We start from the raw sequence: 113,243 nt of genomic DNA, 5'->3' as shown, positions 1-113,243 counted from the left end.
GTCGGCGGCATTGGACCGAAGCGTGCCGAGCGCATCGTGAAAGGCTGGGCCGAGCAGAAGGCGGTGCGGGAGATCATGATCTTCCTGCACGCGCACGGCGTCGGCACCGCGCGAGCCGTGCGCATCTTCAAGACCTATGGACAGGAGTCCATCAAGGTCATGACAGAGGACCCATACCGGCTCGCACGGGACATTCGCGGCATCGGCTTCCGAACGGCCGATGCCATCGCCATGAAGCTCGGGCTGGAGAAGGAAGCGCCGCAGCGATTGAGAGCAGGCGTGTCGTTCGCGCTCCAGACTGCCATGGATGAGGGGCACTGTGGGCTGCCCACCGAGCGCCTTGCCGTGCTCGCCCAGAAGCTGCTGGAGGTGGAGGCTGACCTCATCCGCATCGCCATCGCCCTCGAGCTCCGCGGTGAGGACGTAGTCGCCGACACGGTGGATGGCGAGACCTGCATCTTCCTCAAGGGTCTTCACTCCTCCGAGCGGATCATCGCCGAGCGCCTGATCGATCGCGCCTCCGGTTCACCGCCTTGGCCTGAGATCGACCTCGGCAAGGCCCGCCCCTGGGTGGAGGGAAAGACCGGGAAGACACTCTCGCCCTCGCAGATCGAGGCCGTGCGGCTGATGCTTGCTTCCAAGCTCAGTGTGATCACCGGCGGCCCTGGCGTGGGTAAGACCAGCACGCTCGACTCCGTGCTGCGCATCCTCAGGGCCAAGGGCACTCAGGTGCTGCTCGCTGCACCCACGGGGCGTGCGGCCAAGCGCATGACCGAGCAGACCGGCCTGGAGGCAAAAACCATCCACCGCCTGCTGGAGATCGATCCCAAGCACGGCGGCTTCTCGCGCAACGAAGAGAACCCACTCGACTGCGATCTCCTCGTCATTGACGAGACCTCGATGGTGGACGTGCCGCTGATGAATGCCCTGCTGAAGGCAGTGCCGGACCGCGCTGGGCTGCTGCTCGTTGGGGATGTGGATCAGCTACCCTCAGTCGGACCAGGGCAGGTCCTAGCAGACGTGATCGCTTCTGGCCGCATACCGGTGGCGCGGCTCACAGAGGTCTTCCGGCAGGCGGCCGAGAGTCGGATCATCGTCAACGCCCACCGGATCAACTCAGGCCAGATGCCAGAAAGGCCCCGCCCCGGTGAGAAGGCGGACTTCTATCTCATCGAGATCGATGACCCAGAGGTCGGGGTCGCCAAGCTGATCGAGATCATAACAAATCGCATCCCACGCACGTTCGGCCTCGATCCCGTGCGAGATGTGCAGGTGCTGCCCCCCCAGCTGCGGGGCTCGCTCGGCTCGCGCAACCTGAACCACGAACTCCAGCGCGTGCTGAATCCAAACCCGCCTGCGCAGATTGAGCGCTTCGGCTGGCGCTTCGCGCCCGGTGACCGGGTGATGGAGACGCAGAACGACTACGACCGGGATGTCTTCAACGGTGACCTCGGCATGGTCACCGGCATCGACGAGGAGGAAGGGGCGGTGCTGGTCACCTTTGATGGGCGTGAGGTGATCTACCCGTTCGGCGAACTCGATACGCTGGTGCCCGCCTTTGCGACGACGATCCATAAAAGCCAAGGTTCGGAGTACCCGGCCGTGGTGATCCCGATTGTGACGCAGCACTTCAACATGCTCGCCCGGAACCTGCTCTACACGGGAGTTACAAGAGGTAAGCAGCTTGTCGTGCTGATCGGGCAGCGGAAGGCGATCGGTATGGCGATTCGAAGTGGACAGACGAAGCGCCGCTGGACGAAGCTGCATGAGTGGCTGGTCAACGACGCTACGCGTGCATCATTGCCGATTCTCGAAAAAAGCGGCTAATCCCTTCATTTGATTCAAGGCTCAAGCCTTTGTTGAAGCATATAGATTTTTCTACTGTCCATATACCGAACCGTATTATACTATTCTAGCCTGCATGAATTCCACTAGGCCTCATCGCTCTTCTGGCGGCAGCAGCGCGCGTGCTGCTAGATGCAGGAACGTCCCTGTCATGACGGCCCCAGCCCATATAGCGATCACGCGTACCGCCGTTGCGGCTGAGTTTGCTCCAAGACTGAAAGCGAGGAATGATCCGCACGTACCAGCGGTGATCACACCAGATGCTATTGTGTTCAGCCAGTTCGCTGACAAGCGACGGCGTTCTTCACTTTTCCTCATTGCCGTCACCTCACCCTTTAAACCTCCATGATAAGCATATTTTCCTATATTAGTGAAGCGTTTTGTGGGTTTTGACGCAGTGACGGGCCAACCCGTTATGCATGAGCTGTCGGCAGTTCTCCGACTCGCGTGGTGTAGCGCGGGCTGCGCATCTCGAACTTCGTCGACCAGGTCCGCTTCTCCGTCAGGCCGGCCCGAGCTGGCACGACAGCACCCCGGCCGAACCGCGCGTTGCAGGCGTCCATGGCCGCCATCAGCGGCGCGCTGCGCTCGCGGTCGAGTTGACCGATGAGCGCCCGCGGCGCGTCATCGAGCAGCTTCAGGTCGGTCGTGACCACGCCGGCCTTGCTGTAGCGCCACGGCCGATCGCCCGGCGCCTCGCGCCAGGTGCGCGCCACGCCGGCCTGTGCGGCCTTGATCAGCGCCATCGTATCGTTTGTCGCTTCAGGCAGCGTCACGGTGGTGGAGACGGACCGCATCGGGTCCCCTCGGTCGTGCTCGCTCGTGTGGTAGAAGACCGAGACATGCGTGGCCGCGAGGCCGCCGCGCCGCAGCTTCTCGCCGAGCCGCGTCGCATGCGTGGCCACCGCCTGCTCCAGGGTCTCGCGCTCGGTGATGCGCCGGGAGAACGATCGAGTCACCGCGCAACCCTTGCGCTGGGCCGGCATCAGTTCGAGCGGCAGGCATGCCAGCCCGCGCAGCTCGTAGATGATGCGCTCGCCCACCACTGTCATAGCCTTGCGCACTGGCCGCGGGTCGAGGTCGCGAAGGTCTGCCACCGTATCAACGCCGAGACCGATCAGCTTGCAGAGCGAGGCCCGGCCGATGCCCCAGACCTCGGCCACCGAGATCCGGCAAAGCCAGTGATCGTAGGCGACAGGGTCAGTCAGGTCGCAGACGCCGTCGAGATCCGGGATCGTCTTGGCAATGTGGTTGGCGAGCTTCGCCAGCGTTTTCGTCGGGCCGATGCCGACGCAGGTCGGGATGCCGGTCCAGGCCCGCACCGTGGAACGGAGGTCTCGCGCGAGTGCCACTCGATCTCGGTCCCGCACGTCCGAGAGGTCGAGGAAGCTCTCATCGATCGAGTAGATCTCCACCGCCGGCGAGAAGTCCCGGTAGACCGCGTTCGTGCGGGCGCTCATGTCGCCGTAGAGGGTGTAGTTCGAGGAGAAGACGCGCACCCCCTCGCGCTGGCACTGCTGGCGGATCTTGAACCAGGGATCGCCCATCTTGATGCCGAGGGCTTTGGCCTCTGCGGTTCGGGCAATGGCGCAGCCGTCGTTGTTGGAGAGCACGATCACTGGCACGCGGGCGAGCTTGGGGTCGAACACCCGCTCGCACGAGCAGTAGAAGCTGTTGCCGTCGATCAAGGCGATGGCCCGGCTCATCGCACCAGACCGGCGCGGGCCACGTGCCAGCGGATGGAGAAGCGGACCACGCCCCAGATCTCACCCTCGATCAGATCCTCGACGGCGAAGGCCGGCAGGTCGGGATTGTCGAAGGCAAGGCGCGCGACGTTGCCCTCGATGACGAGGCGCTTCAGGCTCATGGTGCCATCGACGATCGCCACCACGATGCTGCCGTTGCTGGGCTTGAGGCTGCGGTCGGCCACTGCCAGATCCCGGTCGAAGATGCCGGCCCCGCGCATGCTGTCGCCGGAGATGTTCCAGGCGAAAGTGGCGGGTGGGTTCGGCGCAAGCCAGCGCGGCAACTCAAGCTCACCTTCCAGGAAGTCGTCGGCTGGCGACGGGAAGCCGGCGCAGAGTGCGGCCCCCTGGATCGGGATGCGGACCGTCCCCGCGCTGCCCGCCGGCAACTCCGCGATCTGGAGCAGCTTCATCGGCTAGCGCCCGGGCTGATCGCGCCGTCGCGGATGTAGCCTCGTGAGATGAAGCGGCACTGCTGCGCGGTCTGACGCTCAGCTTCGTCTAGATCGGCGAGAGCATCGGCGATGACCTGGACGAGGGCAGCCCACGGATCGTTACAGGCAGCCGCAGCGTAGGCCTTTGCAATCTGCTCGGCCTCGGTGAGGGGTCGGTCGGCAATTCGTCCGTGCATCTTCGCCTCTCGCCTGATAGAACGAAAGAAGAACAAACACGGCGAATGGCCTCGGCTCAAGGCTCCGCCGAGGACAATCTGCCGGCGCTGTGCACGCTTGTGGATGACGGGATGAAAGGCGAATGCGAGCGGAGACTTACCGTTTCCACTGCACCGACGGTCACCATGCCGTGCTCGATTTGGCCGGTCGCTACCTACGGGCTCGGTCGGATCTGCGCGTGGAAGCGATGCGGGTTGCGCGCGGGATCATGGGCCGCTGCGCCGGCCGGCTCGACTGGTCGGCCTGGATCGTTGACGTGCACGACGCGGCCGGTCGGCGTGTGCTCATTCTGATGTTTGAGGAAGCAGGGCCGGCTTTGCGGGCGGCTTGAGGAGAGAACCTACAATGGCAATGAAGTCGACGTTCATGGTGCAGACGTTTGTGATCAAGCGGAAGCGGCTTGTGCCGGGCGACCGCGAGGTGTCGCCGACCGAAAGCGGCGCGCTGAAGAAGGCTGAAGCCATGGCTGGCCGGATGCCGGGCACGGCCGCTATCAAGGTCGTTGCTGATGACGAGACGGGTGAGCTCGAAGCCGCGACGATCCTTGGCCAGTTCGGCGAGGTCCCGGACGACTTCGCAGAGAGCCTTCAAGCAGCGTAAGCGCCTCGTGACCTGTGATCCGCGTGGTACCGATCGCTACGGCCGGGTTGTCGCCATCTGCCGAGCCGAAGCTGAGGATCTGAACGCTTGGATGGTCCGCCAAGGCCACGCCATCGCCTACCGGCGCTACGCCGAGGACTACGCCAACGCCGAGCACACTGCGTTGGCGCTGCGTCAGGACATCTGGGCTGGTACGTTCCCGGAGCCGTCTGAGTGGCGCCGGGAGAAGCGCGCTGGCGGCAAGCGTGCGCGGCCTGAGACCGTCACGCCGCCGAGCGGCTGCAACATCAAGGGCATCATCTCGGCCGGCGGCGAGCGGATCTACCACCTGCCTAACTCACGCGACTACGAGCGGACACACATCAACGACCGCGCCGGCGAGCGCAGGGTCTGCTTGGAGGACGAGGCGAGGGCAGCAGGCTGGAGGGCGGCACGAGGCTGACCCGAGCGCTAGGCAGTACCTTTCGAATTAACCCACACTGACCATCCGCCAGCTAACCTGCGTCAAACCTTGAAGCCGTCCGTGCGGTATCTTCTTTGCTGATCCGGCAAGGCAACCCCATCTCTTGTCCTGCCGGGGGACGAGCGAAGCCTCACCGGCCAGGATCGGCACAATGTCCATTCTGACAGCACCAGAGACAGTGGAGCTGACCGGCGAAGCCCGTCGGCGAGCGATCGCGATCGCCAATGCAAATTGGTTTCGCGCCGTGGCGTGTAAAGCCCTTCGGGAGGGTGGTCCCAAAGCCGAACTGCGAGCGGCGAACGCACGATTGGCCGCGCGGATCGTCATAAGGCACGCGAGACGCCACGCCCTTGTAAACCGCATCACGACCGCTGCCCTGGCCGGAAGCTCCGCGGCTTCCGCCAGATAGGGCTCGCAATCCTTAGGCCGAGTGTAGCCGCTGGGACGGCTGCAGTACCCGCTTAATAGTGGAAAACGCCGCGCTGCTTCCTCCCTGTAAAAATCAGGATTGATCTTTCCGAGGTTTCAGGCCTTAGACAGATAACATATCTGTACAAGGAGAACCAAAGATGGATGACTTTACCTCCAATGTGCCTACTGACCACATCGAGCTAACCGCCGACATCGTGTCGGCCTACGTCTCGAACAACTCGATCCCAGCGAGCGAACTGGCCAACTTGCTCGCCTCCGTACACGCAGCCGTCAGCGGTCTTGCTGCAGGTGGCACAAACACGGCTGCCGAAGACGCTGTTGAGAAGCCGACGCCGGCTCAGATCAAGAAGTCGATCACACCGGACGCGCTCATCAGCTTCGAGGACGGCAAGCCCTACAAGACGCTGCGTCGACACCTGACGCTTCGTGGGCTCACCCCAGAGGCATATCGAGCGAAGCACGGCCTCTCGGCCGACTACCCAATGACCTCAGCCAGCTACTCTGCGCAGCGGTCAGAGCTTGCTCGTAGCCTGGGACTTGGGCAGCAGCGGAAGGGTCAGACCAAAGCTGCAGCAAAAGCTGCGGTGTCGGAGGAGACGGTTTCGGAGGCTCCTGCTGAAGTGAAGCCGAAGCGCGCTGGACAGCCTCGCAAGGCTGCTGCAGGTAAGTAGAGCAACGTGAGGCGGCGGCTTTGGTGCTGCCGCCTCACGCCACGCTCATCTCTCAGCTGGCGATCGACGCAGTTGATCAACGACTGAATCGGGTGGATTTCTGCCAATCCGATTTCGAGTTTAAAACTTGGAGTAGCGGACGCTAGCTCCGCGAGCGGCGCTTGGCAGCGTCTCGCCTTCAACGAACCTTCACGTTTGATCTCCCAAAAGTATCCCCATCGGAGAAGATCAGACCAGAGATGAGAAAGTACTGGCGTTCACAACATTTGGGCGATGAGGCCCATTTAGTTGCAGTGGCATCCAACTGGTTCGGCTGGCAACACGATCCAGCAAGGCAATCCGCATTCTTTTTTGGCCCTAGACCCGGCCAGCGTGGATGGCCCATCTGATAGCCGAGCGATTAATCAGGCGGCAGCCTTATCCTCGTCCGCGGCCTCGGAGGCTTTCAAGCAGGTTTCGACGGCATCTCGAAGCGACGAGACGTAGAAGTCGGCGCCGACCGCACGGCCGACAGCAGCATCGGTCAGCACTTTCTCGCCCACCGGCCACAATCCCACCAATACCTGAACGCTTGGTGCCTGACGCTTCAACCGTTCCAGTAGGTAACGCAGGTGCGCCGGGTTGCCGGTGATGTCGAGGTAGGACACACACACCATCGCCACGCCCGCCACGTCGAGGCTGCGGATGCGCTCGCGGGACACCTCGCCGTGCGTCACGACACGTGAGCCGAGACCATGCTTGCGCAGAAGCTGCGCTAGCATCGCCGAGGACGCCTCATCAAGGGGACCACGGCCCGCAACGCATAGGATCGGGTTCTCGCCGCGCCACGCCTCAGGCCGCACCTCACGTGCGCGTGCCTGACCAGGCACGGCCTCGTTTTTCGGATGCGTGCGCTCGGCAAGTGTCGGCGTCGCATTGGGATTGACCGCCTTGTCATCGCCTACCGGTGCGACGTCCTCATGATCCTCGAAGTCCTCGACCAGGGACCGTGCCGAGGCCCTGATGTTCTCCAACTGCGCCGGCGTGACGACACCGCGCCCGTAGTCGTTGGCGGCGAGTTGCAGGCCCTTGAGGGCGACCTCGTCGTAGTAGGAAGAAAGCGAACGCTCCTTCAGCATGGCTTCGCCGAGGTCGCGCGCCTCGTCGGGGTCGCCGGCAAGCATGCGCTGGTAGAAGTTTTCGACCGGTGTCAGCGGAGGCCGGTCGCCGAGCAGGATATCGAGGAACTCCAGACTATCGACGTGGCGGCCGAGCACCACCAAGCAGACCGTAAATGGGGTTGCCAAGATCAGGCCGATGGGTCCCCAAAGGAAGCCCCAGAACAGGGTCGAGACGATGACGGCAAAGGGCGAAAGGCCGGTCGAGTGCCCGTAGAGCAGCGGCTCGATGACCTGCCCGAACAGCGGCTCCGCAACGAGGAACAGGGCTGCGGTGGCGATGACCATCGACCAGCCCGGATCGACGGCTGCGGCCAGGGCGAGCGGCAGGATCCCGGAAATGAAGGCGCCGATGTAGGGCACAAAGCGCATCAGCGCGGAGAACACGCCCCACAGGAGTGGATTAGGCACGCCAATGAACCAGAGACCCACGCCGATGATGATGCCGAACACGGCGTTCATGCCGAGCTGGGCCAGGAAGTAGGTGCCGAGACGTCCCGCCGCGTCATCCATGGCAACGGTGGTTCGATGCAGGTCGCTCGATCCGAACAGGCGGATCATGCGGTTGCGCAGGTCCTCGCGCTGCAGGAGCAGGAAGACGACCACCACCAGGACGATGCCGACAGTGGTCAGGGGCTCGAAGATGGGGCCGAGCACCTTCTCCGCCAGCGCGAGGGGAGAGATCTCAGGCTCCTGCACACGGACGAGCTGTGCCTTCGGCGTGTCGCCTGCCGGACCGGTCGCGGCCGTGGTTCCAGCGGCATCGGCCTTCTGAGTAGCGTCGTGGACCTGGTGGCTGAACTTCTGCAGGACGCGGTTCGCGTTGCCGAGCCAGCCCTGTTCCAGACTGGTGAACTTCTTCTGCACCGTGGCCTGGTACTGCGGCAGGTTGCCGGCGAGCCCGGCGACCTGCGTGCCGATGAGGGCACCGATGCCGCCAATGACCGCCAGGGCCAGGAGGACAGCGACAATGACGGACGGGACCCGTCCCAGCTTGATCCGCCGCAACAGGTTGACCACGGGGGCCAGCACGAAGCTGAGCAGCACGGCCAGCACGAGCGGAATGAACACCTCGCGCCCGAAGTAGAGCGCGGTGATGAGTACCACCCCGACGGCGAGGGTCAGCAGCCCGCGCAATCCCGGTACGAGCGGTGGCGGCACCTGTGCCGGAGGGCGCAGGGTGACGGCTTCATCGGTTGGCATTCGGCGTAAACTCCTCGACGCTGCGCCACCCCCTCGCGGCACACGGTTCGATAACGCCGTCGCGAGCGATTGGCCCCGCACAGATGTTCGTCGAGCATGATCCTGATCGGAAAGGACCTGATCGGGGGGCTCGGCCGCAGAACCGAGCACTTGGTCGGCATCTTGCCTGGACCAGCGGATCAGGCAGAGGCCAGACTATGCTCATCCGTTGCGGCTACACCGTTACTCTGGACACCTTCGGTCCAACGCCGATGACGCTGTTGCTCAACGTGCGACCCGAGCGGCAGCACGACCTACAAACGCGCGAGGTCATCGTCTTCGACCCGCCGGTTCAGGCGAGGCAGTTCCGCGATCCCTTCGGTAACGTCGCCACCCGCATCCTCTCCCCGGGCGGGCGGATTACGATGTCGGCGGACTTCGAGATCGAGGATCATGGCCAGCCGGACGCGTACGCGCCCGACGCCCGGCAGATCCCGGTCCAGGACCTACCGGACGAGGCGCTCCAATTCCTGCTCGGGTCGCGCTACTGCGACACCGATAAGCTCTCGCAGACGGCCTGGAACCTGTTCGGCGGGACGCCCGAGGGTTGGGCCCGGGTGCAAGCCATCGTCGACTACGCACACGGCCGCCTGCGCTTCGACTACATGCAAGCGGATGCCACCCGTTCCGCTTTCGACGGCCACGGCCAGCAGGTCGGGGTGTGCCGTGACTTCGCCCACCTTGCCATCACCCTGTGCCGATGCATGAACATCCCGGCGCGCTACGCCACCGGCTACCTTGGCGACATCGGCGTACCGAAGGATCCCGCACCCATGGATTTCTCGGCATGGTTCGAGGTCTACCTCGATGGACCGGCAGGGCCGCGCTGGTACACGTTTGACGCCCGACACAATCGCCCTCGGATCGGCCGGATCGTCATGGCGTACGGGCGCGATGCGACGGACTGCGCGATCACCACCAGCTTCGGTCCGGCCCCATTGGCAGGCTTCACGGTACGCACCGATGAGATCACCCGGTTCACGTGACCGGGGCTAGCAGAACCTGTCATTCAGCCATCGGCTCAACCTGTTTGCTTGTCGTCCAGGGGACGTGGTTTGCCGTCATCATCCAGGGCTACGTAGGTGAAAACGCCTTCGGTGACCTTCTCCGGGTTGCTGCCAGTGCGGTCCCGGACCCAGACCTCGATCTTCACGGCTAGGGAAGTCTCGCCCTCCTCCCGGAAGGCGCAGTAGCAGCTCACCTCATCACCGACCGCAATCGGCCGTAGGAAGCGCATCGCATCGATGCTCACCGTGACCACGCGGCCCTGGGCACGCTGGGCGACGAAGGTGCCACCGGCCAGATCCATCTGCGAGACGGTCCAGCCCCCAAAGATGGCGCCTCCGGCATTCGTGTCTCGTGGCATGGCGATGGTGCGCAGATGCGGGCCATCGGAGAGCCTTGGGATCGTGTCGCCCATGGTGGATGCTCCGCGCTTTGAAGTTCTTCAGGTCTGCGATCCGACCAGCGTCGAGATCGCGTACTGAGCTAAGAGGTCTGCCGGGTCCCGGTAGGTGGCGATGCAGCCCGCCTGCTTCAGTTCCTCCGCCGTCCAACCGCCGCTGAGCAGCCCAATCGTGCGTATGCCGGCCTTGCTGGCGGCCTCCGCATCGTAGGGCGTATCGCCAACCACGACGGCGTCGTCGGCGGCAATCCCGTCGAGACGCTTCAAGGCGGCCTGGAAGATGTCCGGGTTCGGCTTGCTCTCCTCGGCATCGTCCGAGGACGTCTCAACGCTGATGAGATCCTCGATGTCGGCGATCTTCTTATAGGTCTGAAGTTCGTCGCCCTTGGCGGAGGAAGCGAGCGCAAGCTGCTTGCCGTCGGCCAGCAGGCGTTCGATGAGCGCCCGGACCTGCGGTAAGCCCCTGATCGTCGGCAGGTAGCGTTCCTTGAGGATCTTGGAGCGATGCTTCTCCAATGCGTCGCCCTTCTCCGCGATCTCGTCCTCGGACAGGAACACCGGTAGCAGGAGGTCGCCACCCTTGCCGATCTGCCTTCGCAGATCCTCGAAAGGGATGTCGTGACCGAAGTCCTTGAAGGCATCCTGCCAAGCCTGGGCGTGCTGGGGAACGGAGTCGATGAGCGTGCCATCGACGTCGAAAATCACTGCTGCGGGCATAGAAGGCCTTTTCTCTCTTCCCTACGGAAGCGGCGGCTTGGGCTGCATGTTCTGGTTCGATGGAGCGACATGACCGACCTCGCCCTGTCGCTGACGCGCTATCGTCGGCGGCCGGGTTCAGCCTCCTCTTGTCGTCACCAGTGTGTGGATACTGCGCACGGAGGCGCTTTTCGCCTTGCCAAAAGACTCGATCTCAGAATGCCCCAAATGGCGCGATGCGAGAATCACCTCTGTGCTCAGTTAGCGAGTAGGGCCGGTTGGCCTCGGAGGACGCGCCCGATGAGTGGGCCACCCGCAACGTGCCCCCGACGACCTCTGGCGTCATCGCATCATAGCGGATCGGCCGCCTCAGGCCGAGGCTGCCACGGTATCTGCGACCTTCGCCTTGCGCGTGCCGAGGGGCTCCGGCTTACCGGTGGTGGTGTCCTTGGCAGTCTGGTGCTCCATTTCAGCGTTCAGTTCGGCGCCAAGGAGTACAATGGTCGTCGAGATCCAGATCCAGGTCATAAAGCCGATGACTGCACCGAGCGAACCGTAGGTCTCGTTGTACTTGCCGAAGCTCGACACGTACCAAGAGAACAGAGCCGAGACGACGATCCAGAGGAAGGCGGCCACGGCGCTACCTGACGTTACCCACCGCCATTGTGCGGTGTCTCTGCTCGGGCCGTAGCGGTAGAGCAGCGCGAGGCTTCCCAGGACTACCAGCAACAGGATCGGCCAGCGTGCGAGCGCGATGACCCATTCCATCGAGCCCAGGTTCAGGAAGGCCAAAGCCGCCGGAACCACCACGATGCCGACGAGGGCCAGGACGACGAAGAGAAGTGCGCCGGCCGTGAAGCTGAGCGAGCGAAGGTTCAGCCAGATGAAGTTACGCTTCTCCTTTTCGTCGTAGACGATGTTGAGGGCGTCGAAGATCGCCTTCATGCCGCCGTTGGCGCTCCAGATCGAGAGGAGGATGCCGAATGCGGCGGTGAAGCCCAGGGTACCGCCGCCCTTGGCCGCGATGCGCTTGACCTGCTCGCCCACGATGTCGAGGGCGCCGCTGGGCAGGATGCCCTGTAGGCTGGCGAGTTGGTCGTTGATGGTCCCGGGATCGGCGATGAGGCCGTAGATCGAGACCAGGGCGCCGATGGCCGGGAACAGGGCGAGGATCGCGTAGAAGGTGACGCCGGCCGAGACTAGCAACACCCGGTCGTTGCCGAACTCTTGCAGCACGCGTTTACCGATGTCCCACCATCCCTTGGCCGGGATCTCGGTCGGGCCCTCGGCCTTGCGGCCGCGGTCAGCCTCGGTGTCGGCGACACGCTCGGCCGCCTGGCCCTCGTGCGCGGTTGGCCCGTCCTCGGCGCCCAGTTGGCTGGCGCCGTTCTTCCTCGGTTGCGGGGCGCCGCGGCGTGGAAGCGCGACGACGCCGAGAAGTGCGGTCCCGAGAAAGATCGTCCACGCCATGGAGGTCGCCGCGGAGGACGAGTTTTCGCGTGGTAACCTGCTAGTATCCGACATGGGCCATCCTGCTGATAATGCCTAAGCGGAAGGCTCGGCCGACGGGCCAACGTGCGCATCGCTCGTTCGTTGCTGCAAGGTCACGCCCATACTCACGAAATCGTGGGGCCACCCCAAAACATCGTGAGTTAAGGCTTCGGGGTCATGCAGCGGCACCGGTCCGGCCGCGTGACAGGGCATCGACCCTGTCCGTCAGAGAAGCGAGCGCCACAACAGCCCAAAACCCAGGATAATCAATGCGAGCAGGACGGCGCTCGCGAGATCACTGCGCCGTGATGGCACACGCCACGCGAGGAAGGTGCCAGCCAAGAGGTTCAGGGCGACGATGAGACAGACCTGCTCGATGCTCATCCACCGGCCGGGCGGTCGGCCGCCGCGCATATGGCTTCGCTTCCCATGTCGCGCTGGTCCGTCAAATCGTCTTCCGGATGACCTGCATGAGGTCGGCGGGACGATAGGGCCTGCTGAGAAAACGTCCCGAATCTGGGACTTCCCCGTCGGGTATCCTTTGCCTACCCGACGTCATGATCAAGTTAATGTGGGGCCAGGCACTCGCGACGCGTCCCGCGAGGACGAAGCCGTCCATCGAGCCGGCCATGTCGATGTCGGTGAACAGAACCCCGATGTCCTCCTGGCGCTGCTCCAGGATTGCCCAGGCCGCATCGGCGTGGGGTGCATCGCTTACCGCGAAACCCGCGTCCTTCAGCATGTCGACCACCATCATGCGGATCAAGCACTCGTCCTCGACGACGAGGACGTGGGTAGGGCGAGAGGAGACTTCCGTCACGTAGCATGGCTCGGCTCGGAGCAGGGTGCCTGGACGATGTTAACCCAGGATAAGATATAAGCTCTCGCGCCTTGGTTTGTTTCAGCGTGACGATTCCACTTTGTTGAAGGCCGGGAGCCGAGCCGCCTTATGGGGTCAAAGCTCAGGCTTCGTTCGCCCGCGGCACTGCGCTGGCATCCTTCTAGCAGGCCCCATCCTCGGCTTTGTCATTCCTGCCGCCGGCGACGGCAAGATCCTATGCCGCGACCGCGAGCTTCATGAGTTCGGTTACTTCTCCGTCAGCTACGAGCAGGCGCAGATCGCTCGGCAACACGGCTGGCGCTGTCGATCCGGCGTGTTCCTTGAAGCCGGGCACTCGGACGAGAAGAGCTGGGCCTACGTCGAGGACGAACGCCTCTACGCGCTCGAGTATGGTGAAGAGCCGCCCTTAGTGAGGATCTACCGCAAGGCGCCGCCGTCCTGCGCGATTGATACGCCGGCATCCTGTCGAATTCCCTCCAAGTAGCTATTTTTCACGCCATACCCAACTGGCCACGATGGCTGGCTTGATCCAATCACCCTGCCGTCGCCGGTCATGCCTGCGGCGAGAACCAGCAGCGCGCCATGACCCAGCAGATGATCAACACTCATCCGTACACCCTGGAAGTCGGACCGAACCCAAGGCGTGAGGGCATATGGCAGTGGGCCATCCGAAAGCATGGCAAGCTAATCCAACGCTCAGATCGTGATCACCCGTCCGAAGCGAAGGCTCGGTCACAGGGCATGGAGACGATCGAGAAGTTGCTTCAAGGCAGTGACGAAGGGCGCTTCTGAGGCGCTGCTACGGCGCTGAGGCTGTCTTGATCGTCCCAGTTGTCGTCGGTTCGGTTAAGGCAGCGGCGAAGGAGTTCAGGCCCCTTTGGTCGACCACGTTCGCCGAGTACAGGGACAGCCCTGCCAGAAGGCCGATCGCTACCGTGGCTTTCAGAACCCTCCGAATTTGGCTGAATGCGGCTTGCATAGTGCGTTCCTGAGGGTGTCGAGCAGACTACATCGGCTTGGTTAGAGCCACCTTAATGTTGCCGGCTTATCGCTTGCACGAAGCGTCACACAGTCTTGTATGCGGACCGACCTGAAAACGATGATCAAATCTGCCCGCGCCCTCGCTTGGCTGCTGCTCGTCGCCTTGGTCATTGTAACGGTCTGCCCCATCGAGTATCGACCGCACCCGCCAGGCTTCTCCGTTACGCTAGAGCGGCTGGGTGCCTTCGCCCTCATTGGGTTCCTCTTCGCGGTCGGCTACCCTCAACACCGCTGGCAGGCCTGCGTGCTGATCGTCATCGCGGCCGGCGGCCTTGAGGCATCCCAGATGCTCGATCCCTCTCGGCATGGCCGCGTAGCTGATTTTGCCGTGAAAGCGGTCGGGGGCATCCTGGGAGTTGCTGGGGCATTCGTGATCAGCCGCCTTGCGTCTCGCCCGGCCCGAGCGTGCGCCTAGCGGACCGATTCACGTTCGCATCGTAGGTGCAGCCGTGGGTAGGCAACAGGCCCAACTCACTATGCGGCTGAAATATCGCTCTTAAATCGGTCAGGATGGCGGATGCAATATTCGCCAGCGTTCAATTTGCTGCGCACTCACGACGAAAAAACCGCTCCCGAAGGAGCGGCTGTAAGTTTGGGAGCGCACTCTGCTCGCCATAAACAGATGCATTAAGTGAACCTCATCTGGGCGGCGCTGTTCCTGCAGGGATTTTTGAGGTGCTGCGGCCGGGGCGTGTGGTAGGCCCCACGGGCCCCTCGCCGCACTACGAACGCGCCTGAGCCGACCGCCCAAGACTTGCTGATCCAAGCTGTGACGGTAACGGTGCGGCGCGCGGGCGAGTTGGCTGCGAAGGGTGGTCGATTATAGCTGTGCTTCGTGAACTGCGCAGATCTGGCAACATTTCTCGCTTCGGCAGGTTGATCAGTATCATACGGCCGAACTGGCTAGAATAATCATGGCCGGGCGGTCGAGGAGAACGCCTATGGCTAAGCTCTATCGAAGAGCCGAACTCGCTCAGATCGCCCTCGACGCATACCTTCATGCTGAAGGGGCAGCTCGCAGGTGGGGAGACGCTGCTCCGCCCTGTGACGTCGTCGACCTCATGACCGACCTGCTGCTGCTCGCAAAGGACCGCGGTCACGACCCCTGCTCGGTGATCACCAAGGTCGAGCAGCACCTGAAATCGAAGAGCGGAGAACGGTGCTGAGCGACCGGTTGATCCGGTAGGCACCTACTAGCCACAGGGCGGAGTGGATCGAGGATGCGCCGAAAGGCTCAGCTATCGACATCAGCCATATCGTTTATCGAGTACTCACCGAATTTTTCCACGGCTCGATGAGTACGAGAAGCGGCGTATTCTCATGCTTGTCCCGATCGGGACAAGGGAGAAAAAAAATGTCCGCCAGCTGGAAATCAGTTAAAGAGGACTTGGACTGGAGCCTGAACCAAGGCGAAGACGTGAAAGGTCGAACCGAGCTCAAAGAAGCCTTCAGTAAGGGCAACGCGAAAGAGATGGCGCATGTCATCGAAGCGTTCAAAATGGGCCAACGCGACAACCACAAGATCGCGAACCTTACGCGGTGCGCACATGAAGATGAGAAACGCCTGTACAATATTGGTCGGAAGCTGATCGAGCTGAAGGCTTCATAGCGCTGATCGGGGCGCTTCACGGCGCCCCACCTGCCTATATCGCTGGTGCTTGTACTCTCCCTCTTGGCATCGTGGTTGTCCCATGGAACCACTCAGGCGCGCCTGCCGCTTCTCACTCGAACGAGGAGGCCGAGATGTGGATTTTGGACTGGGGCGACAGCGTCAATCGGGCGAACGGACAGTGGAACCACGAGGACCACGAAAGCTCTGAGAAGGCACTCGATGCTGCTAAGACGAAGATCGGGATGGGACTTATCGCGCACGCCATCCACTCGGAGGCAGACGTTCTCTGGATGAGCGGCGAGGAACTGCTGGATGCGGCTGAGGCCGACAAGTCTCCAAACGATTCCTAGTTAACATGGTAATCGAACTGCAGTATCAATCCGCCATCTGTTTCTGCTCTCTGGGCGCGCGGCTGCTAGACCAAACTTTTTGCCTTGGGTTGTTGGCGTCCTACTTCAAACTCACGGCTTGCCGATCCCGCCGAGCCGTTAGCCTCTAGGCTCAGTGATGACAACACGCCGTTCTCTCTGGCAGTTACTCGCCGGCCTTCCCCTGCTTGGGGCGGTCATCCCCCAAGCTCAGGCTCAAGAGGGGCCGGCTGCTATCGGGATGGACTCTCCGATCGGGCCGCCCGGCACCACGATGCTCACCATCTTCCTTCGGCATGATCAAACGAAGACCGTCAGTCAGATCAATGACCACTTGAAGGAGACCGGCTGGTTCCGGGACTTCCCACCTGCCGGCATTGAGGTAGCGAGCTGGTACGTGATGATGGGCATCGGCCAGGTGGTGACCCTGCGGTTCCCACCCGAGAGGCTGCGCGAGGTCAACTACCTTGTCGAACGGGCGGCCTGGGGAGGGTACCGAACCGAGTTCTATCCCACCTACGACTACCGAGGCCTCTACCAGGACCTGAAGCGCAAGCTGGGCTTAGAGCGACCGAGCAGGCTACGAGGATCGGCAGACTCCGGCAGCTGAAACGACGAGGTTTCTCACTGTCCGCTCGCAGGGCATGTTAAAGCCCCCGAACGCCGGGTTTCCGCCGGTTTCGAAACGGCATGCAGCGAGTCCCAGCGGGTAAGATGTCGACAGCCCCGGGTCCCGGATTGAGTTCTGAGGAGTTGCGGGCCGAGATACGCGTGCTTGAGGTGCGCCTGGAGGAAGCAAATGCTCGCCTCGCGCAGAGCGCTCAACAACGTGAAACCTTTGAACTGAACGAAGACCGCCTCGCTGTCGCTCAGAGGGCGGGACGTGTCGGCACCTTTGAGTGGGACCCTGTCGCTGGCACAGTGGCTATGTCGGAGGAGTTCCGGCGCATCTGGGGCCTCACCGACGAGGTGCTGCCGCTCTCTGCCCTCGTGGCACTGGTTCACGCTGAAGATCGGCCAAGCCTCGGCTCCCTTGACCCAACGGAGCATGAGAACCCACTGAGCTATACCGAGTATCGAATCACCCGCCCCGACAGCGGCGAGGTCCGGTGGATCGCACGAAGGGGCGAAGTGCGGCGCGGTGCGAATGGTATCGTGCTGCGTGGCGTTGGCGTGGTCTACGATGTCACCGAAGCGAAGTGCACTGAGGAAGCATTAAGGGCTAGCGAAAGGCGCCTCAGGCTTGCCATCGAGGCGGGCCGCATGGCGGTCTGGCTCTACGACATAGCAACCGACTCCGTCCAAGCATCTCCGGAACTCAACCGACTGCTTGGCTTCCCACCTGCCGCCGCGCCGAGCATGACTGAGGTCCGCGCACGGTACTTCACAGGGGAACTGGAGCGCCTGAGAGCAGCGGGCACCAGCGCCATGCAAAACGGCGAGCGTTACTTCGAGATAGAGTTTCGAACAGTCTGGCCCGACACATCTATCCATTGGCTGCTGCTTCGCGCCGAGTTTGTGATGGCAGCTACCGGCGAGCCCTACCAAGTCGTTGGCGTCCTCATCGACATCACCAGCCGCAAGGTTGCGGAGGAACACCAACAGCTTCTGCTCAACGAGCTGAACCACCGGGTGAAGAACACCCTGGCTACCGTCCAGTCCATTGTCAGTCAGACGCTGCGCAATTCGTCTTCGACCGCCCAGGCTCACGAGGCAGTCGAAAGCAGACTCTTTGCCCTGTCGCGGGTCCACGATGTGCTGACGCGCGAGAACTGGGACAGCGCACAGCTTTCGGAGGTGATTGGCGAGGCCGTGGTTCCCTACCGCGCGTACGGAGCCTCTCGCCTGATTACACGTGGGCCAGACCGCCGCGTCTCTCCGCGGATCGCTCTTGCACTCGCGATGGGCATCCAGGAGCTTGCTACCAACGCTGTGAAGTACGGCGCTCTGTCCAACGAGGTAGGCACCGTCACGATTGAGTGGCGCATCAACACAGCATCACAGCCGGAGCATCTATACCTGGAATGGTCCGAGGGGGGTGGCCCTCCCGTGACGCCTCCGGCTCATCGGGGTTTTGGAACACGGATGCTGGAGCGTGGTCTCGCTCGTGACCTCGATGGAACGGTCGAAATTAGCTTCGAAGGAGCAGGTCTCTCCTGCGTCTTCGACGTGCCGTTAAGCTAACTAAGCACCTTGCTTAGCCGCAAGCCCTCTTAGAACAGACAGACGAGCGTTACCGCGAGGGCGAGGACAACTGCCGCTCCCGTCAGCAGTGCTGCATCCGCCTCTGCCACAAGAGGTCTGCGAACCCAGACCAGCATGTTCATGGCCGCACCGTCAGTTGAACGCTCCCGGCCAGCAATGCATGGAGATCAAATCTTCGCAAGGCGATAAGCCGATCAATCGCATTCGTCTACCGAGATTGTTGATGGATTTCTCAGAGTTCACAACACAAGTTATTGACGCTGCTAACGCTCCAGAAACATTCGCCAGGACGGTCTCACGCCAATAGCGGGGGTGGCCATGCTTGACGGATATTCTTTAGACCCATCCTCGGTTCTGACAGCTTTCTTTGAGCTGCCGCGGTGGGCACAGGTTGCGCTCCCGGTGATGGCGGCGCTTTTGGTGGTGATGAACAGCATCGTGGGTACGGCGCTGTGGTCTCGCCGCAAGGCGCTCCTCAAAGTCGAGGAACTCACGGTCGATTTAGCAGACGTGAAGGCGCGACTACGTTCGGAGACTCGTTGGCGCCTCGCGGACGAAAGGCACAATGTGATGCCTCAGGCCGCGGCAGGGGCGGCTAACGACCACCCATCAACAATCCCCGCATTCTAAGGGGAGCGTAGACGCGGAGCGGCTCACAAGCGCGAGCACCGTAACGGGCGTAGCTCAGCATCAAGCCCACTCCTTGCTCCGCATTGGCCGGAACGCTCTGGTCCGGCCCATGGTTGGTATTCCACAGCATTTGGAGGACCTGCCATGAAGACCACCCTCGCACTTACCGCCTGTCTTGCCTTCGGCCTCCTTGCCAACGTCAGCCCCGTGGAAGCAAAGGGCTGCATTAAGGGCGCCATCGTCGGTGGCGTGGCTGGGAAGATGGCTGGGCATGGGAAAGTGGGCGCCGCTGCCGGGTGCGCCGTTGGGCACAGCCGAGCCAACAAGAAGGGCTAGCAGCGGGCCTACCGTTAAGCGCATTCGCAACTGAAAGGGGAGGTCACATTGGCCGATACTGAGCACCGCGATGACAACGGCAGGGTGGCTGGGCAGCCGGGCTACAAGAAGCCGATGCCCGGGATTGATGGCCCTGTGGCGGCAGACCAAGCCAAGGAGAAGCTGAGCACCGTCGCAGGTCAGGCCACGGAGGCTGTGAGCGCTGCCACAGGTCAGGCGCGGGAGACCCTCCGCACTGTGAGTGACCGCACCCCCGAGATGATGGACCATCTCTCCAGGCGTGGTGCCGACTACTATCGCCAGGGCAGACGCGCCGTGAGCAATGCCGACAGCACCACGGTAGCCAGCATGTTCATCGCTGGGACTATCGGGTTCGGCATCGGGTGGCTGGTGTTCGGGCAGAAGTCCTACTCGGGCGACTATGTGGCGCGGCGCATGAGCGACGGCAGCGACCGCCGGTACTGACGGAGAGTCTGCACGAGGGGAGGGCGATGCCTGTGCTCCTCGTGCACTTAAAAAACCCTTAGGCCACCCGCGGCTCATCGGCTTTCTTGTATTGCCGTCCGTCTCCCTGGGAGACCCGCTTGGCCTGGGCTGTCAGATCGCTGAGAGCCGCCACCAGGGCATCTGTTTGCTCATCGAGCACTGCTCGGATTTACTCCTCAGAGCCACGCAGACGAGCGATGTGGAACGCCGCGAGTACCGCGCACAGGCTGCCTCCGAAGGGCGATGCTATGACAGCTGCAGCGACACCAAACGGCGCGACAACCGAGACCGTCGCCAGACCGCCGCCGATTCCCACAAACATTAATGGGAGCATCAGGAGTTCTCCGGCAGTCTGGAGTATGCCTGAGGGTGCGGAGAAGTTTCTGGCTGATTGCGAACAGAGATAGCGGCCGGTGAATTCAGTCCGGCTCCAGGCCATACTCTGCCAGAAGCGCGGCCCGCCTACCTAGCAGCGCCAACGCTCCGATGGCGTGATTGCGGCTGGTTTTGAGCAGCGCAGTCGCCATGGTGCTCCGAAGTTCGCGTATAAGGTCCGCCCGCTCGGCCAGCTCTGCCGCCGCTGCTTCCTCCGACTCGATGCCCTCCTGAAGGGTGCCGGAGCACGGCCTGCACCCACGGAATGAACTGCGGGTATCGAACGTCTTTCCTCATCCAATACACCTTTCCAAGCTGCGCCTACGAGAGCACCCAGGGTCCAGCGTGGCCTCACGCCGCAGAATTGAGAGAGAGCGACATACGGCCAAATTTTCTCCTTTTCTCAAGCGTCAAGCGGTCTTGCGAGGCTCAGCGCGGAAGGAAGGCGCCCAGCCATACACAACGTGAGCGCTGCATATCGTGCCTTTAGCGGTATACAGAGCCAACGTAACAGCCTATTAACCCATTGAAGTTATTTTGATTTCAGTCGCTTGACGCATTTGCTGTAGTATTGCGGCCATTTCGGTCCCTGCGCGGCCTTGTCGGCGACCGAGAGGGCGCGCCACTCGGCGCCGCATTTCTTCTGACGCTCGCGCGCGGCACTCTGGCCGACGCTGAGCTCCTTGGCGGGCTTCGCCGCCGCGGCTTGTGCCAGCGCACCGCTGGCGACGAACGGGCTTGTCAGAAGGAGGGGACTTGCCAGAAGCAGCAAGCCCGCGAACAAAGCACGGGTGTGACGCGAACGGAACGACAGCATGACGACCCCCGGGGACGCTTGGGCGCCGCCGTGTGGCGGGCCGGCCGCATCACAGCCACAACCCCGGGCGAGGGCAAGTGCCATTTGTGCGGGTATCCACGCGATCCACCGCTTGTGCCACGTGTTGGAGCGATGGCACGGAGTCTGCAACCATCCGCTCGCGTTCCCGATTGTTTCGGCGGGTCGAGCGAGCCTGAATAGGGTCGGAAACATCAGCATGGCACACGCGCCGGGAAAACCCATCGACGTGCACACCTGGAGCACGCCGAATGGCTGGAAGATCCCGATCATGCTGGAGGAGTGCGGGCTGCCCTACCGGGTGGTGCCGGTGAATATCGGTCGGGGCGACCAGATGGCGCCCGACTTCCTGAAGATCTCGCCGAACAACAAGATCCCCGCCATCGTCGACCCGGACGGACCGGGGGGCGAGCCCATCACGGTGTTCGAGTCCGGTGCGATCCTGCAGTATCTCGGGCGCAAGACCGGCTGCCTCTACCCGGCCGACGCGCGCGCCCGGGTAGCGGTGGACGAGTGGCTGTTCTGGCAGGTTGGCGGCTTCGGGCCGATGCTCGGCCAGGTCCATCATTTCCGCATCTACGCGCAGGAGAAGATCCCCTACGCCATCGACCGGTTCACCGCGGAGGCGCAGCGCCTCTACGGCGTGCTCGACCGGCACCTCGCGGACCACGAATTCGTGGCGGGCGACTTCTCCATCGCCGACATCGCGATCCTGCCCTGGGCCAAGTACCACGAGAAGCAGAGCATCGAGCTCGCCAGCGTGCCCCACGTGCGGGCCTGGCTCGACCGCGTCATGGCGCGGCCGGCCGTGCAGCGGGGATTCGCGGCGGTCTGAGCGGCTGCCTCACCCAGCCAGCGTCACCTCAAGGGTGTCACTGGCCGGCGTCCCTTGGCGGGCGTCCTCTGGCCGCCGTCACTCGGCCGGCGGCGCGACCGCCTTCGCGGGGGCGGCCTTGGCGGCCTTCGGTGCGGGCCGGGGGGCGGGCGCCGAGTCGGGCGTGGCGGCGGAGGCCTGCTGGTCCACGTCCGGCACCCGGGTCCAGGTCTGCGAGCCGCACAGGACCCGGAGGAGGCAGCCGGAGACCGAGAGCTCGGAGCTGCTCTCGCGCTCCAGGCTGACCTGGTACATCTTGCCCTCGTCGGCGTTGTAGATCTCGCCGGAGAACTTCGCCTCCTCGGGCTTCAGGTTATCGAGGAGCGTCAGGCCAAGCACCGGGCGGCTGCGCTTCTTCGGATCGGGATTCTTGATATCCGTGCGCGGGGTTCCGTCCTCGTTAGTCGCGGTCTTGGCCCACACCACCTTCCCGCAGATGTTGGCGGCACCCGGACCGCAGCGGTCGATGCGGACCTTGGCGCGGCCGTCTCCGGTGAGCCAGGTGCCCGAGGGGTCCTGCGCCGGGGCGGCGGATGCGGGGGCGAGGCCGGTGAGGATGAGGGCGGCGGTAAGAGCGACGCGCATGTCCTGGTCTCCATTGTGGCGTGGCTGCGGCAAGAGGCCGGCGGCCAGAGAGTCGGCAAGGGGATCGGCAAGGGACCCGGCGCGGGGGCAGGGCCGTGTTCGTCTGGCCACAGGAGGCGTCCGCATTCGGGCGATTTTCCGGCGCTGTTGCGCCAAAGCCATGGCGGCGGCAAAACCGGCACCGATCGTCGGGTTATCCCCCACGTTCGCGCCTCGGGTTGAGGGGCGGGAGCCTGCCGGCTATAAGCCCGGCGCCGAAGCCATTTTCGGCTGAGCGATCACAACCGGACGGACCATGGCCACCGAGCGCACCTTCTCCATTCTCAAGCCCGACGCGACGAAGCGGAACCTGACCGGAGCGGTCAACGCCGTGATCGAGAAGGCGGGCCTGCGCATTGTCGGCCAGCGCCGCATCCAGATGAGCCGCGCCCAGGCCGAGAAGTTCTACGAGATCCACAAGGAGCGCCCCTTCTTCGGCGAGCTCGTGGAGTTCATGACCTCCGGGCCGGTCGTCGTTCAGGTGCTCGAGGGCGAGAACGCCGTTGCCAAGTACCGCGAAGTGATGGGCGCCACCAACCCGGCCAACGCCGATGAGGGCACCATCCGCAAGACCTTCTCCGAGTCGGTCGGCGAGAACACCGTTCACGGTTCCGACAGCCTCGACAACGCCAAGGCCGAGATCGCCCAGTTCTTCCAGGATTCCGACATCGCTGGCTGAATCCTTCGGGGTTCGGACATGGTCGACCAAACCGGCGCGCCGGAGCTTCCCGGAAGCTTCGGCGTTTGCCGTCCCAGTGTGGCCCCGGCGCCCTTGCGCGGCGGGGGCACGGACGTGAAACCGGTTCGTTCCCGAATCGCTTTCACGGACCCATCATTCCATGCGCTCCATCGCCCCGCGCACCGGCCGACTCCTGCTCGCCGCCGGCCTGCTCTCGCTCGTCGCCGCCTGCAATACCAACAAGTCCGGCCCGACCGCGTCGCTCGAAGGCTACACCCCCGATCCGGCGCTGAAGACGGCCTCCGCCGGCAACCTGACCGGGCGTGTGCGTCACGCCTGCACGGTCACCCAGGCCCGCCTGCAGAACGTCTCCGAGGTCTCCCTCGCTCGCCCCTGTGGCTGCTACGCGAACCAGACGCTGGCAAGCCTCGACAGGAGCGAACTCGATGCCTACCGCAGCACCGGCTACTTCAATGATTCCGCCCGCGCCAAGGCGCTGAACGCCCTCGACAGCTGCAAGCTGCCGCGTCCGGCGTAAGGCTTGGCTCGTCCCGGACAGCCGCGGCTGGCAACGCGTCGGAGCCGCTTCAGTGCGACGACGCGTTGTCCGGAGCCGGCGCGTCTCCCCGCTCGCCCGCCGCGATGCGCGCGGCCTGGAGGAGCTCGTCGGCGAGGCCCGGATCGTCCACCGCCCGGGCCAGGACGACGGCGCCCACGAGGGTGGACAACTTGGCGAGCGCCCGCTGCCGGCGGCGCTCCTTCGCACCCTGGGGCGAGAGCTCGGACAGCAGACCGACGAGGTGCCGAACCCCGTGGGTAAAGCGTGCCCGCAGGGGACTCCCCGTCGGCTCGCGGGCCACGTCGTTGGCCAGGGCGGCGAGGGGGCAGCCCATGCCGGGCGACTGGACGTGGCCGACGGACAGATAGTTGGCGATCAGCATGTCCAGGGCGCCGCGTCGGTCTTCCCCGAGGGCCGAGTCGAACGCCTCGACGGCCAGCGCATCCTTGCTGGCGAACTGGCCGTAGAAGCCGCCATGCGTCAGGCCGGCCGAGGCCATGATGTCGGCCACCCCGACTCCGTGGAGGCCACGCTCCCGGAACAGGGCGGCGGCGACCTCGACGACCCGTTGGCGGTTGAGCTTGGCCTGCTCCTGCGAAACTCTCGGCATCTCCGGCTCTCCCGTTGCCGTCCCGGTCTTATATAGATGCGGGCCGTCATCAATACACGTCCGCGTCGGCCGACCCGCCGAGGGGGCAGGGTGCGGGTCGGCCGACGGACCGCGCGAGGCTGAGGAAGCCCAGCGCGATGCGCTTATATCATCGACGCCGGGATCTCACCCCGTGCCCACGTCAGGTCCCGGCCGCCTGCGGTGCCGCCTCGGTTGCGTCCCCTGCTGCGCGTGGCTGACGGGCCACCCGGAACCAGAGCGCATAAAGGGCGGGTAGGAACAGGAGGGTCAGCAGGGTGCCGACGCCGACGCCGCCGATCAGCACGTAGGCCAGCGCCCCCCAGAACACCGAGTGGGTGAGGGGAATGAAGGCCAGCATGGCGGCGGCCGCCGTCAGGATCACCGGGCGCGCCCGGCGCACGGTGGATTCCACGATGGCGTCGTAATCCCCCAGGCCCGCCGCCTGATCGTGGTGGATCTGGTCCACCAGGATCAGGGTGTTGCGCATCAGGATGCCCGAGAGGGCGATCAGCCCCAGGATCGCGTTGAAGCCGAAGGGCTGGTGGAAGAGCAACAGCGTCGGGGCTGCGCCCACCAGACCGAGGGGCGCGGTGGCGAAGACCATGAACATGGTGGCGAATGAGCGGACCTGGATCATGATGACGGTGAGCGTCACGATCAGCATGATCGGGAACACCGCCACCAGGGACAGCATCGCCTTCTCGCTCTCCTCCACGGCACCCGCGGTATCGATGCGGTAGCCCGGCGGGAGCTTGGCCTTGATCGGCGCCAGGAGGGGAAAGACCTGGGCGTGGATGTCCGGCGGCTGCTTGCCGTCGAGCACGTCGCCCTGGACGCGGATGTAGGTCTCGCGGTTGTAGCGCTTGAGCACCGCATCCTCGGTCCGGCTCTCCAGGCGGGCCACCTGCGAGACCGGCACCTGGCGCCCGTCCCTGGTCGTCAACGTCAGGTCGCCGATCTCGCCCAGGGAGCGCCGCTCGGGCCCGGGGCTGCGCAGGACGACGTCGACGGAGCGCAGGTTCTCGCGCACCTGGGTGGCGGGCGTGCCGTTGAGGTAGCTCTGCAGCTGCTGGCCGGCCTCCTTCGGGGTCAGGCCGATGAGGCGCAGGCGTTCCTGGTCGAAGGCGAGGCGCAGGCTCGGGGTCTTGTCGCCCCAGTCGAGGTGCACGAGGCGCATGTTGGCATTGGCCGCCATGACCTCCCGAACCTCGGCGGCGATGCCGCGGATGACGTCGAGGTCGGGCCCCACCACCCGGAAGGCGACGGGAAAGCGGATGGGTGGGCCGAACACGATCTGGAGCACCCGCACGCGGGCTTCCGGAAAGCGGCCGTCCTCCACGAGCTGGCGCACCTTGCCCCGCAGGACGTCGCGCGCCTGGGCGTCGGCCGTCTGCACCACGATCTGCGCGAAGGCCGGATCGGGCAGCTCGGGATCGAAGGAGAGGACGAAGCGCGGCATACCCTGCCCGATATAGCTCGTGATCTCCTTGGCCTCGGCCAGGTCGCGCACGGCCGCCTCGACCCGCTTGACGCTGGCCTCGGTGGTGGCGAAGGCCGAGCCCGCCGGCAGCGTGACCTCGACGATGAGCTCGGGGCGTTCGGAATTCGGGAAGAATTGCTGCTCGACCTTGCCCATCGCCACCACGGCGAGGGCGAAGAGCCCCACGGTGATGCCGGCGGCGAGCCACTTGTGGTCGACGGACAGGCGCACGACGCGGCGCAGGCGCTCGTAGGTCTTCGTGGCGTAGATCGCGTCGTGGCCGCCCGCCACCATCTTGATGTTCGGCAGGAGCTTGACGCCGAGATAGGGCGTGAAGGTCACGGCCACGATCCAGGAGATGATCAGCGAGAAGGCCACCACCCAGAAGATGTTGCCGGCGTACTCACCGGCCGTGGAGGCGGCAAAGCCCACGGGCAGGAAGCCCGCGATGGTCACCAACGTGCCGGTGAGCATCGGCGCGGCCGTGGCGCTCCACGCATAGGTCGCCGCCTCGATGCGGTCGGCGCCTTCCTCCATGCGCACCACCATCATCTCGATGGCAATGATGGCGTCGTCGACGAGGAGGCCGAGCGAGATGATGAGGGCGCCCAGCGTGATGCGGTCGAAGTCGCGGCCGGTGACCATCATCACCACGAACACCGCCGAGAGGGTGAGCGGCACGGCCAGGGCCACCACGATGCCGACCCGGAAGCCGAGCGCCACCAGGGAGACGAAGATCACCACGCCGAGGGCGGTGAAGAACTTGACCATGAATTCGTGGATGGCGTCGTCGATGACCTTGGCCTGATCGGTGATCTTGGTGAAGCTGATGCCCACCGGCGTCTCATGGTGGATCGCCACTTCCTCGGCATTGAGCGCCTCGCCGAGCTTGAGGCCGTTGAAGCCCGGCTTCATCACGAGGCCGAGCATCAGGGACGGCTCGCCGTCGTTGCGGATCTCGAAGGTTCTGGGGTCCTCGTAGCCGCGCCGGACCTCGGCGATGTCGCCGAGCTTGAGGCTGCGGTCACCGGCGGCCACGGGCAGGTCGCGGATCGCGTCGAGCCCGTCGATGGCCCCGTCGAGGCGCAGGTACACGCGTGGACCCGCCGCCTCGACGAAGCCGGCCGGGGTGACGTCGTTCTGGTTGGCCAGCGCAGCCAGCAGCTGCTGGCCGGTGACGCCGAGGGTCGCGAGGCGCTGGTAGGAGATCTCGACGAAGATCTTCTGAGCCTGCTCGCCCAGGATGTTGATCTTTTCCACGCCCGGCACCCGCAGCAGGCGCTGGCGCAGGTCCTCGGCGCGCAGCACGAGCTCGCGATGCGGCAGGCCCTTGGCCTGCACGGCGTAGAGGGCGAAGTAGATGTCCGAGAACTCGTCGTTGAAGAGCGGTCCCAGTACCCCGCGTGGCAGGCTGGAGGCCTGGTCGGAGAGCTTCTTGCGGGTCTGGTAGAACTCCGACGGGAGCTTGGCCGGGGGCATCGCATCCTTGAAGATGACCTTCGTCACCATCAGGCCTGGGCGCACCGTGGTCTCGGCCCGGTCGTAATAGACGAGCTCCTGCAGACGCTTCTCCAGGGGGTCGGCGACCTGGCGCTGCATCTCCTCCGCCGTGGCGCCGGGCCAGGCGGCCGAGACCGTCATGACCTTGACGGTGAAGGCCGGGTCCTCGGCCCGCCCGAGCTTCTCGAAGGCGAAGAAGCCCGCCCCCGTAAGGGCGATCAGCAGGAACAGGGTGACGGCCCGCTCGCGGACGGCGAGCGCCGAGAGATTGAAGCCGCTCATCGCACCACTCCGGTCATGCTGGCGGGCGCCGGGCGCACCCGCTGGTCCGCCTTGAGGAGATGCGCGCCGAGCGCCACGATCCGGTCGCCGGGGTTGAGGCCGCCGACGATCTCCGCGCGCTCCTCGCCCAGGCGGGCGACCTGTACGATCTGCGGACGCACGGTCTCGGTGGCGGCATCGTAGCGCCAGACCGCGGTGCCGCGCCCCTGGTCGAACAGGGCCGCGAGGGGCACCTCGACGCGCGGCAGGCGGGCCGTTGCGGGGGCCCTGAGCTGAAGGGTGACGGTGGCGCCCAGGGGCGCGGCCTCGCCGCCGCCCGACAGGATGTAGCGCGCCCGGTAGGTGCGGGTGGCCGGGTCGGCGGTAGCCGACAATTCGCGCAGGCGCGCCGGGTAGGTCGCCGCGCCTTCGGCATAGAGAGTGGCGGAAGCCTCCCCCTCGGCGGCGCGGCGGCTGCCCTCGGGCAGGAACACCTCCGCCTCGCGCGCCCCGTCGCGGGCGAGCTTGACCACCGTCTGCCCGGCCGCGACCACCTGGCCGGGCTCGGAAGGCACCTCCATCACGACGCCGTCCGCATCGGTCTGGAGTTCGGCATAGCCCGCCTGGTTCTGAATCTGGCTGGCCTGGGCCTCGGCATTGGCGAACTGAGCGATGGCGGCATCGGCCGCGCCCTTGTTCTGGTCGTAGGTCTGCCGCGAGGTCCAGCCGTCGGCCACCAGCTTGCGGCTGCGCTCCTCGTCGGCCTTGGCCTTGATCATCTGGGCCCGGGCCGCCTCGACGGAGGCGCGGGCGGCATTCAGGGCAAGCGAGAAGTCGGTGCGGTCGAGGCGCATCAGGGGCTGGCCGCGGCGCACCCGATCACCCGGATCCACGAGACGGTCGAAGATCTTGCCTCCGACCCGGAAGCCGAGATTGCTCTCGGTGCGGGCCCGGATCACCCCGGTGTAGCGCGAGACCGCGTCGGGGCCGGGGGCCACCTCGGCGATCTGAACCAGGGGCGGCTCGGGGTTCACCGCCGTCTCCGCTGGCGAGCACGCGCCGAGGGCGAGGGTGGCAAGTCCGGGTACGAACCACTTCTGCATGACGCATCCTCCGCAGCCGGACCGTCCGCCGCCCTAAGATTACGATCATAATCTATTTTGGCGAAGAGTTTGGGTCAAGGATGCCGTGGCGGCCCGCGTGCGAATGGACACGGCGAAACGGGGACACCGGGAGAGGTGAAGTCCCGGATCAGGAGTTCTGAACGACCGGATCGGTCGACGCGGCACCCGTGCCCCTCAGCGCCCTGGCGCTGGCGCCGGGCCGGACCGCACGACCAGGGAGGCCAGCAGCACCGCCATGAAGAAGAGGAAGTACTGGTTCACCGACAGTTCCTCGAACATCATCGAGGGCACCAGGAACAGGGCCGTGTAGGCGGCGAAGGGACCGGCAGCGGCGGGTGCGAGGGCGATGCGCACCAGGGCGGCGAGGAGGAGCAGGGCCGTCGCGATGCCGCTCTGGAGCGCGAGGGAGATGAAGCCGTTATGCGGCGTCACGAGCCCGGTGAGGGCACGGAGTTCTTCGCGCCGCGTGGTCTCGCCGACGCCGAACGGGTACTCGGCCACAAGTTGCAGGGCGGTGAAGCCGGAGATGAAGCGCTCGTCGGCGTTGCCCGAGACGTTGCCGTCGCCGGCAAAGCGCGTCTCGATCGACTGCGCCAGCTTCTGGGGCAGGGGGATCTCGCCCGTCATCGAGAAGCCGATGAGCAGGATCCCGAGCACCCCGAGGACGGGTAGCACCACCTGCAGCCGGATGCTCCGGCGCATCAGCACCAGCAGGATCAGCACCGGCATGAACAACCCGGAGCGGTTGTTGGTCAGGGGGAAGCTCGCCAGCAGGGCCGCGAAATAGGCGAGGTAGATCAGGTTCAGGCGGTAGCGCAGGCTGAGCAGCAGGGCCGCGGCCCCGCCGAGGGCGAAGACGTGGCCGGTCTCGTTTCCCGACGCCCAGAGGCCGCCCTGCTTGTCCTCGACGAAGAGCTTGAGTTCCTCGTCCAGGCCGTCGGTCGGAACTCCGAGGCCGAAGCGGTCCAGCGGAAGTCCGGAGGACGAGAGCAGCAGGACGACCAGCGATCCGCCGAGGCCTGCGAGAAGGCCCCAGCAGAAGGCGTTCTCCAGGCTCCGGTCGCGGAACATCACGAGCAGGATCATCGCCAGGACGAAGTAGAGCAGCAGGACGAGGGTCAGGTAGACGTCGCCTGCCTGGATCTCGGCCTTCAGCACCAGCGAGAGGGCGATCAGGCTGCCGACGGCACCGATCGGGACAGCCTGGCGCAGCCCCTCGGCGATCACGGCGCGGCGCAGGCCGAACCAAGGGATCAGCAGGAAGGGCAGGAGGTCCGACAGGCGTTGGACCGGCAATCCGAAGCTCGACGTCAGGACGTTGAGCTGCAACGCGACCCCGAGCAGGAACACGGCGGCACGGTCGGCTACGATCGGCACCGCCCGCGTCCGTTGCATCCCGACCGCAATCGGCTCCGCTGGCCCCGTCATCGCTCCGGACCCTCCGAGAATACGCCGTGCACCCGGCGGGGGCACGCCTCCGACCATGCGCCCACTCTCGCGCGCAAAGGTTTGCGAAGCGTGCAGGCGGCGGAACGCGCCCGGCTCAGCCGCCGCGGCGGACGAAGAACCCGAGCGCCGCGCGGACCGTGGGACGCAGGAAGACCAGGGCGAGGGCGCCATAGGCCACCATGCCCAAGCTCACGCAGGCGAACAGGCCGAGGCGGTCGCCGAGGGCCGCATGGATCGGCTCCTGCATTAGGAGCACCAGGGCCGCCATGGCGCCGGCGCAGGCGGTGGCGGGCAGCAGCACCCCGACGAGACCCCCGTTGCTCACCGGGACGAAGCGCCCCGCCCGCGCGACGATCAGGGGCGAGAACAGGTAGGCCCGGACTACGTGGCCGATGACGAGGGCCGACAGGCCGAACGGTCCGGTGAGGATCGCCGCCACGGCTCCGATCCCGAACTGGACGCCGGCGAGCTTCAGGGCGGTGCCGCTGCGGCCCAGGGCTGTAAAGATCATCCACAGCATGGAGGTCACGACGAATTCCGGCGCCAGGAGCGCGAGGATGCGCAGGACCGGCGCCGCATCGTGCCACTGATCGCCGAACAGGAACGGGATCAGCGTCGGGGCCACGGCCGCCATGCCGAAGAAGGCCGGCAGCGCCAGGAACGCCGAGGTCCGGGTGAAGTCGTGGAAGGCGGCGGCGAGGTCGGCGGGGCGATCCTGCAGGCGAGCATAGGTGGTCAGCCCGACGGCCGAGAACGGGATCACCGCGACCTGGCTCACGAGATCGATACAGCGCCAGGCGAGGCGCAGGTGACCGACATCGGTGGTGGACAGGAAATAGGCGGCGATCACCTCCTGGCTGCGGATTGAGAACACCAGCAGCAGGTTGGTGGAGAAGACCCGCGAGCCGAAGGCGAGCTGGCGCCGGGCCGCTGCGAGATCCAGGCGCCGGGCCGGGATCCAGGGCATCGCCGCCCAGGTCAGGAGCGTGGTCGCTCCGGTGGCGACGAGGCGCTGGACCACCAGGCTCCAGACTCCGTAATCCGCGAGCGCCAGGGCCAGAGCAGCGGCGCCCCCGAGGATGTTCGCGCCCAGCGCCCGCAGGGCGAGCTTGCGGAAACCGAAGCTGCGCTGAAGGCGCGCCTCGTGGATCGCGCCCAGGGCCGAAATCACGAAGCAGGCGGAGAGCGCGCAGAGGGCGGGACGCAGTTCGGGCAGGTCGAGCAACCAGGCGATCGGCCAGGAAAGGCCGACGAGGGCCGCCGCGTAGACGACGCTGGAGGCCAGGGTCACCCAGAAGGCCGTGGCGGCGAAGGCCTCGTCGAGGTCGGCCTGCTGGACCACCGCATCGGGCAGGCCGCCGCGGGCGACGATCTGCAGGATGTCGATGAAGACGGCGGCGACGGCGACGAGCCCGAACTCGGCGGGCTCGATCAGTCGGGCCAGGACCAGGAACACCCCGAAGCTGAGCACGACGTTGCCGACCGAGGCCACCGCCACCCACCGGGCCGCCGCGAAGGAGCGGCCGGAGACGTCCGGCTCGTCGGTGACACCGAGGGAGGCCGGTGCGGTGGCGGCCTGCCCCGGAAGCAGTGCGTTGGCGCTCACGCGCGGTCGGCCCGGCGCTCGTCCACAAGCTCGGCGTAGAGGTCGAGATACTTCTCGGCCACGCGCTCGGAGGTCGATTCGCGGATGACGTGCTGGAAGCTGCGCTCGTCCGGCAGGTCGACGCGACCGCGGGCGATCACGGCCCGGACCCGGTCGGCGAGTTCGGCCGCGTTGCCCGGCGTGAACAGCCACGCGGCGTTGTCCTCGCCGATCAGCTCGGGGATGCCGCCCGAGGCCGCACCGATCACCGGCACGCCCATGACGTAGGCCTCGTAGATCGTCCGCGGCGAGGGCTCGGCCCAGAACGAGGGCACGATGAGCACGTCGATCTCGCTGAGGAAATCGGCGGGCTTGGCCCAACCCACGAACTCGATCGGCAGGCCCTCGGCCTGCGCCCTGAAGCGGTCGATCGAGTCGTCCATCGCCTGGCCGGCCACGAGACAGCGCCAGTCGCCGGGTCCGACCGCACGGAATGCGTCGACGAGGGTGCCGACGCCCTTCTCGACGTTGATGCGGCCGAGATAGCCGAACGTCAGCGGTCGGCCGGTGCGGTCGATCCGCCGCCGCGCCTCGGGATCGCCATCCGGTACAGTGCAGGAATAGTAGATGACCCGGCGGCGCTCCGGCGCAAGATGGCGGAACAGGCCGTGATCCACGTGGGTCTTCAGGATCTCGGTCCCGACGCTGACCACGGCCCCCACCGCCCGGTTGGTGATTTGCTTGGTGGCGTTCACCACCTTGCAGCCGAGGTGCCAGTGCGTGCAGGGCTTGCCGTGCCGGAACATCGCGGCATTGCCGCAGATCAGGTCGTATTCGCAGACCGTGTGAACGATCGGGATGCCGCGCTTGGCCGCCTCGCGCCAGACCAGGGTCGAGACGTCGAGCAACGAGTGCGTGTTGACGATGTCGGGCCGGAAGTCGTCGAGGACGCGGCCGAACTCGGCGGCGATGGCGAAATTCCACTGCTGCTTGAGCTTGGCCCAGGTGCGGCCGACCCGCGTCGCTTTGGGCCAGTCCTCCAGCCAGAAATCGTTGTTGTGGGCCATGCGGTAGACGGTGACGCCGTTGCGCACGGTCTTGGGCTCGGCCTCCCGGGCGATGCAGGCCGCCGCCACAATGTGACCGGCCGTGACCAATTCCTCGGCGAGGTGCTCCACCGAGCGCTCGGCACCGCCGACGATGTAGGGCGGGTAAAGCGCGCTGAGATGCAGGATGCGCAGCGGCCCGGTGGCGGCGATCCGCGCGGCGCCCTCCACGCCGCGCGCTGCATGAGCCGGCGCAGCGGTCGGCGCCAGCGGGGCGCGGGCGAGGCCCGAGGCCGTCATCGGGGCAGCGGCCATCTCGGAAGCGGTCATCACGGAAGCGGTCATGGGCGACACTCGTCGAGACGCGGAGGCTCGGAGAAGGCCACCGGCGGGAGAGGATGGGGGGAGGCCGCGACGCCAGCGCGAACGGCGGCGTAGAGTGCGAGATAGGCGGCGGCGACGGCGTCGGGGTCTGTGCCCGATCGAACGGCTTCGGCACGGGACAGACCGTCGGAAAGGCACTCCGGCGCGGCCACGACCCGCGCCATCGCGGCGGCCAGGGCGGCAGCATCGCCGGGAGGGACGAGCCAGGGACCGGGGCCGACCTGCTCGTTGATTCCACCCACGGCGGTACCGATCACCGGCACGGCGCGACCGTAGGCTTCCGCCACCGTGCGGCCGAACGCTTCCGGCCAGACCGGCGAGACGACGAGACAGTCGATGGCGTCGAGGAAGGCATCCTTGTCGGCATACCCGGCAAACGTTACCGGCAACCCTTCGGCCAGGGCACGGTATCGCTCCAGTCCATCCGCCGCGCGGCCGGCGATGACGAGGCGCCAGCCCTCGGGTGGCAGGTGGCGGCAGGCCGCCAGCAGCACGTCGGTGCCCTTCGAGGCCTCGATGCGTCCGAGGGAGCCGAACACGACCGGATCGCCGGACCGGCGCGGCTGGCGTGCGGAGGGACCGCCGGGGGCGATCGGGTTCCAGATCACCTGGCGGAGCGGGTGGGGAATCGCGGTGAAGAAGCCGGCGGCCAGGTGCCGGTCCAGGATGTCGGTGCCGACTGCCGCAACCGCGGAAACCGCGCGCTGGCACCGGCGGTGGGGCTCGGCGTAGAGCCGGCACTTGAGGTGCTGGCCGACGCAGGCCCGTCCGTGCTTCGCCATCGCCCCGTTGGTGCACAGGCTCGTGAAGTCGTGAAGCGTGTGGACCACCGGAATGCCGAGGCGCCGGAGCATCGGCCAGACGGCCGGGGTGATCTCCGAGATCGAGTGGGTGTTCACAACATCGGGAGCGAAGTCGCGGACCGCCGCCTCCATCCGGCTCAGCGTCTGCCGGTTCCACTGCGTGGCGAGCTTGTAGCGGAGGCGGTCGAGGCGTCCGTGCCGCGGCCAGTCGAGACTGTGGAAGGGCGTACCGTGTCCGGTCCGGTAGACGGTGACTCCGTCCTGCAGGGTCGGGGCCTCCCACCGGCGCGAGGCGCAGGCCACCGCAACGGCATGGCCGAGGCCGGCCTGAACCCGGGCCAGGGTCTCCACCATCAGTTCGGCGCCACCGACCTGCTCGGGGGCGTAGAGAGAGCTAAGGTGCAGGATGCGCATCCGCGGCCTCCCCGGCGGGCATCGGGCGGGCGGCGTCCTGCAGCGCCTCGCTCAGCACGCCCTCGTAGCGCCGGGCGGTCTCGGCCCAGTCGTAGCGGCGGGCGTTGGCGTGGCCGCGCACGATCAGGTCGGCACGCAGGCCGGGCTCGTGCAGGAGGCGGCGCAGGGCCGCGGCGAGCGCGGCGGGATCCGCGGGATCGAAGGTGAGCGCACCGTCCCCGGCGATCTCGGGCGTCGCCGAGCGATCCGAGCACAACACCGGGCAGCCCAGGGTCTGCGCCTCGAGCACCGGCAGGCAGAATCCCTCTGCGAAGGAGGGCACGCACAGGCAGAGGGCGCCCCGGTAAAGGCTGGCAAGGCGATCCTCGCCGATGCGCGACAGGCGCGTCAGCCGCACCGGCGCTCCCGCCAGGGCCGCCGCGAGGGTCTCCTGCGGGTCCTCGCCCACATGGACGATGGCGAGGTCGGGATGGGTGTGGGAGGGCGCCGCGGCCGCCCGCGCCAGGGTGGCAAAGTTCTTGTTGTGGGTGGCATTGCCCACCGCCAGGACGTAGGCGCCCCGCGTGGCTTCGGGCGCGACGCCGCTCGATGCCGACGCATCGAGCATGGCCGCGGAGGGCGCGGTCCGGACCCTTTCGCGCAAGGAGGGGTAGAACTGCCCGAGGCTGTCCCGGGTGGTGTCCGAGACCGCGATCACGCGGGCGCTGTTGCCGAGAACTAGCCGGAAGATCAGGTCCGTCGTGAGCGCCTCGCGCCACCCAGTGCAGTCCGGGAGTGTGCGGAAGTAGAGGTCATGCACGACGCTGACGCGAGCCCGGCCCCCGAAGGCCGCACCGTAGGGATCGGCGTTCAGCACCACGTCGATTCCCTCGGCCCGGCAAAGGGCCGGGACGGTGACGGCCTGGCGCAGGACATCGAGGACCATCAGGCGCGGGCGCGGCACCGTCAGGACCGCGACCCGGTCGCGGATCGCTTCGGGCAGTTGCGTGCGGGTCCAGGGCGAGCGCAGGACGACAGCGACGTTGCCCCGGTCGAGCAGCCCGGCAATTACCCGGAAGGCGACCAGCGCCACGCCGGACGGGCGCCCCCCGTGCTGGCTCGGCATGTTGACGAGAACGCGCATCATCGTGGCTCGGCAGCTTCGGAAGAGGGGATGGCCTGTATGCGTCACGCGCGGGCGGCGACCTGGCGGATCAGGGCGGCGAGGTCGTCCTGCATCCGGGCGGCGCCGTAGCGGGCAAGGGCTCGCTCGCGGGCCAGACGGGTGCGCTCCGCGAAGGCCTCCGGGCGATCCAAGATCTCGCTGAGGGCGGCGGCGATGCGATCGGGTCGACGGGGCGGCACCAGGGTGCCGAGGGCTCCGCCGTCGAGGATCTCGCTGGAGGCACCGGCATCGGTGGCGACCACCGGCACGCCGGCCAGCATCGCCTCGACGAGAGTCCGGCCGAACGGCTCGGGATCGACGGAGGGATGGACCACCGCATCGACGGCCTGCATCAGGCGGGGCACGTCGCTGCGCTGGCCCAGGAACAGCACCCGGTCCGAGACGCCGCGGGCCGCCGCGAAATCGCGCAAGGTCGCCGCGTAGGCCTCCTCGCCGAACAGGGCCGAGCCCACCACCACGCAGCGCAGGCCCGGCACCACTGCGAGCGCCTCGATCACGACGTCCTGCCCTTTCCAGGGCGCGAGACGGCTGAACACGCCAACGAGGGGACCGACCGGCAGGCCGAGTTCCGCGCGCAGTTCGGCCGCGGGGCGCGGGTCGGGGGTCAGGTCGAGGCCGTTCGGCACCACCGTCACCCGATCGCGGCGGCCGCCGGCCTGTACGAACGCCTCGGCCGCGGCCCGCGAGGGGACGACGACGCGCGCCGCGCAGGCATTTGCGAGCCGGGCCTGGATGATCCGCTGCGCCCGGCCGAAATGAGCGCCGTCGAGGATGTCGTGCAGGTGCCAGACCAAGGGGCGACCGACGAGGCGCGCGGGCAGGGCCGCGAGCAGGAAAGCTTTCTGGGAATTGGCATAGACCACGTCGCAGCCACGCGCCGCCCGGGCGAGGTCCCACGCCAGACGGGCGAGGCGCCCGAGCACCGGAAGGGCGTGCAGCGGGGAGGCATCTCGGCGCAAGCCTGACAGATCGGCGCCCGGTGCGGCGAGACGGATCGTCAGGCCGGCCTCCCGTAGGGCATCGGCGAGGGGACCGCCTTCGAACAGGAACGCCTGAGAGTCCGGCCAGGCCTGGACGACGTCCCGCAGGACGAGCTCGGCTCCGGACATGGTGCCGGTGTGGCTGACGAACAGCACCCGGGGGTAGGCCGCCCGCGTCTCGATCGGAGGCGCGGCGGGCGCGAGTTCGGACACGACCGCGGTGGAGAGCACCCCGGCCATCAGGCGGCTCCCGCGCGATGCGGCAAGGACAGGGGCATCGCCTCGTAGGCCGGCTGGCCGCCGGACTTGACCATCGTCATGGCGATGCCGAGGACGGCGCCGCCAGCCTTGCGCAGGCTCGTCACGGTCTCGATCGTGTCGGACAGCTGCGAGCGGCCCGCACGGGTGCAGCAGAGCACGCCGTCCACGTGACGGGCGAGCATGCAGGCATCCATCAGCAGGCTGGTCGGCGGACTGTCGAGGAGCACGAGGTCGTAGCGCCGGCTCCAGCGCAGGAGGTTCGCCATCCGGTGATTCATCAGGAGCTCGGTCGAGTCCGGCGTCGGGACGCCGGCCGGGATGACGTCGAATCCGTCCTTGGCGATGACGGCCGCCGCCGCGTCGATCTCGCCGCGCAGGACGCCGGCGAGGCCCGGGCTACGCCCTAGACCGAGGGACGCCTCGAAGTTAGGCCGGCGCAGGTCGCACTCGATCACCAGGACGCGGCGGCCGCTCGCGGCGCTGAGGCCGGCGATCGCGAAAGTCGTGAAGGACTTGCCCTCGCGCGGCTTGCCCGAGGTCACCAGGACCGTGCGCGAGCCGTCGCCCCCCGCCAGGAACAGGTGGGCGTGGAGGGTCCGCAGCACGTTCCGCATGCCGGGGTCGGCCTTCGCCCGCTGGAGGGCTTCGGCCAGGGGGAGTTCCCGGCGCCGGTCTGAGAGACGGCCCATCAGGCCGCCGCCATCCAGGCAGGGCAGTTGAGCAAAGACCGGAGCGCCGGTGCCGGCCACCAGCTGGGCGGGCGTGCGGACCCGGCGGTCGGCGAGGTCGCGCAGCAGGGCGACGCCGGCGGCCAGCACCGTCGCCAACACGACGGCACCGGCGAGGAAGGGCACGGGCTTGGGCGAGAACGCCTCCTGCGGCACTTCGGCGAGGCTCACCAGGCGGGTGCTGCCGGTGAGGATGCGGCGCTCGGTCTCCAGCTCGCTCGCCCGCTTGACGAGGTCGGCGTAGCGCGCTCGCTTGATCTCCGCGTTGCGGACCATGCCCTCGATCGAGGCTTCGTCGTCCATCGCGGCGGCCGCCTCGGACTTGGCGCTGTCCATCTGGGCGCGCAGGGAGCGCGCCAGGGTGTTCGAGGCCTCGTAGGTCTTGCGCAGGCCGTCGGCGACGTTGGCGAGCTCCCGATCGATCCGGGCGCGCAGGCTAGCCTGCTCGGTCTGCAGAGCGCGAACGGTCGGGTGGTTCGGGCCGAGCAGAGTGCTCTGATTGGCGAGTTGGGCACTGACCCCGCTGATCTGCTGCTTCAGGTCGCCCACGGCGCGGCTGGCGAGGACCGCCGGGGCGCTGTCGGAGCCACGGCGCCGGTCGGCCTCGATCTCCTTCAGGCGTGCGGCGGCATCTGCCTTGGCCGCCTCGGCGGCAGCGAGCTGCTGGCTGATCCCGGTGAGGCGCTCGGCGCTGATCGGACCGGTCGCGCCCTTCACAAGCCCCTTGCGGCGGCGGAAGGCCTGGATGCGTGCCTCGTCGTCGCGGATCGAGGCGTCGAGCTGCTTGATCTCGGTGAACAGCCAGTCGGTGGCCGCCTTGCGGCTCGAGGCCTGCGCGTTGCGCTGGTCTTCCAGGAAGGCGTTGATGAGGGCGTTGGTCATCGTCTGCGCCACCTCGGGCAGCGGCGACTTGTAGCCGATGGCGATGACGCGCGAGCGGCCGGCGCTGCCGACCATGTAGCGCTTCTGCAGATACGCCACGAGCGCGTCGCGATCCGAACCGAGCTTGGCGCAGACGGCATTCTTCTTTTCCGTGATCCGGTCGGGGTGCCCGCGGGTGACGGTCTCACGGCACTCGGCCATCACCGCCTCGGCGAGGCCGCTCTCGGCGGCGAGGCGCATCATGCGGGGCGAGCGGATCACCAGGATCTGGCTCTCGAGATCGGCCGGGTCGCCGAGCTTCTGGATCCAGGCCATCGAGGCGTTGCTGGCGCCCGGCTCGGGCTCGGCCACGATGACGGAGCCGGTCGCGACGTACTGGGCCGGCGTGCGGATCAGAATGGCCACCGCGAGCCCGAGGATGGCGACGAAGATGGTCGCGAACAGGACGCGGCGGCGCCAGATCTTGAGGAGAGGCGCCATGAGGGCGCCGCCGCGCTCGCGGTCCTGCTCGGGGACGCGCCCGGCGACCGGCGCGCGATCGGGCATGTCGAGGGTGAGAAGGGACATGCGCGCCGTTCCTCAGGACACGGCTTCGAAGCGGGGAACAGCCTCGAGCCGAGGGAGGGTGCGCAGGCGTGGCTCGCAGGCGGCGCGATGCATCGTGAGCTGTTCGTCGACGAAGCGCGAGAATCGGATGCGGAACAGCTCGGCGGAGAACGGCTCCGCCTGGTTCCGGCAGGCCTCGCGGGTGAAACTGTCCTCTTGGCGGATGAAGTCGCAGACGCAGGACGCGATGGCATCGGGCTCGGGCGTATCGAAGAACATGCCCGTGCGGTTCGGCCCCCGCACCAGCACGGTCTCGCGGGCTCCTCCGCGACCGAGGGCCAGGACGGGCGTGCCCTCCGACTGGGCCTCCACCACGATGATCCCGAAATCCTCCTCGGCCGCGAAGACGAAGGCGCGGGCAGTGGCCATGAGGCGGCGCAGCTCCTCGTCGGAGACGAACCCCGCGAAGGTGACGTTCGGCGTCGCGATCGCCTTCAGCCGCTCGGCCTCCGGACCGGTGCCGGCGACCACGAGGTTGAGGCCGGGCAACTGTGCGAAGGCGCGCACCACGGCCTCGACGTTCTTGTAGGGCACGAGGCGGCTCGCCACCAGGAAGTGGTTCCCGCGGGGCCCGTCGTAGCGCTGACTGGACAGGGTGACGGGCGGAGGGATCACCTCGGCGCCACGGCCGTAGACCTTGTGGATCCGCCGCGCCACGAAGCCGGAATTGGCGATGATCGCGTTCGGCCCGGCCGCGGTGCGGTAGTCCCACAGACGCATCCGGTGGAGGATGAGGCGAGCAAGCAGGCCCTTGAGGCCGCTCGCGCAGCCGCTCTCCCGCAGGTAGGTGTGCTGCAGATCCCAGGCGTAGCGCATGGGCGAGTGGACGTAGGACACGTGAAGCTGGTCCGGTCCGGTGAGCACGCCCTTGGCCACCGCGTAGCTGCTCGAGATGACGAGGTCGTAGCTCGACAGGTCGAATTGCTCGATGGCGAGCGGCATCAGCGGCAGGTAGTGCCGGTGCCGCGTACGCACGAAGGGAAGGCGCTGGATGAAGCTGGTGCGCGCTTGCGTGTAGCCAAGATAGGCCCGGGCGGACTCGGGCAAAAAGTCGAACAAGGTAAAGACATGCGCCTGAGGATAGATCTTCAGCAGTTGGCGAAGCACCTGCTCGGCGCCTCCGACCACGTATAACCAGTCGTGAACGATCGCTACGCGCATCCGAACCATCCTCGCCGGCATGCCGGACACAGAGAATCTCCGCCGACGGGCGGCAAGACCACCGACCCAGGAGAGAATTCTCTCTTCGAACTTAAATACTATGATCGATCCAGGTGTTAAAGCAGCGTCACAAGCGATTATTACTTACAGATAATGCTCTACGGATGCTATTATCGAAAATCTCGTCACCCGTCTTAGGTTTTTATTAGGGATCCGGGTAGGGGGCGGTCGCGCGAAGCGGCTTTTATCCAGTCATAGAGGAACGGGCCCGGGAAGTGCTGCAGGACGTGGGCTCCCGTCGCACACCCGCCGCAAGGCGGCTCCGATGGGCCTTTCCACGCAGCGGAACAGCCATTCCGCGAGGAGCACGGAGGCGCTGAAGGCCAGGACGAAGATCAGCGCGACGCGCTGGGGACCGGGCGCCACCAGAATGGCCGCCGCCTTGGCGCTGACGTGCAACATAAGGTTGTGGATAAGATAGAACGCATAACTGGCGTTCCCCTGCGAGAAGAGCCAGCGCGCGCGCAGGACGATGCCGCCCTGCTCCAGCAGAAGCAGCGCGCCGACCGCCAGCACCGCCGCACTCCCCCAAATGAGCGGACGCAGGAAACCCGTCATCTCCAGATCGGCGCCGAGGGCCCCCGCGACGACCTGGCCACCGAGGATGAGGGCGCCTGCGACCCCGAGGGCGGCGCCGGCTGTCCGCCGAACGGGAAAGCCGGGCGTGGGCGTCCCCAGGCGGAGATAGGCGTACCCGAGAGCCGCGCCGGCGACGAATTCGAGCACGATCGGCTTCGTGTAATAGGCCCAGTAGAGCCCTGGCACAGGCGCCAGGCCGAGAAGGACCACCGCGCCGAAGGCTGCGGCGAGGCCGATCAGTCGCGCCCGCACGCCTGCCAGCATCAGCAGGCCAGCGAAGCCGGCATAGAAGAACATCTCGTAATTGAGCGTCCAGCCCACCGAATTGAGGGGCTCGACGTAGCCGCCCCGCGAGAACGGCAGGAACAGCAGTGACTGCACCACATAGTCCAGCCGCAGCTCGACGATGCCGATCGGCTTCAGTCCGGCAAGCGCGATCAGCGCCAGCGCAAGGGTGACGAGCCAGTAGAGGGGCACCACCCGGATCGCCCGGCGGAGTAGGAACCCGCCAGGGCTCTCACGCCGACCAGCCGTGCTCACGAACATGATGAAGCCGGACAGGACAAAGAACACGTCCACGCCCGCCGCTCCGAAAGCCAGGGCGTCAGGCCTCGGCAGGATGGGGCCCGCGTACAGTCCGAAATGCGTCAGGAAGACCGCGTAGGCCGCCAGGGCGCGCAGGATCTGCAGGTTGTAGATCATCTCTCGCCGAAGGATCGCGTGCGTCCGCCGAACCGGAGCGGACCCCGAACAACGCCTGATCATCAAACTTGAGCGCTAAACGGTTGGCAAAGTCACGTCATTCCAGGCATTATCCTGAATAATTGCGCATTTCGTCAATCATCGTCAGAGTTTGTTCATCACATTATCAGGTGTTTCACCCGTGCGCTGAGATTGACGGCGAATTGTTTAGGAGGGCGGTCTTACGAAGAGATCCGGGAAGGGCGCCAACTGCAAGGATCTGCGCGAAGATCAAGAGGCTGCGCCAAGGTTCGGCACGTGGGTGAGCATCAGAAGGCCCTTAGCCGGCAAGCTCAATTGCATACAACAGAGGCCGGTATTTACCATTGCGCTCCTTGTTATTTGACAATTCATTCGGCTGACCAGTACATGAATCAGTGCTTAGACAGGAGCCGTACCTTGGTCACATCCCAGGACATCCGCCAGATCCTCGCAACCAATGAGGCGCTGGCCCCGGTCGCCGAACAGATCGGCGACGACGACAGCCTGTTCGATCGCGGCCTCGACTCGTTCGGCTCGGTCCAGCTGATGCTGGCCCTTGAGGAGCGGTTCGGCATCGAATTTCCGGACGAGTTCCTAACCCGCAAGTCCTTCGCGTCGATCGCTGCGATCCGCGAGACCGTGGCCACCGTCCTTCGTCCCAAGGCCGCATGAGCACCGTGGCCCAGCGCGGGCAGCGCGCGGCGGCAGTCGCTGCGCTTCACGCCGACTCGGTCGACCGCGACGGTCGCTTCCCGCTGGAGGCGGTCACGGCCCTCAAGGCGGAGCGCCTGCTGGGACTACAGATCCCGAGCCAATTCGGCGGCGAAGGCGCGGGGCTGAGAGAGATCGCGGACCTGTGCAGCACCCTCGGGCAGGCGTGCAGCAGTGCCGCGATGGTGTTCGCCATGCACCACATCAAGGTCGCGAGCCTCGTGACACATGGGCTAGACAGCGCCTGGCACTGCCACCTGATGGAACAGATCGCCCGGGAGCAGCTCCTCGTCGCCTCCTCGACCACGGAAGCTGGAATCGGCGGCGACCTGCGTACCAGCTTCTGCGCCGTCGAGACCACCGGCAGCGTCTTCGCCCTCGGCAAGGACGCCTCCGTGATCTCCTACGGGACGCAGGCGGACCTGATCCTCGCCACCGCCCGACGTCACCCCGAAGCCGCGGGCTCCGACCAAGTGCTGGTGGCCCTGTTCGCCGACCAGATCTCCCTGGAGCGCAAGACCGTGTGGGACACCCTCGGCATGCGCGGCACCTGCAGCGACGGCTTTCGTCTGGAGGCGCGGGATATTGCCGTCGAGCAGATCCTGCCCAAGCCCTTCGCGGAGATCGCGGCCCAGTCGATGCTGGCCTCTTCGCACCTCCTGTGGAGCAGCGTCTGGTTCGGCATCGCCAACTCCGCCGTCGACCGCGCCCGCACCTTCGTGCAGGCCGAGGCCCGGCGCCAGCCGGGACAGGTGCCGCCCACGGCCCTGCGCCTCGCGGAAGTTTCCAACACCCTCCAGGCGATGCGGGCCGCCATCGTGTCGGGGCTCCGCCGCTACGAGGACGCGCAGGGTGACGCCGACACCATCGGGTCGATCGGCTTCTCCGTCATGCTCAACAACCTGAAGACGACCACCTCCGAGATGGCCGTCGATATCGTGCAGCGCGCCCTCTCGATCGTCGGCCTCGCCGGCTACAAGAACGGCACGCCCTTCAGCCTCGGCCGGCCACTGCGCGACATCCTGTCGGCACCGCTGATGATCGGAAACGACCGCATCCTCGCCAACACCGCCAAGCTTCTGCTCGTGCAGAAGGGCGGCGGCCAGCTCATGAGCGCGTGATGGACTCGACCTTCTCTCTTCCGGCAGATTCCGGAGCCGCCGAGATCTTTGACGATGCCTCGGGCGCCGTCCCGAGCTTCCTCGACCGCCTGTTCGACCAGGGCCTCCTGGTGCGCACCGGCATCGACGGCCTCTACGGCCGCAGCGGCGCCTTCGAGAGCGTCGTCGACGCCCTCGAACGCCTGATCAGCCGACTCGGTGCGACGGATAGCGCGGAGGTGATGCGCTTTCCCCCCGCAATGAGCCGGCCGGCCTTCGAGCGCAGCGGCTACCTGAAGGGTTTCCCGAACCTCGCCGGCACGGTGCACAGTTTCTGCGGCAACGAGGCGGAGCATGCCGAGCTTCTCGCCTGCGTCGAGGCCCGGAACGACTGGACTGGTCACCAGCAGGCGACGGACATCGTGCTCACCCCCGCGGCCTGCTACCCCCTCTACCCGGCCGCCGCAGCGCGCGGCCGTCTGCCGGCAGAGGGTGGCCTGTTCGACCTGCAATCCTATTGCTTCCGGCGCGAGCCCAGCCTGGAGCCGACCCGGATGCAGCTCTTCCGGATGCGCGAATTCGTCCGCATGGGTAGCCCTGAGCAGGTGCTGGCCTTCCGCGAATCCTGGCTCGCCCGCGGCAGCGAGATGATCCGCAGCCTCGCGCTGCCCCTGGCGATCGACGTGGCCAACGATCCTTTCTTCGGCCGGGCCGGTCGGATGCTCGCCAACAACCAGCGCCAGCAGAACCTCAAGTTCGAGCTGAACGTGCCCGTGAACAGCGTCGAGAAGCCGACCGCCTGCCTCAGTTTCAACTACCACCAGGACCATTTCGGAACGACCTGGGACCTGCGCCAAGCCGACGGCAGCGTCGCCCACACCGCCTGCGTCGGCTTCGGCCTGGAGCGGATCACCCTGGCGCTTCTGCGCCATCACGGCCTGGACCTTGCCGCCTGGCCGGATTCCGTGCGCACCACCCTTTGGGGTTGAGCTGGTGACCGCCGCACTTCTCCGGCCGGCGCCGGGGCTCGGCCCCGCGATGCCCTGCGCGCCGCATCCGCTCCATGGAGCTGACCGCAACTGGCCGGAGACGAACTGCTATGTCGACCTCTGGATCGAACTCCTGCACGGGCGCGGCCTCGTGCCGGAGGCGATGTTGGGGTTCACCCTGCGGCAGGATTTCGAGGGCGATCAGTTCACGTTCTTCAAGCCACAGGCAGCCGATCTCGAGCGGCTCTATGGGCTCGAGGTGCTGGAACTCGCGGTCTACGACACCCTCGAAGCACAGGCGCTGCTCCAGGTCCGGCAGGGCCGGCCGGTGCTGGTCGAGGTCGACGCGATCTACCTGCCCGACACCCAGGGCACCACCTACGGCCGGGAGCACGGCAAGACCACGATCGGCATCCTGGCTCTCGACCCGGACACACGGGAGCTCGACTACCTCCACAATGCCGGGCGCTTCCGGCTCTCCGGCGACGATTATCATGGCCTCTTCGGATCCGCCGTGCTGCCGCCCTACGCGGAGTTCGTGAAGGCGGTCGCCCCTCCCATGAGCCCGGCGGAGTTGCCGGACGCCGCGCTCGACCTGCTCCGACGCCACCGCGACCGGGCGCCAGGGCACAACCCGATCCTGGCGTTTCGCGACACTCTCACGCGGACGGCACCAGCCCTGGTTCAGCGCCCCCTCGGGATCTTCCACGCCTACGCCTTCAACACCACGCGCCAGCTCGGCGCGAATTTCGAGATGCTCGCGAGCCATCTCGCCTGGCTTGAGGCGGCGGGTACGGGGCGTTTCGCTCCCGCCTCCGACGCGGCCTCACGCCTCGCCGTCGAGGCCAAGGCCTTCCAGTTCCAGCTTGCCCGGGCCTTTCACCGCCGCGGTGCCGACGGCCTCGCAGCGCGTCTCGACCGGCTCGCGGCCACCTACGCGGACGTGTTCGCGGCCCTCGACCGCGCGCTCGATCGATAGGGACGGATCATGGCCCGGATCCGGTCGATAGACGGTGTCGTGCCGCAGGCCGTGGACGGCCCCTGGCGGCTCACGCTGACGCCTCCCGGTGCCTGGACCGGGCCTGGCGACCTCTCGGACACCGCCGACTGGATCCCCGCCCCGGTGCCCGGTACCGCCGCCGCAGCCCTGCGGGACGCCGGACTCTGGTCCGAGGCGACCCCGACGCCGATTCATGATCAGGACGTCTGGTACCGGAGTCCGCTGGCCCGCAGTGGCCCCATCCGCCTGCGCTTTGAGGGCTTGGCGACGCTCGCCGAGGTGTGGCTCGACGGCGTGCCCGTTCTGGTCTCACGCTCGATGTTCGAGGCTCACGAAGTCGAGGCCGATCTCCGGCCGGGGACCGAGCTGGCCCTCTGCTTCCGGTCGCTCAAGGCGGAGCTCGACCGCCCGTCGAAGCGCGGCCGCTGGCGCCCCCGGATGATTACTCCGGGCTCCCTGCGCCACGTCCGCACGAGCCTCCTCGGGTTCATGCCGGGCTGGTGCCCGGAAATCGACCTCGTGGGTCCCTTCCGCCCGATCACAGTGGAGCCCCAGCACCTCGGTCTGATGGAAGCCGACCTTCGGGCCATCTATGATGGCGACGCAGGCCGGCTCTCGGCGCGCCTTCGGATCAGCGGCCACCCCGCGTCGGTCACGCTTCGTTGCGACGGGCGGGCGATCGTCCTGACGGAATCCGCGCCCGGCCTGTACGCCGGAACCCTGTCGCTGCCTGGCATTGCGCCCTGGTGGCCCCATACCCACGGCACGCCCCACCTCCATGCCGTGAGCGTGGAGGTCGACGGCACGACCATCGATCTCGGCCGGACAGGCTTTCGCACCCTGTCGCTGACACGTCCCTTCGCAGAAGGTCTGGCCCTCGCCGTCAACGGCGTGCCGGTGTTCTGCCGCGGCGCCAATTGGACCCCGTCGGACCTCGTCGGCCTCGGGACCGAGGAGTGCGGCACCCTCGTCGACCTCGCGCGCGAGGCCGGCATGAACATGCTGCGCGTCCCCGGCACCACCCTCTATCCCGCGTCCGAATTCTACGACCTCTGCGACGCCGCCGGCATCCTCGTCTGGCAGGACCTGATGCTGGCGAATTTCGATTATACGCACGACGCCGCCGATTTTACCGACGCCCTCGCGCGCGAGGTGACGGGCGTGCTCGACCGAGTTCAGCTCGCCCCCTCCCTCGCCGTGATCTGCGGCGGCAGCGAGGTCTGGCAGCAGGCGGCCATGCTCGGAGCGCCACGGACCGTCTGGGCCGACGCCTTCGGCAGCGAAACGTTGCCAGGGCTCGTCGCCGACACCCGTCCCGACCTCGTGGTGGTGCCGAACTCGCCGTCAGGCGGCGACCTGCCGTTCTCGCCGAGCGCGGGCTGTACCCATTATTACGGCGTCGGTGCCTATCGTCGGCCTCTTGAGGATGCGCGCCGGGCCGAGGTGGGCTTCGCCAGCGAATGCCTCGCCTTCGCCAACCTGCCGGAACCGGCGACGCTCGGGCAGCGACGGCCCGCCGATCCGCTCTGGACGCGCGGCATCCCCCGCGACCGGGGCGCCGACTGGGACTTCGAGCAGGTGCGCGACCACTATGTCGGCCTGCTCTACGGGGTCGATCCCGCCCCCCTGCGCGCCGACGATCCCGAGCGCTACCTCGAACTCGGCCGCGCTGCCGTGGCCGAGGTCATGGAGCAGACCTTCGCCGAGTGGCGCCGAGCGCGCTCTCCGACGGCCGGCGGCCTCGTCTGGTTCCTGCGCGACCTCGGACCAGGCACCGGCTGGGGCGTGATCGACTGGACCCAAGCTCCAAAATCCGGGTGGTACGCTCTGAAGCGGGCCTTCCGTCCGGTTCAGATCACCCTGTCGGACGAGGGCCTGGGCGGTCTATACATCCATGTTCACAACGAGACCGCCGGGCCTGTGGACCTGCGCGTCGCACTGACCTTCGCGGACCGAACCGGCAAGGTCGCGGCGCGGGCAGAGCGCGGGATCACGCTCGACCCGCGCGCCTCCCTGACCCTCTCCTCGGCCGAGATGCTCGGCCGCTTCTTCGATGCCACCGACAGCTACCGCTTCGGCCCCCGCATCCACGACGTGGCACATGCCCGTCTCACCGATACGGACGGCGCGGTCGTCGCCGAGAGCTTCCACTTTCCCGGCACCCGGCCGGTCACCCCCGAGGCGATCGGCCTGCGGGTCGAACCCGTGGCGGGTGCATCCGTGCCGACCCTGCGCGTCGGAACCGACCACCTCGCCCTCGGTGTGACCGTACGGAGTTCCGCGGCGCGGCCCTGCGACAGTGGCTTCCACCTAGCGCCGGGGTCGGACAGGCTGGTTCGCTTTCCCGGTTGCCAGCGGCTCCCGCAGGGCATGGTTGCGGCCCTCAACAGTAGAGAGAGCGTGAGGTTCGGTCATGACGCGTGAGGTCCGCCACCAGCATGGGACGAGCGCGGCGCCCGACGCCGCCGTGCCGGTGACCTTCGACGACCTGTTCGGGTGGATCCACCCGGCCGCGGGCCGGCGTGGCGTGGTCCTGTGCGGCGCCTTCGGTTTCGAGCAGATGGCCGCCCATCGCCCCTGGCGTGCCCTGGCGGATCGGATCGCCGCGGCCGGCTGCCCGACCCTGCGGTTCGACTATCCGGGGGAGGGCAACTCTGGCGATCCAGCCGAGGCGCGGGTTTCGGCCAATGTCGCGGCAATCCGCCGGGCAGTGCAGCTCCTGCGCGAGACGACCGGCGTCACGGAGATCGTCCTCGTCGGCCTGCGTCTCGGCGCCAATCTGGCTCTTCTGGCGGCCCAGGAGGAGGCGGTCGACCGCCTGGTCCTGCTGGCACCGGCCGTCACCGGACGCGCCTATCTCCGCGAGATGCGGCTTCGCGCCCGGACAGTGGGCGGTGTCGCGGGGGGTGTGGCCCCGACGGCGGATCCGGACGGCCTGTCCGTCGGGGGCTTCCGCATGGATGCGGCCTTCCTGGCCGATGTTGGCGCCCTCGACGCCACCGCGATCCCACGTGCGCCGGCGCCGCGAACCCTCCTCCTCGCCCCGGAAACCCGGACGCTGGCGGGACGCCTAACGGCGCTCGGCAGTGCCGTCGAGACGGGACCACTGCCGGGCCTTCCGCTCCTCGTCGGCGACCCGATCTTCGCCGAGGTCCCTGAGGCGGATTTCGATCGCATCACCGCTTTCGCGACGGACGGCGTGACGATCGCCGGACCCGCGATCCCCCTGCATCTCGGCCCGGCGCGCCTCGCCAGCAGCGACTGGTCCGAGACACCTGCCCGGTTCCAGCCGGACCTGTTCGGCATCCGCTGTACGCCGCGTCGGCAGGATCCGGGCGCGCCGACAGTGGTGTTCGTCTCGACCGGCATGACCGTGCATTCGGGCTGGGGCCGGCAGACCACGACACTCGCCCGCAGACTCGCTACGGACGGAGTTCCCTCCCTCCGCTTCGATCTCGCCGGCATCGGCGACAGCGGCCGCCGGTCGGATGGCCGCAAGCCGCCCTACGCCCCCGACGGGTTCGCGGATGTGGGCCGGGCCCTCGATCACCTGGCCGAGGTCCGAGGACCCATCGTCCTCGTGGGCACTTGCAGCGGCGCCCATGCGGCGTTCCAGGCCCTCTGCCGCGACGCGCGGGTCGATGGAGCGCTCCTCGTCAACCTCTACTGCTTCGATTGGGACCCGGACGAGGATGTCGACGCCGCGATCCGCCAGACCTTCGGCAGCACCGGTACCTACGCGGCGCTGCTCAAGCGGGGTGCGACCTGGCGGCGGCTCCTGCGCGGCGAGATCCACGTGCGGGCGATCGGTGCGACCCTGGCCAAGCGCAGCCTCGCGGCCGCCGTGCGGCGGCTGCGGCGCCTCGTAAACCCAATCTCCCCCGGCGGCTCCGTCGCCCGACGGGTCGCGCGACTGCGGCGACGGGGTGCCGAGATCCGCCTCGTCTATAGCGCCGGTGACCCCGGGCTCGCCGCCCTGCATCGCCATCTCGGGCGTGCGCCCGGTCGGGCGGATCGGCGTCTCGGCGCGCCCGTGGCGATCGTGCCGGAGGTCGACCACAACTTCAGCTCGCCCGCGGCCCAGGCCCTGCTCGGGCATCACCTGCGCGACCTCCTGCGGGCGGTTCAGGAGGCTCAGGCGTTTCGCGTTGAAGCGCGCAGCCTCGTCGAGACCGATTCCGGAGCCACCATTCTGGCGAGCCTGGCGTGAGCCGGCTCACCCGCCGGGCGACCCTGGCCCTGGCGGCGGGGGTCTTCGCACCGCGGGTCGTGGCCGCGCCCGCGCCCGTGCATCGCTGCGAGGACCTGATCGATGCCATCGGCATCAACGTGCATCTCGGCCATGGCGGCTCGCCCTACGTCGCGCGCTTTGCCGAGTGCGCCGCCGCCCTCGACGACCTCGGCCTGCGTCACCTGCGCGACGACATCGTCCTCGTCGGCACGGAGCCCTCCGGGCAGTTCGAGCGGATCGCCGGTCTCGCCCGCCGGGGCTACCGCTTCAGTCTGGTCTTCTACGACGGCCTGACGCCCGGTCCCCGCGTACCGCCGGAGCGCTTCGCCGAGATCGCCGACTGGGCCGAGGACGGGCTCGTCGTCGTGGAGGGCGGCAACGAGCCGCCGGTGGCCGCGCGGCCGGGCCTTGCCCGCCTGTCCGCGGATCATCAGGCGGCGCTGTTCCGCACCGTGCGGGACACCCCGCGGCATCGCACCGTCCGGGTTGCTGGGCCGAGCTACATCCAGGCCAACATCGCCGCCGCGGAGAACCTGTCCGCCTCGGTCGATCTCGCCAATGTCCACGCCTATCCGGGGATGGAGCATCCCGAGACCCGAGGCGCGGGCAGTCTCGGCGGTTTCGTCGCGGCCGTTCGTCCGGTCTTCGGCTCCGCGCCGGTCATCGTCACGGAAACGGGCTATCACACGGCCCTGGCCACCCGGAGCGCCCACCTGCCGGTCTCGGAAGCCGTCCGCGCCCGCTACCTGCCGCGCCTGCTCCTGTGGAGCTACCTGCAGGGCGTGCGGCGGACCTATCTCTACGAGCTGATCTCCGCCTTCGACGGGGGCGAGGCCGACCCCGAGAGCCGGTTCGGCCTCATCGCCCATGACGGCACGCCGAGCGCGTCCTTCGCGGCCGTGCGAAGCCTGATCCGCCTGTTCAACGGCCGCGCAGAGGAGGCGCGGGCGTCCCGGGACCGCATCGGGGTGGTGCTGCCGGTGGGCGTGCCCGATCTCGTGGCGGCCAGCTTCGCGCGGGCGGACGGCGCCCTGCTGGTGCCGGTCTGGCTCGGGCTCGACGGCTGGGATCGGAACGCCCGGGCGCCCCGCCCGGACAGCGCGCCGCGCACCGTGGACTTGCACCTTTCGAGCCCGCCCCGGCGGTTGCGGCTGCACCGCTTCGGCGATGACGGCGTCGTCGGCGTCACCGCGCTGGCGCCAATGCAGGCCTTCACGGTGGCGGTCACCGACCGCCTCGCCGTGCTCGAGATCTGGTAGTCCGCCGGTCCTAAGGGGCCGATTCGTCGACGAACTGGATGCCGATCTCACCCTGCTTGCGCCAGGCGACCCGGGCCGGGCGACGCTCGCCCTGCATCTCCAGGAGCAGCGTGAAGCGGTCGGGAATGCCGACCACGCTGGCGACCCGGAGGCGGGCGCCGGACGGGGAGCGGTTGCGCAGGGTGCAGTCGATCACGCCGCCACCGTGCAACGCGATCTTGCCTGCCAGCAACGTGCGGGAACGGGGCTCGGATCGTCTCTCTTCCATCGGGAGTGCCATGTGGTTGTGGTCTGAGCGAAGGTAAGTCCTGAGTGGTTACGACCCGGTAACAACGATGCCCGGGGCGGATCGGCATCGAAACGGCGCACCGATCATGTCCTGGGTGGGCCAGACGATGTGGAAGACCTTGCGACTGTTCAGCGGTGTGGCCGTCGGCAGGCAGGGACGCGGCACCGAGGCGGCATCCGGCCGGGTGATCCTGACCCCAATCCGGGAGACATCATCGACCCGGCAGGCGATCTTCGCGCGTGCGTCGAGGGTGAGGCGGCCGGCGTGATCGGACCGGATCCAGGGCGCGGCGCGGCGGTCTTGCATGGGACGGATCTCGAGACCGATCGGACATCGCAGGATTCGGACGTCGCAGGATTCGGATATCGCAGGATTCAGGGGGCCGTGCGAAGAACGGCCTAACCGGGTCGCTCAAATTGCCTGTACCCCGCGAGAAAGGCCGCAACGCGGACTTCCGGGCGGGAAAACCGCGCCGGGTATACGGCGGAGGTCGTGTCGAGGTCGCGCGACGGGCCAACGCCCCCGGGTGACAGCTGTGCACGGGACACAACCCTCGGCTGGAACCGGGGGGTGCGACGTCCCGTTCGGCAGGAGGACAACCGGAGCCGAGCGCCATGAAGATCGTCACCGTCGCGGACCTCATCGTCGACACCCTGGATCAGGCGGGCGTCCAGCGGATCTACGGCATCGTCGGCGACAGCCTGAACGCGCTGACCGAGTCGCTGCGGGCCCGGGGCACCATCGACTGGGTCCATGTCCGGCACGAGGAGGTGGCGGCCTTCGCGGCGGGAGCCGACAGCCAGCTCTCGGGCAAACTCGCGGTCTGCGCCGGGTCCTGCGGGCCGGGCCATGTCCACCTGATCAACGGCCTCTACGATTGCCACCGCACCCGCACCCCGGTGCTGGCCATCGCGGCCCATATTCCCTCGTCCGAGATCGGCTCGGGCTACTTCCAGGAGACGCATCCGGGCGAGCTGTTCCGCGAGTGCAGCCACTACTGCGAGATGGTGGGCGACGCCTCCCAGCTGCCGCAGGTGCTGGAGAACGCCATGCGGGCGGCGATCGGCCTCTCCGGCGTCGCCGTGGTGATCATCCCGGGCGACGTCGCCCTGATGGACGCGCCCACCCGCGGGGTCGCCCCCAATGCGGGGCTGATCCCGCCCAGGCCCGTGGTGCGGCCGGCCGAGACCGAGCTCACCGCGCTGGCCGACCTCCTGAACGGCTCCGAGCGGATCACCCTGCTGTGCGGGCGCGGCTGCGCGGGGGCCCATACCGAGCTGCTCCAGCTCGCCGAGGCCCTGAAGAGCCCGATCGTGCATGCGCTCGGCGGCAAGGACGTGGTCGAGTACGACAACCCCTACGACGTCGGCATGACCGGGCTGATCGGCTTCGCCTCGGGCTATGCCGCGATGATGTCCTGCGACACGCTGCTGATGCTCGGCACCGACTTTCCCTACCGGCAGTTCTACCCGCAGGACGCGACGATCGCGCAGGTCGACATCCGCCCGGGCCAGCTCGGGCGCCGGTGCAAGCTCGACCTCGGCCTCGTCGGCCACGTGGACGACACCATCCGGGCCCTGCTGCCGAAGCTCACGGTCAAGACCGAGCGCAAGCATCTCGACGCCGCCCTGAAGCACTACGCCAAGGCGCGGGAGGACCTCGACGACCTCGCCACGGTCACGCCGACCCGGAGCTGGTTCGGCCTCAAATCCGGCCCGCAGCCGATCCACCCGCAATACCTGACCAAGCTCGTCAGCGAGGCGGCCGACGACGACACGGTGTTCACGGCCGATGTCGGCACCCCCACGATCTGGGCGGCGCGCTACCTCAAGATGAACGGCCGGCGCCGGCTGATCGGCTCCTGGGTGCACGGCTCGATGGCCAACGCCATGGCGCAGGGCATCGGCGCGCAATCGGCCTATCCCGATCGGCAGGTGGTCTCGCTCTCCGGCGACGGCGGCTTCACCATGCTGATGGGCGACCTCCTCACCCTGCGCCAGCAGCAGCTGCCCCTGAAGATCGTGGTCTACAACAACGGCACCCTCGGCTTCGTCGAGCTCGAGATGAAGGCCGCCGGCTACATCGAGACCGGCGTGTCCCTCGACAACCCGGACTTCGCCGCCATGGCCCGCGGCGCCGGCATCCATGCCGTCCGGGTCGAGGACCCGGCCGAGCTGGAGGGCGCCGTGCGCGAGGTGATGGCCCATCCGGGGCCGGCCCTCCTCGACTGCGTGGTGGCCCGCCAGGAACTCTCGATGCCCCCGAAGATCGACGGCAAGCAGGTGAAGGGCTTCAGCCTCTACGTCCTGCGGGCGGTGATGAGCGGGCGCGGGGATTCGGTGCTCGACCTGGCGAAGACGAACCTCCTGCGCTGAGGCTCGGAGCCGCGCGAGCGGCCCGAGCTCTCCGACTGCCCCCCGGCCCCGAACCGCCGCCGCGGGCGCGGCCGGGAATCTCCCGGCCGCCCGAGGCCGTCAGCCCAAGGGGGAACGGCCCTCGATCGCGCCGAACTGCAGGTAGTGCAGCATCGGGTCCATCTGCGCGGCGCCGACGTCCGGGTTGGCCGCCTCGTACGCGTTGGTGTGGAAGCTGGCGGAGGGATCGCGCCCTTCCTTCCAGCCGAACTCGTGATAATGCGCCAGCGGATCCATGTTGGCCGCGGCGACGTCCGCGTAGGCGTTCAGGTACGCCTGGGTGTCGAAGATCGCATTCGGGTTGCGGCCCTCGTGCCAGCCGTTGGTCTCGTAGTGCTGGTACGCGAAGGCGAAGCTGTCCCCGCCGGCCTTGAGCGCCGCCTGGGCGACGTCGCGGTTGGACAGCAGATAGTATTCCGCGTCGAAGCCCGGATGCGTGTTCAGGTCGGTGGCGCGGCCCACGGCGTCGTAGGTCTCGCGTCCCTCGGCCTGACCGAAAGCGAGGTAGTGGGTCAGGGGATTCATGCCGTCCGCCTTCACGTCGGGATTCCGGGCGAGGTAGAGCTCGTTGTCGAAGCTCGACGACGGATCGCGGCCCTCTTTCCAGCCCTGGGTCTCGTAATGCGTCAGGGGATTCACCTTGGCGGCCGCGACATCCGCATTGGCCGCCAGGTAGCCCGTGGTGGAGAACGCGGCGTTCGGATCGCGGCCCTCCTGCCAGCCGAACTGGGCGTAGTGCGTGTCGGCATCTATGCCGTCCCGCCAGACGTCCTTGTTGCTCCCGTAGTAGAACAGGTCGTCGACCAGCGGGCTCGCATCGTTCTCGACGATGGTCCCATCGGTGAACCTGATCTCGTAGATCCCGGTGACGTCGTGGGACAGCCCGTTCGGATCGATGAGGAACGCGCGTCCCTCGTCCATCCGGACCTGCGAGGCGTCGAAGGCGAAGTTGAACGTGACGGAGTTGCGCGATCCCACGTCGATGATCGCCCCGATCGTCTCGGTGGCGCGCCCGTCATGGCTCAGGCCATCGGTGTAGGACGCAGCGATGGTGAGCGACTTGCCGCCATCCTGGTAGCCGGGCGTATAGACACCGGTGGTGTTCGTCTCGACCACGATCCCGTCGAGCGTGAAGTCGTAGGCCACGCTGCCGGCGGCCGGGTCGCCATCCGCGTCCGTCACCCGGGCGGTGAGCATCTGTCCCTCGACGGCCTTGCCCTCGCTGAGGCCGGCCAGGACCAGGCTGCCGGCCCGGTCCCCGTCCGCCACGCTCCCGCCCGCGGCCGCCACCACGCCGTCATGCCCCTGGGCATCGGTGTAGCTGGCGATCACGGAGAGGACCTTGCCGCCATCGGCGTAGCCGAGGGTGTACTGGCCGGACGTGTTGGTCTCGACCGTGCTGCCGTCGAGCTGGAAGGCGTAGCGCACGCCCCCCGGTGCCGGGACCCCGTCGGGGTCGGACAGGCTGGCGCTGACGGTCTTGCCCTCCACCACCAGGCCCGACACGAGCAGGCTGCCGTCCCGGTCCACGTCCGTGACGCTGCCCCCCGCGGCTGCCACCACGCTGTCATGGCCCTGCGCATCGCTGTAGCTGGCGATCACGGAGAGGACCTTGCCGCCATCGGCGTAGTCGAGGGTGTACTGGCCGCTGGCATTGGTCTCGACGGTGGCGCCGTCGAGTTGGAAGGCATAGCTCGCCCCTCCCGGCGCCGGGGTGCCGTCGGGATCCGACAGGCTGGCGCTGACGGTCTGGCCCTCCGCCACCAGGCCGGACAGGAGCAGGCTGCCGGCCCGATCCACGTCCGTGACGCTGCCGCCCGCGGCCGAAGCGATGTCCGCGTGGCCCTGCGCATCGGTGTAGCTGGCGACCACAGCGAGCAGCTTGCCGGAATCGGCGTAGCCGAGGGTGTACTGGCCGGAAGTATTCGTCTCGACCGTGCTGCCGTCGAGTTGGAAGGCGTAAGTCACGCCCCCCGGCGCCGGAGTCCCATCGGGATCCGACAGGCTGGCGCTGACGGTCTGGCCTTCCACCATCGGGCCCGAGAGCAAGAGGCTGCCGGCGCGGTCCACGTCCGTGACGCTGCCACCCGCGGTCGAGGCGATGTCCGCGTGGCCCTGTCCATCGGTGAAGCTCGCGACCACCGCAAGCAGCTTGCCGGCATCGGCGTAGCCGAGGGTGTACTGGCCGGAGGTGTTGGTCTCGACGGTGCTGCCGTCGAGCTGGAAGGCGTAAGTCACGCTCCCCGGCGCCGGAGGCCCATCGGGGTCCGACAGGCTGGCGCTGACCGTCTCGCCCTCCGCGACGAGGCCCGACAGCAGGACGCTGCCGGCCCGGTTCGCGTCCGTGACGGTGCCGCCCGCGGCCGCGACCACGCCGTCATGCCCCTGAGCATCCGTGTAGCTGGCAACCACCGCGAGGACCTTGCCGGCCTCGCCATAGCCGAGCGTGTACTGGCCGGAGGTGTTGGTCTCGACCGTGCTGCCGTCGAGCTGGAAGGCGTAGCGCACGGCGCCGGGTGCCGGGACCCCGTCGGGATCCGACAGGACGGCACTGACGGTCTGGCCCTCGGCCATCGACCTCACCAGGATCAGGCTGCCGGCGCGATCCACGTCCGTGACGGTGCTGCCTGCGGCCGAGGCGATGTCCGCGTGCCCTTGCGCATCGGTGTAGCTCGCGACCACCGAGGGGGCCTTGCCGCCGTCGCCGTAGCCAAGGGTGTACTGGCCGGAGGTGTTGGTCTCGACCGTGCTGCCGTCGAGCTGGAAGGCGTAGCTCACGCCGCCGGCGGCCGGGACCCCGTCGGGATCCGACAGGCTGGCGCTGACGGTCTGGCCTTCCACCATCGGTCCCGAGAGCAGGAGGCTGCCGGCGCGGTCCACGTCCGTGACGGCGCCACCCGCGGCCGAGGCGATGCCGGCATGGCCCTGCCCATCGGTGTAGCTCGCGACCACCGCGAGCAGCTTGCCGGCATCCGCATAGCCGAGCGTGTACTGGCCGGAGGTGTTGGTCTCGACGGTGCTGCCGTCGAGCCGGAAGGCGTAGCTCACGCCCCCCGGCGCCGGGGTGCCGTCGGGATCCGACAGGCTGGCGCTGACCGTCTCGCCTTCCGCGATGAGGCCCGAGAGCAGGACGCTGCCGGCGCGATCCACGTCCGTGACGCTGCCCCCCGTGGCCGAGGCAACGCCGGCATGGCTCTGCCCATCGGTGTAGCTCGCGACCACGGACAGGGCCTTGCCGGCATCGGCGTAGCCCAAGGTGTACTGGCCGGAGGTATTCGTCTCGACCGTGCTGCCGTCGAGCTGGAAGGCGTAGCGCACGCTCCCCGCGGCCGGGACCCCGTCGGGGTCCGACAGGCTGGCGCTGACCGTCTCGCCTTCCGCCACCGAGCCCGACAGGAGCAGGCTGCCGGCCCGGTCCACGTCCATGACGGTGCCGGCCGAGGCGGAGGCCGTGTCCGCATGCCCGAGGGCGTCGGTGTAGGTGGCCGTGACGGCGATGATCTTGCCGCTGTCGCCGTAGGTCGGCGTGTAGCTGTTGGACGCGGTCGCCTGCAGCACCTGATTCGTGACGATATCCAGGAAAGTGTAGAGCACCGTCCCACCGGGCATCAGGCCATCGGCATCGCTGAGGGTCGCCACGATGGGCGTGCCTTCGGTCGCATCGCCGTTGGTCAGGCCGGACAGGGTCAGGTCCCCGGGCTGATTGGTCTCTGCGATCGTGTAGGGGCCTGCCGCGTAATCGCCGGGAATGAAGACCGCGTTGTTGACGTCCGCGAGGACGTTCAGGCTGATCGGCCCACCGATCTGCGCGGTCGGAAGGCTGAATTCCAGCACCGTGCGATCGGCATTGTAGGCGTAGGCGAGGGGTATGCCAGAGACGAGGTTCCCCCCATCGGCCCCCGTATAGAGATAGGGTTTCCCGTCCGGCGCGATGTTGATGTTGAAATCGTAGCCGCCGTAGAGGCCGAAGAGTGTGTATCCGGTCGCCGCGCTGGCATCGGTGTCGAGCCAGAGCGTGGTGTAGGTCCCGATCGCGGTTCCGGCGGGGGCCGTGATGGCGAAGGATGCCACGCCGCCCTGGATGTGCCCGTAGAGGCCGTAATCCGTCGGCCCGCTGCCGACAGGATTGAGACGATCGGAAGGCGCCCATTCACCGAGATTACCGTCCATCGTATACATGGCGTCCCTGTCTCCCTGCGACAGAAAAGATACGAACGACGACGACCACAGCGTATCTATCGACGCGAACAGGTCCTGATGCGCGCTTCAGAGGAGCCAGATGAGTGGCAGTAAAGATCAGGGCTCCAGAACAACCATTCGCGATTAGACGATAACGCTGCCGTTTTTGCGTTTATTTTTACGTACCTCAGCAGGACAACGAGGAAAATCAAACCTTTGGTTCTTTGAATAACGAAAAATGATTAGAGACTTCGGGCGGGCACGGGCGGATGATCCACGCCGCGGCGGCGCGGATTCGGCGCAGGCGCCAGCGCGGCCCGCCGCGTCCGGCGGATCGCTGCGGGCGGCTCGGGGCTCGGCTCCGGAGCGGCGCCGGCGTGCCGATCCGGGCACGGCCGCGCGGATTCGCGCCTCAGGTGCTCAGGTTCAGGCGGTAGCGGTACGCGTCGCCGCGGAACAGGCCCTCGACATACTCGATCATCACCGAGTCGCCGTTGTAGCTGTGGCGCTTGATCAGCAGGCAGGGGAGGGGCTGGGCGAAGGCGAAGATCTCGCATTCGGCCGCATTCGGCATCGTCGCCTCCACGGTCTGCTCGCAGCGCACGAGGCGGCCGCCCGGGTGCTCGGCCAGGAAGGCGTAGACCGAGCCGGAGAGGTCGCCGGTCTCCAGGGCGGGCACGGCCCGGAGGTTGTACCAGGCCACCTCCCGGGACATCGGCACGCCGTCGCCGGAGCGCACGCGGGTCAGCCGCAGGAACGGGGCCGTGGAGGGCAGGCCGAAGATCGAGGCGATCGAGCGGTCCTCGGTGACCGCCCGCTCCAGGATGCGGGAGGAGGGGATCTTGCCGAGCTCCCGCATCTCCTCGGTGAAGCCCTTGAGGCGGTCCATGCCCGGGCGCACCGGCTCGGGGCGGTGGCGCACGAGGAAGCCCGAGCGCCCGCGGGGGACGAGCAGATCCTCGTCGCTGAGCTCGGCATAGGCGCGCTGGACCGTGACGCGGCTGACCCCCAGACTGTCGGCCAGTTGCCGTTCGGCCGGCAGGATGACGCCCGGCGGCAGCGAGCCCGACAGGATCAGCTCGCGCAGCTGGCCCTCGATCTGCCGGTAGAGCGGCATGGCGGTGTCGCCGCGCAGCCGCAGCAGGGACAGCACCGAGGGGCGATCACCGGCCGCGAGATCCGGCGCGACATCGCCGTGTATCGTCCGATTTCTAGGGCGCACGTCCGACCGACCTCCGGTAGGGATGCTTATATCGGATCAGCCCGGGGTGCTCCATGCGGGTCTTCGTCATCGGCAGCTTCGTGATCGCCTGCTCGGTCAAGGTCGCACGGCTGCCGCAGGCGGGCGAATCCCTCGCGGGCTCGGCCTTCCGCGCCGAGCCCGGCGGCAAGGGCTTCAACCTCGCCCTGGCCGCGCACCGGCTCGGCGTCCGGGTGGACGGGCTCTTCGCCGTCGGCGAGGACGTGTTCTCCCCGGTGGTCCGGTCGACCTTCGCGCAGGTGGGCTTTCCCGACACGATGCTGGTGCCGCGTGCGGGCTCGACCGGGGCCGGCGTCGCCTTCGTCGATCCGGCGGGGGAGAACTGCCTCGCGGTCTGCCTCGGGGCCAACCTCGCCCTGACGGCGGCGGATGTCCGGGCCGCCGCCGCCCGCGTCGAAGACGCCGACCTCGTGGCGGCGACCTTCGAATCCCCGGATGCGCCCATCCGCGAGGCCTTCGCCCTGGCCCGGGGGCAGGGGCGGCCCACCCTGCTCAACCCGTCGCCGATGCGCCCCCTCGACCCCGCGATCCTGGCCGACACCACGATCCTCGTGGTCAACGGGATCGAGGCGGCGGAACTCGGCCTCGGCGCGGCCGAGACTCTGGAAGCCATCCGGACCGGGACGCGCGCCCCGACGCCGGCCATCGCCGCCCTCCTCGACGGCGGCCCGGCCTGCCTCGTGGTGACCCTGGGGGAGCGCGGCGCGATCGCGTTCCGCCCCGGCCTGCCGCCCCTGCGCCAGCCGGCCTTCGCGGTGACGGCGATCGATACGGTCGGGGCAGGGGACGCCTTCGCGGCCGGCCTGATGGCGGCCCTGCTGGCGAAGGCCCCCCTCGATGCCGCCCTGCGGCGCGCGGCGGCCTGCGGGGCGCTGGCCACCGGTCAGTTCGGAGCCTTCGACGCCTTCCCGACCGCCGCCGCCCTGGACGCCTTCCTCGAAGCCTTCCCGGACGCCTTCCCGGACGCCGTCGGGCCGGACGGCGCCTCCCCCGGTGCCGGCCTCAGCACGGGACCGACGGCCCGCTGAACAGCGAGAGCGAGGCGACGATACTGAGGAGTTCCGCCTGCCGCTTGGTCCCCGTCTTGTTGAAGATCGAGGTGAGCTGGGTCCGCACCGTGCTGGTCTGCACGCCGACGCTCTCCGCATAGGTCTGCAGGCGCAGGCCCCCGGCCAGGGCCTGGAGCAGGCGCGCCTCCGCCGGGGTCAGGTCGAAAAGCAGGTGGAGGAGGCCGTCATCCGGCGCCGCCCGGACGCCGACCTCCACCAGGATGAGCAGCACCGCCGAGGCGTCGAAGACGTCGCCGGGGTGCCGGTCGAAGCGCAGGATATGGGCGATGTGGGCGCGGTGGTCGGCGTAGCTGCGCACCGGCATGGTCTGGGCCGTGCGCCGGCCGGCGACCACGTTGGCGATCGCGTCCTGCAGAAGCTTGCTGTTGGCCAGGCTCTTGAACAGCAGGCCGCCGTGCTGGCCCGAGGGCAGGACCTCGTCCCGCTCCTGCAGGCGGGCATTCATGGTCAGGACCCGGCCCGAGGCCGACAGGACCGCCGCCGGCAGCCCGATCCGGCTAAGGGCCGTGGTGGTGGTACGGGCGCGCTCGGAGCCGAATTGCGCGCTGAGCTGGCAGGCGCGGACGAGATGCGGCCGCAGGGCATCGAGGCGCGGCAGGAGGCCGGCCTCGTGCGGACCCGCCTCGGCCCGGCGCTCGGCCGTGACGATGGCCACGTCGCCGGTGGGGAGGGGGATCGTCGTGCCCACCTGCCAGAACGGTTCGTCGACCCGGCAGGCCCGGCCGTCATAGGAGCCCGGCAGCAGGTCGACGTCGCGGACGAAGCTGCCATGGGCGAGGGCGCGCCACTGCGCCGTGCGCCCGCTGCCGCGCCCGGTCGCGGCGTCGGTGTGATGCCGCAGGCGGCGCTCGAGGGCGGGGGAGGCGATCCAGCGCGGCGTGCCCGCGGGCGGCAGCACCATGAGCACGCCGCCATCGGAATGCGCGGTCTCTCCGAAGCATTGGAGCACGTCCGGCCAAAGTTCCGGCGTGCCGGCCGCCTCGTAGATCCGGTCGATTAGAGCTTCCCGCACCGGCCCGCCCCATCAGTGATCTGTCTGATCTTGATAAGACCAATATCAGTCCAAAACCAGCAGCGGTATCCTCCGAATGGGGGATGTCGCTGGCCCGACGGGGGCACGGGGACGTCGGCGGCGCCCTCCGTACAGGGCCGAGGCGATGGCGGGCGGGATCCGGCCGGCGTCCGGAACGGCGGCAAGCCCCTGGTAGGACAGGCCTTTCCCGATGAGACGCGCGCGCCGTGCGGGGTCCGCGGCGACCGGAGCGGCGGCGGCCACGCCATCCGCCGTCCGGTGGATGCCTGGCCTCCCGGCCTGCCTAGACTATCGGTGTTTCGGAGGATCCAGCCATGAAGATCTTATGCGCCGGCGTTATCATCATCCTGTCCTGCACGGTGACCTGGGCGGACGAACTCAACGACTTGCCCGATCTCGCCTGCGCCCAGGCCTCCTCGGCCCTGGAGCGGGCTCAGATCGGGTGCCCGGAGGCGAGCCGCACCCCCGTCGCGCCCCGCGCGGACCTCGTCCCCCTCGACCGCGCGGAGGACGATTAGGCGCCCCGCCGCGGGCGCCATGGGCGTCCTCGTCACGGCCCTGCTGACCGGCGCGAGCCTGGGTCTGTCCATCGCCGCCCCCATCGGCCCGACGAGCCTGCTCTGCATCCAGCGCACGCTCGCGGGCGGCCTGCCCACCGGCCTCGCCACCGGGCTCGGCGTCGCGACGGTCCACCTGACCTACGGAACCCTGGCGACAGGCTGGGGCGCCGGCTTGCCGGCGGCCTGGTCGAACGCGGCCCTGCCCTCCCTCGTCTCGGGGGCGGTGCTGCTGGCCGTCGCCATCCGGGTCCTGCGCCGCGTCGCGGTCCTGGGCCTGCCGGGCGCGGGGCACCGCAGCCTGGTGGCCAGCTACGGCAGCGCCATCGGGCTCGCCCTGGCGAACCCGATCACCCCCGTCCTGTTCCTGGCCGCCCTGCCGGCCCTGCCGGTCCCGGGCAGCGCCCCGCTCCCGCTCCTGGCGGCGGGCGTGTTCCTGGGGTCGTTCGGCTGGTGGATCACCCTCAACACGGCGGTCGCGCTGTTCCGGCGCGGCCTGACCAGTTGCACCCTGAACCGGGTGAACCGGGCCGCGGGCCTCCTCCTCGCCGTCCTGGCGGTGAGCCTCATGGCCAGAGGTCTGGCCACGGGTCTGGCTACGGGTCCGGCCAGCGGCACGGCCGGCGTTTCGGCGGCCGGCCTGGATCGGGCCTCGTCCTGCGCGCGCGGGCCGGGGCCGCGCGATCCGGAGCCGGCGGCAGGCCCCGCGCGTCATCGGCCGGTCCCGGTCCCCGGCGGACCGGACGCCGACCGTCCGCGCGACGACGTCGCGTCGGACACGTTCGACACGTCGGATTGACCGCGTTCCCAGGGGCAGGGCGCGGTTTGTTAAGCGCTTCCGGCCTTACTGGTCGGGGCGGACGCAGCCTCCGGCCGCCCGGGCCGTGGCCGTCCGCGCGGCCCCCGGTCCCCCGGGGCGTGCCTGGTGCGTGGGATCCGAATGGCCATGACGGGACGGCGCAGAGCCGCAGTTTCGCCCCTCGGCGCAGGTCGGGCCGAGTTCGCGGCCCTGGTGGGCTCCGATGCGCGCCTGCTCGCCTTCGCCCGGCGCGCCGCCCTCATCCTCGTGCCGCTGACCCTCGGCATCGTCGCCGTGCTGTACGGCACCGGCCCCACGCCGCGGCGCAACTGGCAGGGCGACGGGCTCGGCGTGGATTTCAGCCAGATCTGGGTCGCCGGCCGCGCGGCGCTGGAGGGCCGCGCCGGGGAGCCCTACGACCTACCGGTGCATCTCGCGAACCTCAAGGCCGCGTTCGGGCCGGATTGCCGCTTCGCCTGGCACTACCCGCCGGTGTTCCTGCTGCCGGCCGCCGCCCTGGCGGTGTGGGAGCCGCAAGCCGCCTTCTGGCTCTGGACCGCTTTGTCCGTCGGCGTGTTCGCCTTCGCGATGCGGATCGCGGCCGGGCACCGCGACGGCGCCTGGATCGCGCTCGCGCATCCGCTCGTCTTCTGCACGCTCGTCTACGGCCAGAACGGCCTGTTCACCGCCGGGTTCCTGACGCTGGGCGCGGCCTGGGTGGACCGGCGCCCCTGGCTGGCGGGGCTGTGCTTCGGGCTGCTCTGCTACAAGCCGCACTTCGCCGTGCTGGCGCCGCTCCTGCTCCTGGCCACGGGCCGCCGGGCCTGCCTGGGCGCCTGCCTCGCCACCATGCTCGCCCTGGTCGCCGCCTCGCTGGCGGCGTTCGGCCCGGCCGCCTGGATCGGCTTCCTGCAGACCCTCGGCACCACGAACCAGATCATCCTCCGGGACGCCGGGGCGGGCCTCGACATCAACGTCAGTGCGTTCGGCGCGGTGCGGCTCGCGGGCGGCGCGATGGCCGCCGCCTGGGCCTTCCAGGGCCTCGTCGCCCTGGCCGCGCTGGCCCTCGCCCTCCGGAGCTGGCGCGGGCAGACGCCGGCGCCCCTGCGTTCCGCCGCCCTGCTCGCCGCGGTGCCGCTGCTCTCGCCCTACGTGCCGGTCTACGACCTCGCGCCCCTGGTGCCCGCGACCCTGTTCCTCGTCCTGGCGGCCCGGGAGGCCGGGGGCCTGGGCTGGCCGGAGCGGGCCCTCCTGTGTGCCACGCCCCTGTTCGCCCTGCCGCGGGTCGTCGCCGACCTGACGAGCCTGCCCCTCGGGCTCGGGCTGGCCCTGGCCGTGCTCGCCTGCGTTGCCCTCCGGGTGATCCGGCCCGACGCGGCCGCGACGCGCCCCGGTCCGTGGACGGCTCCGCGGCCGGGCGACATCGCACACTTGGAACACTTGGGACACTTGCAACGCCTGGAGCCGACGCGCAGGGCGTGAGACCCGAACGACCCATCCCCCGGACCCGCCCGAGGCGGGACCGTGCCGCAGCGCCTGGCCTCCCCCGGCCGGACACCGGCGGGCCCGCTCCAGCCGTCCGGCCCTGTCGCCGGGCTCGTGGCCACGGAAGGCGTCGGTCGGGTCGGGTTGGGTCGGGTCCGTCCGGGGCGCGGCGGTCCCTCCCGTGTTCCGCCTGGATCCGGCGCGATCGTCCCGGACGCCGGCGCGGGCGATGGCCGGGACGATGGCGGATGTTCGCGGGTGGGCGTGCGCCGCGAGAGACGATCCGCTCCGGGACGGGCAGCGCGCGGGGCGCTCGATCCGCGAGCGCGCGATCCGTCCACGCCTGGCGCGGGTGGCGGCGGTCCGGGCACCGGCCCGTAAGCCGCATGTGCGGAGAGCCGCGAGCACTCCCGAGCGCACGCTTCGGGGCGCATCCCCGGCCGGGACCGCCGCGGCCTGCGCCGACATCCGGGGATCGCCGGCTCTGGAGGGGGTCCGCGCGTCGGAGCGGCGCGGTCCGCTGGCCGTGATTCCTTGCGCGGCCTTGGTCCCCGGCGCAGGCTGGGCGCCGAGGGCGTCGGGGAGGGCAACGGCATTCGGCCCGCCCCTGGGCCGGGCGGGCCGTCTGGTTCGGGGCCGGAGGCCGGGCAGGCCGGCCTTCGGATAGGCCCTGAGCCCGGCCGCAGCGCCTCAGACGATGTGGAAGTCGTTCATCACGAGCTGGTCCTTCTGGACACCGAGAAGCGTCACGGTGTCGTGGGCGATCGTGGTCAGCACCACGTCGTTGCCGACGTCCCGCGCCGACCAGATCGGGTTGTCGTGCTGGAAGGCGCCCGCATCGAACTGGAGCACGTCGTGCAGCGAGCCCGTGCCGGCGTTGAAGCCCGAGATCGTGTCGTGGCCGAACCCGCCCTTGAAGACGAAGGTGTCGGCGCCGGCGCTGGTGAAGTGGTCGTCCGACGGGGAGGACCCCACCGTCACGCCGCGGGCCAGGACCGTCACGTCGTGACTGCCGTCGCGGTGCATCGCATCGGCGTAGAGGGTGCGCCCGGCGGCGTCGAAGGCCGTCCCCAGCGAGGCGTGCGTCGCGTCCTGCGGCGTGAAGTCGAACACCATCTTGGCGATCGACGCGCCGGGCGCGTACTTGATGATCTGCTCGTCCAGCACGCCGCCGACGTAGCTCTCCGTGGTCGTCGAGCCGTCGGCGCCGGTCTTGAGCGTCGAGACGAGGTGCCCGTCGGCGTCGGTCCGCTCGATCGCGACGAGCTTCCCGGCCGCATCGTAGGACGCGTGGGTGGCGGTGTAGGCGAGACCCTTGAGGCCGTACTGGAACACCTCCTTGCCGAGGACGTCGCCCGGGGCATGGGTGACCGTCTGCGACGTGACCGCCGCGCCGTCATAGACCGTCGCCACCGCCGACTTGTCGGCGTGGACCTCGGTGACCGCGGTGACGTGGCCGGCGGCGTCGACCGTGACGGTCTTCGCGCTGCCGTCGGTGCCGGCGACGGTGGTCGAGGCCAGGACGCCCTTGGCGTCGAAGGAGCGCGTCGTCGTGGTGCCGTCGGCGTCGCGCACCGCCTGGTAGTCCAGGGTGCCGTCGGCGTGGCTGCGGGTCGAGAGCACGAGATTTCTGGCCTTGTCGTAGCCCTGGTAGGTCTCGACGTAGCTCTTCCCGGTGACCCCGTACTGGTGCACTTCGCGGGCATAGGCCGCGTCGGCCCCGCTGTGGACGACCACTTCCTTGGTGAGGCTGCCGTCCTTGTAGGAGCGCGTCACCACGTCCTGCAGGGTGCCGGCGGCATCGTAGGACGAGACGGTCTGGTTGTCGGGCGTGCCGCTCTTCACTTCGAAGCTGTAGCCGTCCCCCTTGATCGCCTTGAAGGCGGCGCCGTAGCGCTCGACGTACTGGGCCACGCGCCCGGCCGGCACGGTGAGGACATGGCTGTCCGTGAGCCAGACGCCGGCCAGCCCGGCCGTGGCGCCGATCGTCCCGATCTGCTTCACGAACTCCGCGCTGGTCATGACGAAGGCGGAGATGCTGTCGGAGGTCTGGCTCATGAGGCCGGCCTCGGTGAGGGTCGAGGCGCTGAGCTTGTGCGGACCGGCCGCGAGGCCGGCCGTCTTGAAGCTGTAGGTGCCGTTGGCCGCGGCCGTCGTCGTGCCGATGAGCTGACCGTTGTCGTAGATCATCACGGCCGAGCCCGCGAGGGCCTCGCCCTTCAGCACCGCCACCAGGGCCCCGCCGACCATCTGGGTCGCCGCCGTCGGCGCCGGGCCCATCACGGGGCCGAGGCCCGCATGGGCGCCGCCCTGCACCATGGCCAGGGTCGGCGCCGGCTCGCTGCCGAGGCCGAGGGCCGGGGCGAACTTGGTGTCGACCCAGGTGTCGGCCACGTATTCGAGCTTCGTCTGCTTGCCCGAGGCATCGTACCAGCGGTGGATGCTGCCGTAGGTCTTGCCGGAGATCCCGAAGTCCCAGGCCTCCTTGGTGCCGTCGGCGTGGGTGATGACCTCCCGGGTCTGCACGCCGCCGACAAAGGTCTTCACGTCGTTCGACTTGTCGGCCAGCACGATCTTCTCGGAGGCGAGACGCTGGGCGGTGTCGTAGATGCGGGTGCGGGTCGAGCCGTCCGTGGCCAGCCAGGTGATGGTGTCGAACGAGCCGTCCGCTCGGGTCTTGAACTCGGTCAGGAGCTGGTTCGTGGCCGAGTAGCTCTGGTGCAGGGTGACGTAGGACTGCCCGGCGATGTTGTAGGTAAAGTTCTCCTTCATGACCAGGCTGCCGGCGGCGTGGGTCACGAACTCGTTCGTCAGGACACCGTTGGTGAAGACCTGCGTGTCGGTCGACTTGTCGGCGTAGGTGGTGGTCTTGTTCGTGACATCGCCGGCGGTGTTGTAGTTGCTGACCACCGTGACGCCGTCGCTGCCGGCGAGATTGGTGGACTTGAGCTTGCCGGCGGCGTCGTAGACCTTGGTCAGCGTTCCGCTGGTATCGACCTTGGACCAGTAGTCCGGGGTCCCGTCCGCGTGGCTGCGGGTCGTGAGCACGACGTTCCCGGCCTTGTCGTAGGCCTGGTAGATGGTGGTGTAGCTCTTGCCGGTGATGCCGTACTGGTAGATCTCCTTCGCGTAGCTGGCCGCATCGCTCGCATCGACGAAGGTCTCGCGCAGGAGAACCCCGTCCTTGGTCAGGGCCGTGTAGCTGCTGACCAGCGTGCCGCCGGCGTCGTAGCGCGACAGGGTCCGGTTGTCGGCCGTGCCGCTCCAGAACTGGAACTGGTATCCGCCGTCGATCTTGGCGAGCACATCCTTGTCGAGGGCGTTCATGCTCTGCATCTGGGCGAGCGAGGACACCGTGAAGACGTGCTTGTCCGTCAGGTAGACGCCCGCCAGGTCCGCCTTGGCCGCGATCGCATCGATGCGCCCGAGGATGTCCGCCGAGGTGCCGACCTCGACCACGACCTCCGCCGACACCTTGCTCAGGTGGCCCGCGGCGTCGGTGGCGGTGGCGGTGAAGACGTTGCTGCCCGCGGTGACGCCCGCGACGTTGATGACGTAGGTCCCGTCGGCGCCGCTGACGCCCTGGGCGACGAGCTGTGAACCGTCGTAGATCTTGATGATCGCGCCGGCCGGCGCGCTGCCCTTGAAGGTGGCGCCGACGGTCCCGTCCTTGGCCACGGCGCCGGTGACGAGGGCGAGGGTCGGCGCCGCCGCCGCCGCGACATAGGCCGCGCCCGCCTTGGGCATGTCGACCATGTCGCCGATGTTGATCTGCAGGTCGGAATAGGTGGCGGCGATCGTCTCGGCGGCGGGCGAGCGGTAGATGCCCTCCTTCCAGTAGACGCCCTTGGTGTCGGCGTAGCCCATCGGGCCGGTGTAGTCGGCGATGACCTGGCCGTCGCGCACGACCACGAGCCGGCCGGCGCCGGTGGGGTCGAACACCGCCTTGATGTCGATGTCGTAGGTGTGGCCGCGCTGGATGTCCTGGGTGTCGAGGTAGACCGCCTTCTCGACGATGGTCCCGCTGGCGTCGCGATAGCGCACCATCACGGACATCTTCTCGCCGACCATGTTGATCGACATGCCGGGAGGCGCGCCGGCCTGGCCGTCGGTGGCATCCTGGATCAGCTGGCCGAAGGCGAGCCAGCCCTTGGCGGTGTTCGCCGCGCCGGGCTCCAGGGTGAACTTGTAGGCGATCTCGGCCGGAACGCCCTGCTTGATCAGCTCGCGGCTGGACACCTCGGAGCGCTCGGCGCCGTTCCGCTGCTTGTCGTACCAGTTGCTGTCGCCCGAGCGGACCTCGAAGCGCAGCGTGTTGTTGTCGGTGGAGGTCAACGCGTAGGAGGCGTTGGTGTCGTAGGAGTAGCCCGAACCGGCATTGAGCACGTCGTAAACGTCGTTGCCGAGCCCCATCAGATAATAGATCCGGCTGCCTCCTTCCAATCCTTCGCGTCGACAATGACCGCGCCCATCCCGTCCTCGCACCCTGATCTGAATTGACCTGATGCAAGCGTTGTATCCGTCGAGTTAATACATTCTATTCCCCTCAGTAGCGCAATTCTTGTGTTTGATTTGAAATTTCATTTACCTTTCCAAGGCGTATCAAAACTTCATCGGCATCCATTTCCCGTACAGGACGGCCTCGGCCGCGACGGCACGCCTGCTGGCGCCGGAGCCCGCATGGAGCGGGTGAGACCCGCGCCGGGGCGGCCCGACACGCCCGGGGGAGGGGGCTTCGATCGCCCCGGTTCGCGGTCCACCCCTCATGCCGTCGCCGACCGGATCGCCCGCCGGGCGACGATCACCGAGAGGATTCCGTTCACCACCGCGATGCCGAGAATCAGGTCGAGGAGGACGTCGAGGCCGAACCAATCCGTGAGGTAGCCGCAGGCCAGGGGTGTTGCCGCCTGCCCGAGAAGGGGCAGGCGCGCGAGCCGGCCCATGACGGCCGCGTAGTCGTCCTGGCCGTAGAGGGTGAGGGGTAGGGTTCCCCGCACCACGGTCCGCATGCCGTTGCCCGCCCCGTAGAGGACGATGGCGAGCCAGGCAAAACTCGGCGCCGTCGCCAGGATCAGGAGGCCGAGCCCGACGCTCCCGCTCGAGACGAGGAGCGCCCAGGCCGGATGGGCGCGACGCCCGAAGACGAGTTCGAGGATGCGGGCTCCGACCTGGGACGGCCCGATGAGCGCGCTCAGGGCCACGGCCGCACCGGCGGAGACGTCCTTGGCCTGCAACAGCAGCAGGAGTTGCACCGAGACCGCCGTCATGATGACCGCCGCGCTCGTGAACGTCACGGCGAGGAGGTGCTCGCCCGGCAGGCGAGCCGGCCCGGTGGGTGTCGCGAGCGGCGTCGCGCCCACGGCGGGCGGAGGGAGGACAGCAGCGCTCCGCTCCCGGCGGGGGAGGGCCCAGGCGAAGAGCGGCGCCACCACCAGGACCGCGAGCACGGCGTAGACGACGCAGGTGCCGCGCCATCCGACCTGGACGACGAGGAAACGCGTCGCCGGCCAGCACACGGTGATGGCAAAGCCCGACGCGATGGCGATCTGAGTCATCGCCCGGCGGGCCGAGGCACCGTAGGCCTGCCCGATGGCGGCGAAGAGCGGATCGTAGAGGGCCGCCGCCATGCCCGCGCCGATGACGGCCCAGGCGAGGAGGAAGATCGGCAGGTTCGGGGAGACCGCCATCAGGATCTGGCCCGCGGCGATGACCAGGGATCCGGCGACCAGGACGGTCCGGCCGCCATGACGCCGGATCATCCGGCCGATCCAGGGTGAGAGGACCCCGGAGATCAGGATCGCGAGAGACAGGGCACCCACCACCATGCCCTGCGGCCAGCCCGTGGACTGGACGATGGGATCGGCCAGCACGGCCAACAGGAAGAACGAGCCGCCCCACAGGACGATCTGGGTCAGGCCGAGGGCGACGTTGCCCGGCAGGGTCGGTCCGGCGGCTGTTGCCGGCGGGGGCGCCGGAGACGTCTTCGGCAAGGGTGTTGGGGACACGGGTGTTCTGGACAAGGGGGCACTGCTCCGCATTCCGGGCAATCCATCGTCGGCCTGAGAGGATCGCGGTCTGGCGGTTTCTCCGGGTGGACGAGCTGTATCCCACCCGGATGTCGCGCGCGACGCGATCCGCCGCGACGGCCCGGATGGTGTCTCCGACGAAACCCGGTGCGCGGCCCACCGGCCGAGCGGCGGCAGAGGCGATCACGGGTGTCCGGGACGGGGTCGGATCGACCGGCGGCGAGACCCGCACACTGGAACACGGCTCCCACGTGGCCGAACCGTTTCGCGATGCTGCCGGCGTCTTCTTCCGCGGGGGTCTTCTTCGAAGGGAGTCTTCATCCAAGGAGGTCTTGGTCCGGCAGAGTCTTGGTCCGGCGGAGTCTTGGTCCAGGAGGGCCATGCTGGCCCGGCTTGCTGAGGAGAACCCGCGCCGGCGGTATCCGCGTTCCTGCCCATCGGCGCATCGCCCGATGGGGTGCTGCCGGTTCTTTCTCCGGAACGGCCCCGCCCGAGGCGGAAACGGCCCGCCTGTGGAAGCCGCTCCGATGCAATGAACGCGGAGCGCCTTCCCACGTTGGTAACCCTGAACCTCCTTATCATAGAGCAAATTGCACGGGCATGAGCCAACCTCCAGACGCCTCCGCCCGCTACGCGCTCATCGTGGACGACGATGGCCTGATCCGCATGGACATCGCCGACATCCTCGAAGACGCGGGATTTCTGACCTTCGAGGCGTGCGATGGCGACACAGCCATCGCCTTGCTGGCGGACAAGTTCGAACAGGTGGTGCTCCTGTTCACCGACGTTCAGATGCCCGGTACGCGCAACGGCTTTGCCGTCGCCCGGGAAACCGCACGCTGCTGGCCCCACATTTCCATCGTGGTGGCCTCCGGGCACGTGCAGCCGGGTCCGGATGAAATGCCCGAGGGAGCCGTCTTTATCGGTAAGCCTTTCACCGCCGGCATGGTGCACGACCATCTCACCGAGATTTTACCCGATGGGAACAAGCCCGAGCCCCTGCGTCAAAGGACTTGATGCACCAGAGCCGCGCGGTTCCTGCACGCGAAATGGGCATCGTGCTCGCGGAAATCTGAATACCTCCGCACCGTGCCCAGTGGTAGATGCGTGGCCACGGCACGACGCTACTGCTAAGTTTCACCTTGTCGCGGTAATGGCGCGTTAGGTGGCCCATGCATCTCTGTGCCTCGACTTCGGAGGGGCGGGACATGGCGGCTGAGCAGGCTGCTCGCGCTGATGGATTTCTTGCCGTCAGCGACGAGATCATTGATGGTTGCTACTTGGTGATGATGGTTTGCCCGCGCGGCAGCGTGCTGCTCATCACCAAGTTCGATGCCCAGAGCGACGACGCGGCGCTCGTGGTGGCCCAGGGCATGCGCAACGAGCACGCCGTGGAACTTTGGCAGGGCGTGCGCTTCATCGAGCGCTTCGATCCCGTGGCCCCATAGGGCGGAGCGGTCCGTGCCGGGCGGACCTTCCGGTACGCTGGCGGAAGGCCCTGCCAAGCGCCTCGCGCCCGGACGCTCGGCAACACGGTCGTGACGTGGACGGACGGGTCCTGATTCCCTTGCTGTCGCGCGCGGACTTCGCGGCCGGGCTCGGAGCTGCGTTTCGGAAGCGTCGCGGTTCGAAGGCGTCTGGGTTCGAAAGCGTCTCTTGGGTCGGGGCGTGCCCAGCGCAGGATCCCGCTCAGGCGGGTCCTGCGGCGGGCGTGCCACAGGCGTAGCAGAAGCGCTCGAACGTGCTCTTGCGACGGGTGCAGGCCGGGCAACGCTCGAAGACCCCGATGCCGCAATGCGGGCAGAAGTTCGCCTCCGCGTTGGTGAGATCGATCGGCCGTTCGCAGCCGGGACAGACCTTCTTGGCGAGCCGCAGCAGAGCCTGGTCGGTCGCGATCTCCGTTCGGCGCTCCTCGTTCGGCCGCGCCTCGGCCGCCTTCTGGCGCGCGTTGTAGGCCTGCAGCGCGTTGATCGCGGCGCGGCCGACGACGAGGGTCAGGATGACCCCGACGCCGTATTGCACGTAGCCGCCGTAGCTCGGCAGGTAGGGAACGAGCTCGACGAAGAAGGCGAAGGCGGCCGCGAAGGCAAAGCCCCAGACGAAGGGCCAGTTGCGCGTGCGCCGCCGCTTCAGCAGCAGCCATCCGGCCAGGGCGAGCAGCGGGAGCGTGAGGGCGAGCCGATAGCCGAACACGCGCAGCTCCTGCTCCCGCTCGGCCGCATCGAGCTTCGCCTGGGCGGTTGCGCGCAGTTCCGTCTCGACCCGCTCCTGGGCGTCTTCGCGCTCCGAGAGGGCAAGCTGTGCGCTCGCCCGCTCCTCCAGGCGCTCCTCGATGGCGCGCTCCGCACTCTTGAGGGTGTCGAGCTGCTGTGTGCGGGCAATCAGTCCGGGATCCTGGTCGACCCGCTGCGTGGCGTCGCGGGTCTTCAGCCAGTTGGCGAAGGTTTCCTGCGCGGCCTCGGACGCGGCGCGCGCGGCCGCAAGGGCAAGCTGGTCCTGTTCGGCCCGGCGGCGGCTGTCCGCCTGCTCGCGCCTGATCTCCCGCAGGGCCTCGGCGGCCGGGCGCGCCTGATCGGCATCGAGGAACTGGTCGAGGCTGTAGCGATGCTCGACTCGGGGGAGGTCGCCGACCACGAGGGAGCCGAGGCCGATCAGGAACCAGGCGAAGAGGAACGCCACCAGCCAGAGCACGAGCGTGAACCAGCGTTCGGAGAGCCTGCGACCAGATGCCATTTCAGTAACCTTGCTCGGGCGTGATGGGCCTGCATCCGCCGATGTGCGGCGCCGGCCTCGCCGATACGCGCGTCTCGGGATGCCCGCAGCGTTCCGAGCGCATCGGGACGGCCCCTGATCTCGCAGGAGACATCGGCCCTGTCACCAACGATCTGCAGCCGATCTCAGCCCGGGCGCACCCGGCTCTCGTCCTTCCGGCACGATTCCGGAGCGCGGACGGAGCGGTTGTCGGCGCAGGACGACGTCGCCTTCCGGCTCGTGCGGTCGAAGCGCGTCCCGAGCGCTCCGGCGATGCGCGGCCGTCGCGTAGCTCCTGCCTTCCGAGACCGGAGACCGCGCCCCGCCCTGAGCCGAAGCGGCCGGCCGACGCAGGGCCGACGCAGGGCCGACCAGGAGAAGCCGGCCTGACGCGTCAGGCCGCCGGCGGAGCCGCAGCCCCGTTCTCCAACGCCTCCAGGTAGGCCCGCAGCAGCGACGCCCGTCCCGGCCGGAAGCTGCCGCCCGCGACCCGGGCCTCGACGATGCGGTCGACCCGGAACATCCGGAACGCCTCGCGCAGGCGGCACCAGGCCAGAACGACCAGCCGCCGCTCCGTGTACACGAGCGCCAGCGGCAGGATCGTGCGCTGCGTGGCCGCGCCGTGTTCGTCCGTGTACCGAATGGCGAGCGCGTCCTCCCGCCAGCACGCCTGCCGGATCAGCCCGAGGCCCGGCACGGGGAGATAGCGCGCGTCGGGGCGGTAGACCTTCGACACGGCGTGAAACAGCTGCTGCTCGCGGTCGTCCGGCAGGGTTGCGGCGACCTTGGCCACGACCGAGGCCGCGGCCGCCGCCAGGTCGGGGTCGCCCATGCGACGCACCTCCGCCATGCCGAGGGCCAACGCCTCGATCTCCAGGCGGTCCAAGGTCTGCGGCGGCAGCGCATAATCCTCGGTCAAGCGGTAGCCGTAGCCCCGCTCGCCGTCGATCCGGGCCCCGGCTGCCCGCAGGCTCTCGATATCCCGGTAGAGCGACCGCACGGAGACGCCGGTCTCCTCGGCGAGCCGTGCGGCGGTCACGGGGGCGGGCAGGGTGCGCATCGCTTGGAGGAGACGGAAGAGGCGGTCGCTCCGGGCCATCACGCTACTGCCGGTTTCTGTCAGGTCGGGGTTGGTACATCCCGGTCGCCAGGCAGGACAACACGTCCCGCGCATCGGAGACCGCCATGAGTGTCCAAACCACGCCCCATCTCAACTTTCGCGGCCAGGCCCGCGAGGCCCTCGACTTCTACCGCTCCGTCTTCGGGGGCGAGCGGACGATCGTCACGTACGGAGACCTCGGGGCGACGCAGGACGCGGCGCAGGCCGAGCAGGTGATCTGGGGCCAGGTGGCGTCCGATCAGGGCTTCCGGATCATGGCCTACGACGTGCAGCCGGAGAAGCCGTGGCACCCCGGCGAGAACGCGGTCTACGTCTCGGTCCGCGGCAGCTCGGCCGAGACGATCACCGCGCACTGGGAGACGCTGCGCGCGGGCGCGTCGATCCTGCAGCCGCTCGGCGCCTCGGCCTGGTCCCCGCTCTACGGGATGCTGAGGGATCGCTTCGGCGTGACCTGGGTCCTGGACGTCATGGTCGCCTGACCTCCCGGTTGGCGGACGATCGCAGATTCGTTCGCCGTCCGGCACCGGGGCCGCGGGGGCGCCCCGTGTCGGTCGCGTCGGTTGCGAAACCGGCGGTGTCGGGGAACCGCGAACGCGCTCCCCGGGCGGTGATCGGCTCCGAACGGGTACGGCTCTTGCATGCCGATCGGCGACAGGCGACGTGCGAGACCCTCGCACGTCCCTCGCTGCAGGCCGCGCAATGAAGCGTGGCCGGATGAGGGCCTCGGCCCAGCCCGTCCGGCGAGCTTTGCAGAAGCCCGAACAGGAAAAGGACCCGATATGGCCTATCTCGCCCCTGCTGAGTTCGTCACCAAGATGGTGGATGCAGGCGAATCCAAGATCTTCATGTCGACCCGCGACACCATCATTCGCGCCTACATGGCCGGCGCGATCCTGGCCCTCGCCGCGGTCTTCGCCGTCAGCATCACGCAGCAGACCGGCATTCCCATCCTCGGCGCCGCCCTGTTCCCGGTCGGCTTCTGCATGCTCTACCTGCTGGGCTTCGACCTGCTCACGGGCGTGTTCGTCCTGGCTCCCCTCGCGCTCCTGGACCGCCGGCCCGGCGTGACCTGGGCGGGCGTGTTCCGCAACTGGGGTCTCGTCTTCCTCGGCAACTTCCTCGGCGCGCTCACCGTGGCCCTGATGATGGGCTTCGTGTTCACGTTCGGCTTCACGGCGCCGGCCGACAAGGTCGGTGAATTCATCGCCCATATCGGCGAGCGGCGCACCGTCGGCTACGCCGCGCACGGCGTCGGCGGCTGGTTCACAATCTTCATCCGCGGCATGCTGTGCAACTGGATGGTCTCCACCGGCGTCGTCGGCGCGATGATCTCGACCACGGTCAGCGGCAAGGTGATCGCCATGTGGATGCCGATCATGCTGTTCTTCTACATGACCTTCGAGCATTCCGTGGTGAACATGTTCCTGTTCCCCTTCGGCCTGCTCATGGGCGGCCAGTTCTCGATCGGCGACTACTTCTTCTGGAACGAGATCCCGACCGTGCTCGGCAACCTCGTCGGCGGCCTCGCCTTCACCGGTCTGACTCTCTACACCACCCACGTCCGGACCGCCCCGAAGCGGACCGTCGTCAACGCGGAGCGCCGCCTCGCGGCCTGAGCGCCGACTCGGCGGTCGCGCCCCGCGCCGCACGGTGCCGGGCGCGACCGCCGGGATCTGCCGATGTCTTCGCCTCTGATCCTCTCCCTCGGCCAGGCCAGCGAGCGCGGGCGCAAGGAGACCAACCAGGATTTTCACGGCGCGCGCGTGCCGGAAGGCGCCGCGCTGGTTCTGCGGGGAAGCGCCATCGCCCTCGCGGACGGGATCGGCAGTAGCCCGGTCAGCCACGTCGCGAGCGAGACGGCGGTCCGGAGCTTTCTGTCCGATTACTACGAGACCCCCGAGACCTGGTCGGTGAAGACGGCGGCCAGCCGCGTCATCGCCGCGACGAATTCGTGGCTTTTCGCCGAGACCCGGCGCAACCGGCACCTGCAGGATCCCGAGGGCTCCCGCGATCGGGGCTACGTCACCACCTTCAGCGCCCTCGTGCTGCGGTCGCGCACCGCCCACATCTTCCACGTGGGCGATGCCCGCATCGCACGCGTGGGACAGCGCTCGCTCGAAGTCCTGACCGAGGACCACCGCGTCGTCCTCTCCGCCGACGAATCCTATCTCGGCCGGGCGCTCGGTGCCGCCGCCCATGTCGAGATCGACCACCACGCGGTGGCGATCGAGGGCGGAGACGTCTTCGTCCTGACGACGGACGGCGTGCACGAGCACGTGCGGCCGGAGGCGATCGTCGCCGCGATCGCGACACATGCCGGCGATCTCGACCGGGCCGCCCGGGAGATCGTCCGCCAGGCCTACGACAACGGCAGCGGCGACAATCTCACCGTCCAGATCGTGCGCGTCGAAGCCGTGCCCGACGGCGCGCTGGACGAACTCTCGGGCCGGATCGACGCCCTGCCTCCGGCGCCGCTCCTCACTCCGCCGACCACGTTCGACGGCTACCGCGTGCTGCGAACGTTGCATGCGAGCCACCGCAGCCACGTCTACCTGGCGATCGATGCGGAGAGCGGGCGCAACGTCGCCCTCAAGGTGCCGTCGACGGAGTTGCAGACCGACCCGGCCGGCCTGCAGCGGCTGATGATGGAAGAGTGGATCGCCCGGCGGATCGACAATCCGCACGTGTTGAGCGCGCCGCCCCAGACCCGGCGGCGCAGCCACCTCTACACGGTCATGGACTACGTCGAGGGCCGGACGCTCGCCCAGTGGCTGAGCGACACCCCGGAGCTGGACCTCGAGGAGGTGCGGCGCCTCGTCGAGCAGATCGCGGTCGGCCTGCGCGCCTTCCACCGCCGTGAGATGGTCCACCGCGACCTGCGCCCCCACAACATCCTGGTCGACGCCGCGGGCACCGTCCGGATCATCGATTTCGGCTCGACCCGGATCGGCGGGCTCGCGGAGGACGATGCGACCGTCGACGACACGGTGCTGGGCACCGTGCAGTACACCGCCCCGGAATGCCTCGCGGGACGCCCCGCCACGCCGCAATCGGACATCTTCGCGCTGGGCGTGATCGCCTATCAGATGCTCACCGGACGCCTGCCCTACGGCACGCGCGCGGCCCAGGCCTTCAGCGAAGCCCGGGCCCGGCGCCTGCATTACGTCTCCCTCGCGGCGGCGCGCGCGGGCCTGCCGGCCTACGTCGATGCAGCCCTGCGGAAAGCGGTGCACCCCAATCCGGCCCAGCGCTACGAGGTTCTCTCGGCGTTCCTCCACGACCTGCGCCACCCCAACCCGTCGCTGCCCGGCCTCCGACGGGCGGCGCTGCTGGAGCGCGATCCGGTGCTGTTCTGGCAGCTGGTCTCGCTCGTCCTGGCGGTGGCCGTGGTCTGCCTGTCCGTGCGGCTGGCCGCCTGAGCCGGCGCGTCGCCCGCGCGGGGACGGGACCGGTCGGATGTGCCGCGCCGGGGTTGTACCGGGCGATCCGCCGGAGAGATGTCTGCGCGAGTCGCCGGCGCGATCCGATCGAGGCCGAGCCAACGATCCGGATCGAGATGGACATCGCAGCTTCGGCAAGCAACCCGCAGCGCGGAGGCCAGCGAACGCTTACCGTTTCCGCGTTGAAAATCCGATGGCGCACGGGCCTGCGCCTCGGACGCCATCCCGGACGGCCGCCCGTGCGCGAAACCGGCTCCCCCTTTCGGGCCCGATGCTCTCAGCCTGCCGCCGCGTGGGACTGTCGTTTCAGCACCTCGGGAGGGGCGCGCCTCTGATGAGCGCCATCCGGCCGAGATACCCGGCACACCCGTTCCGGTTGATACTGATATCATCATCGATCTTTGAAATAGGAATGGGATCCAGATTGACACAAGCGAACACAAACCTAAGGTGATGTCGAATAGAGTCTCCTCAGCATATTTTGTAAGACGCCAGAGATTTGGGTCAAGAACGTGAACTTGACACGCCGTGGCTGCTCGAGACGTCACCTTGAAGGACTCGGCCAGAGGCTTCGGTTCAGACCTGTGCGCACCAAGCCCGCATAGTCTCCCCTCAATATGAAACTGAGCGTAACAACATGCTGCCGACGGATGACGAAACCGATCTCTTATCCGCCCTCGACGTCAGCGTGAGACCCCGTTTCATAAGGCGCGGGCGATCCGTCTGACGAGGATCATGGCTGCGGCGAGCACGAAGAAGGCGAGCGCAGAGGACGGGGTCGCCTCGTGATCGTGGGCCAACCTGCGGCAGCGGGCGATCCAACCGAAGCTCCGCTCAATGACCCACCGCCTGGGTTGGACCGAAAAGCCCTTCTGGCCTTCCTTAGGTTCGACGATCTCGACCGTGATGGTCGTGGCCGTGCCAACGCGCTCGCCTCGATAGGCACGGTCGGCAAAGCAGTGGGCGAGGAAGGGGAACAACCCACGCGAGGCTCGAAGTAGGGCAATCGCGCCGTGGCTGTCGTGCAGGTTAGCGGGTGAGACCCCAGCCAAGAGCAGGCGGCCGTCCGTATCCGTCAGCGCGTGGCGTTTGCGCCCGACGACGCGCCGGGCCGGATCGTAACCGCGCTTGCCGGCCACCCCCACGCCACCCGAGCGGGCGGCTTGCGCATCGACGACACAGCCGGTCGGGCAAGCCTCGCGTCCGACCCGCTCACGGTCAACCAACGTGAGGGCATGGGCGAGGCGTTCGAACACGCCTGTCTGCGAAAGGCGCAAGAACCAGCGATGGACCGTGCTCCACGGCGGGAAGTCCAGCGGCAGATGCCGCCACGCGCATCCTGTCCGCAGCACGTACAAGATGCCGTCAATGACTGCGCGCAGTGGCCGGCGCCACGGGCGGCCTGTGCTGGACGGCGCCGGTAGAAGCGGCGCAAGCACCGCCCACTCGGCATCACTGAGGCTGGTTGCGTAGGGAAGGCTCTCGCGCGCAAGCTCGGCGCGGGCGGCGGGCGTCCACATCGGGGGTCCTGGGTGAGCGTCAGACACTCTCCCAACACCCACGATGCCCGCCGCTCACCCAACAGCTAAGCTGTTCAGCCCGTTATGAAACGGGGTCTGACGCAGAAGACGAATTGTAAGGATACAGCCGGGGCAATAGAGCTCTACGAAGCCGCCTTCCAGAAGCATCCCGCGTTGATTCAAAAACGCGGCCTGGACAAGCTCGGTTTACTCATTCAGCACGACACAAACCGTGCAAAACCATTCGCTGAAAATCTCATCCGACATGTGTTTTCAGACAACCAGCCGAAGAAAATCCTGATCGGCTTTATGATCGCAAACGATGAGATCAACATCTCACAGATGCAGGGGAGAGCAACGGATCGAGATCTTATTGTTTTTGCCTATGACGTTCTCACTGAGCAGCGTCTGCTGTTCGATGAAAAAACATCGCCCCATTTGCATATGTATGTTGATGCAAGCTTGGCTCGGCTGCTCGTGGATCTGGGTCGCACAGACGATGCCCGGATCCACCGTGATACGGCACAGCAAAGCGCATTGAAGCTCAACGATACGCGCATGATAAAGATGCTAGACGATTTCGAATTTTGATTGATCGATAGGATCGCGCGATCAAATCAATTCCGAGACCAACCGTTAATATCAAGTCTCCGTTATATATCGCGAATGATTCCAACACCTCGCGCGCGCGTTCGACGTGCAACCCGCGCCGCCGGCGCCAGCGGACTCTGACCATCCCCCACCTAACCCCAACGGCCATCCGGAATGCGCCCCAGGGCACCATTCCCGCCCCCTGCGCGCGAGAAACCGGTTTCCCCTTTCCGGCCCGATGCTCTAAACCCGGCCCCAGAGTAGAACATTTCCAAAGGCGGCCGGCGGGGTGTCCCGATGGGCGCGGGACCAGGGAACGCCATGCGCATCGGACTGTTCGTGCCGTGCTACGTCGACGCCTTCGAGCCGGAGGTGGGGGTCGCCACGCTGGAGCTGCTGGAGCGCTTCGGGCTCGCCGTGGACTACCCCTTCGACCAGACCTGCTGCGGTCAGCCGATGACCAACACCGGCTGCCACGCCGAGGCGGCCGCCACCGAGGCGCTGTTCGTCAAGAATTTCGCCCCGTTCGACTACGTCGTGGCCCCGTCCGGCTCCTGCGTGCATCAGGTGCGCGAGCACCTCACGGCGATCCCGCAGACGGACGAGGTCAAGGCGGTGCGGGCCAAGACCTTCGAGCTGGTCGAATTCCTGCACGACATCCTCAAGGTCGAGGAATTTCCCTGGGCGGAGTTCCCGCACCGGGTCGGCTACCATGGCAATTGCAACGCCCTCCGGGGCATCCACCATGCCCGCCCGTCCGAGCTGAACGCGCCGTTCTTCTCCAAGCCCCTCGACCTGCTGAAGAAGGTCAAGGGCATCGAGATCGTCGCCCCCGCCCGGCCCGACGAGTGCTGCGGCTTCGGCGGCACCTTCTCGGTGTTCGAACCCGCGGTCTCGGCCAAGATGGGCTACGACAAGGTCTCCGATCACGCCCAGGCGGGCGCCGAATACGTCGTCTCGGCCGATTCCTCCTGCATGATGCACCAGAAGGGCTGCGCCGACCGGATCGGCGTGCCGCTGAAGTTCATCCACATCGCCCGCATCCTCAATGGAGCGACCGCATGAGCGCCTCCGAAGACCTTCAGCCCCGCGGCGAACAGCGTCCGCCTGACGAGGCCCGCCGCGACGGCGTGATCCACCCCGAGGTGCTGGCCGGCAACGACGAGAGCGAGCGCGGCCAGGACGGCCAGCGCCTGCAGCACGCCGAGGGCGCCTCGCGGCCGATCTCGGCCAAGGCCATCTCGCCGAAGGCGCCCCGGGAGCCGCAGCCGCGCGGCGCCAAGATCCGCGGCGACCGCCCCATCGATCAGGCCGAGGCCGCCGAGCGCTTCCTGGCCGCGCCGATGCACCAGAAGGCGCACGACGCCCGGCTCTGGGACCTGCGCTCCAAGCGCGACACCGCCGCCTTCGGCATCCCCGAATGGGAGGAGCTGCGCGAGCTCGCCTCGCAGATCAAGACGCACACCCTGGCCAACCTCGACCGCTACCTCGAGCAGTTCGAGGCGCAGGCCAAGGCCAACGGCGTCCACGTGCACTGGGCCGCCGACGGGGCCGAGCACAACCGCATCGTCCACGGCATCCTCAAGGATCACGGCGCGACATCGCTGATCAAGTCGAAGTCGATGCTCACCGAGGAGTGCGGCTTCCGGCACTACATGGCCGGCACCGGCATCGAGGTGATCGAGACGGATCTCGGCGAGCGCATCCAGCAGCTCGACAACGAGGAACCGAGCCACGTGGTGGTGCCGGCCGTGCACAAGACCCGCTTCGACGTGGCCGAGGTCTTCTCCCGCACCATGGGGACCGACCCGGAGAACGACGACGCCCACTACCTGGCCGAGAGCCAGCGCATGCACACGCGCCCGCTCATCCTGGAGGCGGATGCGGGCCTGACCGGCTGCAACTTCGCCATCGCGGAGACCGGCACGGTGGTGACCTGCACCAACGAGGGCAATGCCGACCTCTCGGGCAACGTGCCCAAGCTCCAGATCCACTCCATCGGCATCGAGAAGCTGATCCCGCGCATCGAGCATCTCGGCGTGTTCCTGCGCCTGCTCTCGCGCTCGGCGCTGGGCTCGCCCATCACCCAGTACACCTCGCACTTCCGGGCGCCCCGCGCGGGCACCGAGATGCACATGGTGCTGGTGGATAACGGCCGCTCCGAGCGCCTCGGCATGGAGGAGTTCTGGACCTCGCTGAAGTGCATCCGCTGCGGCGCCTGCATGAACACCTGCCCGGTCTACCGGCGCTCGGGGGGCCTCTCCTACGGCGCCACCTATTCGGGCCCGATCGGGCTGATCATCGACCCGACCTTCAACAAGCGGAAATACTCGACCCTGCCGTTCTCCTCGACGATGAACGGCTCCTGCACCAACGTCTGCCCGGTGAAGATCAACATCCACGAGCAGATCTTCGCCTGGCGGAAGGTCCTGGCGGAGGAGCACCAGATCCCGCTCCTCAAGCAGGGCATGATGAAGGCGGCGGGCCAGGTGCTGAGCCGCCCCGCCACCTACCGGGCCGCCATCGGGGCGGCCGATTCCGCCCTGAAGGTGCTGCCGCGCTTCGCCGTCTACAACCCGCTCAACACCTGGGGGAAGGGCCGCGAGATGCCCGAAGCCCCGCGCCAGACCTTCCACGCCTGGTACAAGCAGAACCGCCTGGCGAAGGCGGGGGGCAAGAAGATCGACGGCAAGAAGAGCGACGGCAACACGAGCGACGGCAACAAGTCCGGGGGCAACAAGTGAGCGTCCGCGAAGCCACCCTGGCACGCATCCGCCGGAACCGCCCGGCCGGCGAGCACCCGCTGCCGGAGGTGCCGCTCTTCGCGCCGCTGGTCGGCGACGACCGCGTGGCCGAGTTCGGCGAGCGCCTGAAGCGCATGGGCGGGCGGCTCGCCGAGGCGCCGCCCGAAGGGGACCTCTTCGCCAGCGTGCGCGAGCGCCTGGACGGCGCGGCGGTCATCGCCTCCGCCGTGCCGGAGATCGCGGGCAACCGCGATCTCGGCGCCGTCGCCCGGCCGCAGGACCTCGCCGACGTCGACGTCGCCATCGTGCGAGCGGTGTTCGGCGTGGCCGAGACCGGCTCGGTGCTGTTCACGCAGGCCGAGTTGAAGGTCAACGCCGTCGCCTATCTCGCCCAGCACCTCGTGGTGCTCCTCGACCCGGCCGACATCCTGGTGAACATCCAGGCGGCCTACCGTCGCCCGGACTTCGCCCACGCCGCCTACGCCGTGCTGCACACCGGCCCCTCGGCCACCGCCGACATCGAGGGCGTGCTGATCCACGGCGCGCAGGGCGTGCGCTCGCTCACCGTGATCCTGGCGCCGCGGGCCTGACCGGGCCCGTGCCGGGCCCTCAGCTGATCCGCAGCGCGTCCTGCTGCTCCGGGGGAACGAGCGAACGCAGCCGCTTGGCCACCGCGGTCGGGGCGTTGCAGATGGTGACCAGCCGCCAGACGATGGACCAGCCATCCGCCACCTTGGCTTGGGTGTAGGAGAAATCCGCCTGCGCCGGTTGCCGGATCCCGTTCTGGTCGAACAGGTAATACTGCCAGACCGAGTAGGGATTGGGCGTCGGGTCGGTGAAGGACTGGGCCAGCTGGTACATCCCCTGCGGGTAGGTGATCCCGGTTCGACCTGTGAAGTCCGCCGGGTGGACGTAACCCAGGGAATTGACGATCCGGTTTCCCTGGAAGGTCAATTCCGTTAAGGTGAAGTTCTTGTCGACCTTCGTGATGTAATTCATCACGTCGAGGACCGTGCGTCCTGGGACCTGGGTGAAGTCGACCGCGTAACGATAAAATATTCCAACAACGCTGAAGTTGACGGTCATGGCGTAGTCCCTGCGGCATCAGTAAAGCGCGCCAAGCCGCTGCCGATGCAGCGTGACGAGGCCTCCACGCCTGAGATGAAGGAAGGTCTCCCGAATCGCCGGACAGGCACGTCTAGGTGGCATTACTCGCGTGAGAAAAGCAACCTCAGATTTATTTTTGCCGTCTGCTGTTCCGGGGCCGCGGGCGCGACAGGCGTTGCGGGCGGACACGCTGCGTCAACCCAGACCCTCGCGAAACCCTGGCGGGACCGGCCCTGCGGGGAGGCTCGAACGTCGCGATGGCATGCTGCGAGGCGCGATCCTTGCTATGGTTCTCTCCGATCACGTCGTCCTCGCTGCGGTCATCTCTGCTCGGGTGACGACCCGAACCTGCCGGCAAGGAGCGGATGGTGCGCTATCAACTGGGCTGCAATTTATCCTACAACATCCTCTCGGACACGACGTTCATCTTCAATCTTGAAGTCGCGCGCCTGCGCAGCGTCGAGATCCTCAATGAAAGCCTGGTGTTGTCGCCGAACTTGAAGCGCGACATCTACATCACGCCCGACCTGCAGAACCGGTATCTCGGCGTCAACGTGCCGGTCGGGCAGTTCTCGCTGGAATACAGTGCCGAGGTCGAGCTCACCGTGCACCGGGCCGACCCGGCGACGATCAACGAGACGCCGATCGCGAAGCTGCCCCTCGACATCCTGCCCTTCCTGCTGCCGAGCCGCTTCGTCTCCTCCGACCGGCTGACGCCCTTCGCGCTGGCCGAGTTCGGTGCCCTGCCGAAGGGCCATCAGCGCGTCAACGCGATCTGCAACTGGATCCACGACCACCTGACCTACCAGCCCGGCACCAGCGACGGCGAGACCACCGCGGACGAGAGCCTGCTCAAGCGGGCAGGGGTCTGCCGGGACTTCGCGCATATCGGCACCGCCTTCTGCCGGGCGCTCGGCATCCCGGCCCGCTTCGTCAGCTGCTACGCCCACGGCCTCGTGCCGAGCGACTTCCACGCGGTGTTCGAGGCCTATCTCGACGGGCGCTGGTGGCTGTTCGACGCCACGCGCCAGGCCGACCTCGACGGGCTCGTGCGCATCGGCGTCGGCCGCGATGCCGCCGAGATCGCGTTCTCGACGCCCTGGGGCAACATGCAGCCGGTCAACCAGCAGATCCGCATCGTGCGGGCGGACGGGCAGGGCAGCCCGGCCCAGCGCACCGTCGACGCGATCTCCACCGAGGAGCCGGCCCCGCACGCCGGCGCGGCCTGAGGGTCGGCGGACACACGCCCCGACGCACGCGCTCGGCAGGCGCGCCGCGTCGGGCTCGCTGCGCCGGGCTCGCTGCGCCGGGCTCGCCGCGTCGGTCTTGCCGTTCGGTCTTGCCGCGCCGGTCTTGCCGAAGCGGGCCGGGGCGCGATCTGGACAGTTCACGGAGGGCATCGCGCCATGGCCTATCGTCACGTCGTCGGTCCGCGGACCCACGTCTTCGCCGATCTCGCAACCCTGATGGCGAAGGCGACGCCGGTGCGGTCGGGCGACCGGCTCGCCGGCATCGCTTCCGAATCTGCCGAGGAGGAGATGGCGGCGCGCTGGTGCCTCGCCGAGGTGCCGCTGCGCGAGATCCTGGCGCGTCCCCTGATCGCCTACGAGGCCGACGACGTCACGCGCCTCATCCTCGACACCCACGATGCGGGGGCCTTCGCCGAGATCGCCCATCTCACCGTCGGCGATTTCCGCGAGTTCCTGCTCACCGCCGCGCCGGGGACCCTGGCCCGGATCGCCCCCGGCGTGACGCCCGAGATCGCCGCGGCGGTCTCCAAGATCATGCGCAACCAGGACCTGATCCTGGTGGCGCGGAAGTGCCGGGTGGTCACCCGCTTCCGCAACACCATCGGGCTGCCGGGGCGCCTCGCCGTGCGCCTGCAGCCCAACCACCCCACCGACGATGCCGCCGGCATCACCGCCTCGATCCTCGACGGCCTGTCCTACGGCTGCGGCGACGCGGTGATCGGTCTGAACCCCGCCTCCGATTCCGTCTCGACCCTGAGCGGCCTGCTCCACCTCTTCGACGACCTGATCCGGCGCCTGGAGATTCCGACGCAAGGGTGCATCCTCACCCACGTGACCACCACGATCGCAGCGATGAACCGGGGCCTGCCCGTCGATCTGGTGTTCCAGTCGATCGCGGGCACGCAGGGGGCCAATGCCAGCTTCGGCGTCACCCTGCCGATCCTCCGGGAGGCGCACGAGGCGGCCCTCGCCCTCAAGCGCGGCACGGTGGGCGACAACTGCATGTATTTCGAGACCGGGCAGGGCTCGGCCCTCTCGGCCGGCCAGCATCACGGCATCGACCAGCAGACCCTGGAGGCGCGGGCCTACGCGGTGGCGCGGCCGTTCCGGCCCCTCCTGGTCAACACGGTGGTGGGCTTCATCGGGCCGGAATACCTCTACGACGGCAAGGAGATCATCCGGGCCGGGCTGGAGGACCATTTCTGCGGCAAGCTCATGGGCGTGCCCCTGGGAGTGGACGTCTGCTACACCAACCACGCCGAGGCCGACCAGAACGACATGGACACCCTGCTGACCCTGCTGGGGGCGGCCGGCTGCAACTTCATCATGGGCATCCCCGGCGCCGACGACGTGATGCTAAACTACCAGTCCACCTCGTTCCACGATTCCCTCTACCTGCGCGAGGTCCTCGGCCTGAAGCGCGCCCCGGAATTCGAGGCCTGGCTGGAGCGGATCGGGCTCACCGACGCGGACGGCGCCCTGCTACCGCAGGGGCCGAGCGCCCGTCTGCTCGCGGCGGCGCCGGGTCTCGCGACCTCCGGCCTCGCGGGTTCGGGCCTCGCCGCATGAGCGCCGACCGCCGTACGGGCGCCACCGGTCCGGACGCCGATCCCACGATTGATCCCATGATTGATCCCATGATTGATCCTTGGGCCCGGCTCGCCCGGCTCACCCCCGCCCGCATCGGCCTCGGCCGGGCCGGCTCCGGCCTGCCGACCCGGGAGGTCCTGCGCTTCGGCCTCGCCCACGCCCAGGCCCGGGACGCCGTGCACACGCCCCTCGACGCCGGGGCGGTGAGCGCCGGCATCGCCGGACTCGGCTTCGAGACCCTTACGGTGGCCTCCGCCGCCCCGGACCGGGCGACCTACCTGCGCCGGCCCGACCTTGGCCGCGCCCTCGGGGACGGGGCTGCGGCGGCGCTCGCCGCCGGCGGCGACGGCCCCGTGGATCTCGCCCTCGTGGTCGCCGACGGCCTCTCGGCCCGGGCCGTGCACGAGGGGGCGGCGGGCTTCCTCGCCGCCTTCAAGCCGCATCTCGACCGGGCCGGCTGGCGCGTGGCGCCCGTGGTGGTGGCGACGCAGGCACGGGTCGCCCTGGGCGACGGCGTCGGCGCGGCGCTCAGGGCCCGCGCCGTGGTGGTGATCATCGGCGAGCGGCCCGGCCTGTCCTCGCCGGACAGCCTGGGGCTCTACCTCACCCTCGACCCCCGGGTGGGGCGCTCGGATGCCGAGCGCAACTGCATCTCGAACGTGCGCCCGGCCGGGCTCTCGCACGATCTGGCCGCGTTCAAGCTCGACTGGCTCCTGACCCAGGCCTTCGCCCTCGGGATCTCCGGCGTGAACCTCAAGGACGACAGCGGGCCCGCCCTCGCGGCGGCCCCGGGCCCGACCCTGCTGGGCGACGGATCGGAGTCGGCCCAAGGCTCCTGAGGCTTCAAGGCTCCTGAGGCTTCAAGGCTCCTGAAGCCTTCGCGCGCGGCCGGGAGACGAAAATGGCCGTCGCTTCAGGTTGTTCGGAAGAAATCCCGCCCGAAAGCGTGGCTGTGGCGAGGTCGCAACACCCCGAAAGCATCCCGACTTTGCCTTGGGAGACGCCTCTCGCCGCCGCGATCCCGCCATAAACCGGGACCACCTCAGCAAGCGCGGTAAACGATAGTTCCCCCAACGCTTTACCGCGGAGTTCAGACGCTTTCCGAGAAACGGTCCGGTGGGGCCGCGCGCCGTGGGTCCCCACGGAACGCACCCATCTGTTCGCGGTCGCGCCGAACCCACACATGCGTATCAGGCCGGGGCGGTGAGACGAACGATGGACGCGAGCAAAACCGACAAGTCGAAGCTTCCGAGCCGCCATGTCACGGAGGGGCCTGAGCGCGCTCCCCACCGCTCGTACCTCTATGCCATGGGCCTGACCCGCGAGCAGATTCACCAGCCGCTGGTGGGCGTCGCCTCCTGCTGGAACGAGGCCGCCCCCTGCAACATCTCGCTGATGCGCCAGGCGCAGGCGGTGAAGAAGGGCGTCTCGGCCGCCCACGGCACCCCGCGCGAGTTCTGCACCATCACGGTGACGGACGGCATCGCCATGGGCCATGCCGGCATGCGCGCCTCGCTGCCCTCCCGCGAGGTCATCGCCGACTCGGTCGAGCTGACCATGCGCGGCCACGCCTACGACGCCCTCGTGGGCCTGGCCGGCTGCGACAAGTCCCTGCCCGGCATGATGATGTCGATGGTGCGCCTCAACGTGCCGTCGATCTTCATCTACGGCGGCTCGATCCTGCCCGGCTCGTTCCGCGGCCGGCCGGTGACGGTGCAGGACCTGTTCGAGGCCGTTGGCAAGGTCGCGGTGGGCGACATGTCCCTCGAGGACCTCGACGAGTTGGAGCAGGTCGCCTGCCCCTCGGCCGGCGCCTGCGGCGCGCAGTTCACCGCCAACACCATGGCCACCGTCTCCGAGGCCATCGGCCTCGCGCTGCCCTACTCGGCCGGCGCGCCGGCGCCCTACGAGATCCGCGACAGATTCTGCATGACCGCGGGCGAGAAGGTGATGGAGCTCATCGCCAAGAACATCCGCCCGCGCGACATCGTCACCCGCAAGAGCCTCGAGAACGCGGCGGCCGCCGTCGCGGCCTCCGGCGGCTCCACCAACGCGGCCCTGCACCTGCCGGCCATCGCCCACGAGTGCGGCATCAAGTTCGACCTGTTCGACGTCGCCGAGGTGTTCAAGCGGACGCCCTACATCGCCGACCTGAAGCCGGGCGGGCGCTACGTCGCCAAGGACATGTTCGAGGTCGGCGGCATCCCGCTGCTGCTCAAGACGCTCCTCGACCACGGCTTCCTGCACGGCGACTGCATGACGGTCACCGGCCGCACCATGGCGGAGAACATGGAGCGGGTGCACTGGAACCCCGACCAGGACGTGGTCCGCTCCGCCGGCACGCCCCTGACCCCCACCGGCGGCGTCGTCGGCCTGCGCGGCAACCTCGCCCCCGAGGGCGCCATCGTGAAGGTGGCGGGCATGTCGGAGGAGAAGCAGGTCTTCACCGGTCCGGCCCGCGTCTTCGACGGCGAGGAGGCCTGCTTCGAGGCCGTCCAGAAGCGCACCTACAAGGAGGGCGAGGTCCTCGTCATCCGCTACGAGGGCCCGAAGGGCGGCCCCGGCATGCGCGAGATGCTCTCCACCACCGCGGCCCTCTACGGCCAGGGCATGGGCGACAAGGTCGCGCTCATCACCGACGGGCGCTTCTCGGGCGCCACCCGCGGCTTCTGCGTCGGCCATGTCGGGCCCGAGGCCGCCGTCGGCGGTCCGATCGGCCTGATCCGTGACGGCGACATGATCACCCTCGACGCCATCAAGGGCACCCTCGACGTGGCGGTCTCCGACGCGGAGTTCGCCCAGCGCCGCGCCGCCTGGAGCCCGCGCACCAACTCGGCCACCTCCGGCTATTTGTGGAAGTACCAGCAGACCGTCGGTCCGGCGGTGAACGGCGCGGTGACCCATCCCGGCGGCGCCGAGGAGACGCACACCTATGCGGACATCTAGGACAGCCCACGGCCGCGTCACGCGGCCGGCACGGGCCGCCCGGGATCGGCCGCCGGCCTCGATGGGCCGGCGGCTCGCCGCGGCGGTCGGGCTCGTGTTCCTCGGCGCCCTGCCGGCGGCGGCCCTCGACGCCACCGCCCGGACACCGGTGCCCAGCGGCAACTACCGCAGTGCCCGCGAAGCCCTGCGCATGGGCGTGCGCGACTACAATGCCGGCGACAAGGAAGGGGCCGCCCGCGCCCTGGAATACGCCGCCGAGCAGGGCCATGCCCTGGCGCTGTGGAAGCTCGGCCGCATGTATGCGGAGGGCGACGGCGTGCCCCACGACGACCTGAAGGCGTTCGAGTTCTTCTCGCGCATCGCCGACGACACCACCGACGAGGGGCCGGACGCCCAGAACTCGGGCGTGGTCGCAAGCGCCTTCACGGCACTCGGGACCTACTTCCTCGACGGGATCAAGGGCACCTACGTGCGCCCGAATCCCGAGCGCGCCTACGACATGTTCAACTATGCCGCCTCGTATTTCGGCGACCCGAACGCGCAGTACAACCTCGGCCGGCTCTACCTCGACGGCACCGGAGTCGACACCGACGCGCGCCAGGCCGCGCGCTGGTTCAACCTCGCCGCCGAGAAGGGCCATGCCCCGGCCCAGGCCCTGCTCGGACAGCTCCTCGTCAACGGCCAGGGCGTGCCGGCCCAGCGCGCCCGGGGCCTGATGTGGCTCTCCATGGCTCGGGAAGCCGCCCAGGGGCGCAAGGACGACTGGATCGTCGCCCTCTACGAGAAGGCCTGGGCCACGGCCAGCGAGGAGGACCGCGCCGCCGCGATGGCGCAGGCCTCCCAGACCACCGCCCAGGTCACCGGATCGGCGCGCCGCCGGCGCTGAGGTCCGACGGTCGCGCCTCCCGGGGACGCTCAGTTCGGGCAATCCGTTCGGCCCGTTAGTTCGGCCGATCAGTTCGGCGATGTCCTGGCCGCAAGCGCCGTCACGAAGGACGGGCGCGCCAGGGTGGCGCTGACGTAGCCGGCGAGCTTCGGCCAGCGCCCGGCATCGACGGTTTCACCGGCCAGATGCAGGTTGTGGAAGCCCGTGGCCACGGAGATGTCCGCGACGCTGAAGGCGTCCCCGACGAGGTAGGGCCCGTCGATCTGCCCTTCGAGGTAATCGTAGATCTTCGGCAGGTCCTCGTTCAGGGCCTTGGCGACGGCGCCCTCGTCGCCGGGCTGCCCAAGCATCTTGGGCTTCACCACACGATTGGCGAAGGGGGCGATGATGGCGTCGAACATCTCGGTGTCGCCGTACTTGTCGAACCAGATCGCGCGGCCGCGGGCCTTGGCCTCGGACGGGTACAGCGCCGGGCTCGGGACCTTCGCCTCCAGGTAGGTCAGGATCGCCGAGGAATCGGCCAGCAGGAAGCCGTCGTCGTCGAAGGCGGGAATCTTGCCGAGGGGGCTCGCCGCCTGGAACGCCGCATCCTCGGCGTGGAAGAACAGCGGGATGTGCTCCACCGCCTGGCCCTTCTCGGCCAGGGCGACGAGGACCTTGCGGACGTAGGGCGAATAGCCGGTGCCGTAGAGTTTCACGTTTGGGGGTGCTCCATGTTGGGGGGATCGGTGGAGCCCAACCCCCGGGCGCGCGGATCGTTCGCTCACGCGTCGGTGAGGTCCGCCGTCACCGGCACGTGGTCGGAGGGCTTTTCCAGGCCCCGCAGGTGCTTCTGCACCGAGGCCGCGGTCAGCCGGTCGGCGGCCTGTGGCGAGAGCAGGAGGTGGTCGATCCGGATCCCGGCATTCCGGTTCCAGGCTCCCGCCTGATAGTCCCAGAAGGTGTAGAGGCCGGGCCGCGGGTTGCAGGCCCGCAGGGCATCGGTGTAGCCCTCGGCGAGGAGCGCCCGGAACGCCGCCCGGCTCTGGGGCAGGAACAACGCGTCCGCGCGCCAGGCCTCGGGGTCGGCGACATCGTCCGGCTCGGGAATGACGTTGTAGTCGCCCGCCAGCACCACCGCCTCCTCGCCCTCGCGCAGGCCCTGCGCATGGCGCCGCAGCCGCTCCAGGAAGCCGAGCTTGTAGGGGTATTTCGGGCTGTCGACGGGATTGCCGTTGGGCAGGTAGATCGAGGCGACGCGCACGGGGCGCACCCCCTCGCCGGAAACCAGCGCCTCGATGTAGCGGGCCTGCTCGTCGCTGTCGTCGCCGGGGAGGCCGCGGCGGATCTCGGACATTGCCAGGGGCGCGCGCACCAGCAGGGCGACGCCGTTATAGGCCTTCTGACCGAGGGTCTCGACGGCGTAGCCCGCCGCCTCGATCTCCGCCCGCGGAAACCCCTCGTCCTGGCATTTCAGCTCCTGCAGGCAGACCACGTCGGGCTTGGCCTCGTCGAGGAAGCCGACGAGGTGACCGACGCGCTGCTTGATCGAATTGACGTTCCAGGTGGCGATCCGCATGGGCAGGGGGTCTCTGGGAGTTGGGGCGCGTGGGTGTCCGTCATCGGGCCTTCGCCGCGGGCTGGCAAGGCGTGACGCGAGACGAAGGCGAGGTCCAGATGGAAGGTGATTGGCTGGCGCCGATCTGCGCCTATTGCGAGCGCGGCGATCCTGGCTTCTGGGCGGAGCCGGTCAACGCCCTGTCGAACGGCGCCTACCTGGTCGCCGCCGCCCTGGCGACAGCGCGCGTGCGCCGTGCCCGGACGAGCGATGCGCCGGCCCTCCTGCTCAGCGCCCTGGTGGCGGTGGTGGGGGTCGGCTCGTTCCTGTTCCACACCCTGGCGGTGCGCTGGTCGCTGCTCGCCGACGTCATCCCGATCGCGCTCTTCATCTACGCCTACTTCCTGCTGGCGATGCGGCGCTACTTCGACCTCGGGATCGGGGCGGCGCTCGCCGCCACCCTGGCCTTCGCGGCGTTCAACCTCGGCCTGGAGCCCGCCCTCGACGGGCTCACGGGCCGGTCGACGGACGCGCTGACCAACGGCTCCCTCGCCTACGCCCCCGCGATCCTGGCGCTGGCGGGCGTCGCCGCCGGCCTGCTGACGCCGCGGGGCCCCCTCGGCCCGGCCCAGCCAGAGGCCGGCCTCGGCCTCCTCGATCCGGCCAGGCGCGAGGCCGGGCTCGGCCTCCTCGATCCGGCCAGGCGTGAGGCCGGGCTCGGCCTCCTCACTCTGGCTAAGCACGAGGCCGGGCTCGGACTCCTGGGGGTGGCCGCGCTGTTTGCCATCTCGCTCGGCTTCCGCACCCTCGACCGGGCGGTCTGCCCGGTCTGGCCCCTGGGCACCCACGCCGTCTGGCACCTGCTCAATGCCGGGGTGCTCTACGGGCTCATCGCCGTCGCGGTCCGATACCGTCGGCACCGATCGTAACGCCGGGGCTCCAGGACGGCCGGCCGTTTTGTTGCGCCCCCCGGCAAATCGTTGCAGAAGATCGGGCCGCGTCGAGCGCGGCATTCGCCTCCGCCGATCGACGCCGAGCCCGCACCGCCGCCGGACGCGGCAGGTCCCGGACGCGACAGGTCCACGGCGCGACAGAGTGACGGAACACACCCATGACACAGAGCCTTCGCCTCGGCGTTGCCGGCCTCGGCACCGTCGGCGCCGCCGTCGTCCGGATGGTCGCCCGCCGGGCCGAGGCCCTCGGCCAGACCAGCGGACAGGCGATTCGCGTCACCGCCGTGTCCTCGCGTGACCGGGGCCGCGACCGCGGCCTCGACCTCGCCGGCGTGACCTGGTTCGACGATCCCGTCGCCCTGGCGGCCTCCGTGGAGGTCGATTGCGTGGTCGAACTCATCGGCGGCGCCGAAGGACCGGCCCGGCAGACGGTGGAGGCGGCCCTGGCCGCCGGCAAGCACGTGGTCACCGCCAACAAGGCCCTGCTCGCCAAGCACGGCGCGGCGCTCGCCCGGCAGGCCGAGGCGGCGGGCGTGGCCCTGGCCTACGAGGCCTCCGTCGCCGGCGGCATCCCGGTGATCAAGGCCCTGCGGGAGGGCCTGACCGGCAATGCCGTGTCGCGCGTCTACGGAATCATGAACGGCACCTGCAACTACATCCTGACCCGGATGGAGCGCGAGGGCCTGACCTTCGAGGCCTGCCTCAAGGACGCCCAGGCCCTGGGCTACGCCGAGGCCGACCCGACCTTCGACGTCGAGGGCTTCGACACCGCCCACAAGCTCGCGATCCTGACGAGCCTCGCCTTCGGCACCGAGGTCGACGCCGAGGGCGTCTCCGTCGAGGGCATCTCGGCGATCCAGCCCCTCGACCTGACCATGGCCGAGGAGCTGGGCTACCGGATCAAGCTCCTGGGCGTCGCCCAGGCGGCGGCCGGCGGCATCGAACAGCGGGTCCATCCGACCATGGTGCCGAAATCCTCCGCCATCGCCCAGGTCATGGGCGTGACCAACGCGGTCACCATCGACGCGGACGCGGTGGGCGAACTCACCCTGATCGGCCCCGGCGCCGGCGGTGAGGCCACCGCCTCGGCCGTGGTCTCCGACATCACCGACATCGCCGCCGGCACCCGCCGCCCGACCTTCGGGCGTCCCGCCGCCGCCCTGAGCCCGTCCCAGCGCGTCGCCATGCAGCGGCACGAGGGCGGCTACTACATCCGCCTCACCGTGCACGACCGCCCCGGCGTCGCCGCGGGCGTCGCCACCCGCATGGCCGAGCGAGAGATCTCCATCGAGAGCATCCTGCAGCGCCGTTCCGAGAGCGCGGCCTCGAAGGACCCGCATGGCCGCTCCGGCCAGCCGGTCCCCCTGGTGCTGATCACCTACGCCGCCACCGAGGGCACGATCCGGGACGCCTTGGACGCCATCGCGGCCGACGGCCTGCTCGCCGAGGCGCCCCAGCTGATCCGGATCGAGCGCGAATAGCACCCGTGCGTCCGACATCGTACGATCCGGGGTGAACGAAGAAAAATGCGCGTCATGGTCGAAACTTAGTGCCTCACGCGCATTTTAGTTCATAAGGAGCGCCCGAGAGAGGCGCAGGGGCGCGAGGCTCACATGTCTGGTGGCAATTTGGAATCGCGCGCGCCGGTGGCCCGGTCCCTGACGCTGGAGCTGGCGCGGGTGACGGAGCGGGCCGCGATCGCCGCCGCCCGCCTGCGCGGACAGGGCCGCGAGAAGGAGGCCGACCAGGCCGCCGTCGATGCGATGCGCCTCGAGCTCAACCTGCTGCCCATCGATGGCACCGTGGTGATCGGGGAGGGCGAGCGCGACAACGCTCCGATGCTCTATATCGGCGAGCGCCTGGGCACCGGGGACGGCCCGAAGGTCGACATCGCCGTCGATCCCCTGGAGGGCACCACCCTCTGCGCCAAGGACATGCCCGGCGCCATCGCGGTGACCGCTCTGGCTGAGGCCGGCTCCCTGCTGGCCGCCCCCGACGTCTACATGCAGAAGATTGCTATCGGCCCCGGCTACCCGGCCGGCCTCGTCGATCTCGATGCCAGCCCGGCCGACAACATCGGCGCGCTGGCCCGTCACAAGGGCGTCGACCCGGCCCAGATCACCGCCATCATCCTCGACCGACCCCGGCACATGCAGCTCGTCGCCGCCGTGCGGGCGACGGGGGCCGGCATCCGCCTGATCTCGGACGGCGACATCGCGGGCATCATCCACACCGCCAATGCCGACGCGACCGGGGCGGACATCTACCTCGGCATCGGGGCGGCCCCCGAAGGTGTCATCGCCGCCGGCGTGCTCCGCTGCATCGGCGGCCACATGCAGGGCCGCCTGATCCTCGACAGCTACGACAAGCGCGAGCGGGCCGCCCAGATGGGCATCAGCGATCCGAACCGGAAGTACGAGCTGCACGACATGGCCCGGGGCGACGTCATCGTCGCCGCCACCGGCGTCACCGACGGCGCCCTGCTGAAGGGCGTCCGCTTCCGGCCCGGCCTGATCGAGACCGAGACCGTGGTCTATCGCTCGGCCAGCGGCACCGTCCGGCGCATGCTCTGCGAGCACCGCCTGCTGGGCGACGCCTGAGCGGGAAAGATCCGGGCTCGGACCAGGCGAAGGCGCTGTCTCGGCCCAGGCCCGCAGAGCTCGGCACGACCGCCGCAAGATCGCGTACAATAACGCTGGCTCCGTGCGAGAGCGGACGAAAGGTTGCCCCTCCGAGGATCGACGGCCCGACAGATTCGGCAGAGAATCGGCGCCGCCTTCCTGCGGACGACATCCGAGTCGGGCAGCCCGGCCGACGCCGGGAACTTTCGCTCTCGGTACAGGCTACTGCGGATTCCATGTTCCTCTGTCATGGACTTGCGATGTCCAAGTCCTCCGCTCGACAAACCAGGGATCGTCAACACCGACGGACTGCCGAACACGAAATTTCACCGTATCGAACATTGATCTCGCTAGATTATCGATAGAACACAACGCAATAATTCGATGAATGCTGAAATCCGCCCGGACGATCATCACGAAAATGTTTATGGGCACGCCAAAAGCTATCGATCCGGAAATAAAGCGGTCTTCATCACTTCGGCAGACAAGGTTGGTCCATGAAACCGGAACCGTCCGTCGAACCGACGGGGGACCGGATACCCGACCGTCTTTCCGGCAGATCACCGCATGCTCACCACCATCAAAGGCCGCCTGGTCACGCTGCTTGGCGTGATGGGCTTTCTGCTGCTCCTCTCCTCGGGGATCGGCAATTTCGCCCTGTCGGCGAATCACCGGAGCTTCAACACCGTCTTCGGCGACCGCATCGTCCCGCTGCGGCAGTTCAGCCTGATCCGCGATGCCTATGACGATCTGCTGGCGACGTCGCGCGCGCTGCGAAACCGGCAAGGGGAGGCCGGCCAGGCCCGCGCGAAGATCGAGGCGGACCTCACCAGTCTCGGGACCCAGTGGTCGGCCTACCTGGCGACCTACCTCACCCCGGAGGAGAAGGGCCTCGCCGCCGAGATGCAGCGTCGGATCGACCACAACGCCGCGATCGCGGCCGACATCCTGCACCGCCTCGCCTCCGGCGGCACGCCCGACTTCGACGCGACCCACGCGGCTCTGGTCAAGGGCCAGGAGGAGGCCAACGCCGTCCTGAGCAAGCTCACCGCGCTGCAGGTCCGGGAGGCGCAGACCGAGTTCGACCGCGCCGAGACCCATTCGGGCCAATCGCGCCTGGCGCTGCTGGCCCTCGTCGCCCTGGCCACCGCCGCCATCGGCTTCGGCCTCTACACCGTGCTGGCCCTGGTCGTGCGCCCGCTCGGCGGCATGACCGGCACCATGGCCAAGCTGGCCGACGGCGACGTCACGACCGACGTGGCGGGCGCGCAGCGCCGGGACGAGATCGGCGCGATGGCCCGGGCGGTCCAGGTCTTCAAGGACGCCATGATTGCCAAGCGCGACGCCGACGCCGCCGCCGCGATCGAGAGCGCCGCGAAGATGCGCCGTGCCGAGATCCTGGACGCCGCGACGCGGGGGTTCCAGGCGCAGGTCTCGCGCCTGACCCACGGCCTGTCCTCCGCCGCCATTGAGATGGAGGCCACAGCGCGGGCGATGAGCCGCACCGCCGACCAGACAGCCGCGCAATCCCTCAGCGTCGCCTCGGCCGCCGAGCAGACTTCAGCCAATGTCCAGACGGTGGCGGCCGCGAGCGAGGAGATGGCCTCGTCGATCGGCGAGATCGCCGCCCAGGTCGCCCGCTCGGCCGCGATGGCGGAGCGGGCCTCCGAGAACGCGGCCACCACCGACACGATCATCCTCGGCCTCGCCGAAGGGGCTGAGCGGATCGGCACGGTGGTGGGGCTCATCTCGGGCATCGCGGCCCAGACGAACCTGCTGGCGCTGAACGCCACCATCGAGGCGGCCCGCGCCGGCGAAGCGGGCCGGGGATTCGCGGTGGTCGCGGGCGAGGTCAAGGAGCTGGCCTCCCAGACCGCTCGGGCCACGGCGACGATCTCGGACCAGATCACGACGATCCAGGGCGAGACCCGCCAGGCGGTCACGTCGATCCGGACCATCGGCGCGACCATCGCCGAGCTGCGCAGCATCGCCATCGGCGTCGCGGCGGCAATGGAGGAGCAGGGGGCGGCCACCCAGGAGATCGTCCGCAATGTGACCCAGGCCGCCCAGGGCACGCAGTCGGTGACCGTCAGCATCGGCAGCGTGACCCAGGCCGCCGGCGAGACCGGAGCTGCCTCGTCCCAGGTCCTGGCCGCCGCGTCCGACCTCGCGCGCCAGTCCGAACAGCTCAGCGCCGAGGTTTCGGGCTTTCTCGCCACCGTCCAGGCCGCCTGAGCGGGCTTGCCCGTTGGTCGGCTTTCGGGGCTGATGCCGGACGCCCCGGATGCTGGGGCCGGCATCGGGAGAACGGATGAGCGGTTCCGACGACACCCGCCCGCGATCCGGGCCCCGGCGCCGCCTGCTCGCCGGAGGCCTCGGAGCGGCAGCGCTCGGCGCTCTGTTGCTGGGGGCCTGGGTGCTGGGAGCCTGGGTGCTCGGCGCCGGGCTGCTGGGACACGGAGTGCCGGGGGCCGGACGCATCCTCGGGACTGAGGACGCGGCTCGGCGCAATCGCCAGATCGCCGATGCCCACCTCGCCGCGCGCCTGCCGGCGATTCGGGCGGCGCTGGCGGCGGCGCGGCCGGGCTTCCTGTTCCTGGCGGGCAACTCGCACGCCGAGCTCCTCGGGAACGCCCTGGCCAGCCGGGCCGACGTGGTGAATGGCGGGATCGGCGGCACCTCGGCCCGTCGCTACGCGGGCGAGATCGAAGGCTTGAGCGTCCCCGTCCGGGCCGGAGTGGGGGTGCTGTTCGTCGGCACGAACGACATCCTGCGGCGGGCCGACCCTCTGTCGGCGCGCACCGCGGGCGGGTTCGCGGCGGCGACGGCGCGCCTCCTCACGTGGCTGGGAGCGCATGCGGATCGGGTGCTGGTGGCGGCGGTACCGCCGATCGGGCCGGGGGCCGAGGCGGAGCGCGATCCGGCGGCGGTGGCGGCCTACACGGCGATCCTGCGCGGGCTCTGCGCGCGGCAGGGCTGCCGGGTCTTCGACCCCTTCGCGGATCTGCGCGACGGACCACCGGGCCTGACCACGCGGGCGGTGCCGCCGGACGGCGTGCACCTGCGCGACTACGACGCCCTGGCGGCCGGGCTCGAGACGCAGCTGCGTGCGCTGACGGCCGTTCCGCCGCCGGACTGAGCAGGCGGCGGCACCACGGATGCGAGGGCGACGCCGAGCCCCCGCACCGGCTCGGTCAGTTGAACAGCGAGCCGACGCCGCCCTGGACGCGGCCGAGGCCCTGCTTGGCCACCGCGTTGCCGGGCTCGATCTGCGCGGCGCGCTGGTAGCTCTCCACCGCCTCCTTCTTGCGGTTGGACTTCTCGTAGGCGAGGCCGCGATAGGCCCAGGAGGTCGCGTCCTTGTTGTTGACGTTGAGCGCCGCGTTGTAGTCCTCGATCGCCTTGTCGTACTGGTTGGTGGCGATCAGGCTCTGGCCGCGCGCCGCGTAGGGCGCCGCCACGAAGGGGTTCCGGTCGATGGCGGCGTCGAAATCCGCGATGGCCTGGGTGTTCTGGCCCTGCTTCTGACGGACGAGGCCGCGCGCGTGGTAGGCCTCGGCCGATTCCGGCGCCAGGCGGATCGCCTGGTTGAGGTCGGAGGTGGCGCCCTCGAGATCACCCTGGGCGCGCAGCACGTTGGCGCGGCCGATATAGGCCGGAGCGTAGTTGGGATCCGCCGAGATCGACTTCGAGAAGTCCTGCAGCGCGGCATCGTTGCGGCCGATCTGGCGGTTGGCCAGGGCGCGGTTGTTGTAGGCCGAGGCCGAATTCGGGTCGATCTGCACCGCCTTGGTGAAGTCGCCGATGGCGTCGTTGAACTGGCCGGCGCGGGCATAGGCGGCGCCGCGGGTCACGTAGGCCGCCGCGTCGTTGGGATTGCGCTGGATCACGTCGGAGAGCGAGGCGATGTTGACCGTGGTGGCGCCCGTCTGGTCGGATTCGAGCACGGCGAACTGGCGCGACGCGGTGGCACCGCCGCCATAGGTCTCGCAACCGGCCAACGCGGCCGCCACGAGCGCCGTGGCCCCGATCAGCCCCGCCTTCGATGCCCGCAGCTTCAAAACCGTCATGGTCCTCGCTCCCCCCGGCGTCGCGCGCGACACCGCCCCCGATTCGATTGCGTCCCGTGCCGGTCCCCGCATGAAGGGGGCCGGTTGCGCCGGCACCATCCCGCATCGCGGTGAATGCGCGCTTAAAGTCGGCGACGGGTTCCGCTCAAGCGGTCGGATGTGGCGAAGGTATGACCCGCCCGACCCGCCGCGCCGAAACGGCCGGCGGGACCGTCGGTTGCCGGGTCGGTGTCACAATCGGGCCGCGGTTCGGGAGGCGTCTCAGGGTCTCGGCAGCAGCTGGGTGACGTGGCCCATCTTGCGGCCCGACCGGGCCTCGCCCTTACCGTAGAGGTGGAGTTGCGCCCCCGGCCGGGCGAGGATCGCGGCCCAGTCGTCGACGTCGGCGCCGATCAGGTTGTGCATCTCCACCGCCATGCCGCCGACCCGGGCCGAATCGCCCAACGGCCAGCCGCAGACCGCCCGGACGTGCTGGGCGAACTGCGAGGTCGTCGCGCCCTCGATGGTCCAGTGGCCGGAATTGTGGACCCGCGGGGCGATCTCGTTGACCACGACCCGGGCGGGCCCGTCACCTTGCGGCACCAGGAACATCTCGACGGCGAGCACGCCGACATAGTCGAGCGCCTCGGCGATGCGGCGGGCGATGCCGATGGCGGCCGCCTCGGTCTGCGGCGCGATGCCGGGGGCGGGGACGCGGGTGACGGCCAGGATGTGGTCGCGATGCTCGTTGGCGCAGGGGTCGTAGGCCGCGAAGGCCCCGTCGGTCCCGCGGGCAGCGACCACCGAGACCTCCGCCTCGAAGGGCACGAAGCCCTCCAGGATGCAGGGTGCACCGTTGAACTCGGCCAGGATCGCGGCGGGATCGACCGCGCCCTCGGCCCGGATCATGCGCTGGCCCTTGCCGTCGTAGCCGAAGCGGCGGGTCTTCAGCACCGCCGGGCGGCCGATCTCGGAGAGTGCCCGGGCAAGGTCCTCGGCCGTGTCCACGGCACGGAACGGCGCGGTCTCGATGCCGAGGTCGTTGATGAAGCGCTTCTCGGTCAGCCGGTCCTGCATCGTGGCGAGCGCCGCGGCGTTCGGGTGCAGCGGCGCCTTCGCGGCCAGGGCCTCGGCAGCCTGGGCGGGGATGTTCTCGAACTCGTAGGTGACCACGTCGACGCTCGCCGCGAAGCGCGCCAGGGCCGCGACGTCGTCGTAGGCCGCGATGGTGGCCTCGGCCGAGACGTCGAAGGCCGGGCTGTCGGCATCGGGGGCGAAGACGTGGACCCGCAGGCCGTAGGTGGCGGCCGCGAGGGCGATCATGCGGCCGAGCTGGCCGCCGCCCACGATGCCGAGGGTCGCGCCGGGGCGGATGTCGGGGAGGGCGGTCACGGCGATTCGCTTTTCAAGACACGTTGCAGGTCACGGCGGAGGAGAACTTACGGCAGGTCGGTCACCGGGGTCTCGGCGACGCTCGCGGTCTGCGCGGCGCGCCAGGCTTCGAGCCGCGCGGCGAGGCCGGGATCGGTGAGGGCGAGGATGGCGGCGGCGAGCAGGGCGGCGTTGACCGCGCCCGCCCGGCCGATCGCCAGGGTGCCCACCGGGATGCCGGCGGGCATCTGCACGATGGAGAGCAGGCTGTCCTGTCCCGACAGGGCCTTCGATTCCACCGGCACGCCGAGGACGGGGAGGGGGGTCATCGCCGCCGTCATGCCCGGCAGGTGAGCGGCGCCGCCGGCCCCCGCGATCACCACCTGGAATCCCTCCGCCTTGGCGCCCTTGGCGAAGGTGACGAGGCGGTCGGGCGTGCGATGGGCCGAGACGATGCGGTCGTCATGGGCGACGCCGAGCGCATCCAGCGTCTCGGCGGCATGCCGCATGGTCGCCCAGTCCGACTGGCTGCCCATAATGATCGCGACCGGGGAGGCTGCCGCCATGGTCGTCAGATCCCTTCGCGATCATGTGGTGGACGGGCCGTGCGACGCGCCGCGGCCCCTGGAACGCCGAATACAAAAGCGATGGCGCGCCCGCAAGGCGCGTCCCGCACGGGCCGCCGCCCGCCGGGAGGCCCGGTCAGGCGATGATATCGGGGGTGATCTGGTCCTCGAGATACGAGATCCGGTCGCGCAGGGAGAGCTTGCGCTTCTTCAGGCGCTGGATCTGCAGCTGGTCGGCCACCACCCCGACCTCGAGGGCATCGATCGCGCCGTCGAGGTCGCGGTGTTCCTGCTTCAGCCGCGCCAACTCGTCGGCGGGTTCCACCGACGCATCGTTATCGAACTGGACCGCCATCGCACCTGATGTCCCGGGACGCTTTCGCGGCAGACCATGCGACAGCCGCTCGGCCTGGGCAAGAACCCGCCGCGCCTCCTGCACAACCATCCGCCTGCACAAACATCCGTCAAGCCTAGCCGTCGATAGGCTTCGACAGCCGGCTGATCATATGTCAGTCTGGCCGCGTCGAAACGAGACAGGAGACACAGCTCATGTCACTGCAGACGCACCTGACCCAGCTCGCCCGGAAGCACGAAGCCCTCGAGCAGGAAATCCACGACGCCACCCTCCGACCCTCGGCGAACGATCTGCGAATCGCAGAACTCAAGAGACGCAAGCTCCACCTCAAGGACGAGATGAACCGGCTGCGAAGCGGATCCGACCAGCTGCATTAGCGGCCGCTCCGGCCCCACCTCATCGTCTCTCGAATGTTCGCCGCCGCCCCTGGTCCCCAGGGCGGCGGTTTTGGTTTCAGCATCCTCGCGCCCCTGGTCCCCGGGGCGGCGGTTTTGGCTTCCGCCGGCTTCGTAGCACGTAGGGCAGGCGCAAAAGTCTGCGGTTCACGCTGTCCGGCCGGATGGCGCAGCAGTCCGACGCCGGAAATTCCGCTAGAGTGCGGAGAAACCGGCAGCACGACCGGTTCCGCAGGATACGCCATGGACGCTACGCCCCACGCCCCGAATCCGTTGCCCGGCCGCTATGCCGAGGCCCATGCGGCGTCCCTCCGCGATCCGGAGGCGTTCTGGCTGGACGCGGCCCGGGCGATCGACTGGTCCAGCCCGCCCACCCGCGCCTTCGACGGGGCGGCCGGCGCTGATGGCCGCTGGTTTCCCGACGCCACCCTGAACGCCTGCCACAACGCCGTGGACCGGCACGTCGCGGGCGGACGCGGCGACCAGGCCGCGATCCTGTACGATTCGCCCGTCACCGGCACGAAGCGGCGCATCACCTACGCCGAGTTGCGCGGCGCGGTGGCGGTGCTCGCCGGGGTCCTGCGCGACCTCGGGGTCGGCCGGGGCGACCGCGTCGTCATCTACATGCCGATGGTGCCGGAGGCCCTGTTCGGGATGCTCGCCTGCGCCCGCCTGGGCGCGGTGCATTCGGTGGTGTTCGGCGGCTTCGCCGCCAACGAACTCGCGATCCGTATCGAGGATGCCGCGCCCAAGGTGATCCTCGCCGCCTCCTGCGGCCTCGAGCCGAGCCGCGTTGTCGCCTACAAGCCGCTCCTCGACGCCGCCGTCGCCGCCTCGTCGCACAAGCCGACGGCCTGCCTGATCCTGCAGCGCCCGCAGGCGGCGGCCGACCTCGTGCCGGGGCGCGACCACGATTGGGCCGAGACGGTGGCGCGGGCGGCGGCCGGGGACCGGCGGGCGGCCTGCGTGGACGTCGCGGCCACCGACCCGCTCTACATCCTCTACACCTCCGGCACGACGGGAAAGCCCAAGGGCGTGGTGCGGGATACCGGCGGCTACTGCGTCGCGCTGACCTGGTCGATGCCCAACCTCTACGACGTGGCGCCGGGGGAGACCTACTTCTGCGCCTCCGACATCGGCTGGGTGGTGGGCCATTCCTACATCGTCTACGCGCCCCTCCTGCACGGCTGCACCACGGTGCTCTACGAGGGCAAGCCGGTGGGCACGCCCGATGCCGGCGCCCTGTGGCGGGTGGTCTCCGAGTACGGCGCCGCCTGCCTGTTCACGGCGCCCACGGCCCTGCGGGCGATCAAGAAGGAGGATCCGCGCGCCGAGCGGGTCGGCACCTACGACCTGTCGGGCTTCCGTTCCCTGTTCCTGGCCGGCGAGCGGGCCGACCCCGATTCGGTGGCCTGGGCGGAGCGGGCCCTCGGGCGTCCCGTGATCGACCACTGGTGGCAGACCGAGACCGGCTGGGCCATCGCGGGCAATCCCGTCGGTCTCGGCCAGCTCCCGGTTAAGCACGGCAGCGCCTGCGTGCCGATGCCGGGCTACGACCTCGCGGTGCTGGACGAGGCCGGCAAGCCGGTGCCCGCGGGCACGATGGGCACCATCGCGTTGAAGCTGCCCCTGCCGCCGGGCTGCCTGCCCACGCTCTGGGGCTCGGAGGAACGCTTCCGGTCGAGCTACCTCGCCACCTTCCCGGGCTGGTACGACACCTCGGATGCCGGCATCGTCGATACCGACGGCTACGTCACCGTGCTCGGCCGCACCGACGACATCATCAACGTCGCCGGGCACCGGCTCTCCACCGGCGGCATGGAGGCGGTGCTGGCGAGCCATCCCGACGTGGCCGAATGCGCGGTGATCGGCATTCGCGACACCCTGAAGGGCGAGCAGCCCTGCGGCTTCGTCGTGCTGAAATCCGGGGTGGATCGCCCAACCCAGGCGATCGAGGGCGAGCTCGTGGCCCTGGTCCGCGAGCAGATCGGCCCCGTGGCGGCCTTCAAGCTGGCCTTGACCGTACAGCGGCTTCCGAAGACCCGCTCGGGCAAGATCCTGCGCGGAACCATGAAGCGCATCGCCGACGGCGAGCCCTGGACCACCCCGCCGACCATCGACGATGCCGGTGTCCTCGACGAGATCGGCGTCAGCCTGAAGGACCGGGGGATCGGCGCGGGCTAGGCAGAAACGGGACGCCGGGCACGAGTCGCCGCGGACGAGTCGCCGAGGACGAGTCGCCGGGGACAGATCGCAAAGGACGGGTTGGCGGGAGACGGGTAGCCAAGCGTGCGCCGACGCGCCACCTATGCGGGGATGCAGCCAAGCCGGAGCCCCGCATGACCGCCCGCCTGTTCGAGCCCCTGCGCCTCGACAATCTCACCCTCGAGAACCGGATCATCGTCGCGCCGATGTGCCAGTACTCGGCCCATGCGGGCCAGGCCGGCGACTGGCACCTCATGCATCTCGGGCAGATGGCGATGTCGGGGGCCGGGCTGCTCACCCTGGAGGCGACAGCGATCTCGCCGGAGGCGCGGATTTCGCCCACCGACCTCGGGCTCTACTCCGACGAGACCGAGCGCGCGCTGGGCCGGGTCCTGGACGCGGTGCGCGGCGACGCCCCCGTGCCGATCGCGATCCAGATCAACCATGCGGGCCGCAAGGCCTCCAGCCGCGCGCCCTGGGACGGCGGTGCCCAGATCGACCCCGAGGCGCCGGAGGGCTGGCGCACGGAAGCGCCCTCGGCCCTGGCGCACGGGGAGGGCGAGGCGGCGCCCCACGCCCTCGACTCGGAAGGGCTGAAGCGCATCCGCGACGGCTTCGTCGCCACCGCGCGCCGGGCCTTGCGCCTGGGCATCGACGGCTTCGAGCTGCACGGGGCACACGGCTACCTGCTGCACCAGTTCCTGTCGCCGCTCTCCAACCAGCGCACCGACCAGTATGGCGGCACGCTCGCCAACCGGATGCGCTTCCCGCTCGAATGCTTCGAGGCGGTGCGCGAGGCCGTGCCGGCGGGCAAGCCGGTCTGGATGCGGGTCTCGGCCACCGACTGGGTCGATGCGGGCTGGACCCTGGAGGAGACGGTGGAACTCGCCCACGCCCTGAAGCGCCGGGGCGCGGCCGCGATCCACGTCTCCACCGGCGGCCTCTCCACACGCCAGCAGATTCCCCTCTCGGCCGGCTACCAGGTTCCGTTCGCCGAGCGGATCAAGGCCGAGACCGGCCTCACCACCATCGCGGTCGGGCTCATCACCGAGGCCGCCCACGCGGAATCGATCCTGGCCCAGGGGCAGGCCGACGCGGTCTCCCTGGCGCGGGCCCTGCTCTACAATCCGCGCTGGCCCTGGCACGCGGCCGCCGAGCTCGGAGCTCAGGTCCGCGCGCCCCGGCAGTACTGGCGCTCGCAGCCGCGCCAGTTCAAGGACCTCTTCATCGACACCCGGCACGGGCAGCGCTGAGCCTGCCTCACGGCGGGCCCGGTCACCGACCGCTCTGCATCGACCACCCCGCTGCGGCGGGCATTCCGGAAGAGACACACGCACCATGGACGACGACGACGACGTCACGACCTTCGCGGTGGAGCGGGTCCGCCTCGACATCGAGAACGGCATCACCCTGATCTCGGGGGCCGACGACGAGGAGGAGCCGGCGGGCTACTTCATCATCCAGATCGAGAAGGGCGATCCGGACGGGCCGCTGATCGAGGTCTTCGGCGAGGACCTGACCCAGTCGGACGGCGTCACCCGGCTCGAACTCGGCCTGCGCCACCTGCAGTTCGCCTTCGACCCGGGCAGCACCATCGGGGCCGAGATGCCGTCCGTCCGCATCGAGTCCCGCACGGAGATCCCGGAGGGCGTGCGCGCCCGCCTGTCCGTGGCGTTCGGCAAGCGCGCGAAGCGCGCGTGAGACGGAGACCGGGCAAGCGCGCGAAGCGCGCATGAGACGGAGACGGGGCAAGCGCGCGTGAGACCAAGAACATGCGCGAATCGCGCGCGCGACGGAGAGCCTGTGCGGAGCGCGGCCGACATCAGGACGCGCGCAGAGCGCACGTGAGATCAACCCAGAGCGAGGCGAAGAGGGATTCCGTGGCGATCAAGGTCGGCGACTACGTTGCATCCGACGACAACGAGGCCACCATGACGGTGGTGGCCCTGGAGGGGGACCGGGCGCTCTGCCGTTGGTTCGTCGACGGCGACGTCGACGGCGACGAACAAGAGGCCTGGATCGACCTGGCGACGCTGACCGTTCTGTAGACGGGGCGAACGGAGCCGGAGGGACCATGTCCGAGATCGAGGAGAAGCGGCACGAGATCGCCGAGTTGATCGCCCTGGAACTCGGCCTCGGCGACCTCGAAGGCTTGAGCGCGGCCGACCGGGCCGCCGTGGACCGGCAGACTGCCGAGACCATCGCGGGCTGCGGGGCGGACAGCCCGGACCCCGCCGACTGCACCGAGGCCAATATCCGCCTGCGCGGCCTGCTGCAGCAGTATCGCGCCCTGCAGATCCTCCGGAGCGACGAGGCCGATGCGCGGCTGGCGGAGGAGGGCGAGGTCTTCGGCCGCGAGGACGATGCCTGAGGCGGTCCTCAGCGCGCCACCGCCCCGACCATCGGGCCGAGGGGGCGGCTGAGGTCCGAACGGTTCATCGACGGGGCGTAGAGACTCGACACGCTTCCGTCGAGGAAGAGCGCGTTGCGGCAGCCGAGGGTGTCCTTGAACAGCCGCGCGAAGGCGCCGAAGCTCACCGGGCGCTCGGAGATCGCGAACACGGCGGTGCGACCGTCGTCGCGGACCCCGACCCCGTTGCGGATCTTCTGACTCGGGCCGTCGGCGGAGATCTTGGGGTGGATATGCCCGTCCACGACGAGCATCGGCCCCGACTGAGTGGCGAAATCCGGCTTCGGAGCGCTGCGCAGGTAACGGCCCGTCTCCATCACGCCGGCGCGCTCGCCCTTGACCCAGAAGATGCCGTTCGGCTTCAGGTGAAAGTTGCCCGGTCCGTTGGCGGTCGAGACGCCCTTCAGCTCGCGTCCGTCCTCGATGTAGAGCCCGACCGGGGCCTGGCCCTTGTCGTACATGCCGGCATTCATTGCGAAGCGCAGGCCGGCCCCCTGCTTCTCGGCCAGGGTCGAGAGCGAGGAATAGGGCAGGCCGTCGGCTCCGAGCCAGAACAGCCGCACCCGCTCGCGGCGCAGGTCGACCGTGCAGACGGTGTAGGCCTCGCCCTCCGCCTGGACGGCCCGGCAAGGAGCCGAGGTCAGGGCCGAGGTCGGGGCCGGGGCAGCCGCCGGCGCGGCCAGCGCCGGACCGCCGAGGGCGAAACCGAGGCAGGCGGCCCTCAGCAAGGCGGCGCGCAGCAGGGCGGGGACCGGGAAGCGGCTCATCCGAAGGCGAGCCCGCACGACATCCTGCACCATGGTCACCCGCATCGTCCTCGACCGCGCCTGCCGGAGGATCGAAGCGGCCGGCCACGCTTCCTCGCCCGAAACCCCGGGCGATTTCAAGGGCGGTCACCGGGGCCGGACGTCGCGCGCTTGACCAGGACCCAGGACCCTTGACGTGGACGTGGCGGGCTTCACGATGACGGGAGAGGCAAAACGCGCATGAACCCTTCCGGGTGCCACGGCGTTTGAGCGTCCAAGGGGACGTTTCGGATTCTTTCGGAGACGATGTGATGAAACGAGTTGTTCTGGCCTCGGCGGCCATGATCGGCGCGCTCGCGATGATTCCCGCCACGGCGGAGGCGCGCGGTGGTTTCGGCGGCGGTGGCTTCCACGGTGGTGGGTTCCACGGCGGCGGCTTCGGTGGCGGTGGCTTCCGGGGTGGATTCGGTGGATTCCGGGGCGGCTTCGGCGGCGGCGGCTTCCGCAATGCCGGCTTCGGTGGCTATCGCGGCGGCTTCGGCGGCTATCGCGGTGGGTTCGGTGGCTACCGCGGCGGCTATTACGGCCGCGGCTACGGGCGCGGCTACGGCTACGGCCTCGGCGGATTGGGTCTCGGCGTCGGCCTCGGCCTGGCGGCGGGTGGCCTCTACGGTGGCTACGGCCCGGGTTACGGCTACGGCTACGCCCCGGTCGGTTACGGCGCCTACGATTACGGTTACGGCGGCGGCTGCTACACGGTCCCGCGCGTGCGCTGGACGCCCTACGGCTACCGCCGGGTGCTGGTCGAGCGCTGCTACTGATCGGATCGCCCGATCTGATTCGCGATCGGATTCTCGGAGGGGCCGCCGCGTGCGGCCCCTTTTTTCGTCGGCTGCCCGTCCGCGCCTCAGCGGCGGCGCTCGTCCCGACGCATCGGCATCGCGTCGATGGTCTCGAACAGCGCGTCGGCCCGAATCGGCGCCGTCTCTGTGCGCTTGGCCTCGCCGTCCTTGCCCACCAGCACCACGCGAAAGCCGTCTCCCGGCAGTCCGAGGGCCGCGCGCAGGCGCAGTGCCTCAGGCGTGTCGCCGAAGGCCTCGCGGATGACGAGATCGCGCTCCTTCATGCCGGCGCGGGCTTTCTCCAGCGCGCCGCGCTGGGCCGTGACGCGCGGATCGCCGGCCTCGGGCGCGGAGATCACCAGCACCCGCGACCTCCAGCGGTCGCGCGCCAGCGGGTTCTCGGCCGCCTGGGCCGCCGTGACGCCGAGCAGCATCGCCCCGATCATCCGCCATCCCCGTGCCATCCTGACCTCTCCCGTGCCGGTCCCCGTCCCGGGACAACGCGGGGAGGACACCCCGGACCCGTCGCCCGACCCGCGCGGAATTGTCATCGGCCGCTTCCGTCCCATCTGTCGGGGGATCTCCCGACCGGGCGCGGCCGCCGCGCACCCGTCGCCCATCGCGAAACGCTTCGCGAACCCCCGGAGGCCCCGCATGACCAACGTGAACCGCCGCATCGTCCTCGCCGCCCGTCCGCACGGTGAGCCGAACGCCTCGCATTTCCGGCTCGAAGAGGCGCGGATGCCGGTGGCGAAGGCGGGCGAGGTGCTGCTCGCCAACCACTATCTCTCCCTCGATCCCTACATGCGCGGACGCATGAGCGCGGCGAAATCCTACGCCGAGCCGGTGGCGATCGGCGACACCATGGTGGGCGCCACCGTGGCGGAGGTGATCGAGTCCCAGCATCCCGACTACCGTGTCGGCGAGACGGTGGTGGGCTTCGGCGGCTGGCAGGACTTCGCCGTCTCCGACGGCCGCGGCCTGCGCCGCCTCGATCCCGAGGCCGCCCCGGTCACCACCGCCCTCGGCATCCTCGGCATGCCCGGCATGACGGCCTATACGGGCCTCCTCAACATCGGGCAGCCCAAGACCGGGGAGACCGTGGTGGTGGCCGCCGCGACCGGACCGGTGGGCTCCCTCGTCGGACAGATCGCCAAGCGCAAAGGCGCCCGCGCGGTGGGCATCGCGGGCGGCCCCGAGAAATGCGCCTTCCTGCGTGACACCCTCGGCTTCGACGCGGCCGTCGACCACCGCGCCGAGGATTTCCCGGATGCGCTGGCCGCCGCCTGCCCCGACGGGATCGACGTCTATTTCGAGAATGTCGGCGGCGCGGTCTTCGACGCGGTGCTGCCGCTTCTGAACAACTTCGCCCGTATCCCGGTCTGCGGCCTCGTCTCCGGCTACAACGCCACCGAGCTGCCGCCCGGTCCCGACCGGGTGCCGGTGCTGATGCGCGCGATCCTGTCGAAGCGCCTGCACGTCCAGGGCTTCATCGTCTGGGACTTCGCCGCGCAGGAATCCGCGTTCCTGCAGGACGTCGGGGCCTGGCTGCGCGAGGGCCTCGTGGTCCATCGGGAAGACATCGTCGACGGTCTCAAGAAGGCCCCGGACGCCTTCGCGGGCCTGCTCCAGGGCCGGAATTTCGGCAAGCTCATCGTACGGATCCGCTGAGCGGAGAGCAGGGCGCTTCCCCCCAGGGGTGCCTTGCCGAAATGGCAGAACAAAGATAGAACATACGGGCGCCACGCTGCCCTGAGAGTCACGGGGACATCCCGCCGACCGCGATTGCCGCCGGGGGCCGAGAGGCCCATGACAGGGCGGCGTCCCGGTGGTTCGGGGTCGCAGCGCGCAGTGAGATCGATCGGTAGGAGAGAGCGGCATGGCCGGCAGCGTGAACAAGGTGATCCTGGTGGGCAATCTCGGGCGCGACCCCGAGACACGGCGCCTCGCCTCCGGTGATCCCGTGGTCAACCTGCGCATCGCCACATCGGAGTCCTGGAAGGACAAGATGTCGGGCGAGCGCAAGGAGAAGACCGAGTGGCACTCGGTGGTGATCTACAACGAGAATCTTGCCCGCGTGGCGGAGCAGTACCTGCGCAAGGGCTCGAAGGTCTACATCGAGGGCCAGCTCCAGACGCGCAAATGGGCGGACCAGTCCGGCGCCGAGAAGTACACCACCGAGGTGGTGCTCCAGCGCTTCCGTGGCGAGCTGACTCTTCTCGACGGCCGCAGCGGCGGCGGTGAGATGGGCATGGACGAGGAAAGCGGCGGCCAGATCAGCCGTGGCGGCGATTTCGGCGGCGGTGGCGGTGGCGGCGGACGCGGCGGCGACCGCGGCGGGGAATACGGCGGCGGCCGCTCCTCCGGCGGCGGCGAGCGCCGGCCCGCTTCGGGCGGCGGCGGCGGCGGCGGCGGCGGTGGCGGCGGTTCCAAGCCGAACTTCGACCTCGACGACGACATCCCGTTCTAGGGTCGACGCCAGGGCCGATGACCGAGCGGGACGCCAGGTCCCGACGGTCATCGGCACGGCTCCGGGATCAAATCGCCGCCCCGTTCGTCTCCTGTAAAGGCCAAGCTCGCCGCGACCTTCCGCGCGCAGGGCTGCGGCCCGGCAGGCAGGGGTTCCCGTGAGCATCGGACTGATCGCGCTTCTGGATGACGTCGCGGGCCTCGCCAAGGTGGCGGCGGCCTCCCTCGACGATGTCGCGGCCCAGGCAGGCCGCGCCGGCGTGAAGGCGGCCGGCGTCGTCATCGACGATGCCGCCGTGACGCCCCGCTACGTGGTGGGCTTCGCCGCCGAGCGCGAATTGCCCATCGTCGGCCGCATCGCCCTGGGGTCCCTGCGCAACAAGCTGCTGTTCCTGCTGCCCGCCGCCCTGGCGCTCGGCGCCTTCGCGCCTTGGGCGATCACGCCCCTGCTGATGCTCGGCGGCGCCTATCTCTCCTACGAGGGCACCGAGAAGGTCTACGAGGCCCTGTTCCCGCATTTGGCCCATGCCCACGAGGCGAAGCGCGACGAGGCCGCCGGCGACGCCCGGGCCCTGGAGGACCGGAAGGTCTCGAGCGCGATCAAGACGGACTTCATCCTCTCCGCCGAGATCATGGCGATCACCCTCGCGGCCCTGCCCGAGGGCTCCCTCTGGATGAAGGCGACGGTCCTGGCCGTCGTCGCAGTGGGGATCACGATCGCGGTCTATGGCGGCGTCGCCCTGATCGTGAAGGCGGACGATGCCGGGGTCGCGATGGCCGCCAACGGGTCGCGCTCGGCCTTCGGCAGCCTCGTGCGCGGTGTCGGCCGCGCCCTGGTCAAGGGCATGCCGGGCTTTCTCAAGATCCTGGCCATCGTCGGCACCGCGGCGATGATCTGGGTCGGCGGCGGCATCCTGGTGCACGGCCTCGAGGGCTACGGCCTGCCCCAGATCGGCCACGCCATCCACGCCGCGGCGGCCGGGGCGGCGGGCGTCGCAGGTCCTCTCGCCGGAACGGTCGAATGGCTCGTCACCGCGGCGGGCTCCGGCCTCGTCGGTCTCGTGATCGGCGCAGCCCTGATCCCGGTGACGAGCTTCGTCCTGGCGCCGGCCTGGAACAGCCTGGCCCGGCTGCGGACCAGGGCCGTCTAAGTCAGCCCGCCCGAGGTCTCGGAGGCGCCGCGCAGGTGGGCGATGTGCCGGACGGCGAGTTCGTAGCCGTGTGTGCCGAAGCCCGCCATCACGGCGGTCGCGGCGAGCGAGACGTAGGAATGTTGGCGGAAGGCTTCGCGCCGATGCACGTTCGAGATGTGGCACTCGATGATCGGCACCTCGCAGGCGTTCAGGGCATCGAGGATGGCGATCGAGGTGTGCGTGTAGGCGCCCGGATTGATCACGATGCCGGCCGAGCCCACGCGATAGGCCTGGATCCAGTCGATGAGCTGGTGCTCGGCATTGCTCTGGTGAAAGGCGACGGCGAGACCGAAGTCCGCGGCCAGGGTCCGGCACCGGGCTTCCACGTCCGCCAGCGTCGCGTGCCCGTAGATGTGGGGCTCGCGCTGGCCGAGCAGATTGAGGTTCGGGCCGTTCAGGATCAGGATCGTGTCGTTCATGAGCGCCAGTCTTAAGGCGGGTGGGCGGGCCCGGAAAGGGTTCTGTCGCGCCCGGAGCGCCGCGCTTGCGGTCGCGGCCAATGCGGGCCATGCCGGGCGGGGAGGGGTGTCCACCGCCATATCCGCACAGGAGGAAGTCTCATGAACGAGCCCGTCGTCATCGCCGTCGCGATCACCGGCTCGGTGCCCCGCAAATCCGATAATCCGGCGCTGCCGGTCACGGTGGCCGAGCAGATCGCCTCGACGCAGGCCGCCTACGAGGCCGGGGCCACTCTCGCCCATATCCACGTGCGCAACGACGACGAGACGCCGTCCTCGGATCCCGATCGCTTTGCCGCCGTCCAGGCGGGCTTGCGCCGGCACTGCCCCGACATGGTGGTTCAGTTCTCCACCGGCGGACGCGGGCGCGACCCCGCGAGCCGAGGCCTGTCCCTGCAGCATCGTCCCGACATGGCCTCGCTGTCCACGGGGTCGGTGAACTTCCCGACCATCGTCTACGAGAACCACGCAACCCTGGTGACGGACCTCGCGGGTCAGATGAAGCAGTTCGGCGTGCGCCCCGAGATCGAGATCTTCGACCTGTCGCATCTCCACGGCGCCCTGCGCCTCGTGGAGGCCGGGCTGATCGATGACAGGCCCCACGTGCAGTTCGTCGTGGGTGTGAAGAACGCCATGCCGGCGGACCCGCGCCTCCTCGACCTCATGCTTGGCGAGATGCGCCGCATCCTGCCCCGGGCGACCTGGACGGCGGCCGGGATCGGGCGGCACCAGGCGGAGGTGATGGACTGGGCACTCGCCCGGGGCGCGCAGGCGGTACGAACCGGCCTCGAGGACAACATCCGGATCACCCGGGAACGCCTCGCCAGCGGAAATGCCGAACTCGTCGCCCTGGCGGCGGAGACGGTGCGGCGGCACGGCCGCGGGATCGCCACGCCGGCGGAAGCCCGTGCGATCCTGGGCCTGACGCAGGCTTAGAACGCCGAGAGGCCCGTCGCGTGTGTTGCGCGACGGGCCTCTTAGCGTTTGTGTTTGGTTGCGGGGACAGGATTTGAACCTGTG

The 113,243-nt window shown here is 68.7% G+C and carries 105 protein-coding genes (1 of these 105 running past the window's edge); 62 read left to right on the top strand and 43 right to left on the bottom strand.

From position 1 onward, the window contains the following. A protein-coding gene (locus CRT23_RS10035; RefSeq protein WP_103709568.1) for an ATP-dependent RecD-like DNA helicase crosses the window boundary here: on the top strand, positions 1 to 1,827 show its 3' portion. It extends 411 nt beyond the left edge of the window; the window shows 1,827 of its 2,238 coding nt (coding positions 412-2,238); its start codon lies beyond the left edge, outside the window; it ends in the stop codon at positions 1,825 to 1,827. A gap of 431 nt (positions 1,828 to 2,258) precedes the next feature. On the opposite strand, the gene CRT23_RS10030 is transcribed toward CRT23_RS10035, so the two are convergent. Genes CRT23_RS10030 through CRT23_RS10020 form a run of 3 tightly spaced genes read right to left on the bottom strand, consistent with a single transcriptional unit; the run spans position 2,259 to position 4,221 of the window. Then, entirely contained in the window at positions 2,259 to 3,551 is a 1,293-nt protein-coding gene (locus tag CRT23_RS10030) for a Y-family DNA polymerase (RefSeq protein ID WP_103709567.1), read from the bottom strand. After that, positions 3,548 to 4,003, bottom strand: a complete 456-nt coding sequence (umuD, locus tag CRT23_RS10025; protein ID WP_103709566.1) for a translesion error-prone DNA polymerase V autoproteolytic subunit — start codon at positions 4,001 to 4,003, stop codon at positions 3,548 to 3,550. The genes CRT23_RS10030 and umuD overlap by 4 nt, the downstream gene beginning before the upstream one ends. Continuing rightward, on the bottom strand, positions 4,000 to 4,221 hold the full coding sequence (locus CRT23_RS10020) for a hypothetical protein (protein ID WP_103709565.1): 222 nt from the start codon (positions 4,219 to 4,221) through the stop codon (positions 4,000 to 4,002). The genes umuD and CRT23_RS10020 overlap by 4 nt, the downstream gene beginning before the upstream one ends. 122 nt (positions 4,222 to 4,343) lie before the next feature. Between CRT23_RS10020 and CRT23_RS10015 the strand changes: the two genes are divergently transcribed. The 4 genes from CRT23_RS10015 to CRT23_RS09995 all read left to right on the top strand — a co-directional run bounded on the left by CRT23_RS10015 (position 4,344) and on the right by CRT23_RS09995 (position 6,427). Next, on the top strand, positions 4,344 to 4,592 hold the full coding sequence (locus CRT23_RS10015; protein ID WP_103709564.1) for a hypothetical protein: 249 nt from the start codon (positions 4,344 to 4,346) through the stop codon (positions 4,590 to 4,592). Positions 4,593 to 4,606: 14 nt separating this feature from the next. Continuing rightward, on the top strand, positions 4,607 to 4,861 hold the full coding sequence (locus CRT23_RS10010) for a hypothetical protein (protein ID WP_103709563.1): 255 nt from the start codon (positions 4,607 to 4,609) through the stop codon (positions 4,859 to 4,861). Further along, a complete protein-coding gene (locus tag CRT23_RS10005; protein WP_245436110.1) occupies positions 4,770 to 5,303 on the top strand; it encodes a thermonuclease family protein in 534 nt (177 codons plus the stop codon). The genes CRT23_RS10010 and CRT23_RS10005 overlap by 92 nt, the downstream gene beginning before the upstream one ends. Before the next feature lie 590 nt (positions 5,304 to 5,893). Then, complete coding sequence (locus CRT23_RS09995) at positions 5,894 to 6,427, top strand: MucR family transcriptional regulator (RefSeq protein ID WP_103709561.1); 534 nt, start codon at positions 5,894 to 5,896, stop codon at positions 6,425 to 6,427. Between the two features lie 404 nt (positions 6,428 to 6,831). Here CRT23_RS09995 and CRT23_RS09990 read toward each other — a convergent pair whose 3' ends face one another. Beyond that, positions 6,832 to 8,787: an AI-2E family transporter gene (locus CRT23_RS09990; protein WP_103709560.1), complete on the bottom strand. Its 1,956-nt coding sequence runs from the start codon at positions 8,785 to 8,787 to the stop codon at positions 6,832 to 6,834. 197 nt (positions 8,788 to 8,984) lie between these two features. Here CRT23_RS09990 and CRT23_RS09985 point away from each other — a divergent pair, with 197 nt between their 5' ends. Continuing rightward, positions 8,985 to 9,812 carry a transglutaminase family protein gene (locus tag CRT23_RS09985; protein WP_103709559.1) on the top strand — a complete coding sequence of 276 codons (828 nt, stop codon included), beginning with the start codon at positions 8,985 to 8,987 and terminating at the stop codon, positions 9,810 to 9,812. 35 nt (positions 9,813 to 9,847) lie between these two features. Here CRT23_RS09985 and CRT23_RS09980 read toward each other — a convergent pair whose 3' ends face one another. From CRT23_RS09980 to CRT23_RS09960, 5 genes are all read right to left on the bottom strand, one after another. After that, positions 9,848 to 10,246, bottom strand: coding sequence for an acyl-CoA thioesterase (locus CRT23_RS09980; RefSeq protein WP_103709558.1), 399 nt, complete (start codon positions 10,244 to 10,246; stop codon positions 9,848 to 9,850). 27 nt (positions 10,247 to 10,273) lie between these two features. Beyond that, positions 10,274 to 10,948: an HAD family hydrolase gene (locus CRT23_RS09975; RefSeq protein ID WP_103709557.1), complete on the bottom strand. Its 675-nt coding sequence runs from the start codon at positions 10,946 to 10,948 to the stop codon at positions 10,274 to 10,276. Between the two features lie 348 nt (positions 10,949 to 11,296). Beyond that, positions 11,297 to 12,397: a YihY/virulence factor BrkB family protein gene (locus CRT23_RS09970; protein WP_245436108.1), complete on the bottom strand. Its 1,101-nt coding sequence runs from the start codon at positions 12,395 to 12,397 to the stop codon at positions 11,297 to 11,299. Between the two features lie 246 nt (positions 12,398 to 12,643). Beyond that, on the bottom strand, positions 12,644 to 12,802 hold the full coding sequence (locus CRT23_RS28430) for a hypothetical protein (protein WP_181017305.1): 159 nt from the start codon (positions 12,800 to 12,802) through the stop codon (positions 12,644 to 12,646). Between the two features lie 61 nt (positions 12,803 to 12,863). After that, positions 12,864 to 13,238, bottom strand: a complete 375-nt coding sequence (locus CRT23_RS09960) for a response regulator (RefSeq protein WP_280951972.1) — start codon at positions 13,236 to 13,238, stop codon at positions 12,864 to 12,866. A 103-nt stretch (positions 13,239 to 13,341) separates the two neighbouring features. Between CRT23_RS09960 and CRT23_RS09955 the strand changes: the two genes are divergently transcribed. The 11 genes from CRT23_RS09955 to CRT23_RS09905 all read left to right on the top strand — a co-directional run bounded on the left by CRT23_RS09955 (position 13,342) and on the right by CRT23_RS09905 (position 19,916). Beyond that, a complete protein-coding gene (locus CRT23_RS09955; RefSeq protein ID WP_245436106.1) occupies positions 13,342 to 13,743 on the top strand; it encodes a hypothetical protein in 402 nt (133 codons plus the stop codon). A 98-nt stretch (positions 13,744 to 13,841) separates the two neighbouring features. After that, positions 13,842 to 14,051, top strand: coding sequence for a hypothetical protein (locus CRT23_RS09950; RefSeq protein ID WP_103709554.1), 210 nt, complete (start codon positions 13,842 to 13,844; stop codon positions 14,049 to 14,051). Positions 14,052 to 14,337: 286 nt separating this feature from the next. Further along, a complete protein-coding gene (locus CRT23_RS09945; RefSeq protein WP_245436104.1) occupies positions 14,338 to 14,715 on the top strand; it encodes a VanZ family protein in 378 nt (125 codons plus the stop codon). Between the two features lie 526 nt (positions 14,716 to 15,241). After that, on the top strand, positions 15,242 to 15,466 hold the full coding sequence (locus tag CRT23_RS09940; RefSeq protein WP_103709553.1) for a hypothetical protein: 225 nt from the start codon (positions 15,242 to 15,244) through the stop codon (positions 15,464 to 15,466). A gap of 188 nt (positions 15,467 to 15,654) precedes the next feature. After that, positions 15,655 to 15,909 (top strand): hypothetical protein, encoded by a 255-nt coding sequence (locus tag CRT23_RS09935; RefSeq protein WP_103709552.1) that lies wholly within the window; start codon positions 15,655 to 15,657, stop codon positions 15,907 to 15,909. A 134-nt stretch (positions 15,910 to 16,043) separates the two neighbouring features. Continuing rightward, complete coding sequence (locus CRT23_RS09930; protein ID WP_103709551.1) at positions 16,044 to 16,262, top strand: hypothetical protein; 219 nt, start codon at positions 16,044 to 16,046, stop codon at positions 16,260 to 16,262. A 259-nt stretch (positions 16,263 to 16,521) separates the two neighbouring features. Then, positions 16,522 to 16,890, top strand: a complete 369-nt coding sequence (locus tag CRT23_RS09925) for a hypothetical protein (protein ID WP_245436102.1) — start codon at positions 16,522 to 16,524, stop codon at positions 16,888 to 16,890. Positions 16,891 to 17,051: 161 nt separating this feature from the next. Beyond that, positions 17,052 to 18,464: a sensor histidine kinase gene (locus CRT23_RS09920; protein ID WP_181017304.1), complete on the top strand. Its 1,413-nt coding sequence runs from the start codon at positions 17,052 to 17,054 to the stop codon at positions 18,462 to 18,464. 339 nt (positions 18,465 to 18,803) lie between these two features. Then, positions 18,804 to 19,115 carry a hypothetical protein gene (locus tag CRT23_RS09915; protein ID WP_103709549.1) on the top strand — a complete coding sequence of 104 codons (312 nt, stop codon included), beginning with the start codon at positions 18,804 to 18,806 and terminating at the stop codon, positions 19,113 to 19,115. A gap of 144 nt (positions 19,116 to 19,259) precedes the next feature. Next, positions 19,260 to 19,451, top strand: a complete 192-nt coding sequence (locus CRT23_RS09910; RefSeq protein ID WP_082503955.1) for a hypothetical protein — start codon at positions 19,260 to 19,262, stop codon at positions 19,449 to 19,451. Between the two features lie 48 nt (positions 19,452 to 19,499). Further along, the gene (locus tag CRT23_RS09905) at positions 19,500 to 19,916 is read left to right on the top strand and encodes a hypothetical protein (protein ID WP_103709548.1); all 417 of its coding nucleotides are present in this window, start codon (positions 19,500 to 19,502) and stop codon (positions 19,914 to 19,916) included. Positions 19,917 to 20,844: 928 nt separating this feature from the next. Here the strand turns inward: CRT23_RS09905 and CRT23_RS09900 are convergent. Then, entirely contained in the window at positions 20,845 to 21,096 is a 252-nt protein-coding gene (locus tag CRT23_RS09900; RefSeq protein ID WP_103709619.1) for a hypothetical protein, read from the bottom strand. A 250-nt stretch (positions 21,097 to 21,346) separates the two neighbouring features. Between CRT23_RS09900 and CRT23_RS09895 the strand changes: the two genes are divergently transcribed. After that, on the top strand, positions 21,347 to 21,982 hold the full coding sequence (locus CRT23_RS09895) for a glutathione S-transferase N-terminal domain-containing protein (RefSeq protein WP_055949820.1): 636 nt from the start codon (positions 21,347 to 21,349) through the stop codon (positions 21,980 to 21,982). Positions 21,983 to 22,060: 78 nt separating this feature from the next. Here CRT23_RS09895 and CRT23_RS09890 read toward each other — a convergent pair whose 3' ends face one another. Then, the gene (locus CRT23_RS09890) at positions 22,061 to 22,606 is read right to left on the bottom strand and encodes a DUF2147 domain-containing protein (protein WP_103709547.1); all 546 of its coding nucleotides are present in this window, start codon (positions 22,604 to 22,606) and stop codon (positions 22,061 to 22,063) included. Between the two features lie 295 nt (positions 22,607 to 22,901). Here CRT23_RS09890 and ndk point away from each other — a divergent pair, with 295 nt between their 5' ends. Beyond that, a complete protein-coding gene (gene ndk, locus CRT23_RS09885) occupies positions 22,902 to 23,324 on the top strand; it encodes a nucleoside-diphosphate kinase (RefSeq protein WP_055949826.1) in 423 nt (140 codons plus the stop codon). A 160-nt stretch (positions 23,325 to 23,484) separates the two neighbouring features. Continuing rightward, the gene (locus CRT23_RS09880) at positions 23,485 to 23,862 is read left to right on the top strand and encodes a hypothetical protein (RefSeq protein WP_055949829.1); all 378 of its coding nucleotides are present in this window, start codon (positions 23,485 to 23,487) and stop codon (positions 23,860 to 23,862) included. Between the two features lie 49 nt (positions 23,863 to 23,911). On the opposite strand, the gene CRT23_RS09875 is transcribed toward CRT23_RS09880, so the two are convergent. From CRT23_RS09875 to CRT23_RS09820, 12 genes are all read right to left on the bottom strand, one after another. Beyond that, complete coding sequence (locus tag CRT23_RS09875; protein ID WP_055949832.1) at positions 23,912 to 24,493, bottom strand: TetR/AcrR family transcriptional regulator; 582 nt, start codon at positions 24,491 to 24,493, stop codon at positions 23,912 to 23,914. Between the two features lie 181 nt (positions 24,494 to 24,674). After that, positions 24,675 to 27,776, bottom strand: a complete 3,102-nt coding sequence (locus CRT23_RS09870) for an efflux RND transporter permease subunit (RefSeq protein ID WP_103709546.1) — start codon at positions 27,774 to 27,776, stop codon at positions 24,675 to 24,677. Continuing rightward, on the bottom strand, positions 27,773 to 28,858 hold the full coding sequence (locus CRT23_RS09865) for an efflux RND transporter periplasmic adaptor subunit (RefSeq protein WP_103709545.1): 1,086 nt from the start codon (positions 28,856 to 28,858) through the stop codon (positions 27,773 to 27,775). Before CRT23_RS09865 ends, CRT23_RS09870 begins: the two co-directional genes overlap by 4 nt. Before the next feature lie 195 nt (positions 28,859 to 29,053). Then, on the bottom strand, positions 29,054 to 30,256 hold the full coding sequence (locus CRT23_RS09860; RefSeq protein WP_245436100.1) for an O-antigen ligase family protein: 1,203 nt from the start codon (positions 30,254 to 30,256) through the stop codon (positions 29,054 to 29,056). 166 nt (positions 30,257 to 30,422) lie between these two features. Next, the gene (locus CRT23_RS09855; protein WP_103709543.1) at positions 30,423 to 31,934 is read right to left on the bottom strand and encodes a lipopolysaccharide biosynthesis protein; all 1,512 of its coding nucleotides are present in this window, start codon (positions 31,932 to 31,934) and stop codon (positions 30,423 to 30,425) included. Continuing rightward, positions 31,931 to 33,304 carry a glycosyltransferase family 4 protein gene (locus CRT23_RS09850; protein ID WP_245436099.1) on the bottom strand — a complete coding sequence of 458 codons (1,374 nt, stop codon included), beginning with the start codon at positions 33,302 to 33,304 and terminating at the stop codon, positions 31,931 to 31,933. The genes CRT23_RS09855 and CRT23_RS09850 overlap by 4 nt, the downstream gene beginning before the upstream one ends. Next, complete coding sequence (locus CRT23_RS09845) at positions 33,301 to 34,560, bottom strand: glycosyltransferase family 4 protein (protein WP_103709542.1); 1,260 nt, start codon at positions 34,558 to 34,560, stop codon at positions 33,301 to 33,303. The genes CRT23_RS09850 and CRT23_RS09845 overlap by 4 nt, the downstream gene beginning before the upstream one ends. After that, positions 34,541 to 35,683: a glycosyltransferase family 1 protein gene (locus tag CRT23_RS09840; RefSeq protein WP_245436116.1), complete on the bottom strand. Its 1,143-nt coding sequence runs from the start codon at positions 35,681 to 35,683 to the stop codon at positions 34,541 to 34,543. Before CRT23_RS09840 ends, CRT23_RS09845 begins: the two co-directional genes overlap by 20 nt. Before the next feature lie 44 nt (positions 35,684 to 35,727). Continuing rightward, positions 35,728 to 36,834: a glycosyltransferase family 4 protein gene (locus CRT23_RS09835; protein WP_245436115.1), complete on the bottom strand. Its 1,107-nt coding sequence runs from the start codon at positions 36,832 to 36,834 to the stop codon at positions 35,728 to 35,730. 110 nt (positions 36,835 to 36,944) lie between these two features. Continuing rightward, positions 36,945 to 39,143, bottom strand: a complete 2,199-nt coding sequence (locus tag CRT23_RS09830) for a polysaccharide biosynthesis tyrosine autokinase (protein ID WP_103709539.1) — start codon at positions 39,141 to 39,143, stop codon at positions 36,945 to 36,947. Between the two features lie 12 nt (positions 39,144 to 39,155). Continuing rightward, entirely contained in the window at positions 39,156 to 40,343 is a 1,188-nt protein-coding gene (locus CRT23_RS09825) for a glycosyltransferase (protein WP_055949853.1), read from the bottom strand. Between the two features lie 252 nt (positions 40,344 to 40,595). Next, a complete protein-coding gene (locus CRT23_RS09820) occupies positions 40,596 to 41,684 on the bottom strand; it encodes an acyltransferase (protein ID WP_103709538.1) in 1,089 nt (362 codons plus the stop codon). Positions 41,685 to 42,140: 456 nt separating this feature from the next. Here CRT23_RS09820 and CRT23_RS09815 point away from each other — a divergent pair, with 456 nt between their 5' ends. Genes CRT23_RS09815 through CRT23_RS09785 form a run of 7 tightly spaced genes read left to right on the top strand, consistent with a single transcriptional unit; the run spans position 42,141 to position 50,995 of the window. Further along, entirely contained in the window at positions 42,141 to 42,377 is a 237-nt protein-coding gene (locus CRT23_RS09815; RefSeq protein ID WP_245436114.1) for an acyl carrier protein, read from the top strand. Further along, positions 42,374 to 43,537, top strand: a complete 1,164-nt coding sequence (locus CRT23_RS09810; RefSeq protein WP_103709537.1) for an acyl-CoA dehydrogenase family protein — start codon at positions 42,374 to 42,376, stop codon at positions 43,535 to 43,537. Before CRT23_RS09815 ends, CRT23_RS09810 begins: the two co-directional genes overlap by 4 nt. Continuing rightward, complete coding sequence (locus tag CRT23_RS09805; protein ID WP_103709536.1) at positions 43,537 to 44,505, top strand: amino acid--[acyl-carrier-protein] ligase; 969 nt, start codon at positions 43,537 to 43,539, stop codon at positions 44,503 to 44,505. Before CRT23_RS09810 ends, CRT23_RS09805 begins: the two co-directional genes overlap by 1 nt. 4 nt (positions 44,506 to 44,509) lie before the next feature. Further along, positions 44,510 to 45,484, top strand: coding sequence for a DUF1839 family protein (locus CRT23_RS09800; protein ID WP_103709535.1), 975 nt, complete (start codon positions 44,510 to 44,512; stop codon positions 45,482 to 45,484). Positions 45,485 to 45,493: 9 nt separating this feature from the next. Next, a complete protein-coding gene (locus CRT23_RS09795; protein WP_103709534.1) occupies positions 45,494 to 47,929 on the top strand; it encodes a glycoside hydrolase family 2 protein in 2,436 nt (811 codons plus the stop codon). Next, the gene (locus tag CRT23_RS09790) at positions 47,919 to 49,715 is read left to right on the top strand and encodes an alpha/beta fold hydrolase (RefSeq protein ID WP_103709533.1); all 1,797 of its coding nucleotides are present in this window, start codon (positions 47,919 to 47,921) and stop codon (positions 49,713 to 49,715) included. The genes CRT23_RS09795 and CRT23_RS09790 overlap by 11 nt, the downstream gene beginning before the upstream one ends. Further along, positions 49,712 to 50,995 (top strand): hypothetical protein, encoded by a 1,284-nt coding sequence (locus CRT23_RS09785; protein WP_103709532.1) that lies wholly within the window; start codon positions 49,712 to 49,714, stop codon positions 50,993 to 50,995. Before CRT23_RS09790 ends, CRT23_RS09785 begins: the two co-directional genes overlap by 4 nt. Before the next feature lie 10 nt (positions 50,996 to 51,005). Here the strand turns inward: CRT23_RS09785 and CRT23_RS09780 are convergent, their stop codons facing one another. Both CRT23_RS09780 and CRT23_RS09775 read right to left on the bottom strand, forming a co-directional pair. Further along, positions 51,006 to 51,275: a PilZ domain-containing protein gene (locus tag CRT23_RS09780; protein ID WP_245436098.1), complete on the bottom strand. Its 270-nt coding sequence runs from the start codon at positions 51,273 to 51,275 to the stop codon at positions 51,006 to 51,008. A 36-nt stretch (positions 51,276 to 51,311) separates the two neighbouring features. Further along, complete coding sequence (locus CRT23_RS09775; protein WP_103709531.1) at positions 51,312 to 51,590, bottom strand: hypothetical protein; 279 nt, start codon at positions 51,588 to 51,590, stop codon at positions 51,312 to 51,314. Positions 51,591 to 51,898: 308 nt separating this feature from the next. Between CRT23_RS09775 and poxB the strand changes: the two genes are divergently transcribed. Continuing rightward, complete coding sequence (gene poxB / locus CRT23_RS09770) at positions 51,899 to 53,659, top strand: ubiquinone-dependent pyruvate dehydrogenase (RefSeq protein WP_103709530.1); 1,761 nt, start codon at positions 51,899 to 51,901, stop codon at positions 53,657 to 53,659. A 99-nt stretch (positions 53,660 to 53,758) separates the two neighbouring features. Here the strand turns inward: poxB and CRT23_RS09765 are convergent, their stop codons facing one another. Further along, the gene (locus CRT23_RS09765; protein WP_103709529.1) at positions 53,759 to 57,877 is read right to left on the bottom strand and encodes a hypothetical protein; all 4,119 of its coding nucleotides are present in this window, start codon (positions 57,875 to 57,877) and stop codon (positions 53,759 to 53,761) included. 412 nt (positions 57,878 to 58,289) lie between these two features. Then, on the bottom strand, positions 58,290 to 59,099 hold the full coding sequence (locus CRT23_RS09760; RefSeq protein WP_082512907.1) for a GntR family transcriptional regulator: 810 nt from the start codon (positions 59,097 to 59,099) through the stop codon (positions 58,290 to 58,292). 53 nt (positions 59,100 to 59,152) lie between these two features. On the opposite strand from CRT23_RS09760, the gene CRT23_RS09755 reads away from it, so the two are divergent. Then, positions 59,153 to 60,166, top strand: coding sequence for a PfkB family carbohydrate kinase (locus CRT23_RS09755; protein WP_103709528.1), 1,014 nt, complete (start codon positions 59,153 to 59,155; stop codon positions 60,164 to 60,166). Here the strand turns inward: CRT23_RS09755 and CRT23_RS09750 are convergent. Next, complete coding sequence (locus CRT23_RS09750; RefSeq protein WP_103709527.1) at positions 60,141 to 61,220, bottom strand: hypothetical protein; 1,080 nt, start codon at positions 61,218 to 61,220, stop codon at positions 60,141 to 60,143. The two genes, CRT23_RS09755 and CRT23_RS09750, sit on opposite strands and share 26 nt — an antisense overlap. Before the next feature lie 335 nt (positions 61,221 to 61,555). On the opposite strand from CRT23_RS09750, the gene CRT23_RS09745 reads away from it, so the two are divergent. The 3 genes from CRT23_RS09745 to CRT23_RS09735 all read left to right on the top strand — a co-directional run bounded on the left by CRT23_RS09745 (position 61,556) and on the right by CRT23_RS09735 (position 64,079). Next, the gene (locus tag CRT23_RS09745; RefSeq protein ID WP_103709526.1) at positions 61,556 to 61,759 is read left to right on the top strand and encodes a hypothetical protein; all 204 of its coding nucleotides are present in this window, start codon (positions 61,556 to 61,558) and stop codon (positions 61,757 to 61,759) included. A 19-nt stretch (positions 61,760 to 61,778) separates the two neighbouring features. Beyond that, a complete protein-coding gene (locus tag CRT23_RS09740; RefSeq protein ID WP_103709525.1) occupies positions 61,779 to 62,597 on the top strand; it encodes a LysE family transporter in 819 nt (272 codons plus the stop codon). A gap of 147 nt (positions 62,598 to 62,744) precedes the next feature. After that, positions 62,745 to 64,079, top strand: coding sequence for a glycosyltransferase family 87 protein (locus CRT23_RS09735; protein WP_245436097.1), 1,335 nt, complete (start codon positions 62,745 to 62,747; stop codon positions 64,077 to 64,079). A 693-nt stretch (positions 64,080 to 64,772) separates the two neighbouring features. Here the strand turns inward: CRT23_RS09735 and CRT23_RS09730 are convergent. Together CRT23_RS09730 and CRT23_RS09725 are read right to left on the bottom strand one after the other, a co-directional pair. Then, on the bottom strand, positions 64,773 to 68,495 hold the full coding sequence (locus CRT23_RS09730) for a heparin lyase I family protein (RefSeq protein WP_103709523.1): 3,723 nt from the start codon (positions 68,493 to 68,495) through the stop codon (positions 64,773 to 64,775). 350 nt (positions 68,496 to 68,845) lie between these two features. After that, entirely contained in the window at positions 68,846 to 70,072 is a 1,227-nt protein-coding gene (locus tag CRT23_RS09725; protein WP_245436096.1) for an MFS transporter, read from the bottom strand. 678 nt (positions 70,073 to 70,750) lie between these two features. Here CRT23_RS09725 and CRT23_RS09720 point away from each other — a divergent pair. Both CRT23_RS09720 and CRT23_RS09715 read left to right on the top strand, forming a co-directional pair. Further along, the gene (locus CRT23_RS09720) at positions 70,751 to 71,125 is read left to right on the top strand and encodes a response regulator (protein WP_348628842.1); all 375 of its coding nucleotides are present in this window, start codon (positions 70,751 to 70,753) and stop codon (positions 71,123 to 71,125) included. Between the two features lie 191 nt (positions 71,126 to 71,316). Further along, the gene (locus CRT23_RS09715; RefSeq protein ID WP_103709521.1) at positions 71,317 to 71,556 is read left to right on the top strand and encodes a hypothetical protein; all 240 of its coding nucleotides are present in this window, start codon (positions 71,317 to 71,319) and stop codon (positions 71,554 to 71,556) included. Between the two features lie 241 nt (positions 71,557 to 71,797). Here the strand turns inward: CRT23_RS09715 and CRT23_RS09710 are convergent, their stop codons facing one another. Next, complete coding sequence (locus tag CRT23_RS09710; protein ID WP_103709520.1) at positions 71,798 to 72,841, bottom strand: zinc ribbon domain-containing protein; 1,044 nt, start codon at positions 72,839 to 72,841, stop codon at positions 71,798 to 71,800. A gap of 412 nt (positions 72,842 to 73,253) precedes the next feature. Continuing rightward, positions 73,254 to 73,958 (bottom strand): YafY family protein, encoded by a 705-nt coding sequence (locus tag CRT23_RS09705; protein WP_103709519.1) that lies wholly within the window; start codon positions 73,956 to 73,958, stop codon positions 73,254 to 73,256. A gap of 86 nt (positions 73,959 to 74,044) precedes the next feature. Between CRT23_RS09705 and CRT23_RS09700 the strand changes: the two genes are divergently transcribed. From CRT23_RS09700 to CRT23_RS09690, 3 genes are all read left to right on the top strand, one after another. Continuing rightward, a complete protein-coding gene (locus CRT23_RS09700) occupies positions 74,045 to 74,458 on the top strand; it encodes a VOC family protein (protein WP_103709518.1) in 414 nt (137 codons plus the stop codon). Positions 74,459 to 74,758: 300 nt separating this feature from the next. Beyond that, a complete protein-coding gene (locus CRT23_RS09695) occupies positions 74,759 to 75,595 on the top strand; it encodes a formate/nitrite transporter family protein (protein WP_055949910.1) in 837 nt (278 codons plus the stop codon). Positions 75,596 to 75,658: 63 nt separating this feature from the next. Next, positions 75,659 to 77,398: a bifunctional protein-serine/threonine kinase/phosphatase gene (locus CRT23_RS09690; RefSeq protein ID WP_103709517.1), complete on the top strand. Its 1,740-nt coding sequence runs from the start codon at positions 75,659 to 75,661 to the stop codon at positions 77,396 to 77,398. Between the two features lie 722 nt (positions 77,399 to 78,120). On the opposite strand, the gene CRT23_RS09685 is transcribed toward CRT23_RS09690, so the two are convergent. Then, entirely contained in the window at positions 78,121 to 78,939 is an 819-nt protein-coding gene (locus tag CRT23_RS09685; RefSeq protein ID WP_103709516.1) for an IS5 family transposase, read from the bottom strand. Between the two features lie 84 nt (positions 78,940 to 79,023). On the opposite strand from CRT23_RS09685, the gene CRT23_RS27755 reads away from it, so the two are divergent. From CRT23_RS27755 to CRT23_RS09665, 4 genes are all read left to right on the top strand, one after another. After that, the gene (locus tag CRT23_RS27755; RefSeq protein WP_146056355.1) at positions 79,024 to 79,530 is read left to right on the top strand and encodes a hypothetical protein; all 507 of its coding nucleotides are present in this window, start codon (positions 79,024 to 79,026) and stop codon (positions 79,528 to 79,530) included. Between the two features lie 321 nt (positions 79,531 to 79,851). Beyond that, positions 79,852 to 80,595 (top strand): (Fe-S)-binding protein, encoded by a 744-nt coding sequence (locus CRT23_RS09675; RefSeq protein WP_103709514.1) that lies wholly within the window; start codon positions 79,852 to 79,854, stop codon positions 80,593 to 80,595. Then, the gene (locus tag CRT23_RS09670) at positions 80,592 to 82,274 is read left to right on the top strand and encodes a lactate utilization protein B (protein ID WP_245436095.1); all 1,683 of its coding nucleotides are present in this window, start codon (positions 80,592 to 80,594) and stop codon (positions 82,272 to 82,274) included. Before CRT23_RS09675 ends, CRT23_RS09670 begins: the two co-directional genes overlap by 4 nt. After that, positions 82,271 to 82,864 carry an LUD domain-containing protein gene (locus tag CRT23_RS09665; protein WP_103709513.1) on the top strand — a complete coding sequence of 198 codons (594 nt, stop codon included), beginning with the start codon at positions 82,271 to 82,273 and terminating at the stop codon, positions 82,862 to 82,864. The genes CRT23_RS09670 and CRT23_RS09665 overlap by 4 nt, the downstream gene beginning before the upstream one ends. 19 nt (positions 82,865 to 82,883) lie before the next feature. Here CRT23_RS09665 and CRT23_RS09660 read toward each other — a convergent pair whose 3' ends face one another. Continuing rightward, positions 82,884 to 83,360 (bottom strand): hypothetical protein, encoded by a 477-nt coding sequence (locus CRT23_RS09660; protein WP_103709512.1) that lies wholly within the window; start codon positions 83,358 to 83,360, stop codon positions 82,884 to 82,886. Positions 83,361 to 83,749: 389 nt separating this feature from the next. On the opposite strand from CRT23_RS09660, the gene CRT23_RS09655 reads away from it, so the two are divergent. The 5 genes from CRT23_RS09655 to CRT23_RS09635 all read left to right on the top strand — a co-directional run bounded on the left by CRT23_RS09655 (position 83,750) and on the right by CRT23_RS09635 (position 90,053). Then, positions 83,750 to 84,610: a transglutaminase family protein gene (locus tag CRT23_RS09655; RefSeq protein WP_103709616.1), complete on the top strand. Its 861-nt coding sequence runs from the start codon at positions 83,750 to 83,752 to the stop codon at positions 84,608 to 84,610. A gap of 177 nt (positions 84,611 to 84,787) precedes the next feature. After that, positions 84,788 to 86,200, top strand: coding sequence for an ethanolamine ammonia-lyase subunit EutB (locus CRT23_RS09650; RefSeq protein ID WP_103709511.1), 1,413 nt, complete (start codon positions 84,788 to 84,790; stop codon positions 86,198 to 86,200). A 68-nt stretch (positions 86,201 to 86,268) separates the two neighbouring features. Continuing rightward, the gene (gene eutC, locus CRT23_RS09645) at positions 86,269 to 87,060 is read left to right on the top strand and encodes an ethanolamine ammonia-lyase subunit EutC (protein ID WP_245436094.1); all 792 of its coding nucleotides are present in this window, start codon (positions 86,269 to 86,271) and stop codon (positions 87,058 to 87,060) included. 376 nt (positions 87,061 to 87,436) lie between these two features. After that, on the top strand, positions 87,437 to 89,167 hold the full coding sequence (ilvD, locus tag CRT23_RS09640; protein ID WP_103709510.1) for a dihydroxy-acid dehydratase: 1,731 nt from the start codon (positions 87,437 to 87,439) through the stop codon (positions 89,165 to 89,167). A gap of 61 nt (positions 89,168 to 89,228) precedes the next feature. Continuing rightward, positions 89,229 to 90,053, top strand: a complete 825-nt coding sequence (locus tag CRT23_RS09635; protein WP_103709509.1) for a tetratricopeptide repeat protein — start codon at positions 89,229 to 89,231, stop codon at positions 90,051 to 90,053. A 68-nt stretch (positions 90,054 to 90,121) separates the two neighbouring features. Here the strand turns inward: CRT23_RS09635 and CRT23_RS09630 are convergent, their stop codons facing one another. Further along, the gene (locus CRT23_RS09630) at positions 90,122 to 90,751 is read right to left on the bottom strand and encodes a glutathione S-transferase family protein (RefSeq protein WP_103709508.1); all 630 of its coding nucleotides are present in this window, start codon (positions 90,749 to 90,751) and stop codon (positions 90,122 to 90,124) included. A gap of 65 nt (positions 90,752 to 90,816) precedes the next feature. Then, positions 90,817 to 91,611 carry an exodeoxyribonuclease III gene (xth, locus tag CRT23_RS09625; RefSeq protein ID WP_103709507.1) on the bottom strand — a complete coding sequence of 265 codons (795 nt, stop codon included), beginning with the start codon at positions 91,609 to 91,611 and terminating at the stop codon, positions 90,817 to 90,819. A 98-nt stretch (positions 91,612 to 91,709) separates the two neighbouring features. On the opposite strand from xth, the gene CRT23_RS09620 reads away from it, so the two are divergent. From CRT23_RS09620 to CRT23_RS09600, 5 genes are all read left to right on the top strand, one after another. Then, positions 91,710 to 92,519: a ceramidase domain-containing protein gene (locus CRT23_RS09620; protein WP_103709506.1), complete on the top strand. Its 810-nt coding sequence runs from the start codon at positions 91,710 to 91,712 to the stop codon at positions 92,517 to 92,519. Between the two features lie 182 nt (positions 92,520 to 92,701). Further along, positions 92,702 to 94,024 (top strand): homoserine dehydrogenase, encoded by a 1,323-nt coding sequence (locus CRT23_RS09615; RefSeq protein ID WP_103709505.1) that lies wholly within the window; start codon positions 92,702 to 92,704, stop codon positions 94,022 to 94,024. 132 nt (positions 94,025 to 94,156) lie between these two features. Then, positions 94,157 to 95,143, top strand: coding sequence for a class II fructose-bisphosphatase (gene glpX, locus CRT23_RS09610; RefSeq protein ID WP_055949950.1), 987 nt, complete (start codon positions 94,157 to 94,159; stop codon positions 95,141 to 95,143). A gap of 588 nt (positions 95,144 to 95,731) precedes the next feature. Further along, complete coding sequence (locus CRT23_RS09605; RefSeq protein WP_103709504.1) at positions 95,732 to 97,399, top strand: methyl-accepting chemotaxis protein; 1,668 nt, start codon at positions 95,732 to 95,734, stop codon at positions 97,397 to 97,399. Positions 97,400 to 97,475: 76 nt separating this feature from the next. After that, positions 97,476 to 98,303, top strand: a complete 828-nt coding sequence (locus CRT23_RS09600) for an SGNH/GDSL hydrolase family protein (RefSeq protein WP_103709503.1) — start codon at positions 97,476 to 97,478, stop codon at positions 98,301 to 98,303. 55 nt (positions 98,304 to 98,358) lie between these two features. Here the strand turns inward: CRT23_RS09600 and CRT23_RS09595 are convergent, their stop codons facing one another. From CRT23_RS09595 to CRT23_RS09580, 4 genes are all read right to left on the bottom strand, one after another. Further along, positions 98,359 to 99,234, bottom strand: a complete 876-nt coding sequence (locus CRT23_RS09595; protein WP_055949958.1) for a tetratricopeptide repeat protein — start codon at positions 99,232 to 99,234, stop codon at positions 98,359 to 98,361. Between the two features lie 261 nt (positions 99,235 to 99,495). Further along, positions 99,496 to 100,605 (bottom strand): 5-(carboxyamino)imidazole ribonucleotide synthase, encoded by a 1,110-nt coding sequence (locus CRT23_RS09590; protein WP_103709502.1) that lies wholly within the window; start codon positions 100,603 to 100,605, stop codon positions 99,496 to 99,498. 47 nt (positions 100,606 to 100,652) lie between these two features. Then, positions 100,653 to 101,150 carry a 5-(carboxyamino)imidazole ribonucleotide mutase gene (gene purE, locus CRT23_RS09585; RefSeq protein ID WP_103709501.1) on the bottom strand — a complete coding sequence of 166 codons (498 nt, stop codon included), beginning with the start codon at positions 101,148 to 101,150 and terminating at the stop codon, positions 100,653 to 100,655. A 136-nt stretch (positions 101,151 to 101,286) separates the two neighbouring features. Continuing rightward, positions 101,287 to 101,505, bottom strand: coding sequence for a DUF465 domain-containing protein (locus CRT23_RS09580; RefSeq protein WP_055949968.1), 219 nt, complete (start codon positions 101,503 to 101,505; stop codon positions 101,287 to 101,289). Between the two features lie 194 nt (positions 101,506 to 101,699). Here CRT23_RS09580 and CRT23_RS09575 point away from each other — a divergent pair, with 194 nt between their 5' ends. From CRT23_RS09575 to CRT23_RS09555, 6 genes are all read left to right on the top strand, one after another. Further along, positions 101,700 to 101,882: a DUF465 domain-containing protein gene (locus CRT23_RS09575; RefSeq protein ID WP_055949971.1), complete on the top strand. Its 183-nt coding sequence runs from the start codon at positions 101,700 to 101,702 to the stop codon at positions 101,880 to 101,882. 261 nt (positions 101,883 to 102,143) lie between these two features. After that, positions 102,144 to 104,084, top strand: coding sequence for a propionyl-CoA synthetase (locus CRT23_RS09570; protein WP_103709500.1), 1,941 nt, complete (start codon positions 102,144 to 102,146; stop codon positions 104,082 to 104,084). A gap of 155 nt (positions 104,085 to 104,239) precedes the next feature. Beyond that, entirely contained in the window at positions 104,240 to 105,358 is a 1,119-nt protein-coding gene (locus CRT23_RS09565; protein ID WP_103709499.1) for an NADH:flavin oxidoreductase/NADH oxidase, read from the top strand. 85 nt (positions 105,359 to 105,443) lie between these two features. Beyond that, positions 105,444 to 105,806, top strand: a complete 363-nt coding sequence (locus tag CRT23_RS09560; RefSeq protein ID WP_055949978.1) for a hypothetical protein — start codon at positions 105,444 to 105,446, stop codon at positions 105,804 to 105,806. Between the two features lie 179 nt (positions 105,807 to 105,985). Beyond that, positions 105,986 to 106,153 carry a hypothetical protein gene (locus tag CRT23_RS28425; protein WP_181017303.1) on the top strand — a complete coding sequence of 56 codons (168 nt, stop codon included), beginning with the start codon at positions 105,986 to 105,988 and terminating at the stop codon, positions 106,151 to 106,153. 26 nt (positions 106,154 to 106,179) lie between these two features. Beyond that, a complete protein-coding gene (locus CRT23_RS09555) occupies positions 106,180 to 106,476 on the top strand; it encodes a hypothetical protein (RefSeq protein ID WP_103709498.1) in 297 nt (98 codons plus the stop codon). Between the two features lie 8 nt (positions 106,477 to 106,484). Here the strand turns inward: CRT23_RS09555 and CRT23_RS09550 are convergent, their stop codons facing one another. Next, entirely contained in the window at positions 106,485 to 107,282 is a 798-nt protein-coding gene (locus CRT23_RS09550) for a phosphodiester glycosidase family protein (protein WP_103709614.1), read from the bottom strand. Between the two features lie 290 nt (positions 107,283 to 107,572). On the opposite strand from CRT23_RS09550, the gene CRT23_RS09545 reads away from it, so the two are divergent. Further along, on the top strand, positions 107,573 to 108,082 hold the full coding sequence (locus CRT23_RS09545) for a hypothetical protein (RefSeq protein WP_103709497.1): 510 nt from the start codon (positions 107,573 to 107,575) through the stop codon (positions 108,080 to 108,082). Positions 108,083 to 108,168: 86 nt separating this feature from the next. Here the strand turns inward: CRT23_RS09545 and CRT23_RS09540 are convergent, their stop codons facing one another. Then, a complete protein-coding gene (locus CRT23_RS09540; RefSeq protein ID WP_103709496.1) occupies positions 108,169 to 108,567 on the bottom strand; it encodes a DUF4174 domain-containing protein in 399 nt (132 codons plus the stop codon). Positions 108,568 to 108,757: 190 nt separating this feature from the next. Here CRT23_RS09540 and CRT23_RS09535 point away from each other — a divergent pair, with 190 nt between their 5' ends. The 3 genes from CRT23_RS09535 to CRT23_RS09525 all read left to right on the top strand — a co-directional run bounded on the left by CRT23_RS09535 (position 108,758) and on the right by CRT23_RS09525 (position 111,723). Beyond that, entirely contained in the window at positions 108,758 to 109,774 is a 1,017-nt protein-coding gene (locus tag CRT23_RS09535; RefSeq protein ID WP_103709495.1) for an NADP-dependent oxidoreductase, read from the top strand. A 208-nt stretch (positions 109,775 to 109,982) separates the two neighbouring features. Beyond that, on the top strand, positions 109,983 to 110,573 hold the full coding sequence (ssb, locus tag CRT23_RS09530) for a single-stranded DNA-binding protein (RefSeq protein ID WP_103709494.1): 591 nt from the start codon (positions 109,983 to 109,985) through the stop codon (positions 110,571 to 110,573). A 157-nt stretch (positions 110,574 to 110,730) separates the two neighbouring features. Then, positions 110,731 to 111,723, top strand: a complete 993-nt coding sequence (locus tag CRT23_RS09525; protein WP_103709493.1) for a DUF808 domain-containing protein — start codon at positions 110,731 to 110,733, stop codon at positions 111,721 to 111,723. Here the strand turns inward: CRT23_RS09525 and aroQ are convergent. Beyond that, positions 111,720 to 112,184: a type II 3-dehydroquinate dehydratase gene (gene aroQ / locus CRT23_RS09520; RefSeq protein ID WP_103709492.1), complete on the bottom strand. Its 465-nt coding sequence runs from the start codon at positions 112,182 to 112,184 to the stop codon at positions 111,720 to 111,722. The genes CRT23_RS09525 and aroQ overlap by 4 nt on opposite strands. Before the next feature lie 141 nt (positions 112,185 to 112,325). Here aroQ and CRT23_RS09515 point away from each other — a divergent pair, with 141 nt between their 5' ends. Next, positions 112,326 to 113,159 carry a 3-keto-5-aminohexanoate cleavage protein gene (locus CRT23_RS09515; protein ID WP_103709491.1) on the top strand — a complete coding sequence of 278 codons (834 nt, stop codon included), beginning with the start codon at positions 112,326 to 112,328 and terminating at the stop codon, positions 113,157 to 113,159. The last annotated feature ends 84 nt before the right edge of the window (positions 113,160 to 113,243 follow it).

Origin of the sequence: Methylobacterium sp. V23 (genome assembly GCF_002917135.1) — a bacterium.
Classification (GTDB): domain Bacteria; phylum Pseudomonadota; class Alphaproteobacteria; order Rhizobiales; family Beijerinckiaceae; genus Methylobacterium.
Note: the sequence above shows the minus strand (reverse complement) of the source record. Positions and strands in the feature narration are given on the sequence as shown.

Bases quoted from the DNA above. Each gene is read 5' to 3' on its own strand.
- CRT23_RS10030 (WP_103709567.1), bottom strand. From the start codon at position 3,551: ATGAGCCGGGCCATCGCCTTGATCGACGGCAACAGCTTCTACTGCTCG.
- umuD (WP_103709566.1), bottom strand. From the start codon at position 4,003: ATGAAGCTGCTCCAGATCGCGGAGTTGCCGGCGGGCAGCGCGGGGACG.
- CRT23_RS10020 (WP_103709565.1), bottom strand. From the start codon at position 4,221: ATGCACGGACGAATTGCCGACCGACCCCTCACCGAGGCCGAGCAGATT.
- CRT23_RS10015 (WP_103709564.1), top strand. From the start codon at position 4,344: ATGCGAGCGGAGACTTACCGTTTCCACTGCACCGACGGTCACCATGCC.
- CRT23_RS10010 (WP_103709563.1), top strand. From the start codon at position 4,607: ATGGCAATGAAGTCGACGTTCATGGTGCAGACGTTTGTGATCAAGCGG.
- CRT23_RS10005 (WP_245436110.1), top strand. From the start codon at position 4,770: ATGACGAGACGGGTGAGCTCGAAGCCGCGACGATCCTTGGCCAGTTCG.
- CRT23_RS09995 (WP_103709561.1), top strand. From the start codon at position 5,894: ATGGATGACTTTACCTCCAATGTGCCTACTGACCACATCGAGCTAACC.
- CRT23_RS09990 (WP_103709560.1), bottom strand. From the start codon at position 8,787: ATGCCAACCGATGAAGCCGTCACCCTGCGCCCTCCGGCACAGGTGCCG.
- CRT23_RS09985 (WP_103709559.1), top strand. From the start codon at position 8,985: ATGCTCATCCGTTGCGGCTACACCGTTACTCTGGACACCTTCGGTCCA.
- CRT23_RS09980 (WP_103709558.1), bottom strand. From the start codon at position 10,246: ATGGGCGACACGATCCCAAGGCTCTCCGATGGCCCGCATCTGCGCACC.
- CRT23_RS09975 (WP_103709557.1), bottom strand. From the start codon at position 10,948: ATGCCCGCAGCAGTGATTTTCGACGTCGATGGCACGCTCATCGACTCC.
- CRT23_RS09970 (WP_245436108.1), bottom strand. From the start codon at position 12,397: ATGGCGTGGACGATCTTTCTCGGGACCGCACTTCTCGGCGTCGTCGCG.
- CRT23_RS28430 (WP_181017305.1), bottom strand. From the start codon at position 12,802: ATGAGCATCGAGCAGGTCTGTCTCATCGTCGCCCTGAACCTCTTGGCT.
- CRT23_RS09950 (WP_103709554.1), top strand. From the start codon at position 13,842: ATGACCCAGCAGATGATCAACACTCATCCGTACACCCTGGAAGTCGGA.
- CRT23_RS09945 (WP_245436104.1), top strand. From the start codon at position 14,338: ATGCGGACCGACCTGAAAACGATGATCAAATCTGCCCGCGCCCTCGCT.
- CRT23_RS09940 (WP_103709553.1), top strand. From the start codon at position 15,242: ATGGCTAAGCTCTATCGAAGAGCCGAACTCGCTCAGATCGCCCTCGAC.
- CRT23_RS09935 (WP_103709552.1), top strand. From the start codon at position 15,655: ATGTCCGCCAGCTGGAAATCAGTTAAAGAGGACTTGGACTGGAGCCTG.
- CRT23_RS09930 (WP_103709551.1), top strand. From the start codon at position 16,044: ATGTGGATTTTGGACTGGGGCGACAGCGTCAATCGGGCGAACGGACAG.
- CRT23_RS09925 (WP_245436102.1), top strand. From the start codon at position 16,522: ATGGACTCTCCGATCGGGCCGCCCGGCACCACGATGCTCACCATCTTC.
- CRT23_RS09915 (WP_103709549.1), top strand. From the start codon at position 18,804: ATGCTTGACGGATATTCTTTAGACCCATCCTCGGTTCTGACAGCTTTC.
- CRT23_RS09910 (WP_082503955.1), top strand. From the start codon at position 19,260: ATGAAGACCACCCTCGCACTTACCGCCTGTCTTGCCTTCGGCCTCCTT.
- CRT23_RS09895 (WP_055949820.1), top strand. From the start codon at position 21,347: ATGGCACACGCGCCGGGAAAACCCATCGACGTGCACACCTGGAGCACG.
- CRT23_RS09890 (WP_103709547.1), bottom strand. From the start codon at position 22,606: ATGCGCGTCGCTCTTACCGCCGCCCTCATCCTCACCGGCCTCGCCCCC.
- ndk (WP_055949826.1), top strand. From the start codon at position 22,902: ATGGCCACCGAGCGCACCTTCTCCATTCTCAAGCCCGACGCGACGAAG.
- CRT23_RS09880 (WP_055949829.1), top strand. From the start codon at position 23,485: ATGCGCTCCATCGCCCCGCGCACCGGCCGACTCCTGCTCGCCGCCGGC.
- CRT23_RS09875 (WP_055949832.1), bottom strand. From the start codon at position 24,493: ATGCCGAGAGTTTCGCAGGAGCAGGCCAAGCTCAACCGCCAACGGGTC.
- CRT23_RS09870 (WP_103709546.1), bottom strand. From the start codon at position 27,776: ATGAGCGGCTTCAATCTCTCGGCGCTCGCCGTCCGCGAGCGGGCCGTC.
- CRT23_RS09865 (WP_103709545.1), bottom strand. From the start codon at position 28,858: ATGCAGAAGTGGTTCGTACCCGGACTTGCCACCCTCGCCCTCGGCGCG.
- CRT23_RS09850 (WP_245436099.1), bottom strand. From the start codon at position 33,304: ATGACCGCTTCCGTGATGACCGCTTCCGAGATGGCCGCTGCCCCGATG.
- CRT23_RS09845 (WP_103709542.1), bottom strand. From the start codon at position 34,560: ATGCGCATCCTGCACCTTAGCTCTCTCTACGCCCCCGAGCAGGTCGGT.
- CRT23_RS09840 (WP_245436116.1), bottom strand. From the start codon at position 35,683: ATGCGCGTTCTCGTCAACATGCCGAGCCAGCACGGGGGGCGCCCGTCC.
- CRT23_RS09835 (WP_245436115.1), bottom strand. From the start codon at position 36,834: ATGTCCGGAGCCGAGCTCGTCCTGCGGGACGTCGTCCAGGCCTGGCCG.
- CRT23_RS09830 (WP_103709539.1), bottom strand. From the start codon at position 39,143: ATGTCCCTTCTCACCCTCGACATGCCCGATCGCGCGCCGGTCGCCGGG.
- CRT23_RS09825 (WP_055949853.1), bottom strand. From the start codon at position 40,343: ATGCGCGTAGCGATCGTTCACGACTGGTTATACGTGGTCGGAGGCGCC.
- CRT23_RS09820 (WP_103709538.1), bottom strand. From the start codon at position 41,684: ATGATCTACAACCTGCAGATCCTGCGCGCCCTGGCGGCCTACGCGGTC.
- CRT23_RS09810 (WP_103709537.1), top strand. From the start codon at position 42,374: ATGAGCACCGTGGCCCAGCGCGGGCAGCGCGCGGCGGCAGTCGCTGCG.
- CRT23_RS09805 (WP_103709536.1), top strand. From the start codon at position 43,537: ATGGACTCGACCTTCTCTCTTCCGGCAGATTCCGGAGCCGCCGAGATC.
- CRT23_RS09795 (WP_103709534.1), top strand. From the start codon at position 45,494: ATGGCCCGGATCCGGTCGATAGACGGTGTCGTGCCGCAGGCCGTGGAC.
- CRT23_RS09790 (WP_103709533.1), top strand. From the start codon at position 47,919: ATGACGCGTGAGGTCCGCCACCAGCATGGGACGAGCGCGGCGCCCGAC.
- CRT23_RS09780 (WP_245436098.1), bottom strand. From the start codon at position 51,275: ATGGCACTCCCGATGGAAGAGAGACGATCCGAGCCCCGTTCCCGCACG.
- CRT23_RS09775 (WP_103709531.1), bottom strand. From the start codon at position 51,590: ATGCAAGACCGCCGCGCCGCGCCCTGGATCCGGTCCGATCACGCCGGC.
- poxB (WP_103709530.1), top strand. From the start codon at position 51,899: ATGAAGATCGTCACCGTCGCGGACCTCATCGTCGACACCCTGGATCAG.
- CRT23_RS09765 (WP_103709529.1), bottom strand. From the start codon at position 57,877: ATGTATACGATGGACGGTAATCTCGGTGAATGGGCGCCTTCCGATCGT.
- CRT23_RS09755 (WP_103709528.1), top strand. From the start codon at position 59,153: ATGCGGGTCTTCGTCATCGGCAGCTTCGTGATCGCCTGCTCGGTCAAG.
- CRT23_RS09745 (WP_103709526.1), top strand. From the start codon at position 61,556: ATGAAGATCTTATGCGCCGGCGTTATCATCATCCTGTCCTGCACGGTG.
- CRT23_RS09740 (WP_103709525.1), top strand. From the start codon at position 61,779: ATGGGCGTCCTCGTCACGGCCCTGCTGACCGGCGCGAGCCTGGGTCTG.
- CRT23_RS09735 (WP_245436097.1), top strand. From the start codon at position 62,745: ATGACGGGACGGCGCAGAGCCGCAGTTTCGCCCCTCGGCGCAGGTCGG.
- CRT23_RS09730 (WP_103709523.1), bottom strand. From the start codon at position 68,495: ATGGGGCTCGGCAACGACGTTTACGACGTGCTCAATGCCGGTTCGGGC.
- CRT23_RS09715 (WP_103709521.1), top strand. From the start codon at position 71,317: ATGGCGGCTGAGCAGGCTGCTCGCGCTGATGGATTTCTTGCCGTCAGC.
- CRT23_RS09710 (WP_103709520.1), bottom strand. From the start codon at position 72,841: ATGGCATCTGGTCGCAGGCTCTCCGAACGCTGGTTCACGCTCGTGCTC.
- CRT23_RS09705 (WP_103709519.1), bottom strand. From the start codon at position 73,958: ATGGCCCGGAGCGACCGCCTCTTCCGTCTCCTCCAAGCGATGCGCACC.
- CRT23_RS09700 (WP_103709518.1), top strand. From the start codon at position 74,045: ATGAGTGTCCAAACCACGCCCCATCTCAACTTTCGCGGCCAGGCCCGC.
- CRT23_RS09695 (WP_055949910.1), top strand. From the start codon at position 74,759: ATGGCCTATCTCGCCCCTGCTGAGTTCGTCACCAAGATGGTGGATGCA.
- CRT23_RS09690 (WP_103709517.1), top strand. From the start codon at position 75,659: ATGTCTTCGCCTCTGATCCTCTCCCTCGGCCAGGCCAGCGAGCGCGGG.
- CRT23_RS09685 (WP_103709516.1), bottom strand. From the start codon at position 78,939: ATGTGGACGCCCGCCGCCCGCGCCGAGCTTGCGCGCGAGAGCCTTCCC.
- CRT23_RS27755 (WP_146056355.1), top strand. From the start codon at position 79,024: ATGAAACGGGGTCTGACGCAGAAGACGAATTGTAAGGATACAGCCGGG.
- CRT23_RS09675 (WP_103709514.1), top strand. From the start codon at position 79,852: ATGCGCATCGGACTGTTCGTGCCGTGCTACGTCGACGCCTTCGAGCCG.
- CRT23_RS09670 (WP_245436095.1), top strand. From the start codon at position 80,592: ATGAGCGCCTCCGAAGACCTTCAGCCCCGCGGCGAACAGCGTCCGCCT.
- CRT23_RS09660 (WP_103709512.1), bottom strand. From the start codon at position 83,360: ATGACCGTCAACTTCAGCGTTGTTGGAATATTTTATCGTTACGCGGTC.
- CRT23_RS09650 (WP_103709511.1), top strand. From the start codon at position 84,788: ATGGCCTATCGTCACGTCGTCGGTCCGCGGACCCACGTCTTCGCCGAT.
- eutC (WP_245436094.1), top strand. From the start codon at position 86,269: ATGATTGATCCTTGGGCCCGGCTCGCCCGGCTCACCCCCGCCCGCATC.
- ilvD (WP_103709510.1), top strand. From the start codon at position 87,437: ATGGACGCGAGCAAAACCGACAAGTCGAAGCTTCCGAGCCGCCATGTC.
- CRT23_RS09635 (WP_103709509.1), top strand. From the start codon at position 89,229: ATGGGCCGGCGGCTCGCCGCGGCGGTCGGGCTCGTGTTCCTCGGCGCC.
- xth (WP_103709507.1), bottom strand. From the start codon at position 91,611: ATGCGGATCGCCACCTGGAACGTCAATTCGATCAAGCAGCGCGTCGGT.
- CRT23_RS09620 (WP_103709506.1), top strand. From the start codon at position 91,710: ATGGAAGGTGATTGGCTGGCGCCGATCTGCGCCTATTGCGAGCGCGGC.
- CRT23_RS09615 (WP_103709505.1), top strand. From the start codon at position 92,702: ATGACACAGAGCCTTCGCCTCGGCGTTGCCGGCCTCGGCACCGTCGGC.
- glpX (WP_055949950.1), top strand. From the start codon at position 94,157: ATGTCTGGTGGCAATTTGGAATCGCGCGCGCCGGTGGCCCGGTCCCTG.
- CRT23_RS09605 (WP_103709504.1), top strand. From the start codon at position 95,732: ATGCTCACCACCATCAAAGGCCGCCTGGTCACGCTGCTTGGCGTGATG.
- CRT23_RS09600 (WP_103709503.1), top strand. From the start codon at position 97,476: ATGAGCGGTTCCGACGACACCCGCCCGCGATCCGGGCCCCGGCGCCGC.
- CRT23_RS09595 (WP_055949958.1), bottom strand. From the start codon at position 99,234: ATGACGGTTTTGAAGCTGCGGGCATCGAAGGCGGGGCTGATCGGGGCC.
- purE (WP_103709501.1), bottom strand. From the start codon at position 101,150: ATGGCGGCAGCCTCCCCGGTCGCGATCATTATGGGCAGCCAGTCGGAC.
- CRT23_RS09580 (WP_055949968.1), bottom strand. From the start codon at position 101,505: ATGGCGGTCCAGTTCGATAACGATGCGTCGGTGGAACCCGCCGACGAG.
- CRT23_RS09575 (WP_055949971.1), top strand. From the start codon at position 101,700: ATGTCACTGCAGACGCACCTGACCCAGCTCGCCCGGAAGCACGAAGCC.
- CRT23_RS09570 (WP_103709500.1), top strand. From the start codon at position 102,144: ATGGACGCTACGCCCCACGCCCCGAATCCGTTGCCCGGCCGCTATGCC.
- CRT23_RS09565 (WP_103709499.1), top strand. From the start codon at position 104,240: ATGACCGCCCGCCTGTTCGAGCCCCTGCGCCTCGACAATCTCACCCTC.
- CRT23_RS09560 (WP_055949978.1), top strand. From the start codon at position 105,444: ATGGACGACGACGACGACGTCACGACCTTCGCGGTGGAGCGGGTCCGC.
- CRT23_RS09555 (WP_103709498.1), top strand. From the start codon at position 106,180: ATGTCCGAGATCGAGGAGAAGCGGCACGAGATCGCCGAGTTGATCGCC.
- CRT23_RS09550 (WP_103709614.1), bottom strand. From the start codon at position 107,282: ATGAGCCGCTTCCCGGTCCCCGCCCTGCTGCGCGCCGCCTTGCTGAGG.
- CRT23_RS09545 (WP_103709497.1), top strand. From the start codon at position 107,573: ATGAAACGAGTTGTTCTGGCCTCGGCGGCCATGATCGGCGCGCTCGCG.
- CRT23_RS09540 (WP_103709496.1), bottom strand. From the start codon at position 108,567: ATGGCACGGGGATGGCGGATGATCGGGGCGATGCTGCTCGGCGTCACG.
- CRT23_RS09535 (WP_103709495.1), top strand. From the start codon at position 108,758: ATGACCAACGTGAACCGCCGCATCGTCCTCGCCGCCCGTCCGCACGGT.
- ssb (WP_103709494.1), top strand. From the start codon at position 109,983: ATGGCCGGCAGCGTGAACAAGGTGATCCTGGTGGGCAATCTCGGGCGC.
- aroQ (WP_103709492.1), bottom strand. From the start codon at position 112,184: ATGAACGACACGATCCTGATCCTGAACGGCCCGAACCTCAATCTGCTC.
- CRT23_RS09515 (WP_103709491.1), top strand. From the start codon at position 112,326: ATGAACGAGCCCGTCGTCATCGCCGTCGCGATCACCGGCTCGGTGCCC.